This is a genomic window from Paenibacillus sepulcri, from assembly GCF_042647105.1.
Lineage (GTDB): Bacteria > Bacillota > Bacilli > Paenibacillales > Paenibacillaceae > Paenibacillus_Z > Paenibacillus_Z sepulcri.
On the sequence record NZ_JBHRUP010000001.1, the window covers coordinates 3807501 to 3922843 of the forward strand.

Sequence of the window (115343 nt, forward strand, 5' to 3'; positions counted from 1 at the left end):
TCTGCAGCCGATACCGGCTCCCCATCAACCAGCCAGGCGTGCACTGTAATACGCATTTCCTTGACTCGCTGCAAAATCTCGCTCCACTTCATGCGCACCTGGGCAATCGCTTGCCCTTCAGCAGCTGCAAGAAAGGGTTCCAGCTTCACATTCGAACGAACGGTTCCGCCTGAAGGTGAAGCAGCACCGCCGCGATTGCCGAATGCTGCGCCGCGTCCGCCTCGTGTCTGGCTTGAACCCGCCGCTTCTGCAGCAGTACCTTTGGATTCTTCGCCGGCAGGCTGAACACCGGTGCGCAGCAGCTGTTCCAGTCTGCGCTCCAAGGTCTCGACCCTTTGCTGCAGCCGCAGCATTTCCGGGGGAGCTGCAGCAGCGGACACCTGAGCGGGCGCCGCGTTCGCTCCCCTGCCAGCATGATCGTCCGGCAGACCTGAAGCCGGTGTCTCCGGAAGCGTGCAGATCTTCATCAGAGCGACTTCAAAAATCGTTTGAGGGAGCGTGGCATGACGGATCTCCGTTTGATATTGATTCAGTACATCAATCATGCGGAAAAGCCGCTCGGAGCTGAAAGCTTCAGCCATAGCTTTGAACTGCTCCTGATCTACAATCCGCTCCGTTGAGGCGCGGCCTTGCGGACCCAATTTTATAACGAGCAGGTCCCGAAAATAGTATACTAAATTCTCGAGGCATTTGTCCGCACTTTTGCCTGCCTGCATAAGTCCTTCAACTAACGGCAGTATTGCCCCGGCGTTACGGTCGCGTACAGCCTCAGCCAACTGGGCAAACTGCTCTGCCGCTAACCCCCCGGTTACTTCGACGGCATCGATAAGCGTAATCTGCTCTGCCGCATAAGCAGAAACCTGCTCCAGCAGGCTGATGGCATCACGCATTCCGCCATCGGAGAGACGTGCAATATAGGCCAGCGCCTCATCCTCCGCGCCAATCCCTTCTTCATCGCATATTCGGCGCAGCCGCTCTGTCTGCTCCGGCAGTGAAACCTGGCGGAAATCGAAGCGTTGGCAGCGCGAAATAATTGTAGCCGGCAGCTTATGCGGTTCCGTAGTCGCCAGGATGAAAATGACATGGCCTGGCGGCTCCTCCAGCGTTTTGAGCAGCGCATTAAACGCTTCTGTAGTAAGCATGTGAACCTCGTCAATAATATACACCTTGGTACGGACTTCAGATGGTGCGTACCTGACCTTGTCCCGGATATCCCGAATCTCGTCAATACCCCGGTTGGATGCTGCATCAATCTCAACGACATCCATGACGGTTCCTGCAGTGATTCCGCGACATGCGTCGCATTCATTGCATGGCTCCGGCGCTGGCCCCCGCTCGCAGTTAATTGCCTTGGCCAATACTTTGGCCGCCGTTGTCTTGCCTGTCCCTCGGGGACCGTTAAACAGATATGCATGCGACACCCGGTCTTCCCGGATCGCATTTTGCAGCGTCTGGATAATATGCTGCTGGCCGACCATGTCCTGGAACGTCTGTGGACGCCAGGCGCGATATAAAGCGATATGTGTCACACGGAACGTTCCTTTCGGCTCATTATGGGCATTGCCCGGTATTCTCATTATACACGAACCCGTCCGCCAAAAAAACCGTTAACCTGCGGGCTTTCTTTCTTTTCCCTCTATGCAATCGCTGCTGCTCCGCTGTTTGCAGCGGAGCGGCTGGATATACGTTTGGTAAAAACAATTCCGTAAGAGAATGGCGCAGCCGGGACCGGAACTTTTAACAGGGCAGCATAATGGTAAAAAGAGCGCCTTCCTCTGTCGTATCCGCCCGGATCGATCCCCCGAAATCATGCAAAATCCGTTGACAGACCGAAAGACCGAGTCCGGTTCCGTTAGCCTTCGTTGTCACGAACGGATCGAATATTTTATCCAGCATGGAAAGGGGAATTCCCGGTCCCGTATCCTGGATTTCAATCATCAGCCATCTCCCTTCACTGTTATTCTCCACTTGTGCATGTACTGTCAATGTCCCCCCGATGCTCATAGCTTCAATACCGTTTTTGCAAATATTCAGCAGCACCTGCTTCAACATCTCCGGATCAGCCTTAACAACGGGAAGTTCCGCCCCCCATTCCCATGACACTGATACGCTGTGAAGCAGGGCTTCGCTGGCAACCATCGGCATAATTTCGCGAAATACGGCATCAATTTGAATCAGATCCTGGGTGACATGCCTGGGTTTGCTCAGCATAAGAAATTCACCGACGAGACTGTTGATCCGATCAAGCTCTGTGAGCATAATCTCCGTATACTCCACTTCCTTGGTCATTCCGCGCGCGGTCATTGTTTTTTGAAACATCTGCATAAATCCGCGTATCGCGGTGAGCGGATTGCGTATTTCGTGAGCGGCTCCAGCGGCAATCTGGCCAATCATCGCCAGGCGGTCGCTGCGCTGAACCTGCACCTCCAGCGATCGTAAATTGGTGACATCCTTGAACAGAATATAAGCGCCCTCCACTACGCCCCCGGAACTGTGAAAAAGTCCGACATCCATCAACAGCTCTGTCTGTTCACTGCCCTGAATCCAGGTCATGGGGTAATTCCGCACGGCCGGACCGCCTGCAAGTGCGCTTTGAATGAATTTGTATTCCTTGGAGGAGGCAAAGAAATGATGGAGCGGCTCATTCACAATGGCGGATTTCGAAGCGCCAAGCAGCCTGCATGCCAGCGGGCTAATATCCAGAATGATCGACTCTGAGGGGTGAAGCAGAATCACTCCAATGTGATCGTCCCGCAGCATCGTTTCTCCAAAGCGCTGGATCAGATTCCCTTCCTTTACAGGCTCCTGGCTGAAAAGAAGCAGCAAGTGGTGCAGGTCATGCCCGTTCTCCATTCTTAAAGGCATCACATGGAGGATGAGAACTTCACCGTTGGCTTTTTTCAACCGCGTGGGAGCCGGTTTAATAATATTCCGGTTCCCGATGCTGAGCACATCTCCGCCCGTTTCTGTATTAAATAATTGGCTGTCGGAAAGAGATGATATGCTTCGATTGAGGATCGTCGAGGAGGTGTAACCCGTTTCGCTTAAAAATAAGGAATTGCACTCGGTAATCATACCTTGATCATCCAGCACCAAAACCATAGTTCCGGGCAGATGACTGGAGTAATCATCAAGCATATCCATACTTATTGAGCCGGTTGGCAAGGATGGCGCTTTGTACATGGTGATCCCCTCTTTTTTAATATGCTGTTTCTTCCTTTCGTTCCATAATTACCAAATTCCTGCAGAAAAAGAAAAAAACATCCACACGAAGTCATATTACGCTTCGCTTGGATGTTTATGTTTTACTTAGGTGGCTACTATAGAGTTAAACCGCGCACCTGTCTTCGATACATGCGACCCGGGCGGCAATTTTATTCCCAGCTCTGGCCAGGCACTCCCCCGGCACATGAACGTACCCGCTTACGGCTGCTTCCTTCCGGACCTGACCGGGTTCACAAGCGTCCATTGCGGAGGACCAAACCGTCAACACTGTTCCTAAAAACCAGCCCCGCATCGGCATAACCTCGGACAGGAATTCAACCTCGCTACAGCGGATTGCGAGTTACAGGGCACCGCTACCTCCCCGTCTAGCACGGCAGAAATAATTATAGCGTGTTCTGTCTTAAAGTGCAACTATAAGAAGAAATGACAGTCCATTGGGAAACGCTGCTATGCCGTCTTTTTACAACCAGTCACAAAAAGAGAAACTCCCCTTACTTCTTCGAGGTAACAGATACCTTATAGCGCGGCATGTTTTTCTGCAGAGTGGATAATACTTTCTCCTTCAATTGCGCCTCATCCACATTCGGGGCAGCCTTGACCGATACCTTGAGCTTTGGCCCTTGAATCATAATGTTATAATCCGCAACTCCGGGAATTTCCTTCAGCTTCCGTTCCGCGAAATCGCCATCCGATCCATAATTGAGATCATTGCCGTTGCGATTGGGCAAATGAGGGTTGCTGTTGGAAAGGCCCATATAGCCGTCATGACCGTAAGAGCGGGTGTTCATATTGTTGCTGCCGTCTTTCTTCACCCCGCATCCGGCAAGCGCGGCAAGTACGAGAAGCAGCGCCAGCCCGGCGGCAAGAACTGTAGATTTGCGTGAAAACTTCATAAAAAAACCTCCCTTTAGCCATAGGATGGCTAAGGGAGGCTCTTGTATTCTGCTAATTAAAGGCAGAGACGGTTCAATGGAATTAGATACCGTATTTTTTCTTGAATTTGTCGACGCGGCCGCCGGCATCCAGGAACTTTTGCTTACCCGTGAAGAACGGGTGACAAGCGGAACAAATCTCTACACGCAGATTCTCTTTGATCGAACCTGATTCGAATGTGTTCCCGCAAGCGCAAGTAACCGTGGTGACGTGGTAGGTCGGATGAATACCTTGTTTCATCGTACACACCTCTTTCTGCCCTGAGTCACAGGCGGACCCAGAGTTAAAATACACACTCAAAGTAGTATAGCATGGCTCACGTCAAACGCGCAATGAATTCCTTTTGCTTACTAAAGCGGTTAATTCCCTATTTAACCGGCATAGGCGGAACATGCGTGTAGGAACCAATGACTACATCCGGAAGTTCCTCTGCGAAGATGTCCAGCATTTGCTTCATTCCGTATATCTCGCCCTGCGGCTTCGGAATCAGCTCCAGGTAGCTCTCTGGATCAATGTTCAGGTTGCGCATTTGGATAAACTTCAAGCCTGTCCGCTTGATGAAGCCGATCATAGCTTCCATCTCTTCCTCACGATCGGTAACGCCGGGGAAAATCAAATAGTTGATTGACGTATATACCCCTTTGTCAGCCGCGTAACGGAGTGATTTTTCTACATTCTTCAGGTTATAGCCGCGCGGTTTGTAATATGCATTGTAGTGATCATCCAAAGCGCTGATCGTGCTTACCCGCATCAAATTTAATCCGGCGTCCACGATGCCGCGGATATGATCGGTCAATCCGGCATTTGTATTGATATTAATAAAACCAAGCTGCGTCTGATCGCGGACCCTCCGCATGGCATCTATAATAATCTTGGCTTGGGTCGAGGGCTCACCCTCACAGCCTTGGCCGAAGCTGATGATCGCTTCAGGCGTACGCAGATGCTCAAGCATGATGTCCACGATTTCATCGACAGTCGGCTTAAAGTTCATCCGTGTCTGCGGCGCCGGAAACCCGCTGTCGTCCGGTTGTTCGGAAATACAGCCGAAACAGCCTGCGTTGCAGGAGAACGATACCGGTACCGCCCCTTCCCACCGCTGTAAAAATGTATTCGATGCCGTCAGACATTCATAGCCAAGGGCACAATTGGACAGATGCTTATAAAGACGATTGTCTGGATATTTGGAGAGCAATCGTTCCACCTGAAGATTCAGCTCATCCGTGTCGCAGTTCAGAGGATTCCACCGCTCCGGATCGTCAGACTTATGCGCCGCTACGTAGAAGCCATCATCCTTCCAGACGACAGCTGAATAACCGAACAAGGGCAGCTTCTGCGTCTTGTCTGTCTTCATGTAGCTGGGAATGCACAACCGTGTAAATCCTTGCGGCAGAAGCGCTCCTACTGCCTGTACATCGCCAGGAAGCGGCCGCATCTCGCCGGAGGCCGCATGTATGCCGATTGGCCGCGTATGCGGCAATCCGACCAGTGTGGCTCCTTCCGGCAGCGGAATCAATTCATCTTCCATTAATTCAATGATCATGTCACCGCTTCGTCCAAGCGCTAACCAATCCGGATGATCGAACAAATTACCCTGTTCGTCCGCATATACGAGATTCATGTTGTCCTCCTTCTTCCCCTAGGAAACGGGGGTTGAACGGGTCGTTGGACGCCTTGCAGCGCTCGTTCCCGTGCTGCTGCTCCCTGAATTCGACGAGTGGCTGCTTTGCGGCCGTTTAGGCGGCTGTATCAACGCGGAGGTATCCAGCGAAGCCAGGAACTCTTCGTTCGTTTTTGTATCCGCGAGCTTCTTCAGGAACCCGTCGACAAATTCGATTGAATCATTCATGTTTTTACGAATCGCCCATACTTTATCCAGCTCTTCCTTGGTAAGCAGCATTTCTTCGCGCCTTGTTCCCGAACGGCGGATATCCATGGCCGGGAAGATGCGGCGATCTGCCAGCTTGCGGTCCAGATGAAGCTCCATATTACCCGTTCCCTTGAATTCCTCATAAATAATATCATCCATACGCGAGCCTGTTTCGATAAGCGCCGTCGCCAGAATCGTCAAGCTTCCGCCCTCTTCGACATTACGCGCGGAACCGAAAAACCGCTTGGGGCGATGGAACGCAGCAGGATCGATACCGCCGCTGAGCGTCCGTCCAGAAGCCGGAACCACGAGATTGTAGGCACGTGCAAGCCGCGTTATGCTATCCATCAAAATAACAACATCTTTCTTGTGCTCTACCAGCCGCAACGCCCGTTCCAGAACCAGCTCCGTAACCTTGATATGATTCTCCGGCAATTCATCGAAGGTTGAGGCTACAACCTCTCCTTTGACCGAACGCGACATATCCGTTACTTCCTCCGGCCGCTCATCGATCAGCAGCACGAATAATTCAATTTCCGGGTGATTGGTGGAAATGCTGTTGGCAATTTCCTTGAGCAGCAAGGTCTTGCCCGCTTTCGGCGGAGCAACGATAAGTCCCCGCTGACCAAGTCCAACGGGTGCAAGCAGGTCCATAATGCGCGTGGATAGTTTGGATTGGGAAGTTTCAAGGACTAGCTTCTTTTCTGGGTAAAGAGGAGTAAGGGCAGGAAAATGCAGACGTTCTCCGGCTTGTTCGGGGCTTTCTCCATTGACCGCGTTGACTTGAAGCAATCCGAAATAACGTTCGTTCTCCTTGGGAGGACGGCATTTGCCGGAAACCAAGTCGCCTGTTCGCAAGTCAAACTTGCGGATCTGGGATGCAGAAATATAAATATCTTCAGTGCTGGGCAAATAGTTGATCGGGCGGAGAAACCCGTATCCCTCTGACAGGATCTCAAGTACACCCTGCATAAACATGAGTCCGCCCTGCTCTGCTTGAGCGCGCAGGATGGCAAAAATCAATTCTTTCTTCTTCAATGTACCGTAATACGGTATCTGAAACTGTTTAGCCAGCTTGTACAGCTCGGTCAGCTTCAATTCTTCAAGATCGGCGATCTGAAGATCGGACATATTATCACCACTTCTTTTCAATGATCAAAATCCATCTTATTCCATCCATCATTGCCGGAATCGGCCTTGTCTATTCCAAAGCCGATTCTACTCTCGCATCCTACTATTCTTTACTCTTGTTCCTGCTCACGCCAAACATCCGCGCCAAGCATACGTAAATTATCCACCAGATTGTCATAACCTCTGTCTATATATTCAACTCCGGTTATTTCCGTCACGCCCTCAGGAACAGTCAGTGCCGCCACAACCAGCGCAGCTCCTGCCCGCAAATCGGCAGCACGTACTTTGGCCGCGGTAAGAGGTCCGCCTTCAACAATGGCCGATCGGCCCTCTACCCTGATATTGGCGCCCATTCTCGTTAATTCGGGAACATGCTTGAACCGGTTGCTGTAAATATAGTCGCTCAGAATACTAACGCCTTTCGTTTGGGTCAGCAGACTGGTCATCGGAGATTGCAAGTCGGTGGCAAATCCGGGGTACACAAGCGCTTTGACATCAATCGCTTCGTAGTCGGCCTGACCGACGATACGAATGGATTCATCCATTTCATACACATGAACGCCCATTTCCTGGAGCTTGGCTGTAACGGCCTCCATATGCTTGGGAATCACGTTATCAATAAGTACGTCGCCGCGGGTCGCCGCAGCGGCAATCATGTAGGTTCCTGCTTGAATGCGGTCGGGGATAATCGAGTGACGGCAACCATGCAAGCTGTCTGCTCCCTCAATACGGATCGTCTCTGTCCCGGCTCCTTTAATTTTCGCGCCCATGGCGTTAAGAAGAGTGGCAACATCTATAATTTCAGGCTCTTTTGCCGCGTTTTCGATAATCGTGGAACCTTTGGCCCGGGAGGCCGCAAGCATAATATTAATGGTTGCTCCAACACTGGCTACATCAAGATAAATTTTTGCACCCCGCAGCTCTTTGGCTACGATACGAACCGATCCATGGTCATTCGTCACTTTGGCGCCAAGTGCTTCAAATCCTTTAATATGCTGTTCAATGGGCCTGGGCTCGAAATTACAGCCCCCGGGAAGACCGATTGTCGCTTCGCCAAAACGACCAAGCATGGCACCCATCAAATAATAAGAGGCGCGAAGCAGCTTTACTTTTCCGTTAGGCATCGGGATGGATTGCATTCCGGATGGATCGATCGAAATCGCATCTCCGCTTCTTGTAACCGTTCCGCCAAGCTCACGCAGTATTTCACTGTAAACCGCTACGTCACTGATCAGCGGCAAGTTATCCAGAACAACTGTTGACTCCGCCAGGATGGCAGCTGGCAAAAGCGCGACTGCGCTGTTTTTTGCCCCGCTGATCTGCACGGTGCCCCGCAGCGATTTTCCGCCGCGTATCATTAATTTTTCCATCAGCCTCATTTTCCTCCCACTCGGAAGGGAGCAAAGGAAAAACCGCCGCATCCTTTGAAGAACGCTCGACGCCATTACTCACACCTTAAATATTACGGGACATTGAGTGAAAGAGGACATCGATTTTCATCAGGTACTATGTGGCGGTTTATACCATGCTCCGGATGTTACGCTTGATTGCTGCTGCCGAACAGCCGGATTTTTTCTTGAACAACTGCTTTCATAGCGTTACGGGCAGGTGTCAGATATTTACGCGGGTCAATCACGGAGGCGCTGGCGCTTAATGCTTCGCGGATTGCATTGGTGCATGCAACCTGATTCTCGGTATTAACGTTGATTTTGCCTACGCCGGCTGCAATGGACAGACGAATGGCTTCGTCTGGAACGCCCGAACCGCCATGCAAAACAACCGGTACCGGAATGGCATCAGCTACTTTTTGGATAATATCGTAGTGGATTTTCGGCTCGCCTTTGTACATACCGTGTGCGGTACCTACAGCAATCGCCAGACAATCAACACCGGTTTCTTCGTAGAAACGGATGGCTTCCTCAGGCTTGGCCATCGTAGCATCGGCTTCATCAACACTCAGATCATCCTCAACGCCGCCGATTGTACCCAGCTCGCCTTCAACGGAAACGCCCATTGCGCGTGCAGCTTTTACAACCTGCTTGGTCAATTCGATATTTTCTTCCAGTCCGTAGTGGGAGCCGTCGAACATAACCGAGGAGAATCCTGCGCGGATACATTTCATGGCGACTTCAAAGCTGCTTCCGTGGTCAAGGTGGAGCGCGATCGGCAAGCCGGATTGTTTCGCGGCTGCTTGTGCGATGGCAACAGTGAATTCAATACCCATGTATTTCAGTGCGCCTTCGGATACACCATAAATAAACGGTGATTTTTCCTCCATTGCTGCTTCGACGATCGCCTGCGCGAACTCGAGGTTGTTCATGTTGAACTGGCCGACTGCGAATTTGTTGGCTTTGGCTTTTGGTAAAAATTCATTCATTGATACGAGTGGCATAGATTCTCTGTTCCTCCTAAAAGTTTTTGGCCCTGCTCCATCAAGCAATCAGCTTGCAAAAAGCCGCGAGCTTAAGGGTGTGAAGCATGGCTCTGACATGCGGTGCTTCTCTCTCCTGCGCGCCATTCTCCACAAACAAACACCCCTGAAATGAAGCAACGCCCCGCCACCTTCCGGTGATGGTGAAAATCGTTTCTTCCTTCAAATCTATAAGAGAAAGCATAACGAAAAGCTGGACGTTTCCTATAGATTAATAAGATGGAGGTTATGCCTGCTGCGAGCTGCTTGTCGCTAACTGCGCTCTGGCGACCCAAGCATCTTCCCGCAAAAATACAGAGAAGGAGCGTAAGACTCGTCCTTTTCCGGTATTTTCAGAAAGCTTGCAGCGGGAGCACTCTGCGGGTAAAACGGAATAAATCACGGTTCTGCTTGTTATACCCCGCTAGTATACCACAACCGTTTATTGTTTGGTACAGGTCTTTGAAACGCTTGGCTCCGTGGTCAGCAGGCCTTCCACCGCCCCAGAAGCATTCCTCTCAAGCAGGCCAACTGCCTAACCTCTAAAGAAAAAAGGCCCTGAATAATCAGGACCCTACTGCGTACCAGTTGTTGGATTCACCGCCGCGCAGCTGCAAATTAACGGCCATTCTCATCTCATCGATATCGAAAGGCTTGGTAAAATGCATCAGGGCACCGTGGTCGGTTGCCTCCTTGATCATGTCGAGCTCGCCATAAGCGGTCATCATGATCACCTTGATGTCTTTGTTAATGGCTTTGATGTGCTTCAAAATTTCCAGTCCGTCCATGCCTGGAATTTTCATATCTAGTAAGACAAGATGCGGCACGTCATTCCTTACGATCTCCAGCGCCAGTTTGCCGTTAGAGGCTTGAAAGGTCACATAACCCTCACTGCTAAATACTTCCATCAGCAAGACTCGAATACCGTTTTGGTCGTCGACGATTAACACTTTCTTCTTATCCAACTCGAAACCCTCCTACGAATGCGCTAAAATCCTGCCGCACGATTTGGTCAACACTCCCATAATCGTTAATTTATTCGCGAAGTGGCATTCAATATCCTGCTTCATGCTGGAAAAAAAGTGAAAAACTACATCTTTCCTTCTAAACTCTCGGATCTTAGCAGCGCTGCCCTGACAAAACCGCGGAAAAGCGGCTGCGGGCGATTTGGTCTGGAGGTAAATTCGGGATGGAACTGTACGGCCAAAAACCATGGATGCTCCGGCAGCTCGATCATTTCAACCAGACGGCCATCCGGCGAAGTCCCCGAAATGCGCAGTCCGCCCGATTCGATGCGTTCGCGGAATTCATTATTGAATTCATAACGGTGACGATGGCGCTCATATACAAGCTCGTCACTATATTCACGTTCGGCCAGCGACCCGGCAGCAAGCTTGCACGGATACAAGCCAAGGCGCATGGTTCCGCCCAAATCCTCGATATCCTTTTGTTCCGGCAGCAGATCAATAACCGGATAGCTGGTGGAAGGGTTGATCTCCGAGCTGTTGGCATCGGCAAGCCCCGTAACATTGCGGGCAAACTCGATAACGGCTACCTGCATGCCGAGACAAATGCCGAAAAATGGAATCTGGTTCTCGCGGGCATAACGGATCGCCGTGATTTTGCCTTCAATCCCCCGGTCGCCGAAGCCGCCAGGCACCAGAATGCCATGAACGCCATCCAGCAAATCCGCTACATTCTCGCTTGTCACATCCTCCGCGCTAACCCAGCGCAGCTTCACATCCGCATCGGAATCAAAGCCTGCATGGCTGAGCGATTCCACGATGCTCAGATAAGCATCATGCAGCGCTACATACTTGCCGACAATGGCAATTTCCGTGGTCCGGCTGAGCTGCTTGACACGGGTGACCAGACTCTCCCATTCCGTCATATCCGGCGGAGGGGTGGTCAGCTTAAGGTGGTTGACGACGATCTCATCCAGACCCTGCTCGCGCAGGTTAAGAGGTACCTCGTACAAGGTCGAGGCATCGCGGCATTCCACAACTGCACTGGCGTCGATATCGCAGAATAGAGCGATTTTACGCTTCAACTCGTCCGCAAGCGGGTATTCCGTCCGGCACACGATGACATTCGGCTGAATGCCGATGCTTCTGAGCTCCTTGACGCTGTGCTGGGTGGGCTTCGTTTTCTCTTCGCCCGCAGCTTTGATGAAAGGAATCAGCGTCACATGGATATACATCACGTTATCGCGTCCGATATCGCTTTTAATCTGACGGATCGCTTCCAGAAAAGGCAAGCTTTCAATATCCCCGACCGTACCGCCGATTTCTGTGATCACCACATCGGATCCCGTCTCCTTGCCTGCACGGAATACGCGTTCCTTGATTTCATTGGTGATGTGAGGAATGACCTGAACAGTGCCCCCAAGATACTCTCCGCGACGCTCCTTGGTAATAACGGAGGAGTAAATTTTGCCTGTCGTTACATTGCTGTTCTTGGACAGGTTGATGTCAATAAATCTCTCATAGTGGCCAAGATCAAGGTCAGTCTCCGCACCGTCATCGGTTACGAATACCTCCCCATGCTGATAGGGGCTCATCGTTCCCGGGTCCACGTTAATATAAGGATCAAACTTCTGAATCGTTACTTTCAAACCCCGGTTCTTGAGCAATCGGCCGAGCGATGCTGCCGTTATGCCCTTACCCAAAGACGACACGACACCGCCGGTTACAAAAATGTACTTGGTCACTGATGATACCCTCCACGCTAGGATGTTAAAGTATAGGATTGCCCAATTCCTTAATAAGAAACGAATTCCACTGCCTTGCTGAAGGCGAAATTAGTTTCTGCAATTCAATTACGTTCAGAGAAGGATAGATAAAGCTTGATCCTTCTGAACTTTCAGGGACGGCTGGCGCCGTCTCGGCGGCGAGACAAGCTTCTTCTCTCAAGAAATATAAGCAGAGCATGGTCGAAACCCACCTTCTTATATTTGAAAAAAGGATAAAAAAAAGAAAAAAGTGACACCCGTATAGACGGGGCACTTTCTGGATTGGCTTATTACTTGCATGTCCGAACTTAAAGCCCATGCAATAGTTTACTCTTCGCGGCTATCCCCTGTCAAGACAAGAAGAAGGGTCTTCCGCCCCTTACAGAAGAATGGCTCGCCGTCCATTGGCGGTTCGTCGGGATTTTCGCCAAAGACCTTCTGGAATTGACAAACGCTGGAGATTTATCTATTTATCGTCGTCCTCGTCGTCATCCTCAAAATCATCCGCTTCCTCGGAATCCTCGTCATCCGACGCCTCATCCTCTTCCACGTCATCGGTATCCTCATCGATTTCTTCGTCATCGATCAGTACCTCTTCGTCAACCTCAGCTTCCTCTTCCGCCTCGTCGAAGATTTCCTGATCTTCGTCATAGCTGTCGAAATCCTCTTCCTCGGCGGTGTAGGTTTCTTCTTCCTCGTCCGGATAAACCTCGTCATCCTCATCATCATCATTGATAATGCGAGGGCGTTTGGCGTTGCCCACCGGATCTTCGGAACGTTCCACCGGATACCAGCGTTTGAGGCCCCAGGTATTGTTACCAACACAGGCAAAACGACCGTCAATATTGATTTCCGTATATACTTGCGCAATCACTTGGTTGGTTTCATCTTGGGACAAGCCACGGATCTTGGCAATTTCCATCATAATATCCCGATAATAAAACGGCGTATTGGCCGCTTTAAGCAGTTCAAAAGCCAAATCAACCATTGGCATTTCCTTGACGCGTTCAGGATCGATCTTCAAGGTGATTTCGCTGCTCATTGGACACTTCCTCTCATGTCAATCTACTACAAAACTACGCAGACAATCCATTATCAACTTTTAGTAAAACCTATTTCTTTCAAAAAAGCAAGCGGCAGGCCTTTTGTATGTAAAAAGAAAAAGCGAAGGACAACCCTTCGCTTTGACTGTATCCTTCCGGATGATCCGGCTGCTGCCCACCCGGGATGCAAGAGCCGTTAAAGGACTCCTGATTTATTCTATGTACCTCAGCGGCGAATGACACGGTTATTCAGCCTAATTATAGGAAAAAAGGTCACTTGCTCATACGGCCTGCCGCTTGCCGTCATACAATACTGCAGCATAGTCCACCCGGGAGGAGAGGCCAGCCTTGGACAGAACCGCAATTCTCCGCCTGCTGCACAGTTCGCAAGCCCAGTCCTCGTCTCACGTTAAGCGCCGCATCATCCGCTTTGAGCAGCGCAGCGATTATCGGCGCTTCCTCCAGGAATGGTCGGAGCTGCGCGAGCCGCTTGCCGAAGAGCAGGCTCCCAGACATCTTCCATTAATTGAAGCTTTTTCACTTCCCATACCCGATGAGCAGTTGAAAACCCGTTCCCGCGACGGCATCCTGATCGAGGATGACCCCCTGCTTCGCGTTCATGCCGCGACAGTCAAGCAGACCGCACGCGAAAAGGGTATTCCCTGGGGTGTCAATGAAATTAAAGCCCCGCAAGCATGGGGCATGACAACGGGATACCGGGTTAGAATCGGCGTAATTGATACCGGTGTGGATTTCAGCCATCCCGACCTTAAGCATTCGCTTGCCCGCGGTATCAATTTGTTGAACCCTGCCGCACTTCCGCATGATGATAACGGGCACGGCACACATATTGCAGGAACGATTGCCGCGGCCAACCAGCTGCGCGGCATGATCGGGGTCGCTCCACGATCCATCGTTTACCCTGTAAAAGCCTTCGATCATAACGGCAGCGCTTTTGTATCGGACATCATTCTGGGCATCGAATGGTGTGTCCGCAACCGGATGAATATTATTAACATGAGCTTCGGCATGAAAACGCGCAGCAAGTCACTGCTCCAAGCGGTGACCAATGCGTACAATGCCGGCGTTATTGTTGTCGCTTCTTCCGGAAATGACGGGAAAAGAAAGTCCGTCGACTATCCGGCCAAATATCCGCAGACCATTTCTGTCGGAGCCACTAACCGCCTGCGCCGTATTGCACCGTTCAGCAACCGCGGCATCTACATTGATATCTATGCTCCCGGAGATAAAATCATGTCGTCATGGCTGCGCGGAAAATATCATGAGATGAGCGGCACCTCCATGGCAACCTCGCATGTCAGCGGCGCCATTGCGCTGCTGCTGGCCCACCAGCCGGGACTTTCGCCGTCCGAGATTAAAGCCATATTAAAGCGTTCCATGCTCCCGCTGCGGGGCACAAAAGCTCCCCGGTTAACCGGGGAGCTGGATGTAATGCGCATGCTCGCATCCGCGGACCGGTAGGTCTGCGGTTTGCTTGCAATTCAACGCGCGGAAGCTGCCAAATCTACATACGTTCAGGGGCTGAGACGCCAATCAGGCGCAGAACCGTCGACAGCACTGTACGAACTGCGGCCAGCAGCGCCAGCCGGGCTTGCGTCTGGGCAGCATCCTCGGTAATAACCCGTTCCGCCTTGTAATAGCTGTGGAACAGGGATGCCAGCTCATAGACATACCGGACAAGCCGGTGAGGCGCATACTGCTCGGCCGCTTCCGCAATTTCCTGCGGCAGCTCGCCCATTTTGCGCAGCAGATCGAATTCATGCTCAGTCGCAAGACGGGTCAGATCCACCGATGCGGGCGGCTGAAGCTGAATGTCCTGCTCCTGTGCCTGGCGGAAGATGCTGCAGATGCGCGCATGGGCATATTGGACATAAAATACCGGATTTTCGTTGGATGTCGAAATAGCCAGATCCATGTCAAAATCCAAATGCGAGTCCATGCTCCGCATGGAGAAAAAATAACGAATGGCGTCGATGCCCACTTCCGCCATCAAATCCTCCATCGTGACCGCCTTGCCGGTCCGTTTGGACATTTTCATTTTCTCGCCGTTCTGGAAGAGGCTGACCATCTGGGCAATCAGCACAACCAGCTTCTGCGGATCGTTGCCGAGCGCAGCCATCGCTGCCTTGACCCGGGGAATATAGCCGTGGTGGTCAGCGCCCCAAATATTGATCATCCGGTCGTAGCCGCGGGCGAATTTATCCCGGTGATAGGCAATATCCGGCGTCAGGTAGGTGTAGGAACCGTCATTTTTCACCAACACGCGGTTCTTGTCATCGCCATAAGGCATCGTGGACAGCCACGTGGCGCCTTCCTCTTCAAACACTTGCCCACGCTCACGCAGCGCCTCAAGCGCCGCTTCGACCTGTCCGCTCTCATACAGCTTCGTCTCACTGTACCATTCGTCGAATTCGACGCGGAATTCCGCCAAATCACGCTTGATCTTGTTCAGCTCCCGCTCCAGGCCGTATGCGCGGAAGAATGCAAAACGCTCATCGTCCGGAATCGACAGCAGCCGGTCGCCTTCCGACTCGGCCAGCGCCTTGGCGAAGCCAATAATATCTTCGCCATAATAACCGTCTTCCGGCATTTGGGCTTCCTGACCAAGCGCTTCCTTATAGCGGGCCTCAATAGAGTAAGCCAGGTTCGCTACCTGCTTACCGGCATCATTAATGTAATATTCCCGTGTGACCCGGTAGCCGGCGAAATTCAGCAGATTACAAAGCACATCGCCCACAGCGGCGCCGCGGGCATGGCCCAGATGCAGGCTGCCCGTCGGATTGGCGCTGACAAACTCGACCTGGACGGATTGTCCGCCTCCCGCATTCACACGGCCATATTCCTGGCCTTGGCCCAGCACCTGACTGATCACCGGATAGAGATAGCTCTTGTCGATCCGGAAGTTAATAAAGCCCGGTCCGGCAATCTCCGCGGACTGTATGGATGCCTTGCTTTTATCCAGATGGGCGAGTATGGCTTCCGCAATTTGGCGCGGATTCTTCTTGGCCAGCTTGCTGAGCAGCATGGCGGCATTGGTCGCCAAATCGCCATGCGACTTATCCTTGGGCACTTCCAGCACGAAGGAGGGAAGCTCCTCGCGTGCCGCCAGCCCAGCGGCTACCACCGCATCCGCTATCGCTTCTTTAACAAGTATATCCAGTACATCAATCGCATTTGCTTCCATTAAAAAATCCAGCTCCTCTTCATCATTCGCATTACCAAACAGGCAAACTTCTATTCTTCCGTCAGGAGGGAAGCATGCCCGTCTTCCAGCTCTTCCGCACGCAGCCGGATGACAAACAACCCGGACGGCTGCTCGTCTACCCACAGTCTGTAATGCCATTCCAGCAGCATCGGCAGCGTCGGCGCCAGCGGTTCATCCGCAGGCTCCGCCTGGGCCATATCTCCGCACTGCATCCACAGCAGCGTAGTATCCGTCTCCAGCTGGAAACGGATATGCGTCGAGGCGTAATGCCCCAAGCGGCGCGCTCCGGCCGCAAAGGACTGGTCCGATTCCACATCCCCGTGACGCTTGACGCTGAGCTCGCCTTCGCGCCAGCGAACGACCGTCCGCACCTGGCCATTCTCATCGGATTCGTCGTAACGGACATAGACGGTGCGGTCTTTGCGGAACCATTCGCCGATGAAAGCATGCTTTTGCTGTTCTCCGTCGAGCTCGCTCGTTAGTTTGATTCGCACTTTCGCTCTGCCTGTCATCGTCGTTAGTCTCCTGTCCTGCTTCTTATGATACCTACTATATACAGGAGCAACAAGGATTTCAATGCCGCCGGAAGCAGCGGCTAAATCTGGCGGGGCGACTGGAGACCCAGCACAGTCAGCCCGCTGCGGATGACCTTGGCGCAGGCAGCCACAAGCACAAGCTTCGCCCGTGTCGCTTCCGGCGTTTCCGATAGAATCCGTTCCTGATGATAGAATCGGTTGAAGTCCTTGGCAGCGTCGAGCAAATATCTGGCCAAGATGGAAGGCTCATTCGCCTTGACCGTCTCGCGGATGGCAACCGGATAGGCGGTTAAGGTTTTGAGACAGGTCCATGCGGCGGGAAGGGATAAGAAGCTTCCCTCTTTTTGCAGAGCGCCATCCCTAACTGCCTGCATCGCTTCATCGATAGTCAAGCCGCCTTTGTCCAGCAGCTTATACGCCCTTGCAGCGGTATATTGCAAATAAGGCCCCGTCTCCCCCTCAAAGCGAAGCGCTTCGTCCAGCGAGAAATTCACTTCCAGCTGCCTACCGTGCTTCAAATCGCCGAAGATAATGGCGCCGATGCCGACAGCCTCGGCAATCTCCCGCCTGCCGGCAAGCTCCGGATTCTTCTCGGCGATGAGCGCTTCCGCTTTGGCGACCGCTTCATCGAGCACCGTGTCAAGAAAGACCACCTGCCCTTTGCGTGTGGACATCTTGCGGCCTTCGAACTTCATTAATCCGAAGGCGACATGCTCGCAGCGATCCACGCCGTCCATTCCCATCCGCTGCAGAACGGCAAACACCTGCTGGAAGTGAAGCTTCTGTTCTGAACCAACCACATAAAGAAGGCGGTCGGCTCCCATCTCACGCTTCCGGTACAGTGCGGTGGCCAAATCGCGCGTCGGGTAAATCGTCGAGCCGTCGGATTTCAAAATGAGGCAGGGCGGCATACCCTCTTCATCCAGCCGCACCACCTGAGCGCCGTCGCTCTCCTCAAGAAGCCCCTGTTCAGTGAGCTGACTCACAACCGCCGCCATTTTATCATTATAGAAGCTCTCTCCCAGCGTATGGTCAAAGGCAACTCCAAGACGCGCATACATCCGGTCGAATTCCTTCATGCTGAACGATACAAAAAACGTCCACAACCGCTTTGCTTCCGCATCCCCGTTCTCAAGCTTCCAGAACCAGAGGCGCGCCGCATCCTCGAGCGAATGATCCCTCTCGGCCTCCTCATGAAAAAGCACATAGAGACGCAGGCTCTCGCGGATCGGCTCCCGTTGAAGCGCCGCTTCGTCGCCCCAGCGCGTGTAAGCCTCCATCAGCTTGCCGAACTGCGTTCCCCAATCCCCGATATGGTTGACCGTCATCACCTTATACCCCGACAAACGGTAGAGATTGGCGAGTGCATGGCCGATCATCGTAGAGCGCAGATGCGCCACTCCAAACGGCTTGGCGATATTGGGCGAGGACAGGTCAATGACGACCCGCTGCCCCTCTCCTTCCGAAGACTTGGCAAAATCCCCGTCCAGTATGGTCTCAAACAGCTCTGGAGCAAAGCGGGCAGGTTCAAAAAACAGATTCAAATAGGGACCTTTGGCTTCTGCGAGCACACCGGCAGACGGGTCCTGGACAAGCGGCGCAAGCTCCCCGGCGATGGCTGCAGGCGGACGCTTCCATTGGCGGGACAGCAGGTAGCAGGGGAACGCCACATCACCAAGCGCCGGATTCGGGGGAAGCTCCAACACAGCGGCAATCTCCGCCTGCGAAAGCCCGGTATGAGGCTGCAGGCGCTCTGCCACCCATTTCAGCAAAAGATTCATCTTATTCTCCTCCTTCGATTTTTAACGGACGCTTATGTTGAAAAAACACAAAAACCCCCGTCTCTGTAAAGAGACGGAGGTCTGGTCCGTGGTACCACTCTTCTGGCTCCCGCCTTGAATAGAAGGGGCCGGCCGATTGGCCGGCTGCCTCTCCTCATTAGCGGGGCCGCTTGAACACGGTAACGGGGTGACCGGATTATCCTACAGCGGCAGGCGCATTCGGACAATCAACTCCCGGGCCCGCTTCCCATGCCTCGCTGCACCGGCTTTCACCGCCCCGGCTCGCTGCTTGCAGCGCGTTGCAAAGTACTGTCCCGTTCATCGCTTGTAAGCTGTTATTTGTTTATTATATGCATCCGAAGAGAAATTGCAAGGGGAAGGCATAACGGCCCATTCATGCGACTTGCTGCCGGCTTCATGAACAGCATATACTAAACTGAACTGAACAACGGGATTTCAATTTTATTTGGAGGACGGCAGGATCAATGAGCAAAGGAACCGCATTATTACGGCAGCGCAATGAAAAACGCACCCTGGCGCTGCTTCGCACCGGGGAACATCACTCCCGGCAGGAGCTGTCCAAGCTGCTCGGCTTAAGCAAAAACACCATTTCGCTCATAATCGACAGCTTCATCAAGCAGGGGATCGTCGAGGAAAAAGGACTGGACGAGCAAAGCGGCGCAGGGCGGCCAAGAATTCAGCTGCAGCTGATTCCGGCTTTTCATACCGCAATCGGAATTTCCATTGGCCATTCAAGCTGCCAGTTTGTCGTCACCGACTACCGCTCCACCATTCTGGAGAGCGGTGAATGGACGATCCCATCGATGCAGGCGGACCCTTTTATCGGGCAGCTGATCCGCTTGTGCGGCGGGCTTCTCGACAAATACCCTCAGACACTCGGCATCGGTGCGGCGATACCTGCGCTGGTCGATCCCCACTTGGGCCTTGTGCACTTCTCGTCCCATCTGGACTGGCGGGACGTCCCTCTCAAGGAGCGGCTGGATGAGGGCCTCCCGGTGAAAACCATCGTCATGAACAATGTCAAAGCGTCTGCGCTGGCGGCTTCGTCTGCTGTCCCCTTGCCCCCGGGAGGCTCCGGCAATCTCTTCTATCTGCGGGTGGATGAAGGAGTAGGAGGAGCCCAGATTATTGACGGCCGCGTCTATGATGGCGCAAGCTTCACTGCGGGTGAAATCGGTCATCTGTGCGTGCAGATGGACGGACCCCTGTGTGCCTGCGGACAGCGGGGATGCCTGGAGACGCTCGTCAGCATGCCTGCGGTGAGAGAGCAGCTGCGCGCCAGCTGCCCCTCGGCGAACCCGGAAGAAAGTCTGCTGTCACTGGTGACCAGACTTCAGCATGAAGCATGCGTCCTGAATCTGCTGCGTGCATCCGGTGAACATATCGGCTTCGCGCTGGCCCAAATCGTGAATCTGATGAACCCGCAGAACATCATCATCGACAGTCCTTTTGCCACACTCGCCCCCTTCAAGCTGGCGGTCCAGCAGACCATGCAGCGAAGAGCGCTGCGAATTCCGCTCGCAAAGACGAGCCTGCAGTTCATCCGTAATGAGTTCTCTGCAAGCATTGGCGCCGCATATGCGGTCGTGCTGGATTTCGAGAAGGAGTAAACGGGTCAAGTTGTTCAGGTGCTTCACTATTTTTTAATTGGAAAGAAGGTCGCTTGCCATGTTGACCAGCGGAGCTGCAGAAAATCCGTTCTCCTCCACTACGGGAGTCGTCGTTGCCGTCATCGATTCCGGGATTGATCCGGATCGGCTGCAGCATGGTACCGCCATGCTGCCCGGAGTCAACCTCAGCGGCGACGGCGACGGCGGGGACACCCGCGATTATGCCGGACACGGTACCGCCGTAGCGGCGACGATTGCCCGGATTGCCCCTGGCTCCCGGCTTCTGCCGGTGAAATTGATGAACCGGCGCGGCGTATTACGCGATACGGCCATGATTGAATCGGCCCTGGCGTGGATCATAGAGCACAGGGAAGAGCTCGGCATCGGCGTCGTCTGCGCCGCCTTCGCCGATTCGAGTCACCGCACCTCGGATGAGCCGCTGCGCGGATCGACGCTGCAGCGGCAGGTTGCCGCTTTGCGCGAAGCGGGCATCCCTACGGTAACCGCCGCAGGCAACTGGTACCCGGAGCACCGCGGCCGCAGCCTTCACGGCATGGCGTGGCCTGCCATTCTCCGTGAAACTGTCAGTGCAGGCGCGCTCGACAACGGGGAAGAAGGCGTCCGGCTCGCAAACACGAGCCAGCGCCTTCATCAAAGTCTTCATACAGGCTGCAGCACAACCTTGTTTACCTGGCCCGGAGATCCGGGAGAGACAAGCGGCGCCGCCGCGGTTGTCTCCGGATGCTTTGCCGCATTGCGGCAAGCCGATCCGGATGCTTCGGTCGATGCGCTGGTCGGGCGGCTGCTCCGCTTCGGCCGGGAAGCCGCCGACGAGAACGGCCTTCTCTGGCCTGTTATCGATCCGGGCGAGCTGTTCCTGGATTAATTGGTCAGGAGCTGCTGCTTCTGGGCTGTAATCGGCACGCGGATCAGATTAAGCACGAATGAGAGGCCCTTGCCGCCCTCGCCCGCTGCGAGCAGGATCGCCTTCGTTTCTTCGTCGTCGTCCAGATTGGCGGACGATACGAGCGCCGCTCCCAGGTGATCGAACAAGCTTTGGATCCATGCCAGCGATTCCGTCGACTTCTCATCGCCCGCGGAAGATGAGCTTGATTTGCTGTCATCATCGATAACCTTTCCGAACACGGCCGTGCGCATTATGAAGTGGATGACTTTGCCGACGACCTCGATGCCGGAGCCGACTTTTTGCAGCTTTTTGCGATCAGGAGCCTCTTTCTTATTTCCCGCAACGAGGAGCGCAACCGTCTTGACCGACAGGATGCCCGTAATAGCCAGCATCGTCCATTCCATGGCCTCAACCTCCTCGCCTTTGTTCACATGCATGCCCAACGCTTCCGTTGCCAGACCCAGCACGCCCAATCCTGCGCCAAGCCACAGCTGCCAAGCTTCAGCCGGCTTCGAACTGCCTCCTTCGCTTACAACATTGCCCTGCACGTATAACTGATATCCCGTAAGAATCATGCTCATGAATGAGCCTACAAGTCCACCCGCCCACGAAAATTTGCGCAGCCCGTCAACCCCCGACTGAACGGTTACATTCCCGAACGAAAGCGGAATGACATCGCCTTTCTTGAAAGGCGCCTCTCCCAGCATGAGCTTGTAGGCTATGGTGGCCGGAATGGCGCAAAGCATCATCACGCCGTCAATCATCCGGAACGAGGTGTCGATATGGGCGCCCGGCGCGACGAACTCCACCAGCTTCTCGATAAACGGAAAGCTCACTTTCGCGAACAGCGCGTCGCGGGCGACTCCGATCAAATTCTGCATCAAGTCGAGGGTCCGCAGAACAAAATCGCGCAAGCCCGCCAGTACGCCCTCGAGCACATCCGTTCCCACTGCAACAAGCACCTCTTTAACTGTTCCGAAATTGAGCTCTCCCGGCTTCGGCATCGCACCGTCGAACAGGCGGCCGATGTCCGTCTGCAGCTTATCCCACATGGTCAGCAGATCGTTCATCTCATCGCCCAGGAGCCCCTCCACGAACTGCTCCGCCGCCGCCATCGCCTCGGCCGTCACGTCCGGACCTTCCACATGGACGATATCATCGGCGAGCTTACCGATTTTCTGCGTGACCCATCCGACCACGCTGTTGCCGCTCACTTCATCCAGCAGCTTCTGAATCGGAGCGGCCGCTTTGCCGATATCGTCGATAATGCTTTGTCCCGGACCGGGTCGGCTCGGCTTCGCCGGAACGGCGCCGCCCGCCGCCCGCCATTGTCCGATTTGCGCAATGGCTTTGTCGAAACCGCCCGCCGCTGCAGTCTTCATACGGCCGACGGATTGTTTCAGGGATGTCAACGCTTCATCCGCTGCCTCCACCATTGCTCTGCGGACCAGCACGATATCTTCCCACTCGAGCAGAAACTTCAAGTAATCCCACAGCTTCTCAAGTCCCGTCTTCACCTGCGCCCATAGCCATTTGAAGAAAGCACCCGCTTCCTCGAGCGTTGTGAGCACGAATTTCTTAATCTTGTCGCCGATGGCGCATATGAATTGGAACGCGCCTTCCGCCTTATGAAGCACGAAGGTCAAGCCCTCCTTCATTTTCTCCCCGATCCCCTCGAAGAAATCGGCAATCGTATGGCCAAGATTGACGAAGAAATGCTCCGCGCTTTCCGCGGCCCCGATCAGCTTCGAAATGGCGTCGTCGTGGATAACGCGCACGCCCTGCGCATCCGATTGAATGCCCCAGCGGTACGCATCGGGCAATGCATCTGCCCGCAGCACAGAGCTGAATGGGGCGCCTGCCGGAGCTGTCCGCACATCCGGAGCGGCTCCGTTCGAGGAGAGGGCGAGTCCGGCCGCCTGATTGAGCGAGGCGGCTACCGCATCCACCTGCCCCTGGTCCGGGCCGGTCCGGAAGTTGTCCGGCAGCAGCGGCGTGTCGCCGCTTGGCGTCCTCACCGTCGCGGCGCGAAGCTCATCCGCCGTCATCGATTTGAACCGGTCGAACACCCCGGAAGCCGGATTGACGTCGATGTGACCGTCGACGCCGTCAACAGAGAAACGGTAGACAGCCGGAGTCAGCGATTTCACCCGGTTGAACAGGCTGATGCCGCCGTTCAAATCGGTGAACGTATCGACAGCCGCGCCAGGGCCGATCAACACGGCGTCCCCATTGAGCGAAACGCTGGACAACACGGATGCCGTCACCGAGATTTTAACCGCCCGCTTCGGCGCACCTGCGTCATCCAGGACGCGAAGCGAGGTTCCGTAGCACGTTACCTGCATCACCTGGTCCGGATCGGATACATGCAGGGGGCTTTCCTGCCAGACGCCGGTTCTGTTATCCTGCCAGATGTATCCCGCATGGGCATCGGTATATACCGCCAGAACCGATGCCGTCGTATGCCGGTCTCCCGGGACCGGCGCCATTTCCTGCACCCCGCTCCGCAGCCGTAAGGGCGGTTCCCAATCCGTGTCCGCATTCGGACGCTTGACGACATTCAAATCGCCATTTTGCAGCAGCGCCCACAGGGAGACACTCCCGTCCGCTGCCTCGCCGACGATCACATCCTGTACATTCGCCGCCGTATCCGGAGCGGCAATCTGGCTGACCCGGGCGTCCTCGGCATTATCCAGCTCCGCAGCAGGGATCAGGTGCAGGCCCTGTCCGCCAATATATAAATTTGTGCCGTTCTCCGTCATAACGCCCGTCTCCAGGACATTAGCTCCAGCCGGGCAGGGCAAACCCACGACGGGAGGTATGGTTGCAGGCTTGCCCGCGCCGTCGTATTCGGGGAACGGCCGGAAGGCCAGCACGTGGTCGCCGCTGCCAATGCCCAGCACATGCAGCCCTCCTCCGTATGTCGGATGAACGCCGGCCTCGAAATCAAGAACTTCTTCCAGCGTAACGGCGGGATTAAAGACGAGCGCGCCTGCGAATGATGCTGCTCTGTCACTGCGCAGCAGATATACGGCCTCGCTTGGCCCCCTGCTGCCTGCCAGCACGACCGTCCACAAACTGTCGCCTTCATCCAATACCCGAATCCCTTCAACGCGGACATTTTCCCTTGTCCCGCAGTCCGACCAGGCGATCTGCTCCCAGTCGCTGCTTGCGCTGGATAAGTTATAGGCCGCGAATATGCGGCTTTGCGTCTGGCCGGGACCCGCATCGACCGCTACGGCGATCGTGATGCGGTCGTCATCGGTCCAGCCGGCGCCGACGGCCCGCACCTGCGGCGCCCCTCCCACAGCGGAAGCAAGCGACGCGCCAAGATCGGCCAAGCTCCATCCGCTGTCCGCCTTATGGTCTTGACGCACAAGATAAAGCCCGTTCTGATTGCCGATCGTCAGCACCATCGGCGTTACGACGCCGGATTTGCGGTCGGGCAGCGCAATAACACGCCGTTGAAATCTCCCATGTGCAGCCGGTTCTGCCAAGTCCTCGCGGCCAAACGTGCGGGCCGCCTCCATATGATCGATAATATCGTTCGAAACGGTAAACTGTATGGAATTCCCACTCACATCATTAGCGGATAATCGTACCACTCGCGGTTTGTTCATTGCGAGACTCCCTTCCTGTTCAAGATTATCAATCGGTTCATGGCGCTTTATAAATGACGTCCAGCAGCAGATCGCCGGTTTGGCTGGAAAAACGAAGATTCTGGAACGCGAACACGCCGCCGCCCGGTGGGATGAAGTGGCTTTGCGACATGTCGACTTCCACATGGCCCAGAGCATTTTGCAGCGCGGTATGCAGCACGCTCACTTTATCGGCGACGATTCCGCCCAGCATCTCCAGCATCGTTCCTTTGCTGATGCCAAGCAGCTTCGGGATCCAGGATACGCCGTTCTCCACGACGCCGAAGCCGCTGGCATCGTCTTTGGTCTGCTTGAAATCGCCGATGCTGTAATTCAGCTGCGAATTCACGGAGAAATCGGATGTTCCTCCCGGAGTCGTCAGCGTAACGGACCCGCTGACAGGCTGATTTCCCGCTGCTTCCAATCGGGCCGTTTCCGTGCCTAGAGGACCCAGCGTATGCTCCGTATACGAGAACGATCCTTCGATACTGCCCGAGATATCCAAACGGTTCGTCCCCGGGGCGATTGCGATTTCGAGCCAATAGCTGCGGGACTGCTCCACCTTCCGGTCAACGAGATCCCGGCTCGTATGGCTGCTGGAATCCTGGAAGACAAAGCGCCGCTTCAAGCCGTCGACAACGGGACTTGCGCCAAGCTCCTTCATAAATTGCGGCATCAGATAATTGTCCAGCAGCACTTCCTTGCGTATCGCCATGATGCCGGATACGAGTCCCTGCGTACCGTCGATCATCGCCGGATTGATCCAGTCATCCGAAAGCTTGATCCGCGCCGCATTACGATCATCCGGCAAATTCCGTCCCGAGAACATCCCGAGATAACTGAGCGCCGCAGCGTCAGCCGCCTTCCAATTGGCATGAACGTCAAACACGAAGTCCGTCATCGCAAACGTCGGGGTCTGATGCTTGGTGTTGCGCCGCACGACGGTACCGAGCATAAATTCGCCCATTTCGCCTTGAAGCAGATTGTTGAGACAGCTCAGTGTTCTGGTGCGGGCATATTGGGAGACAGCGGCCGGTATGGAGACGTTCTTGTTGTCCGACAAGAGCAGATCGACTTCCGTCAGCTTCATAAATAAATATTCGATGGAAAATACATCATCCGGCAGCCCGCTGGCATCGATCGTTTTCTGGACCGTTTCGTACGCGGCCGGATCAATCGAGGCGATCGTCTCGAGATCGACCGGCTTTTTGTCCAAATCCGTAATGAACGATAAGCTCCAGTTGGAAATCGCTTGATCCGCAGCCTGCTCCTCGTCCTCGTCATAGTAATGGACATTGCCCGATTTCAACGTTAAAGTCACCTTCACCTGGCCGAGCTTCCCGTCCTCTACATTCAGGCTCACCTCGAGCGGAGCGATTTCGGCCGTCAAGCCGAATCTGGATGGAGTGCCGTCATTCTTCTTCGGATAAATGTCCAGCGTGTCGCTAAATTGCTTCCGCCGCTTCCACGCCTTCCACGCATAAGCCATTTGGCTGTTGATCGCCTTCTGGGAAATCGCCAGGCACAAATCGAAGTCCGTAAGCAGATTTTTACTGTCGTTCATATTCAATCTCTCCTTTGCAAAAGTTAGGGTGTGCTCTTCGTCCGGTCAATCGTTTTGCTGGTCAAATATCCGGCGTGACTAATGCCCAGCAGTGCCAGCAAGCCTTCGCTGACGGCCGGAAATTCCGTGAGGCCGCCGGGAGCCCGGCTGTTGAACAGCTGCAGCAGCAGCGCAGCATAGCTGGCCGCGGCAATGATCGTGAAGAAAAACATCTGCAGCTTCGCCATGTCGACAATATTCACGTTCTTCACTTCTTCGCCCTTGAACATATCGGTCCATGACGCATCGGAAAAGTTCGCATTGGCGTACAAGATGCCGTCGCTTCCTTCGACGTCCGCGGGCTGAAGCTTATCGGCCTCGTCGGGGGAAATCGTTTTGGCCTGCTTGGTCGTATGAATGAGCGGCGTTGCGACCAAAGAAGTGAAGCTGATGCCCATAAGCGCCCATAAATGCCAATCCATCGCGATATTGAGGGCATTCCCGATATCCTGCAGACCGTAAATGCGCAGCGATGCTGCGGAGTAATAAGCGGACAGCAGCATGATCGTCCAAAGCAGCGTCTGAAATCTCGACAAGCTGATTAAATTGCGTTCATTCACGAGCAGGCCCAGCGGCCTGCCCGTAATATGCAGGCTGACGATCAGAAAAAAACTGGATATGAGCGCAATCGATCCGATCCACAAGGCACCCTGGCCGCGGCTTGCCTGCTCGCTTAGGTCAGCCGCCTGTTTCTGCACCGCTTGGGCAGCGGCTGGCTGCGGGTCGGCCTGGAATACAGCGAGAATCCGGTTTATTTCGGTTTTCATCAAGGGGATATAGGAGACGTCCTGCATTGTCAGCTCCCTGCCGAAGAGCTGCTGCTCCAGTTCGATAACGAGTGATCTGGTCTCCGGTTTGGCCAGATTCACATAGGCAAGGACGCCTGGAAGAATGAGCAGCAGCAATAAAATAGCGAGCAGGCCGGCAGCTCCGGTGAAGCCGATCTTCTTCGGCGAGGGTGCAAGCCGCACTTGTGCCATCGTTCCGGTCACTCTCCCTGCACCTGGAAGCCGCCGCCGCGGCCCGAAGATATATTCGTGTCGACCGGTATGCCAGCTACCATAGCGCCCGCCAGCTGCTTGATATTCCAATCGCTGAACGAAGCATAACCGCTCCAGCCCCTTGACTCGGCCAGCCAGGCGTATGCAATGCCGCCGCTGAAAGCATCCCGCATATGCCGGCAGGTAAGACCGGACCCGTAGATGCCGATGTCATACAACGTTCCGGCTGCCGCTTCCTCGCGGAAAGCATCGATGACCCCCTGCATATACCGGCTTACACCACCGGACAGCTCCTCCTGCGAGGCATCGAAATCAACGGTAAAGTAAATCGGCGTGTTCGCAGGCTGACCGATGGAACGGGCATACCGGTGGGCATCGCAGCCGTCCCTTTTCCCGGCAGCATACGAGAAATAGCCCGGTGAAGTGGGAAATCCGTTCTCCCATACCGCAACGAGATGCAGTCCCGCCCCGGACAAAGCCTCCGCCTCCTTGCGGGTCACATTCTTGCCCGGGTTGTTCCGGTTGTAATACCTGCATACAAAGTCATATCCCGCTTCCTTGATGGCAGCGGCGAGCGAATGGCAGTTGACCGTCGTATCGACGCCTTTTCCCATTGACGCTCCTCCCTTCTTCCTTTGGAGTAAGATGGTCTTGCTGATTCAGTTATACAGGGAATGATTGTCATCCCGACAGTTACGGATGTCGGCATTCTTGTCATATGACAAGAAAAACAAAAAACCGACCCGCAAGGGTCGGCGTGTCTATCGCTATTTATAATTGCAATTGTTTCAGCACAAGCATCGCTTTCGCCCGGTCGCTTACTCCGATCTTCGAGTAAATGACACTGACATAATTGCGAATGGTGCCCTCGTGCATATACAGCGCTTTGGCAATTTGCTTGTTGGTCAGTCCTTGCGCCATAAGACTTGCGATTTCCGCCTCGCGCCCGGTCAGGCGGATTTCGTTCTGAATGGCGTGGAGAGAGCCGCTTGTAAGCTCCGCGGCCGCCGAAAGCCTGGTCAAATTCGCAGCCAGCTTGGCGGCGATAACGGCAGGCATCATCAGCTGCCCGGCTGCGGCGTCGCGTATCGCTTCGATCAGGCGCCTGCCCTCCATGTCCTTCAGCAGGTAACCGCTGGCTCCGTGGCCGAGACCGTCCAGGATATATTGATCATCGGCGAAGGTGGAAAGCAGGAGGATCACGGTATCCGGCGATTCTTCCTTCAACCGCTTCGTGCATTCAATTCCGTTCATGACAGGCATCTGGATATCGAGCAAAACCACATCCGGCTTCGTCGCGCGGGCGGTCTCAAGCGCCTGAAGACCGTTCTCCGCCGTGCCGACCACCTCCAAATCAGGCTGGAGCTCCAGAATCGTCTGCAGGCCGTCCCTCATCAGCGCCTGATCGTCGACAATCAATATGCGCAAGGGTATCATGTTCCCTGCCCCGATTCCGGTACCTGCAGCCGGATGCGCAGCTCCGCGCCTTCATCCGCAGCCGCCTGCAAAGCTAACGTGCCATGCACAAACTCCACCTGGTTGCGCAGCGCAGTGAGGCCGAATCCGTAGCGGAAGCCATCAGGATCCAGACCGTTGTTGCGGAGAGCAAAATCGATGAGGCTGCCGCCGCAGGTCAACCGGAAATGGAAGCAGGTGCTTCTCCCATGGCGGATGCCGTTCGTCAGCCCTTCCTGCAGCGCGTGGCAGATCAGCTTGATTTGATAGAACGTCAGCTGTGGCAGCGGCTCGATCCGGCAGTTGATTTGAACGCCCGCGTACGCCTCAGTCTCCCGAACGATCCGTTCAAGGTCTTTTTGCAGATCGATCGTCTCCCGCTGCTCCGCCAGTTGATGGACAGAGCTGCGGATTTCGTCCAGGCCTTTGCGGACGAGCTGCTGCGCCAGCTCCATTTTCTCCGAAGCCCGCAATGCGTCGATTTCGATCAGATATTTGCCTGCTTCGAGTTGGACCACCGCCGCCGTTAGCGTATGGCCGACGACGTTGTGAATGTCTCTGGCGATGCGGTTGCGTTCCTCCAGCACCGAGATTTCCATCATCGCCTCGTAAGCCTGCCGAATGGATGCCTGCAGTTCTCTTGCCCGCAGCTCCAGCTCCCGCGTCCGCTCGCGCACTTTCTCCTCCAGGGTCTCCTTGTCGGCGACGACTCCGCTGAGAAACTGGTAGGTGCGGATCGAGGTGTACACCGTACTGAACAGCTTGGTGCTGGTCAATTCTGTTTTTTCCTTATAATCGCTGATATCGTAGGCCCGAATCACCGTATGCTCCGGCGCCTGCCCCGGCTGACCCGTCCGCAGAATGATGCGGACAAGCTGATTGCCCAGCACCTCCCGCAAAACCTTGACGAGCGTCAGTCCGGAATCGTCCTGCTCCATTACCACGTCAAGCAGCACCACGGCGATATCCGGATGCTCCCCCAGAAATCCGATCGCTTCGGAAGCGGAGTACGCGCTCATAAACTGCAATTTTCTGCCCTCGAACATATGTCTTTCCAGCACCAGCTTCGTTACCCTGTGAATATCCCGGTCATCGTCGACAATCAAAAATTTCCAATAGCGGACCGCCTCCTGATCCGCCGGCTCTTCATCAGGCAGCAGAAGCATATCGGAAGCCTCTAAAACCGTATCGTTCATCCCGCTCCCTCCATCTGTACGCTTTGTAATGGCAGCACCATCTGAAACGCTGTCCCATAGCCCGGGACGCTGTCGCACACAATCGTACCTCCCCAGGTTTGCACCACCAGGTTGTACACGATGCTAAGGCCAAGACCGGTCCCTCCTTGACCGCGTTTGGTCGTGACGAACGGATCGAAGATCCGCGGCAGCAAGCGGGGCTCGATGCCCGTGCCGTCGTCCGAGAAGGTGACGATCAGCGACTGTCCATCGGATTCGGCCCGAATGACAATCGTTCCTTCCTGCGATTCGTCGTATGCATGCAGCAGCGAATTCAACAGCAAGTTCGTGATGATTTGGAATAAAGCGCCCGGGTACCCGTCAATCTCCAGCGAGTCGTCGACGTTCAGGACGATCCGGTGACGGCTTTGCTTTAATTTTGGCGAAAGGCTCAGCAAAATATCACCGATATAGGCCTTCACCCGGAATGAGCGCCGCTGCTCGAACGTCTGATCAACGGCAACCTGCTTGAAGCTGGAAATCAGCTTCTCGGTGCGCTGTAAATTATCCAGCAGAATGGATGCCGTCTCCCCGCACTCGGCAAAATACGCTTCCAGATCGCTCCGCCGCAGCACGCCCTGACTGTAGCTGTCCAGCAGCTCCTTCGACCTCTCCACCAAATGGGACGATGCCGTCACGCCAATCCCGACCGGAGTGTTGATTTCATGCGCAACGCCCGCCACGAGCTCGCCAAGCGAAGCAAGCTTCTCCGACTGGATAAGCCGGTTTCTCGCCTGCCGGAGAGAGGCCAGCGTCTCCTCGAGCTGCTCGGTCCGCTCCTTCACCCGCTGCTCCAGCGTCTGGTTCCATTTCGCGAGCTGCAGATGCAGCCGGATTCGCGCCATCAGCTCACGTTTGACGACGGGCTTCGTCACATAGTCGTTGGCGCCGGCGTCGAAGCCTTCGATTAAATCGCTGTCCAGCGGCTTGGCCGTTAAAAAAATGACCGGCAGCTCGTTGGCCGAATACAGCCTGCGAATGCGCGAGCATACTTCGAAGCCTGTCATTTTGGGAAGCATGACATCGAGCACCGCAAGATCCGGCTTGTCTCCGCCCTCGATGATATGGAGCGCCTGGATCGGGTCTGACGCCTCGATAACGGTATAGCCTGCCATCGTCAAATGATTGCGCAGCACTTGAAGGTTGACCGGATCGTCATCCAGGATCAGGATCCGTTCCGGGCTTCCGCTTTTGCCACCTGCCGTTGTCTCCCATGACTCCTGCGGCGTTACGCCGCTTGCTTGAACGGCGGCGGTGTCTGTCGGCAGGCTCTCGAAAGTCTCAGTCCGCTGCGGCTGAGGGTGCCGGGACGGCCTTTGCAGCGTGAAGACGATGCTTGCCCCTCCGCCGGTCGTCGAATCCACGCCGATTCTTCCCCCATGCAGCTCGACGAGCTTCTTGGTAACGGAGAGACCAAGCCCCGTGCCTTCGTGCGCAGCGCCCTCTCCCTGCTCATAAGCGGTAAACATACGTTCCCGCAATTCATCCGGAATGCCGATTCCCGTGTCCGTCACCCGTATTTCCACTTCATCCCCAAGAGCCGAAGCGGTGACCGTAATGCTGCCGGATTCCGTAAATTTGACCGAATTCCCGATCAGATTATGCAAAATTTGCTGCAGCCTGTTCCCGTCGGCCAGCACGGCCAACTGCTCCGGCACTTCGTTGGCCAGCTTAACCTTCTTCCCGGGCAGCAGCGGTTCGTTCAACTGCAGCACAGTGCCGACGACGCTGCGCAAATCGATCTCCGCCCGGTGCAATTTCAGCTCTCTGTTGTTTAATTGGGCATAATCCAGCACATCTCCCACCAGAGTGGTCAGCCGCCGCCCACTCGCGACGACAAGCTGCAGGTTGCGGACAGCCTGATCCGGCAGTTCCCCGGCTACCCCGTCGATCAGCGACTCGGACAGTCCGATCATGCCGTGAAGAGGGGTTCTCAGTTCATGAGACGTATGGGCAAGAAACTCGTCCTTCAGCTTATCCATGGCGAGCAGCCTGCTGGACATCTGCTCGACTTCGGTGAACGCCTGGACAAATCTGCGTGCCAGAATGAGCGACTGCATCGAGATGAAGACAAGCAAGCCATAAGGAGCCAGCGATCCCAGATGCGTCATCTCGCTCATGTATAGAAAATCATGCAGAATGGTTCCCGCCAAGGCGGCATACCCGATGAGAAAAACCAGCGTGCCCGCCTGCCGGTCCCGCATTGCCCGAACCAGTACAAATAAGGTATATGCGATCAGGGCGCAGGTGAATAACTCGAACGGTATCAATATTTTGTCATACCACCGCTGCGGGGTCAGCAAGCAAAACAGCGTCGCGCCGCCGCCCGCCGCCTGGGTAACCGTAACCGCCCTACGGGCAAAATACCGAGGATAAAGCGTCTGTACGAACATGGCGATCATGACAAGACCGAAGAAGAATACAGCATAAGGAACTTTGCAAAACAGCTCCCAATTCAGGCCCGGGAGCCAGTTGTAAATGTACCGGTCATTGACAAACAGAATACGGATCGCCACAAGCAGCGAAAAGATTCCCAGATACAGGGCGGAACGCTCACGCCTTCGCAGAATGAACAGCACCAGATGGTAAAGCGCCATAATGGTGCAGGCTCCGAACGAGACAAATGTTCCCTCCATATTCTTTCTGTATAACGTTTCGATCTGTGCCGAAGTGCCGAGCTGTATATTGTTCTGGAAGCCGCTCTTCGTGTAGCTGTAATTCGACAGCTGTATTACAATTTCCAGCATATCTTGACCGGAAGACAGGCGAATCGGCGCCGTTTGCACGATTTGTCTGGCAACCGCGCTCTTCGCATCCGTCCCGACTGTCCCTGCAGACGCAAGAGGCTCGCCGTTAACCCATATCCGGTAAGCCGTAAAAATATTATTTATCTTAAGCGCCAGGGCGCCTTCTTCCGGTTTCACATGAACCTGCAGCCGCAGCGTCGCATAACCGCCGGCAGGGAAGCTGAGATCCTTCACCGCCTCGCGATTCCAATATCCTGGTGATGTAAAATATCCGGTAAGTCCGGGCTTCCTGGGCTCCCGAAAATCATCCGGCGTCAGCAGCTCCGACCAATAAAATTCCCACTCTCCGCCTAGGGAAACCGCCCCTTCCCGCTGAAAGTCCCACCCCGACAAGTCGAGGGTGCCGGCCGCCGCCCGGGAATCCGGATGCGGCTCCCCGCCGCTTGAAGCCATACTGCAGCCGGCCAACCCGATAATGACAAGGGCAAGCAGCGTCAGCAGCCGCATGGTTTTAGACATCATTGAGGAGAAGCAGCTCGTCGCTTAACCGATAGCCGGCATTCAGCGGCAGGTCGGTTCTGTTCGAGAAATCGATCGGCTGATAGCTGTTGGACGGCTCAGAACGGTCCATGATGCCCAGGCGCATATAGGTTTCAGCCACCAGCTCGCTGCAGAAAAAGCTGGATGCGCCTGCCTGGATATGGAGTTTTCCTTCCAGAAGCTCAAAGGCCATCCGTTCGAGCGAAGGGAACGACGCTCCGTGCACCTCGTTGATAAACTGCGTGAGCTTATCCGGGATTTGCGCGTTCCGGTCCCCCTCCAGCAGGCGGAAGGCGAACAGGGCATCGTATTGATCGCTGACATCCGTCGCGATGCGCTCCCGCAGCAGCACCAGCATCGGTCCTGTCTTGATATGGTGCAGCTCCACATCCGGAAGCGTCTGTGTCGTGGTGGATTCCCAGAACAGCAGCTCTTCCACGTCCGGCAGCTTGACGACCATGCCAATATGCGACCAGAGCGAGCCCTCGACCGCCTCTACCTGGATCGCTTCGGGAAAGATTCCGTGGCAAAGCAGCAAATCCCCCGTTTGCAATTTTCCTTTGATTTCGTCATAAGTAACGCGCCTGCTGTTCATAAATCCCCTTCCCTTCGGTGGAAAATTTTAGCTGCCATTCTATTCTATCAAAACATTGATTGACCGTGGAGAGGGAACTTCCAGCAGAGAAAAAGGATTGACGGGCAGATGCGCGCATGATACTTTAATAGCAATTAGTCCTAATGTAGGACAAATTGACGGACAAGAGAGGATGATCGGAATGAGCTTAACTAAAGGGCTTGTAAAAAACCGGACTGTCGAGCTGTTGAAGGTGGAGGTTTATGAGAATCGGATGGCGATGGGACACTCGGCCGCTGAAGCGGCAGCGGCCAAGATGAAGGAGCTCCTGGCGAAGCAGGACGGGATTCGCATGATTTTTGCCGCGGCGCCTTCCCAGAATGAATTCCTGCAAGCGCTCCGCACGACCGACGGCCTGGACTGGTCCCGCGTTACCGCCTTCCATATGGATGAATATATCGGATTATCTCCTGAGGCGCCGGAGCGGTTCAGCGCTTTTCTGCGCAACGGGCTATTCGATTTGGTTCATCCCGGCACGGTTCATCTGATCGACAGCAGCTCCTCCGCAGAGGAGGAATGCCTGCGTTATGCTTCATTGCTGCAGCAGCAGCCAATTGATATTGTCTGTCTGGGCATCGGGGAGAACGGGCATATTGCCTTCAATGATCCTCCGGTTGCCGACTTTAAGGATGATGTATTTGTGAAAAGCGTCGAGCTGGATGAGATCTGCCGGCAGCAGCAGGTCAACGACGGCTGCTTCCCCAATCGGGACGCTGTTCCCACTCACGCCATTACTCTGACGATTCCTGCCCTGTTCTCCGGAGCCCACTTGTTCTGTATGGTGCCGGGCCGGACGAAGGCGGCTGCTGTCGCAGCGACCTTGAACGGGCCTGTCACTACGGATTGCCCTTCTTCCATACTGCGCAGGCATCCGGACTGCACCCTTTATACCGATACCGACTCCTATGGAAAGCAGGACTGAGAGATGTCCTATCCAGAAACGACGGTTATCCGGGGAATTCATTATATAAGCGGCGAGCCTGTTGCCGTCACCATGAAGAGCGGCGTCATCAGCGGGATTCATCGGGAAGAACGGACTGCCGGCGACGAGCTGCTGCCCTGGCTTGCGCCAGGCTTCGTCGATTTGCAGATCAACGGCTGCAGGGGACTGGACTTCAACACGATTCCCATTGCAAAAGGGACCACCATGCAGGTGACGAGGGCTTTGTGGGAGGAAGGTGTTACTTCGTATTACCCGACGGTCATTACCAACGGGGACGACGCCATTGAACAGGCGGTCCGCAGCATTGCCGGGGACTGTCTCGAGGATCCCGCCTCAGAGGCCGGAGTTGCGGGGATTCACCTGGAGGGACCTTTTATCTCGCCGGAGGACGGCCCCCGGGGCGCACATGGCCAATCGCATACCAAAGCTCCGGACTGGGAGCTGTTTCAGCGCTGGCAGGACGCTGCCCGGGGGAAAATCAAACTGATTACGCTATCGCCGGAATGGCCGGGTACGGCAAGCTTTATCGAGAAGTGCGCGAAGGCTGGCGTGCAGGTCTCCATTGGCCATACAGCGGCTGCGGAGGAACAGATCAGAGAGGCTGCCGCAGCCGGCGCCCGCTTATCGACGCATCTGGGCAATGGCGCGCATCTGATGCTGCCCCGCCATCCGAACTATTTGTGGGCGCAGCTGGCCGAAGAGGAGCTGTGGACATGCATTATCGCCGACGGCTTCCATCTGCCCGATTCCGTGCTTAAAGTCGTCCGCAGCGTCAAAGGAAAACGAACCATACTCGTCAGCGATGCGGTTTATTTATGCGGTATGGCTCCAGGAACATATGAAAACCATATTGGCGGAAGGGTTGTCCTGACACCGGAGGGAAGATTGCATCTGGAGCAAAACCCCCGCTTGCTTGCGGGATCGGCCCAAATGCTGCATCGCGGAATAAGCCATATCGCGGGCAGAGGGATTGCCCCCCTCTCCGAGGCTTGCGATATGGCCTCGATTCACCCGTCCGCCCTCATGGGACTTTCATCAGCGGGCGGCTTGACGATTGGCGCCCCTGCGGATCTGGCGGCGTTCGAATGGTCGGGTCATCAGTTGAATGTCGTGCAAACGTATAAGCACGGCAGATTAGTCTATACACGTCCGCAAGCGGACCATTAAGTGCTGCACGCGGCGACGACGACGGCGGCGGCTCAGTTCCGGCTTCGTTTCAGAGGCGCGGCGACGGCCGCCCGTCCAGCTTCTCGATTTTCTCGCAAATCTCGTGCTGCCACTGTGTATCTCCCGTCATGGACGCAAGCAGCGATAAATTGTACAAATTAGCCAGCTGCCTGCAGTAAGAAGCATTGACAGCCATGCAGTGCTCAAAATCAGCCTGCTCCTCTTCGCTTAGGCGGCGCCGTCCTTTCAGGGTCCACAGCTCCGCTAATCGCTCATGTATCGGAAAAATTCCCATCTGCTTTTCGCCTCCTCTACCAGCCATTATGGCCAAAAGAAGAACAAAATCTTCCTGTCCGCAGATTAATGAAGGAAAGAAACTGGCAGAAGCCTTCATCCAAAGGATATATTGATGCTGGTAGGATTACTTTATACAGAAACAGCCTGCTGCGTTCTCATATTCGGCATCTGTCATGGCATCCGCATATAGTCTGCGATGGGCCGCCACGCTCCAATTCTGTCCTCCGTTGTCCGCATCCGGGCTGTCGGGATCGGACTTGTGGACGGCAGGCGCAGCAGGGTCACTCTGTCGTTCATGGCATGCCCGGCAAAATGCTTCTTGTACGTGTCATATGACTTGTTTCCGTTGAATGCGAGCGCGCGGATAGCGGGATATTCGGCCAGCAGCCCCGGCAAATCATTGGGAACGGCTTCGCGGATGCTGGAATCCAGACTGCCCTCACGCTCGCAGGCTGCGATCACATCCCACAGCGCAACGCCCCGCTCCTTCGCAAAAGCCAACCGCTGCCCATAATCCCCGGCAACCACCAGCCCCGCCAAACCATACAGCACCGGCCAGAAATAATTGCGCGGATGGCCGTAATACTGATGCTTCGCCAGCGATGCGGTGCCCGGCATACTGCCCAGCACCAGCAATGTCGATTGCCCGTCAATAATGGGCGGAAACGATTGAACCTCCATTCACACACACCTCCACTTTTGCATCTGAAGCATCTGAAGCATCTGAATACAAAAACAACCGATAGCCGGGTTCAATACCGGAATATCGGCTGCAATAGCACGTTTATAAAAGAATCTACTTGATAAACCCGAGCAGCATCTCGCGGATCACTTTCGCCGCCACGATCTGGGTTTGCTCGGTCGGATCATACGCCGGAGCCACCTCAACGAGGTCACAGCCCACGATGTTAATGCCCGCACGCGCGATGGCATGTACGGATTCAATCAGTTCCTTCGACGTGATGCCGCCCGCTTCCGCGGTACCGGTACCCGGCGCGCAGGAAGGGTCAAGCACATCGATGTCGATCGTCAGGTAGACCGGACGGCCCGCAAGCTCGGGCAGCACCTTCTTAAGCGGTTCAAGCACCTCGAACGGATGGAAATTGATGTTCTCGCGGGCAAACTGCCATTCCTCGCGCGAGCCTGAGCGGATACCGAATTGATAGATATTTTTGCCGCCGATCAGGCCTGCCGCCTTGCGCAGCGGAGTCGAGTGGGACAGCGGCTCTCCTTCATACTGCTCGCGAAGGTCGGCATGCGCATCAAAATGAATGATAGCAAGATCCGGATATTTGGCATAAACCTCCTGAAAGATTGGCCAGGATACGAGATGCTCGCCGCCAAGGCCGACCGGCATCTTGCCGTCCTTCAGCACATCGCGAACGAATTCGCCAATGATATCAAGGGAACGCGCCGCATTGCCGAACGGCAGCAGCAGATCGCCCGCATCGAAGTATTCGATATCCTCCAGACTGCGGTCCAGATAAGGGCTGTATTCCTCCAGGCCGACGGATACCTCGCGGATGCGCGGCGGTCCAAAACGCGAGCCCGGACGGAACGAAACGGTAAAGTCCATCGGCATGCCGTAGATAACAGCCTTGGAAGCGGCGTAATCCTCGGAGCTGAGGATGAACACATTGCCGGAATATTTTTGATCCAGTTTCATATGGTTGATATCCTCTCTGCCCTACTTAATAAGGTCTTCCACGAATCTAGGCAGCACAAAAGCCGCTTTGTGCAGGCGCGGGGTGTAATATTTGGTGTCGATTTCCGGAATTGCGGACTCGTCCACCTCAAGAGGATCGTATTTTTTGCTGCCCATTGTAAAGGTCCACAGACCGCTCGGATAAGTCGGCACATTCGCCCAATATACGCGGACGATCGGGAATACTTCCTTCACATCGCGGTTGACGCTTTCGATCAGATCCGCCTTGAACCAAGGGTTATCCGTTTGCGCAACGAAAATGCCGTCTTCCTTGAGCGCATCGTAGATGCCTTGGTAGAAGCCGCGGGTAAACAGGTTGACAGCCGGACCAACCGGCTCGGTGGAATCCACCATAATGACGTCATATGCGTTCTTGTGATCATGAATATGCATGAAGCCGTCGTTCACGATAACCTCTACACGGGGGTTGTCCAGCTCGCCTGCAATGTTAGGCAGGTATTTCTTCGAATATTCAATAACCTTGCCGTCAATATCGACCAGTACAGCCTTCTCCACCTTCGGATGCTTCATGATCTCGCGGATTACGCCGCCGTCTCCGCCGCCGACTACCAGCACATTTTTAGGATTGGGATGCGTAAACAGCGCAGGATGCGCAACCATTTCGTGATAAACGAACTCGTCCCTGTCCGTTGTCATGACCATGCCGTCCAGAACGAGCATCGTGCCGAATTCTTCGGTTTCGATCATGTCCAGCTTCTGAAAGTCGGTTTGCTCGCTTACATAGGTTTCTTTTATTTTCGCGGTAATGCCATAGGTTTCGGTTTGTTTCTCGGTGTACCACAATTCCATAATGGTTGTCCCTACCTTCATTTTATATACAGGCTCAAATGATATCCTCATGGTTCATACGGCCCATTCTACCTCGTCAATGGTTCAATCTGTATTATAGTAGAACCCCGCGAAAATGCAACCTTTGCAGCAGCCCCTCACAAAAAATTAATGTGACATTTGCCGATTGATGAATAGCCCGTCCTACTAATTTCCATACTAAGGGAAGAAGAAGCTGCATAAACGGTTTTCACATAAGGGGACCAATTGGATGAAAATAACAGGTTCAGGGCAGGGTGGAGCAAAGCGCCGACTGCCCTTTCGTATTCGCCTCGAAAAATGGATGCCGCTGCTGCGCCGCGTAAAACGCCTCTTCATCTATGCGGGCGCAGCGTTCGCGCTGCTGTTGGTCGCGGCCTTCGCCTTCCTGTTCTATTTGCGCACGCAGGCGCTGCCCGTCTCCTCCATCAGCCAGACCTCGCAGATGCTGGACCTGCAGGGCAATGTGATCGATACCTTCCACGCGGAGGAGAACAGGCAGTCCGTTCCGCTTAAATCCATATCGCCCTATCTGATCGAATCGACATTGGCGATCGAGGATCAGCGGTTCTATGACCATCTCGGCTTCGATATCAGAGGAATGGCCCGCGCGGCTGTCGTCAATATTGAGCATTTGAAAGCCAAACAGGGGGCCAGCACGCTTACCCAGCAGCTTGCCCGCAATTTGTATTTGTCCCATGAGCGGACTTGGTCGCGCAAGCTGAAGGAAGCGATGTATACGGTTCAACTGGAAATGACCTACTCCAAGGACGAGATTCTCTCGCTTTATTTGAATCAGATTTATTACGGTCACGGCGCTTACGGAGCGGAAGCCGCAGCGCAGCTGTATTACGGCAAGCATGCTTCCGCGCTGTCGCTTGCGGAGAGCGCCATGCTTGCGGGCATTCCGAAGGGGCCGAAATATTATTCGCCCTACAGCGATATGAAGAATGCCAAGGACCGGCAGAAGACGATTCTGGGCACGATGGTCGATCAAGGCATCATCACGCGCACCATTGCGGACAAGGCCGGGGCCGAGGTGCTGAAATTTCAGCCACTGGGCACGAGCAAGCAGGATGGAACCGCGCCGTATTTCCGCGATTATGTTCATCTGATTGCCGTTGACAAGCTCGGGATTGACGAGCGGCTGCTGAGCGAGGGCGGTATCCGCATCTTTACAACACTCGATGGGGATGCCCAGCGGGCGGCCGAGGACGCCGTCGCGGCAGGCATTCCCGCAACCTCGGAGCAGCAGGCGGCGCTCGTATCCATCGATCCGAGGAACGGCTATATCAAGGCGATGGTCGGCGGCCGCGATTACAAAACCAATCAATTCAACCGCGCTTTCGCCAATACGCGCCAGCCCGGGTCATCCTTCAAGCCGGTGCTGTATCTGACGGCGCTTCAGGAAGGAGCCATGACGCCGGTATCCCGCTTCAAAAGCGCGCCGACGGTCTTTACCTACGATGAAGGACGTAAAACTTACGCCCCGAGCAACTATAACGACAAGTATACCGGCGACTTTATTGATATGCGGCAGGCGATCGCCAGCTCCGACAATATCTATGCCGTGAACACCATTATGGCTGTGGGACCGGAGAAGGTTATTGCGATGGCGCGACGGCTGGGGATCGACAGCCCCATGCAGCCTCTCCCTTCGCTGGCGCTGGGCACCTTTCCAATCAGTCCCTTCGAGATGGCTTCGGCCTTCGGCACCTTTGCCAACGCCGGCGTCCACGTGGAGCCGACGGCGATCCTGCGCATCGAGGACAGCAAGGGCGAGGTGCTGTATCAGGCCAAGCCGGAGTCCGCGCAGGTGGTCTCCCCGGCACAGACGTATGTGCTGACCAGTCTGATGGAGAGCGTCTTTGACACTGGCGGCACAGGGAGCCGCGTCGCGGCAATGATCAAGCGGCCCGTCGCAGGCAAGACGGGAACGACGGCGACCGATGCCTGGCTGGTCGGCTATACGCCGGAGCTTGCCACCGCCGTCTGGGTCGGCTACGACAAGGACCGCAAGCTTACCACGGCTGAAGCGCACCGCGCCGCGCCGATCTTCGCCTCCTATACGGAGAAGGCTCTTGAAGCCGTGCCGCCCAAGCTGTTTCCGATGCCAAGCGGCGTCGTGTCTGTCTATATCGACCCCACCAGCGGCAAGCTGGCTGCGAACTCCTGTGCCAACAAGCGGCTGGAGACCTTCGTCAGCGGCACCCAGCCGACTGAGGTATGCGGCGACCACGGGGATACCGCTCCTGCAGCGGCCGGCGACGGCGCGGTGCATGAAGAGACCTCGTGGTGGAAGCAGCTTAAGCGCTGGTGGACGGATTAGGCTTGGCCTGTCTTGGGGATTTCCGACTGGTCAGTCCTAGAAAGTTGCCGCCGTTCCTGGGGATGGCGGCACAACGCGAAGATCCAAGGTAGCTCTCAAAGGGACGAGCGTATTGCAGCAAGGTTTTTCCGGCTTCCAAGGCCGACTTCCGGAGCTGCGGTCCGTGTACGCGGGATTTTCCTTGCTGCGAGAGGTCGTTTGAGCCCTGTGGGTGTATTACCGGCACTGCAGCAAGGTTTTTCCGGCTTCTATGGCCGATTTCCGGAGCTGCGGTTCGTGTACGCGGGATTTTCCTTGCTGCGAGAGGTCGTTTGAGCCCTGTGGGTGTATTACCGGCACTGCAGCAAGGTTTTTCCGGATTCTATGGCCAACTTCTGGAGCTGCGGTCCGTGTACGCGGGATTTTCCTTGCTGCGAGAGGTCGTTGGAGCCCTGTGGGTGTGTTACCGGCACTGCAGCAAGGTTTTTCCGGCTTCTATGGCCGGTTTCCGGAGCTGCGGTTCGTGTACGCGGGATTTTCCTTGCTGCAGCTGCGGTTTGGGCTTTCCTGGTAATAAGTCAGCACCGCAGCTATGTATCTGAGAACATAAGCAATGGAAAGTCTATTGAGAGCAGCCATCGCTGCCGTTTAGATGAATGCTGCCGACAAGTCGGCTGACCAAGAAATAATTTGGAAGCTGAGCTGCAAATCACCCGAAAAATATTTCAAAGGTTCTACTAGCTGACTCCATCATCTACAGGCGCTCACAGGCTTCCAAGAGTATAGGCAAAATTTGTACCGGTGAATATTCAAAAAAGGTCTCCTGCCAAAGGAGACCTTCTTCATGTTCAGGAGCAGCGAAGCGGGCGGGAGCATGCAGTAACCTATAAATCGAACGGTCAGAACATACTTTGCAGGAAAACTGCCATTGCGGGAAGCCTGCTTCGGAAGCAACTGTCCGCCGTCCCGTGTCAGCGGAATCTCCGCCATTACAGAATACCCGTATTCAAGGATCAAGCGACAATAACGATCAAAAGAGCGCAGCCGGTTGTCAATCGAAGTCCTATATGCTTCTGCCTATATAGATTGGGTTGGTCAAACATGTCATAACCGTGCGTTCCATTTCCTTAATATATCGCCTGGACTCCACCCGGTAGAATAAACGGTCTGCCGACCCATCGAAGGCGAAAACAGCCTCTTCATCATCCGTTGTCCATTCTGCCTCCACGCCCCGGTCGGACCAGAGACTGATCCGGTCTCCTCCTTGCAGCTTGCTGGCTTCAATAAGCAGCGGCACAACTGCCGCAGGACTTACCGGGGCAATCGTATCGCCGATACCCTGCATGCCGGATGACAATGTGATGAAGCTGTCATCCGGATCAGCGGACAGCACTACGCGGCCCTTGCGTATGCCATTCAGCAAGCCCTCTACTGTCTCCGACTCGGTCCAGATCGAGGACACCGGTCTGCCGTGCATGACGAAGCGCTCTGCGCGATGCGTATCGCTGCCGCCAAGCGCCACAATACGCTCTCCCCTGCTGAGCTGCTCCTGCCACCACCGTACAGCCGTTTCGTTCAGCTCTCGCCATGGCCCATTCCATACTTCGATGGCGTCATAAGGAACATCGAAGCCAAGCTCCCAAGGGCAGAGATCGCAGAACGGATGATTCAGGGATACGAATGCGCCCATATCGCGCGCCTTCCAAAGCTCAGACGCAGCGGCATCCGGCGTCAGAACGCGAAAATCGCCGAGCGCATCAAGCTGGCCGAGCAGATTGGCATGCCCTCTGTAGCTTGTCAGCTCTACGCCTGGAATCAAGAGCAGACGGTCGTCATTGGCGAGTGTGAAGCGGTTCTGCGATGCCGTATTATGATCCGTCAGAGCGATAAATTCAAGGCCGCGCTGAGCGCACAGCTCGATCGTCTCGGCAGCGGTATAGCTGCCGTCGCTGTGAATGGTGTGCATATGCAAATCACCCTTCATCCATCGGCTGTAAGCGGGCACGGCAGTTATTTCCACCGTGACTCTGCAGCCCGCCTCCGGCACGCGGTACGCTCCAAGCAGTACCGCCCACGTTCCGGCGGGCAGCGACCCCGCCAAATAACCGGGGGTCGCTTTCTCCACACCGACGAAGAAGGAATCACGCGCGCCTCCGCTCCAGCCCACAATCCGCTCCGGTGATTTCAAGCCGATATCGACAACGGAACCAGCGGAACGGTTATCATAGTGGTAACGGATTTCTATCCGTTCAAACCGCTCATTTGCCACCTCGAAGGGAACCTCTATATAAGTCTGCTCCTCTTCCTTCGTAATAAACCGTTCTTGAATCAAATGAAGGGTTCCCGGCTGCGCTTCATGCTGCGTGAATGATTTTGCCACTATAACCTCTCCTCCTTTATTCCTTGTTCGCTCCAAGCATAATGCCCTTCATGAAATATTTCTGCACAAACGGGTAAACCGCGAGCAGCGGAATAATGCTGATCAGAATGCCCGCCATCCGCACATTGGTCGTCACCAGATAATTGCTGGATACGGAGCTGGTATCGATAATCATCGATTTCAGCGCCACCTGCAGCGTATATTTCATATTGTCGTTAATGAACATAACCGCAGGGGTGAACATATTCCAGCGTCCGACGAACTCGAAGAGGGTAACCGTAGCCAGGCCTGCCGTGGCAAGGCGCATATACATCGTCAGAAAAATACGGAATTCCCCGGCGCCGTCGATCTTGGCCGATTCGGACATCTCATAGGGAACATTCATAAAGAAATTACGCATAAGCAGGATGGAGAAGCCGGACACGAGGCCCGACAAAACCAGTACAGACAACGTATTAATCAGATGCAAATCCTTGTTCACGACATACAGCGGAATCATGACGGCTTCCTGCGGCACCATCATGGTGATCAGAATAAACGTAACCATTACCTTCCGGCCGGGCACATGCGGATGAATCAATACATAGCCCGCAAGCGCCGACAGCAGCACATGCAAAACAGTTCCAACCACGGTAACGATCGCACTGTTCATCAGCGGCCGCCAAATATCAAGGCTTTTCCATACTATGGTGAAGCCTTCGACGCTGAATTCTTTCGGAAACAGGATAATGTCCGGCTGCATGGACGCAAGTCCGGAGGAAAACGCCAGCGATATGACGTTCAGGAACGGAATAATCATCGTCAGCATAAGAACAAGCAGAAAAATAATATTTAGCGCGTCAAAGCATTTATTTTTCCAGCCCAGTCGGTCAAATCGTTCTCCATTCATGGTTTACACCTCATCAAAACGCGTTAGTCGGCGGACAATCAATGTGAGCACAAGCGTCATCAGGACAACAAAGAAGCTCGCCGCTGCGGCAGGGCCGATCTTGATATCCAGAATCCCTTTCTGGAAGGTATACATCATCAATACATCAACCTTGGTCGCAATCGACGGGTTGCGCAGAATAAATACCTGATCGAAAATACGCAGAATACCCAATGTGTTGAGCAGAAAAATAACCTTCATCGTGCCGCTCAGCTGGGGCAGGGTGACGTAACAAAGCTGCTGCCACCTTGAAGCCCCGTCCATCCGGGCCGCCTCATATAGTGAAGGGCTGATGGAAATGATACCTGCAAGGAACAAAATACAGAAATAACCCATGTCCTTCCAGGTGGCAAGCACGATCATAATCCAGCGGGCCCAGCTCGACTCCGCCAGGAAATGAATCGGCGCAATGCCGGCCAGCTTGCCAAGCAGCAGATTAACCAGACCGTTATCGGGAGACAGCAGGAAGATCCAGATGCCCCCGACGACGACCCATGAGAGAAGATGAGGAATATAAATAATCAGCTGCGCCATTTTTTTGTACCAGGTTTGCAGCACTTCATTCAAAGATAAAGCGATTATCAGCGGAGCGATGAAGCTGAGCAGCAGAATACCGCCGCCGATGATAATCGTATTCCAGAAAGCCTCCCAGAAGGAGGGGTCAGCCCATACCAGCTTATAATTATCAAAGCCGACGTAGGGCCGAACACCCATCAGTTTATAATCCTGGAAGCTGATCTGCAGCCCTTTGATGAGGGGGTAGTAGCCATACAGAAGAAAGTAGACTACTACCGGCACCATCATGAGATAAAGAGCCCCATATTTTCGGATGTTTCTCATCTCTTTAACACGTCCAATCCTTCAAACCGGCTTTATGATGATTGCGGTGTTATGTCTATCAGTCGATTAATTTTTTGGCTAACAATTCATCGTGCATCTTCTGGACTGCTTCGTCTGCCGGCATTTGACCCGCCATCGCTTTGAGCGCATAATTCTGAATGATTTTCTCCGCGTCCGCCCAGCCCGGCTGCGCCAGCTCAAGCGTCGCATACTGCTTCACAAGATCCTGCGCTTCCTGCACGCCCGGCAGCTTAGGGAAAGCCGGCTTCACATTCTCGTTGTACCAGAACGGCACGCCGTGATCCATGCTGTGCTCCTTGCCCAGATCCGTCAGTGTAATCGTCGATCCTTCCTTCGTATAATCCAGGCCTTCGACGCCAAGGCTGCCAAGCGTAATGCCTTCCTCCGAATTCCAGTACTCCAGGAATTTCTTGGCTGCATCCGGATGCTCGGCATTGCTTGGGATGATCCAGAAATCAGGGTCGCCGCGGCGCATCATGATCGTTCCATCAGGACCGGGAATGCTCGCGATCCCTTTTGCTTCGAATGTTGTATTCGGATCTTCCTGCTGGCGCAGGTTGTTGAATGTGCCCACCCATGCATCCCAGTATGTGACCATACCGACGCGGTCGGCGAGGAACAGGTTGCGCATTTTACCCGTGTCGTTCGTAATGAAGTTCGGATCCATAATGCCTTCCTTGGTCAGCTTCGCGAACCACTCATACATCGGAATTGCCGCTTCTGTCGCATAAGGAATCGTGCGCTTGCCATCCTCCATCACATACCGGTATTTGAGGCCGGCAGCGCTCATGAAAGCTTGAATGTCATAAAGTCCCGATGTGCTGAGTCCATATGTGTCATCCTTGCCGTTGCCATCGGGATCCTTCTCCTTGAAGGCCTTGAGCACGTTATAATATTCATCCAGAGTCTTCGGTTCGGACAGCTTCAGCTTGTCCAGCCAGTCTTTGCGGATAATCGGCATCGTCCCGCCCTGGAACTTGGAGAAAACAGCTACGATTTTGCCGTCTTTATCCTTTAATTGATCCCATTCTGCTGCAGGAATTACCTTCGGATCGGAAAGAACGGGAGACGATGTGACGAAGTCCGTCAGATCGGAGACCACGCCTTGATCGACAAACTCGCTTAATTTGCCCAGATCGCTTAGTTCAATCAGATCGTATTTCTCACCGGAGCCCAGCGCCGTCAGCACCTTCTGGTCATAGTCGCTCGCTGGCTTCTCCAGAGTAGCTTCAATGCCTGTTTGCGCCTTGATGGTTTCTTCGAATTTCACGTTCTCATCCGGCGTTTTGCCGCCAACATTAGCGGTCAGAATACGCAGCTTCATGTCCCCGGCAGGGGGTGTTGTTGAATTGCCGGCTGCACTGTTATTCGTTGCCGCATTTCCGGATGAATTGGAATTGCCGGCGGCGTTATTCGTTGTATTGGCGTTTCCGCAGGCGGAGAGCAGGAGTGTGCTTGCCAGTGCCAGTGCAGAAGCGGTCTTCATCATCTTGTTCATTTTGTTTTTTTCCTCCTAAAAGTCATCTGTTAAACGGAATGGAATATTCTTTATCGCAAAACATTTAACGGGCTTTTGTAAGCTTACATTTAAGCTATCTGTCTATATTGGCTTGCGGGCCGCGGCGCAGGAACCGCGCAGTATCAGCTCTGTTGGCACCAGGACCCTCTTCGCTGTTTTCGTTGGCTTCGTCAGCTGTTCAATGAGCAGGCGGGCCGCTTCGATGCCAAGCTGCTCGGAATGGAGTCTGGCTCCTGTTAAAGGAGGTGAGAATTCCGGGGAAAATACGGAATCATCGCTAAACGCCAATACCGACAGGTCCTCCGGTATACGCAAATTCAGTTTCTCCGCTGCCTTATAAACGCCAAGCGCCATAACGTCCGTATCGGCGATGACCGCCGTGATGGAAGGAAACTCCTTCAGCTTGGCGAGCGTCATCCGGTAACCGAACTCATAAGATGTAGGCCCTGGCACCGGTATGTTGAGCAGTAATCTTGGCTCGGGAGTGAGTCCCTTCGTACGAAAGGCCGATCTGTATCCAAACTCCCGGTCCTCTGCAACCGTCCGCCCCGGAGCAGCATTGAGGAACAAAATATCCTGGTGCTCCATAGACAACAGGTATTGGGTAACCTGAGCCGCCATGCCTGCATTGTCATTATCCACGTAGCTTACCTGTGCCTCGAAAGAAATCGGCGGACGTCCGACAAGGACAATAGGCACTCCTTCCGCCATTTTATCTTCCACGCGTGTATCCCCAACGGACGGATCAAGTACAATTTCCCCATCCACGGGATTCGACGCGATGTTCTCCAGCTGGCTCGAATAATCCGGAGACAGCGTATTGACCAGCAAGCGGTAGCCGTGTTCGTAGCAAATTCGTAAAACACCATTCAATAAGGACAGGTGAAACTGGCTGAATTTGGCGGATTCCCCCATCATGTTGAGTCCAATAATCCGTGTGGATCGGTTCGCCAGGCTTCTCGCCCAGTAGTTCGGCTTATAATTTAATTCCTTGGCAGCGGCCAGCACCCGCTCGGATACCGCTTTGCTGATGGGCCGTTTCTTGCTGAAGACGTTGGACACAGTCCCTTTTGAAACTCCCGACGCCTTCGCAACATCATCTATTGTCGCCAACCATATCCAGCCTCGCTTTCCCTGCAGCATTCACGCTGTACATGTTTTCTTAACGATGAAGCAGAATAATCTTTCGTTTCGGACTGCTTAAGATTAAACCGGTTTTGTTAGTGGGGTTTCAATTTGAGATGAATTTTATGTAAAGGACCTGAAACTTCTCTTTAAATAGTGGTTTTTTCTTCTATACGAGGGGTTAACGGGTAAAATAAAGGGAAAATAATCATTAAACCGTTTTAATGAAGTGGTGATTTTCCGCATAAAAAATGCCATCTATCCTGCCGCAATAGGGCATAATAGATGGCTTTTATTCAGGTGAAGAAACGAACTTAGCCGCCAGAAGAGCGGCGAATTCCGCTTTTTCACATAATAAGCATAACCGGGATTAACGGCTGTAATTGTTGTACTTGTGGGCATTTAAGGAGTTATGAGTACGGAATGTATCATACGCGCGCAAGTCCCGCTGCGCATCCGAATCGACCATGACGAGGATTTTCCCGCTGTCCACGTAGTCGTTGTACTCCTTCGCCTCGTCCTCCGGAATTCCCAGCCCAATCAGGCCCCCTACGATTCCGCCTGCACCCGCGCCAACGGCCAGACCCGTCAATGTTGCGGCAATTGGGCCAGCCGCGAGGATTGGGCCGATACCCGGAATGGGAATCAGAAACAGCCCCGCCAGGAGTCCGGTCACGCCGCCGACCACGCCGCCCGTAGTGGCTCCCGCTGCAAATCCGGTCTCCGCATTGGTAGCCGTCTCCTCAGAAATCTCCTCCATGACCTCGTTATTTTTGGCTACGATTGAAATATCATCAGAGGAATATCCTTGGCTTTTCAAATCGTCGATCGCTCTTACCGCTTCTTCATGGGTACTGAACACGCCTACAATTTTCTTATCCATGGCTATAACGCCTCCTATTCATTAGTCAACCCTAAATCTGGTAAAGCCTTTCTATTTCCAATTACACGGGGTGGCAGGTTTTCAAACAAATGCCGCTTTTTTAACAACCAAAAAATCGCGCACCTCCAGGAAGCCTAAGCGGAGGTGCGCGATTGTTCATGATCGATATTTAAGATAAAACGATTATCTGCAATCCTTGAGAAAAACTAAAGTTTGGCAATCATCTGCGCCGCTTCTGCCCGGGTTGCAGGGCTTTGGGGAGCAAATCTGTTTTCTCCCTGGCCATTGATAAAACCCAGATTATAGGCCGCCGATTTTCTTCTCTCCATATTAAAATCTATTCTTCCAAAATACAACAAATAAATAGTCCTTTACACCTAACACATATTTCTACAATAGATATACAAATGACAAAAAAAGGGATACCTCAAAGAAGTATCCCCTCGTAACTATACCCAACTATTAATAGAAGAAAAGCAGATCATGCATGTGCTCTCCACGTTCCATAGTCCCAGAGCGCGGCGGAGCGATACGCGTTGGATAAAAGCCAAGCGATGACGCTCGCCTGCAGCTGCTGCTTCAATTAAGCCAGCCCCTGCTTCAGCTCTTCCGGCGAGCGGTCCCACCACTCTTCGTTGTTGGCGATCAGCAATTTGCGCAGCGCAGCCTTCTCCTCGGCTGAAAGCTCGCTCAGCACGAAGCGCCGCTTGATTGCATAGTCCAGATTGTTCACGTGCTGGGCGAGGATCTTCCACCCGCGGCGCGCCTCCGTATCCACGAGCATCGGGCAGGCCGTCGCACCCGCATAATAAGAGCCGTCCTCATTCCGGTCAACCGCTACCCACACAATCCAGCAAAGACGACCGTTCGGTACCGTTTCTTTATCCGGGCTGAACTTGATGCCCTTCTCCACCTTGCTCTTGGCGTGCATGGCGCCTACATCAATATAAGCCTCGCCCTGATCGATAATGACGCATGACACCGCGCTGAGGTCGATCGTTCCCGCCCCGAAACCCCGATGCTCCTTGTTGCTCACCACATTGAGCGAGAGCTGCCTCTTCTCTTTCTTCTCCGGCGCAGGCGCCGCCTGTTCCGGGTTCTTATCCTGTCCTTGATCCTGTTCGGTCATCTGTGGTTCCACTCTCCTTCTCTGCAAGCCCGTATATGCCGCCAGGAAAAAACGGCTGCCGCCGCCCTCTGACGGTTAAGCCAGGTTTCTTCCCTCAGAAATATAAGCAAAGTATGATGAAATCTTATACTTTCTTATATTTTAAAAGCATCGCCCGTTTATTGCCGCGCATGCTCGCCAATGATTCCAAATCCCGCGTCCGACAAGGCTTCTTCGCCTGTCCACACTTTAATTCCATTTTAGCTAATAATCCGGGAAAAGCCAACATATACATGCTGTAGATGCTTGTCAACGGGAGGGAATGGTTCAATGACGCCACGTCACACCAAACGTTTGCTGCTCCTTGCAATAGCTGCCGTCCTGCTCGGCGTGAGTGCCCAGTATGGATTCGGGGATGCCTGGGCTTCGCAATATACGTATGCTTTTGCCCCCGACAAAACAGATACGTCGCCCAAGACACCCCCGCCGCGCATCAATATGCCGGAACCCGACCCGGTGGTGCAGCCCGGGCCGGATGCGCCGCTCAGCAAGCGGGTCGTCGAATACCAGATTGATGTCCGGCTGCAGGAAGATACGCATACGCTGCAGGGTCTGCAGACGATCACATGGACAAACCCGGGCAAACAGCAGGTTTCCGAGATGTATTTTCACCTGTACCCCAACGCATTCCAGTCCAAAGACTCGACGTTCATGCGCGAATCCGGCGGCCAGCTCAGGAATGACAAGGCCACGGAAGCAAGCCTCGGCTACATGCGGATCAATTCGCTGGTCACCAGCGAGAATGACAGCCTTCTGCCAAGGCTTCATTATGTGCAGCCCGATGACGGCAATGCGAATGACCAAACATTGGCCAAGCTCCGCCTGCCCGAGCCGGTAGCGCCCGGAAGAAGCGTCACCCTCAAAATGGCCTTCGAGGTCAAGCTTCCGGAAGTCTTTGCACGGATGGGCTACATGGGGGATTTCGTTATGGCCGGCCAATGGTTTCCGAAGCTTGCCGCCTATGAGACGGTAGGCACCAGGGGGAGAACGACCGAAGGCTGGGATGCCCATCAGTACCACGGCAACTCTGAATTTTACAGCGACTTCGGCATTTACAGCGTAAAAATCAATGTGCCCGCCTCCTACAAGGTTGCCGCAACCGGATTCCAGACGAAGCCTGCCGCAGCCGACAACAACCGGAAAATCTTCTCCTTCTATGCGGACGATGTGCATGATTTCGGCTGGAGCGCCTCTCCCGACTTTGTCTATGCGGAAGAACCGTTCTCGACCGACAATGTCCCCGGTGTCCGCATCAAGCTGTACCTCGACCCGCTGCATGCCAAGTTCAAGGACCGCTACATGCATGCCGCCAAATCAGCGTTGGCCAAGTATTCCCAGTGGTACGGGGCTTATCCCTATTCCACACTCTCGATCGTCGTCCCTCCCAAAGGCGGCAACGGAGCGGGAGGAATGGAATATCCGACCTTGATCACTTCGTTCGCCGCCGAGACGGACAATCCCGGCTACGATCTCGAGCGCACCGTCGTTCACGAGATCGGCCATCAATATTGGTACGGCATGGTCGCCTCCAATGAATTCGAAGAAGCCTGGCTGGATGAAGGCTTCACCTCCTACTCCGAGGACAAGGTGATGGAGAGCGAATACGGCGTAGCTCCCAATCTTCCTGTGGAAGCCAGCTACATGACCGATCCCGCACCGCTGAAGCAGCTTTCCTGGTCCTACCACAGCCATAATCATTATGCGGAAAATGTGTACATGCGGGCCAAGCTTGTCCTGTTCGGCATCGAGAAACAGGTCGGTCCGAAGATCATGAGCAAGATCATGCGGACATACTTCCAGAAATACAAGTTCAAGCATCCGTCAACGGCGGATTTCCAGCATGTTGTGGAGCAGGTCACCAAGACCAAGTGGAACGATTATTTCAGCCAGTTTGTCTACGGCAATCAGATGTCCGACTATTCGGTTGAATCGATTGCGGTCAAGCCTGTGAAGGAAAACGGCACTGTGAAATATGAGTCAACCGTGCTGATCCGCAAGAATGGTGGCAGCTACGGACCTGTCCCGATTGTTTTCCAGTTTGCCGACGGGACGACCCTGCCGAAGGTTTGGGATGCGGCGCAGATGCACATTCAATATACGCTGGTGCATTCCTCTCCTTTGCTTTGGGCAGCGATTGATCCACAGAATGAGAACGTGCTCGACAACAAGCATATTAACAATTTCATGAAAGCCGAGCTTCCGGAGAAGGTACAAACGCGCTGGAGCATTGGCGTTGCCAAGCTGCTGGAGGGGATCTTCACTTCACTTGCCTGGTAGCCTGGCGACCTGGAGCCGGCAGGTACCCGCCAAACAAATGGAGAAAAAAGGAGGTGAAGGCTTGCATGAACCATCATGTGAAGCAAGGCTGGCATCTGACGATGAAGCATTTTTACATCATTATTATGTTGTTCCTGTATGAGCTGCTGTGGGGCTTCTTCCTCTACCGTTCGGTTGAAGGAATTATGGTCCCGCTGCTGAAGCGTTACCCGGACAGCGCACCCTCGGACGGAGCTGTGGCGCTTTTCCTGACGGAGGCGCAGTTCCAGCTGCTCAAGACCGATCTCATTCGTCCCTATATCTGGCTCTTCGCAAGTCTGCTGCTCGGGCGCATGCTCCTGACCCCGTTCCTGAACGCCGGCCTGTTCCATTCCCTGCATCATGCCCAGGATGAGAACGGCACAAGATTTATCAAAGGAATCCGTACGGCGTGGAAGCCGATTGCACTGCTATACGGCATCGAAACGGCCTTGACGCTGGCTCCGGGCGTATGGCTGCTGCCCAAAGCGCTTGATGCCCTGCTCAGCAGCGGCAGTCTGGCGGACATCGCCAACAAGATCGGGCCCTGGGCCGGCGGTTGGCTGGTGTGGGCGGCGCTGCTCCACCTGCTCTTCCTCGCCATGCAGTTCGGCGTTGTGTCCGGAAACGGCGCGCTTCGCTCATTCTGGGGCGGGGTGCGGCATCTTATTCCGCTGGCCGGCATCTCGCTGCTAATGTGGGCCATTGGAATGGCGCTCAGTCTGACCATGGCCTCGGCCTCCATGCTCTGGGCCGGGTTGATTGCACTCATTTTGCATCAAAGCTATCATCTGGTTCGTACGGTTATGAAAGTGTGGACGGTAGCCTCGCAATATGAAGTATGGCATTCCAAGCAGACCTGACCACCGCTCTTACTAGCGAAACAGGCAGCAGGCAGAAGTCGGTTCAGTTGCCGGTGAGAACTTAAAAATATCAAAGAGGGATCAGCCGTTTTGATGCGGTTGGTCCCTCTTTGTTTTGAAAATATGACATCTGAAAGGCGAATTAGAGAAACAGGCGCAGTCAGATATTGTCGATAATGCGGGTGAAATCGGAAGCGTTCAACTGCCGCATGGACTTAAGACTCAAGTTTAGACCACAAAAAAAAGGCTCATGCAGATGCCGGAAGGCCCTTTCGCATTTTTTGCAATAAGATAACGAGACGAGTTGTCAAAAAGTTTCACTCTAATAATTCTAATTTGTGAACAAATTGTGAATTTGGAAGGAGATTCGCTAAAAAAACAGAATTAGTATGCCAGCATGAAAAAATTGCCGAATTCTCTTGGATGAGAAGCGGGGGAACCATCTTGGGTGAATTGATCCCGACATTTGCTGCAACGAATGTCAGAGGGTATCATAGGGAGCCTTCAACCGAACCCCACAGCTAACCTCGCAGGCAACCGGAAGGGGTCACATTTTTTGAAAAAAGTTTCTGCACTACTCATCGGTCTAGCATTGGTACTCTTATTCCAAGTTGGGAGCGCACTAGCAGACTCCAAAATGGACGGCGTTATCAGTGATGTGATCGGCACTCCTTACCGCACGGCAGGGACGACTACCAAAGGATTTGACTGCTCCGGATTTACGATGTACGTGTTTGACAAACTCGGCGTCTCGATCTCGCATTCATCCTCCGCTCAGTCCAAGCTGGGCAAGAAAGTAGTCAAGGACGACTTGATTGCTGGTGATCTCGTATTCTTTAATACGAATGGTCGCGGCATTTCGCACGTCGGCATTTATGTTGGAGACGGCAAATTTGCTCATTCCTCCTCCAGCAAGGGCGTTACCATTAGCAGCCTCAGTGACTCTTACTACGTTAAACGCTATGTTACTGCCCGCCGCGTAATGAGCCCTGAGACATTCGAGAAATACGCTGACGAACCTTCTGATGAATTGGTTGACAGCGAAGACGCTGGTTGATCAGTGTCAATGAGCATTCGCTAACGAATGCTGATGCATAGCCGCAGACGCTTGTCCGATTGGACAAGCTGCTGCGGTTTTTGCTTTTTCATTTGGGTGTATGAAATAAGAAGCGGCTCTTATATATACCCCGTATGTTCCGGTATTCAAACAGTCCAGCGCATGCTGGATGCCGTCAAAATGGACCCGATAGACCCGGGCGTTGTGCGGAGGGTGCCGGCGAATCTCGCAATCAGAGGGAAAATGGGTATAATATAACCACAATCCCAACCTTGATGTATGAATGAAAGGAGCTGTTAGGTGATGACAGAGCTTTCCCCTGCGCTGCAGGTGTTTCATCCGACTCTTGCGGGGTGGTTCCGGCAGGCCTTCGGCGAGCCGACCGATATTCAGCTGGACGCGTGGGCTTCAATTATGGACAATCATCATACGCTCATCGCAGCACCGACCGGCTCCGGTAAAACACTTGCGGCGCTGCTGCCCTGCCTGAACGGAATCGCAGTAGGCAAAATCGCCGCCACGGCCCCGGGCAGCAGCTGGAAGCCAGGCGTGCGCACACTTTATATTACGCCCTTGAAGGCGCTTAATAACGATATTCAGTACCATATCATCGGCTTTATGGAAGCTATTGAACGTTTCCATGAAGAGCATCAAAGAGCGGAGACCCTCGCATGGCCGGGAGTACGCTCAGCCGTGCGGACCGGGGATACGTCCTCAAGCGAGCGCGCCAGAATGGTGCGCAATCCGCCGGATGTGCTGGTTACCACCCCTGAATCGTTCTACCTCCTGCTTACCTCCGAGAAAGGACGCGGCATGCTGCAGACGGTGGAAACGGTCATTGTGGATGAAATCCACGGGCTGGCCGGAGACAAGCGGGGAGCTCATTTATCCCTGTCGCTGGAGCGGCTCAGTGCGTTATGCCCGAAGCCGGTGCAGCGCATCGGAGTCTCGGCGACACAAAAGCCGCTTGAACGCGTTGCCCGCTTCCTCGGAGGCTGGGAGCAGCGGGCCGATGCGGCGGCCGGTCATCCAGCCGTGGACGCTCCTGGGGCGGCCGGCGGACGGGAGGAAGCCGTCAGCCCGCAGGAAGCGGATACGAGCTCCGGGCGCATGACGGACGGACGTTCTCTCTACCCTGCATTACCGGATTCCGTGCAAAATAGCGGCTCCCCGCCGCCCGCTGCCGGAGCAGGTGCAGAGACCGGGCAGCGCCCGCACCCGCTTGGCTACAGTCAGCGGCCTGTTACGATCGTCCTGAGCCGAATGTCAAAGTCCATTGAGTTTCGGGTTACGATGCCCGATCTCAGCAAGCCGGCCAAGACCCGCGAAGCCGTCTGGCTGCCGATCGTTGACCGGGTGTTCCAGTTAATGAACGACGCCCGGTCTGTGCTGATCTTCGTCAACAGCCGCCGGCTGTGCGAGCGGCTTGTGCTCCGGCTCAACGAGCACGCCGGCTACGAGATGGCGCGCGCCCATCACGGCAGCCTTGCGCGCGAGCGCAGGCTAACGATCGAGGGCATGCTCAAGGCAGGCGAGCTGCGCTGCCTTGTGGCCACCTCGTCCCTGGAGCTTGGCATCGATGTCGGACATGTCGAGCTGGTCATTCAGATCGATTCCCCGAAGCAGGCCGCGGCCGGCATTCAGCGGATCGGGCGCGCCGGCCATGCCGTGGGCGATGTGAGCCGCGGCTTCATCCTGGCCCGCGGCCGCAGCGAGCTGCCGGAATCCGCCGTGCTCTGCCGCGATATCACACGCCGTGATATCGAGGAGATCGTACTGCCGCAGGAGCCGCTTGATGTGCTTTCCCAGCAGATTACAGCGATGGTCGCGGCGGAGGATCTGGAGGTTAGCCGCCTCCACGCGCTTATTTCGCGGAGCGAATGCTACCGCGGGTTTCCAATGGGGCGCCTGGAGGCTTCACTGAAGGTGCTGGCCGGCTTTTATCCCTTCGCCAAGCCGCTTATGGATTGGGACCGCAGCCGCGGCCTGCTCAGCAAGCGGGCGAATACCGCCATGGCCGCGATCACCGGAGCGGGCACGATTCCGCAAAGCTCCGCGTATCCGGTTCACCACGCGGACAGCCGCGTCCATCTGGGCGAGCTGGACGAGGAATATATCCACGAGAGCCGTGTTGGAGATGTGTTTCAGCTCGGCACGTCCTCATGGATGATCAGCTCCATCCAGAACGACCGGGTTTATGTAAGGGAAGCGCCGAACCGCTTCAGTGAAATTCCCTTCTGGCGTGCGGAATCCGGGGGACGGGGCTATGAGCTCGGCGTAAAGCTGGGACAATTCATGGGCGAGCTGGAGGCCCGCATGCATTGGGGCGAAGAGGACACCGGCGTGCAGCCCGCTTCTTTGCCGGGGAATTCAGGCGGGGGCGGGACGGATCAGCCCCCGTCGGATGAATCGGAAATCGCGGCCATCCACTGGCTGGATACGGAGTACGGACTCGATGCAAATGCTGCGGCAGAGCTCATCGGATTTGCCAAATCCCAGCACCGGGCGCTGGCTCTGCCGACTGACCGCAGGATCGTCATTGAGCATTACCGCGATCTGATGAACCAGACGCGGGTTATTATCCACAATCCGTTCGGCCGCCGGATCAACCGGACCTGGCTGCTTGCCATTGAACATCAATTCAAGCGGCTGCTTCCTTACAAGATGTACGGCAATGCCAAAGACAACGGAATCGAGCTGGTGCTGCCGGAATGGGATGCCTCCTGGCTGAAGACATTGTGGCATATCACGCCGGAGAGCATCGAGCCGCTCATGACCGAAGCGATCGCCGGATCGCCGCTGCTGGCCATCGCCTTCCGGCGTATAGCCGAGACGTCCCTGCTGCTCTCGCGCAGCTTTACCCGGACGCCAATGTGGCAGAAGCGCCTTCGCAGCGAAGAGCTGCTGAAGCAATCCCTGCCGTACGCGGAGCATTTTCCTTATTTGCAGGAAGCGATGCGGGAATGCCTTCATCTGTACCTGGATATCAACGGCCTGAAGCGGCTGCTCACAGACATCTCGACGGGATATATGGATATCGTGGTGCAGGAAACGAATAACCCGTCGCCTTTTGCCGCGCAGTTCCTGTGGGAATACGTGAATGCGCAAATCTATGAAGGCGACGGCTTAAGCGAAGCTACGCAGCTGCAGCTGATGAGCGTCAGCAGGACGCTTGCAGGCGAGCTGTTCGGCGAGGATGCCGTGCGCCGGGCCATCGATCCGCTGATTGCCGACGATGAGGCCAAGCGGCTGGAAAGCGGGGATCTCATCCCCTCTTCCTCAAGCGAGCTGTACACGCTGCTCAAATGGCGGGGGGATCTTTCTTTCGGGGAAATCGCAGCAATTGCGGGCGCTGGCGGGGATTGTTCGGATTGGCTTAACATTCTGCAGCAATCGGGCAGCGTGATGACCATGACGTTCGGCGGGGAAGTCCGTTATATCTGTACGGACGAGAATGATATGTACGAGAGCTTTCCCGGGACGGACGGCTCGATTGCCTTCGTTGCCGGACGGTTCGCCCAGCACCGGCTCTCCTTCACCGAGGAGGAGCTCCGCGGGCGGTATCCGGCCCTCACTGCAGCGGATGCCGAGCATGTTATTCTGGCGCTGATCCGGCTGGATCTTATCGAGCAGGCCCCCTTCGCCGCTGACAGGGACGAGCGGATCTGGACGAGCCGGAGCGTGGCTAAACGGCTGATCCGGCTGACCATGGAGCAGGCTCGCAAGCAGGCGGAGCCCGTCGATCCGATTCGCTGGTGCGCGCATATGTCGATGCTGCAGCATGCTTTGCCCGGGACGCAGCTCAGCGGCATTGACGGCCTGCGGACTATTATTGAGCGGCTGCAGGGATTTTATCTGCCGGCATCGCACTGGGAATCGATTATTTTCCCTGCCCGGATCACGGGCTACCGCAAGGAGGATCTGGATCTGCTCTGCGCATCCGGCGAAGTCCTGTGGCTGGGGCGCAAGGATGAGGGCGAGAAGGAAGGTAAAATCGCCTTTTTCCTCGCTGATGCAAAGCCGCTTTATACGCCTTATGTGAAGCAGCCGCCGGATGAGCAGTCCGGCAACCCGAAGCTGCTCGCTCTGCTTCAAAACAGCGGAGCGAGCTTCCTCACCAAGCTGAGCCGCGACTATGGCAAGCTGCCTTCCGAGCTGCTGGCAGACTTGATCGATCTGGTGTGGGAGGGCCGCGTCTCGAACGATCAGTTCGCGCCGCTGCGCCTGCAGCTGATCGCCAAGGGCAAACAGCACGCCAAGACCGGATCAGGCCTTGGGCGCTGGTATTGGGTTGGCTCCCTGCACGATCATGACAGCGCAGAGCCCGGTCGCGGGCAGCCCGAAGCTGCCCAGAATCCGGCGGCGGTTGAAGCCGGGGCTGAGCCTGCCTTGTACTGGACCCAGCATTTACTGGACAGCTACGGCATTATATCCAAGGAGTTAGTCTCGCATCTCTCGCCATTCAGCTGGGATGAGCTGCTGCCCGTGCTGCGGCAGCTGGAGCATTGGGGCGTAGTAACGCGCGGCCTTCTTGTCGAGGGCGTGCCTAATCTGCAGTTTGCCAGACGGGAGCAGATCGCTTCCGTACGCGAGCCGGTATTAGCCCGCAATGACGATTCCATCACTGTGCTTTCCGCCGTCGATCCCGCCAATCCTTTTGGCTTGGCCGCAGATTGGCCTGCCGTCCAGGGGGCAAGCTTCTCCCGCAAGAGGGGCAACTATATGGTGCTATACCGGGGCCAGTGGCGCTTCTGGATCGAGAATAATGGCCGCCGGATCGTGGAGCTGGAATCTCCCCCCGAATCCGAAACCGGATCTGCCCAGTCGAAAGCCATAACCAAAGCTGCGGATATGCCCGATTTGTTGAAGCATATGTTCCGGACCGTGCTGCGCCAGCAGGGGCTGAGCAGGATCAAGATTGAACGCTGGAACGGAGAGGATATTGCCGAATCGGATATGGCCGCCGAGCTGCGCGCTCTTGGCGCCGAACGCGACAATCGGGCGCTCGTCCTGTGGGCAAGCGACATTAACTGAGTTCAGGACGCGCATGGAGAAATTCAATGAATGGGAAGTTTGCATAAAATCCCCAAAATACGGCAAACTAATGATTGTTGTTATATTGAAAAAGGAGGTGTCTACGTGGCAAACCCACAAGACAAGGCATCCAAAGCAGACGTACAGTCTACGGAGTTGAATAAAATGCCTCTTGCAGAGGAAGAAGATACGGAGTTCTCCGCGGAGGAAGCCGCAGAGGTATTCGAAGAGAATTCCTCCGATCCCTCCAGACATCAGGATTAGGACAAAGAAGCTGCCTTGCCTTTGTTAATGGCCGGATAAGAAGAAACGGCTGCGCCGTCCGTTGGCGGCCAAGCCAGGTTTCTTCACTCCGACATATAAGCAGCGTATAATAGAAATTTATAGGTGCTTTAGCTATATAATTTCTATGCATTCGAAGAAGCCAAGCTCGGGTCCAATCGGACCTGGGCTTGGCTTCTTTTATTTTCTCGTGCAGAGCCCGCCGGAGTACCTGGTTGAAAGAGAAGTCTACTCGGCCGCCAGCAATCATGTTATTGTAAATACGTGTCTGTTATGGGCCGAACACATCTCTTCTTGCATGTCCAATTGAAGGAGGAAGATCAGGATGAACGCGATAGCGCGGCGTAAAAGGGATTTGGAGCAATATGCCCCAGCCTCCACCATGGATCCGGCACAACTCGATCTGTACTGGGAAACGGTTCTGCGGCAGGATTCAGAGAGACCGCTGGAGGTGAAACGGGAAAAACAGGACTCTCCTTTTCCCACTATTGCTGTTGATAAGCTCACCTACAAAGGCTATGATCATACGCCACTTCATGGCTGGTTTATGGTACCGCACCAGCAGCCCGAAGGGAAGGCCAAGCCGCCATGCATCGTCCTGTTTCAGGGATATACGGGCGACCGCGGACTGCCTGAGCGTTATGCCGCCTGGCTGCTGCTGGGCTATGCCGTTCTGGCGCTGGATGCAAGAGGCCAGGGCGGAGAAACCGGCAACGAGATGAAGGAGCTCTATGGATCATCCAAAGGCTGGGTATCCATGGGGGTGCTGGACAAGGAGCACAGCTACTATCAAGCGCTGGCGCTGGATGCTGTCCGCGGCGTCAATGCCGCAGCGCAGCAGCCGGAGATTGATCCGGCAAGAGTCGCGGTTGTCGGGGGCAGCCAGGGAGGCGGGCTCTCGCTGCTCGCAGCCGCGCTGAATCCCAAGGTGGCTGCCGTCGTTGCCGATATCCCCAATATGTGCCATATGGATTACGGCCTCATGCATTCAACCGGTTCGCTGACGGAAATTGCCCAATATTTGAAGCGGCATCCCCATCAGCTGGAGCGCGTCCTGGATACGCTAGCCCATTTTGACATGCTGAATCTGGCCCCGCGCATCACCGCTCCGCTGCTAATGTCTGTTGGCTGGAAGGATACGGTGTGCATTCCCGAAACGATCTATGCGGTCTATAATAAGCTGCGATGCAGCAAGCAGATCCTCGATTATCCCTTTAACGGCCATGAGACCGGAGAAGAGCACGGCCGCAAAGTGATGGAATTTCTGCAGCGGACATTAGGCTGACAGCAGCAAAAAAGAGCAATGCACGGAAGCCCGGCTTCGCTCATCGCTCTTTTTTATATGAAATCTGCTGCTGCGCGCTGCGTGTGAAGTGAAGTGCTTACAGCTGGTAGTCGATCTCCAGGAAACGCTCCACTTCTGTCACCCAACGCTCCTGTACGAATGCGGTATGGAGCGGGTGCGCGTTATAGGTTTCGTACTCCTCCTGATTCGCGAACTCCATGGAGAAGCCATAGTCGTAATCGTTCTTGGCGCTGACCTGACGGTATACGCGAAAATTCTTCACAACCGGTATGGAGCTGAGAATTTCCTGACCATCGGCAAGGAACTGCCTGGCCTCTTCGGAGCCCTTCTTGTGCTTCAAATTGAAAATAACGGAATGCTGGATCCATTCTTGCGTCATCTGTGTTCAGCTCCTTTGTCTGGTTATAGAAATTTGCTTGCGCGTGTACAAAAACCAACTGCTCTCATTCTAACAAAAACAGCTGCGATGCTCCAGAATTCATTTTTGGCCAAAGGTGTCCGAATCGACTTCTCCCCGCTGATCAGTATTCTTGTTTCAAAGGCTGGCCTCGATCCTGATCCTTAAGAGAGGAAGGCGAATACCGCTATGGTAACGGTACAAACTCAAATCGCCATTCAAGCTCCGATAACGCAATGCTTCGACTCGGCAAGAGATATCAGCCTCCATACCCGTACAGTATGGAAGCATACGAAGGAAGAAGCGGTCGGCGGCGTTACATCGGGGCCGATAGGCGCCCATCAGACGGTCACCTTCCGGGCGACCCATTTCGGCATCCGGCAGAGCCTGACCTCCAAAATAACGGAATTCAACGCGCCATTCCGCTTCGTCGATGAAATGCAGCGGGGTGCCTTCAAATATTTGAAGCATATCCATACTTTCGAGGAGCATGGCGGCATCACTATGATGAAGGATACGTTATATTTTGAAACTCCGCTGGGGTGGGTCGGGCGGATAGCCGAACGCGCTGTATTAAAGCGCTATATGGAGAAATTCCTGGAGCACCGGAACAGGGAGCTCAAGAGGATACTCGAGGCAGGGGCTGGCACAATCCTTTGAGCAGCAGGAGAAAAGAAGAACCGGCTCTTTTGCAGCAGAATAAATTTCTTCCCTTAGACCTTATCGAAATAAATAACTGTGAAACGTATACATTCCGGCGTGTAAAATAAAGCCTAGCCCTGTTCAGCCTCAGGGCCGGACAGGGTTTCTGTCATCTTATAACTTATCGGGGGTGCGGAGAAGCTTCAGCTTGTTTCTTCGTTCTGGCAACGAAGAAGAAGCATAACACCGCTGCACCTACCAGAGCCGACATAACAATGGCCAGCGGCCAGGCGTTCTGATTATCCCCGATACCGACAAGCGGAGCCGCCGCTCCCCCGATAATGAAAGAGAGCATTCCCAGCAGAGCGGAAGCGCTGCCTGCGGATTGGCCCTGGCTTTGCAGAGCCAGGGATGTGGTCGTCGTTGCAATCAGGCCCACGCTCGAAACCACCAGGAAGAAGGCCGGAATGACGATATAAAGCCCTGCCTGCAGCGCGGCAGCGAGCAGCAGCAAAGCTCCTCCGGCCGATGACATCATCAGGCCGCTGCCGAGCAGCTTCCGCTCATGAACCCGGCCGGCCAAACGGCCGGCGATTTGGCTGGCCGCGATAATACCCGCCCCGTTAATGCCGAAGATCAGGCTGAACATTCGTGGAGAAACACCAAATAACTCCTGCAGAACAAAAGGCGAGCCGGAGATATAGGCAAACATCGCCGCCATCACAAAGCCCTGCGTCAAGGCATAACCAATGAACATCGAATCACGCGTTAAACGCCGGAAGGTCGTCAGTGTGTGGCGCATTCCGCCGCTTGATCTCCGCTCTGCGGGCAATGTTTCCTTCATACCGAACAGGACTGCCAGCAGCATGAGCACGCCGATGATGCTGAGCAGGCTGAACACGCCTCTCCATGAGGTGAATTCCAGCACTTCGGCACCGATAATCGGCGCCAGTATGGGGGCCGCCCCATTGACCAGCATTAACAGGGCAAAAAACTTCGTCAGCTCCACACCCGAATAGAGGTCGCGCACACTGGCTCTGGAGATTACTATTCCCGCAGCGCCCGCCAGACCCTGGATGAACCGCAACCCGATAAAGACCCATATATTCGGGGAGAATACACATAAAAGAGAGACAATGGCATATAAAGCAACACCGATTATGAGAGGAATCCGGCGGCCGCGCACATCGCTGAGCGGACCCGCAAGCAGCTGGCCAAGCGCCAAACCAAGCAAACAGGCGGTCAAACTCAGCTGTGTGACAGAGGTGGCGGAGCCCAGTTCAGCAGCGAGAGCCGGCAGCGCAGGCAGATACATATCCATGGAAAGCGGTCCGAAAGCAGCCAGCGAGCCAAGTATAACAGCAAGCCGCAGCCGGCTGGCAGATCGGCTTGTTTTGGCTATAGAGGTTGAATTGTTCATTTCCCTGTCCACTCATCCCTATCGATTGATATTGTATGATGAAGCCCCCGTTCCGGATTGGAAATTATCCGGAAATCATCCATGCATATGGGCCTTGTTCGTGAATGCTATCATGCCTCTCCCCCGCTGTCCAGCCCCAACCCGTTGGCATCCATACCCGGACCGTTTATACTAGGGAAGGACTAACTTTCTATGAAAGCGGGTGGCCTTATGGGCAGCAATACGAAAATAGGCGGCGGCGGTTTTCATCATGTCGCGATTCGGGTCTATGATTTTGACGCAACCGTACGATTCTACACGGAAGTTCTTGGCTTCACGGACAGAGTCCGCTGGGGCGAAGGCGACAGCCGGGCGATTATGCTCGATACCGGCGACGGCAATTATCTGGAGGTCTTCGCGGGCGGAACCAAAGGTCCGAAACCGGAAGGCGCTTTTCTCCATCTGGCCCTGCGTTCGGATGACGTGGATGCCGCGACAGAGCTCGCCAGAGCAGCGGGCATGGAAATTACGGTAGAGCCTAAGAATGCCGTGCTTGGCGGAATACCGGTGCGCCTCTCCTTCTTCAAGGGACCGGATGGCGAAATTATCGAGCTGTTCCAAAGTACGGGCGAGAATCCGCTATAAACTCACGAAAGCAATCTGCATAATGAACAAGCTGCAGGCTCTGGCCTTCCTTTCATCGGGAGGACAGAGCCTGTTTATGTATAGGATGCGGCAAATAAAATCAGGTGGTGAATCTACTGGAATGCATCTGTCTGCTGATACAAGGAATTCATTAAAAAGAGCGCCCAGCCCATGGCATTTAACCGTTATTTTAGCCATTTTCACCGCTTCATAGTTTACATTTCGTGTAAGATCTTTATAATGAATAAAGATCTTTAAAAAAATCTGAAGTATGGCACAAGGAGGGCTTTTTCTGCAAAAAGTTATTAGAATCGGAATTGTAGGCTATGGAAATCTCGGTAAAGGGGTTCACAAAGCAATTGGCCAGAATCCGGATGTGGAGCTGGTTGCCGTGTTCACCCGCAGACAACCCGAACAATTAGACGCAGGCAGAGATGGCACCCGTTTTGAACATATTTCTACGATCGAAGCATTCAAGGGCCATATAGATGTCATGATTCTATGCGGCGGATCGGCAACGGATCTCCCTGAGCAAACCCCGTTCATCGCACGGATGTTCAGCACCGTCGACAGCTTCGACACCCATGCTAAAATTCCCGAATTCTTCGATAACGTGCATGCTTCAGCAAAGCAAGGCGGCAACGTCAGCATTATTTCGACAGGCTGGGATCCGGGATTGTTCTCGCTTAACCGGCTGCTGGCCGAAGCGATCCTTCCCGAAGGCAAGGATTACACCTTCTGGGGCAAAGGCGTAAGTCAGGGCCATTCCGACGCCATTCGCCGCGTTGCGGGCGTGAAGGCAGGAGTCCAGTATACCGTCCCTGTTCAGTCTGTCATTGACCGTATCCGTTCCGGGGAAACACCAGAACTGCCTACCCGGGAGAAGCATCTGAGAGAATGCTATGTTGTGGCGGAGGAAGGCGCGGATCAGGAACAAATCCGTGCAACCATCGTTAACATGCCGAACTATTTCTCCGATTATAACACCACGGTTACCTTCATTACTGAAGAGGAGCTGGCAGCGGAGCATCAGGGCATGCCGCATGGCGGCTTCGTTATCCGCAGCGGCGTCACGGGTGAAGGAACGAAGCAAATTATGGAATTCGGCTTGAAGCTGGAGAGCAATCCGGAATTTACAGCCAGCGTCCTGGTCGCCTATGCCCGGGCAGCTTACCGTTTAAGCAGCGAAGGGGTTGCCGGAGCCAAAACCGTATTCGATATTCCTTTTGGACTTTTATCTCCCAAATCACCGGAGGAGCTTCGCCGCGGACTGCTGTAAATAACCTTGGACCTTGTCATCACCAATCTGGAGTTACCAAAAAAGGAGAGCTGTTTACTTGATAACTACTGTGAATCAAACCTCAGCCCAACAATACGTCCAGTCTGTTTATGAAACAGTCATTCACCGCAATCCTTATGAAAGCGAATTTCACCAGGCAATCAAAGAAATACTGGATTCCCTTGTCCCTGTGTTTGAGCATCATCCCAAATATATGGAGCACAGCGTTCTGGAGCGGATCGTTGAGCCGGAGCGTGTTGTTTACTTTCGGGTCCCCTGGCTTGATGACAACGGCAAGGTCCGGGTAAACCGCGGCTACCGCGTACAGTTTAACAGCGCGCTTGGCCCTTACAAGGGAGGCCTGCGTTTTCACCCCTCCGTCAACGCAAGCATCATCAAGTTTTTAGGCTTTGAACAGATTTTCAAAAATGCCTTGACCGGTCAGCCGATCGGCGGCGGCAAGGGCGGCTCCGACTTTGATCCCAAGGGCAAATCGGATAACGAAATCATGCGCTTCACCCAAAGCTTCATGACGGAACTATATCGATATATCGGTCCGGATACCGATGTTCCGGCAGGCGATATCGGCGTGGGAGCCCGGGAAATCGGCTATATGTTCGGCCAATACAAACGAATCCGCGGCGGCAATGAAGCCGGCGTCCTCACAGGCAAAGGCATTCATTATGGCGGAAGCCTGGGTCGGACAGAAGCTACCGGCTATGGTTGCGTGTACTTCGTAAAAGAAATGCTGGCCTCCAAGGGTCTGAGCTTCGAAGGCAGCAGGGTAATCGTTTCGGGTTCAGGAAATGTGTCCATCTACGCCATTGAGAAAGCGCAGCAGCTGGGAGCCCATGTCGTGGCTTGCAGCGACTCAGCCGGTTATGTTTATGATCCGGACGGAATTAACCTTGAGACCGTTAAACGCCTCAAGGAAGTGGAGCGGGGCCGCATGAGCGAATACGTGAATGAACACCCCGAAGCCACTTATTCCGAAGGCTGTGAGGGTATCTGGTCCATTCCATGCGATATTGCGCTTCCCTGTGCAACTCAGAACGAAATTGATGTCAAGATGGCGGGTACCTTGGTGGCGAATGGGGTCAAAGCGGTTGGCGAAGGAGCCAATATGCCTTCTACCCTGGATGCAATCGATTTATTCCTGGGCAATGATGTGTTGTTTGGCCCTGCTAAAGCAGCAAATGCAGGCGGAGTAGCCGTTTCTTCCCTGGAAATGTCACAGAACAGCATGCGCCTGTCGTGGACCTTCGAAGAGGTCGATGCGAAGCTGCATGTCATTATGAAAAATATTTATGATATCAGCGTGGCGGCGGCAGAGAAATACGGCCGTCCCGGCAACCTGCTCGCCGGAGCCAATACCGCAGGATTCATCAGAGTAGCCGATGCGATGATTGACCAAGGCGTGGTATAGCTTCTATTTTGATTAGCCTCAATGGGAACCCTGACAATAGGTGGTCAGGGTTCTTGTTATATACTCATACTTGTAAAGGCATGAGAGACGTGTACAAGGAGGTTATCCAAAATGGACATACACAATGAATTACCCTCAGACAGCAGTAAAATTGCATCAGAGAACGACATATATCCGCCCGCCATCGCCGCCGTTCCATCGGATCAATCAAATCCGCCCACAGACGATCTGTCCGGCTCAATTCCGGCTTCAGCCGCTTCCGCTGGATTGACGATGGGATCGCAGGTTTCGGGAGGCGCATCTAATGGGCGGGGTACGGGCGGCAAGACCGCTGTGCTGGGACCTCGGGCGCTGGGACGGGCGCTGCTTGAGCGGCAGCTTCTGCTGCGACGCTCGAAGCTGTCTGTTCCGGATGCTCTGGAGCATCTGGTCGGCATGCAGGCCCAGGCGCCGAATCCGCCTTATATCGGGCTGTGGTCTCGGCTGCACGGCTTCCATCAGGACGACCTGGCAGCGATGATCAGGGATCGGAGCGCCGTGCGCATAGCCCTGATGCGCTCCACGATCCATCTGGTCACCGCCCGTGATTGCCTGGCATTGCGCCCTCTCCTGCAGCCTGTTCTGGAACGGGGACTGAAGGGCAACCACGGCAAGCATCTGACAGGGCTGGATCCGCAAGAGCTCGCTTCTGCCGCCCGGGCTTTGGCCGATGAGCATCCCCTGACCTTCAGTGAGCTCGGCACAAAGCTCAGCGAGCGGTGGCCCGGACGCGAGCCCGGCGCCCTTGCAGCGGCCGCACGCAGCTGGGTGCCGCTCGTCCAGATTCCGCCCAGAGGAATCTGGGGCGAAAGCGGGCAGGCTGCCCATACCTCCGCCGAGTCCTGGCTCGGACAGGAGCTTGACCAAAAGACCTCGGTCGCCGATATCCTTCTGCGCTATCTGGGGGCATTCGGGCCCGCGTCTGTTCAGGATATGCAGGTGTGGTCGGGCCTTACCCGGCTGCGAGGGGTCATTGAAGCTATGCGGCCCGGCTTAAGAACATTCCGCGACGAGCATGGCCGGGAGCTGTTTGACCTGCCGGACGCCCCGCTGCCGGACCCGGATACGCCCATTCCGCCGCGGTTCCTCGGCGAGTTCGACAACATGCTGCTATCCTATGCCGACCGCAGCAGGATCATCGCCGACCGGCACCGGCCCTTGGTCTTTACCATCAACGGAATCATTCGGGCTGTGATACTGGTTGACGGGCTGGCCCGGGGAGTATGGAGAATAGAGCGCCGCCGGAACTGCGCCACTCTGGTTATCGAGCCCTTTGAGCCGCTGTCCGAAGAGGACCTTGCCGCTCTTGCCCAGGAAGGCCAGCGGCTGCTGGGCTTCGCTGCAGCTGACGCCGCCGAACATGATATCCAATTTCATTAGTGTGAGGGGCATCTGGACAAAAGGCCAGTACCGTATCCTCCCATGAGATCTTTGTAAAAAAGAAACTCCCCGACCTGGCGGCAATAGCCATAACAGCTGGCAGCCAGAACGTCAACACGAAGGATAAATGGGACCGGACTTCCTGCGCGGTTAAGCCGTATTAGCTAAAGCCCGCCTAAACCTTTCATTAGTCGGCGGCAATCTGCCAGGTAATGCCGAACCGGTCCTCCACCCGCCCAAGCAAGGCGCCCCACGGCATCCTTCCAAACGGAAAAATAACCTTCCCTTCCCGGGCAAGCTTATCGAATATACCGGCGCCCTCCTCCTCCGACCTGCATTCGAGCGTGAGGTCAATCCGGTTACCCGCTCTTGCCGGAGTCGTATCCGCCATATACAGCTTCAGATCCCCGGCTCTGAGCTCCAGATGGAGCACTTTCTCCTGCATCTCCTGCGGCATATCCGGCAGATCGGAATAATGCCTCAAATTTACGATCTCGCCGCGCAGAACCTCTGCATAATAATTCCCTTGCGCATGCGCATCCTCAGAAAAAATGTAAGGCACCAGCTTAGCCATTCTAAACACTCCTCTGCCTCTATTTTGCTTGATTCTATTATAGCAGGCGGCGTCAGTCAGCGGACAAACGTTTGATTCCTGTGCGGCTTATACCTCTTCTCTATCGTTAATAACGTTTCTGCCTACCTGCCAACCGCCAAGCAGGATTACGCCGTCGACGAATGGCATGGCAGGCATATTGGGGCTGCTTCATTGGACTCAGGCATCGTGCTTACATGAATGCAGGCGCAAACTGAATCGGTTCATGCAAACACCGACTCCAATCGTTGGGTCGATGTTTTTTTCGGAGAGTTGTCGTACTGGTAATGAAAAGGAAAGAGCGCCTCGCGAGGGGCGCTCTTGTTCCATCAGGCATAAGGCTCCATTCCTTTATCGATCCAGTCATCGCGAGTCGGGCCCAGCACATCGGGAACGCGCAAACCGGCTTGACGCATCAGGACCGTCATTTGGCCGCGATGGTGAATCTCATGCCGCAGCGTATACCGTAAAGAAGCGCCGTTCTGCCAATCCTCGCCTCCAATGTTAACAACCTGACCAAGGGATTCGTCGGTCCATTGGCTTCTCACCGCGCGCAGCATGGCTTGTCCGATACGGCGGTATTCACCGGCAATCTCTGCCGCCGAGGCAGGCGCGCCATTATCCTTCAAAGGCTCGTCAAAGGATAATCCAAGATAGGTCATGTAGTAAATGGAGCCTACGAGATGCCAGGCAATCTGGCCTAAAGTACGCTGATTTGCCGAAACGGCTTGTGTCAGCGATTCATCGGTAAGCGAATCCAGAACCCGCATGGTGACAGCAGACTCCATTTCGAATTCCTGCACGAACTCATCGATTTTTGTAAACATATCCGATCCCTCCGGTTCCAATTTCCTTACACCGCTAACTATACAGAGCCTTCACTGACAGCTGCAGTCAGTCAAGCAATAGGGATACCTTCCGGCGATCGGGCGTGGGGCAGGATTACAAGCCATTTTCTTTAATGAGCTCCACGAAGGCGGCAAAGGCTTTACTGGAATACCGGTCATTGCGGCGGACCAGACTCGTTTGGATATACCGGAAATCCTCCGGAATGGGGCTGCTGCGCAGAACCGCATACTCTCCCGCCAAGACGGCTTCCGGCAGCAGCGTGGAAGCAAGCCCGGACCGCACGCAGCTCAGCAGCGTTTCTAGCGAACCGATCTCGATCATATTCACAAGTGGAATCCCTTCTCTGTACAGCCACTCTTCCAAAATCGCCCGAAAGGGGCAGCCCCTTGGAGAAACCGCCCATTTCATGCCCGATAAATCCGGATCGCCCTCCAGCGTATGCTTGGTAAGCAGCTTGATTTCATCCTGCATGCTGTATTCGAATACCAGCCTGGATGACTTTATTTCACCGGTAATGAACGCTCCATCCAGCTGGTGGTTCACCACTTTTGCAAGCAGCTCCGTAGGGTTCCCGGTCGATAACGACAGCGAGACATCGGGAAAGCTGGTTTGAAAGTCAGACAGGGCATTCATGAAGTTGCCGCAGGTTACGGTCTCCACAACTCCAATAGCCAGCGGGCCGCTTGGATAAGATGTCTCCTGAACGACATTTACCGCTTCCTGGGACAGGCTCAGAATCCTGTGGGCATACTCCCGAAACAGGACTCCTTTCTCCGTAAGAACAACGCCCTTGGAATGCCGGTGAAACAGCGCTACCCCGAGCTCAGACTCCAATTTGCGAATCCGCGCCGTGACATTGGACTGCACGTACTGCAGCCGCTCAGCCGCGCGGGATATGCTGCCCTCCTCAGCGGTTATGTTAAAAACGTTAAGATCAGTCAATTCCATGAGCAGATCCTCCGATTTGATATCAAAAATAATGATAGGAATATGAATATCAATCATTATACGATATGCAAATCCTTGATTACAATGAAATCAGCCATACGGATAGGCGAATCGAAGAGCAAAGGGGAAAAAGAAATGAATACATTGACCGAATCACCAAAACTGCTTATTCTTGTCGGCAGCCCGCGGCGCGACGGGAATTCAGCGGCACTTGCCGCCGCCGTTCAACGCGGTGCGGAGGAAGGGGGTACGCAGGTTCAGCTCCGCTTCGTTGACGACTATATCTCCAGCTTTCTCCGCGACTGCCGGACCTGCCGTCTTCCAAGCGGCGAATGCTCCATTAACGACAGCTTCCGCTCTCTGTTCATCGACGGGTTCCTTCCCGCGCAGGCCGTGATTTTCTGCTCGCCCATCTATTGGTACGGCTTGTCCGGCCAGATGAAATCCTTTTTCGATCGTACATTCTGCTACTATGCAGCCTCGCACCCGGAATCCGTCCAGGTCGCCGAGGGAATGACCCGCAAGCGGATCGGTCTCGTTCTTGCCTCCGAGGAAACGTATCCGGGTGCGTCGCTCGGCATCATTCATCAGCTTCAAGAGTTTTCCCGTTATACCCGCTCTGAATTTGCAGGTGTTGTCCGCGGCTTTGGCAACAGCCGCGGCGAGGTAACGCGCGACCCGAACTCCCCCGTGTCTGCCGCCGAGCAGCTTGGGCGTGAAATCCTGGAACGCAAATATTCCGATTTCCGCCACGATACCCCAAGAAGCGGGGAGGTTTGGCCATCCCGCTGACCTTCATAAAGGTTCATCGTCAGGTTATGCTCAGGCGGCGCCTCGCAAGCTCCTGCCTTCCGGAAAGCCGAGGATAAACGGGGAACGCTTCATTCAGCCTCCCCGCCTCCATCCGGCCGCTGCAGCGGAACAGCCATCGTAATGACGGTTCCCCAGCGTCGTTTGCTGCGAATCGTCAGACCCTCAGCGGATTGGTACGTCAGCTTGATCCGTTTGTCGGTGTTGACCAGTCCGATATGACGGTATACCTCTTCCTCCGATTCGAGACGGCTTCGCACCTCCTGCAAAAGCGCAGCATCCATTCCTGGCCCGTCATCGATCACGGCAATGCGGATATGGCCGGGCAGGCGCGCCAGCTTGATTTTAATCCGCAGCTTGACCTCCTGCTCCCGGAGCCCATGGCTCATGCAGTTCTCGATGAGGGGCTGCAGCAGCAATCTGGCTATGCCGGCATCCTGAAGCTCCTCGATATCATACTGCCAGATGGCTTCAAACCGGTCCTTGTACCTGATCTGCTGGATTCGGATATAGGTTTTGGCGGACTCGATTTCCTGCGCCAGCGGCACGATCTCATTGGGCGTGTCCAGCGAATATTTGAGCAGTGCCGACAGATTCTCCAGCATCCGGTTGGCCTCGTTCGGCTTGCCCGTCAGACCCAGCACCTTCCAATAGATCGTTTCCAGCGTGTTGAACAGGAAATGGGGATTGATCTGGGCCTGCAGCGCCAGCAGCTCGGCCGTCCGGAGCTTATATTTTTTTTCCGAGAGCTGAGCACTCAGGTAATGACGCTCGATAAAATTTTTGATAATCCTCTGCGCGATATAGCCGTACTCGTCCGTCTTGCGAACGGAATCGGTTTCGGGCAGCGGCGCTCCAGCCTCCGCATGCTTTATAAGCTCGATAATGCGGCGGATATGCCTGACGCTGCGCTGCGTCAGCAGCCAGGTCAGGGCAAGTCCCAATACAAAGGACAGCAGGACGAAAAACACAGTGAGCGCGCTAAGCTGGAACGGAATCCGGTTGAGCGACAGCCTCGGCGTCACCGAGATGTAGGTCCAGCCGGACTTTGCCTTAAACTGGGAGACCAGATATGTCGTCCCTCCCGTCTTCCAGTTGGCGGAGTGGTCCGAATAAGGAATCCGGCCGATATCCGGAATCGGGGAACCGGTCTGTGTATGCGTCTGAAAGACAGGGCTGCCGCTTTCGTCCATAACAAAAATTTGCTGGTCAGGATAAGTCGTCATGTCGGCAAGCAGCTTTTCAATATAACCGGTATCAATGTTGAGCACGATAACGCCGCTCGGACGATTCTGCACATTCGACACCAGATTCTGATACAAGGTCGTGACGGCGACCGGCGCTTCGAACGAATAACGCCTGATCCTCCTGGATTCCGTCCATATGGCCGTCCGATCCGGATGCGCGGCAAAGCTGTCCATCCATGAGGGATCATTGAATCCCTGCAGCCGGACCAGCCCCTCGCCGCTTGCCAGGAACTGGCGATAGGGATTGTTGACATAGACATAGATCGACTCCATATACGGCTTCGCGTTGGAGGGGCCGTTGATGTAGTTGAGCATCGTCTTCATCAGCCGCAGATTTTCCAGCGTCAGGGTCTGGGTGCGCATGATCTCTCCCAGTCTGAAGACGACCTCCGAGTTGCCCAGACTGACGTTCAGCGAATTCATTTCGTCCACGATAAGCTCCATATTGCGGTCGATCTGATTGAACAAGACCAGATTGTTTTTATTGATTTCGCCCTGAATATACTGCTTGGTGACGACAATCGACAATGTGCCCAGAATGATGACCGGGATCAGGAGGGGAAACAGGAACAGCAGCAGATTTTTAATAAAAAACCGGGTCCTCATTCGGGGCTTCTTTCTTGTTCCCGGCCATTACGGTATTCCCGGGGGCTCATGCCGAAATATTTTCTGAAGGTGCGGGTGAAATTTTTGGGATAGCTGTAGCCGACCATTTCGCTGATTTCAAACGTTTTGTAGCGGATGTCCCGCAGCAGCTCGGCCGCTTTGTTCATCCTGACCTCCACGATATAATCCGAGAAATTCCGGCCCGTCCTCGTTTTGAAAAACTTGCTGACATAGTCCGGATTCATTCTCACGAGCCGCGCCGCCTCATCCAGGGACGCTTCGGCATAATGCTGCTCCACATATCGCTTTATCGTTTCGATCACTTTCTCGTGGAAGGAAGCGCCATTGTCTGAATCAGACAGTCCGCCGTCATGCGGCTGTGCCGCTGCTGCTTCATCCAGCTCTGACCGGATTTTCGAAAACTCGCCGTACAGCTCCTCGAAGCCGGTAGGCTTGACAATATAACTCCTCACATCATAAGCCAGGGCCTTCCTGGCATATTCGAATTCCTTGTGGGCGCTGAGCAGCACGATGCGGATGCGGCGGCCGCTCTCATGAAGTGTTCTGGCAAGCTCAAGTCCGTCCATCACCGGCATGGCAATGTCGCACAGCAGAACATCCACGGGATGCCCCAAAATATAATCGAGCGCCTCGCGTCCATTCCCGAACGTCCCCGCAATCGTAAACCCGAGTTGATTCCAGGGAAAATATTGCGCCAATCCGCTGCGGATTTCGACCTCATCGTCCACCAATACAAGTTTGTACATTATCGCTCATCTCCTGCAGAATACAAGCCTCTTTAAATAAGAGTAATCCTATCGGATATATTAAAAAGGATAGCGGACTTTTCGGATCTTGTACAGAAAAATTGCATCCGGCGGCGTTTGCCTCCGCTTATCGCCTGCGGGAACGGGAAAAACTCTCCGCAGCCGGTGCGATCCCGGTTCAGGATACCTTTCAACCGCAAATGGCCCGCGAGTGATACCAAATACCAAGAAGCACATCTTTTTATTTCCGAGTATTCCGCTTATATTTGAATATAGGCATGAACAGACAAAGGGGAGGAAACCTGCAATGAGAAATCCGATTAAACTCATAAGTCTTATAAGCTTCATATTATTGTTGACGACCGCGCTTTCGGGCTGCAGCACGGGAGCAAACGAAAACGGGACAAACGCTGCCGACAATCCGGCCCAGACGGGCAATGCAACACAGGCGGATGACGCGGGACAGTCTAACGAAAAGGTGACGCTGAGATTTGCCTGGTGGGGCTCGGAGGACCGGCATAAAGCGCTGCTGGCAGCCATCGACGCGTATACGAAGAAGAATCCGAACATTACGATTGAGCCGGAATACAGCGGATTTGACGGTTATTACCAGAAGCTTGTGACTCAGCTCTCGGGCGGTACCGCGCCTGATCTGACGCCGCTATCGGTTGACTGGATCGATGATATCGCCGTTAAGGGCAATCTGGTGCTTGATCTTTATTCGCAGAAGCAAAACATCAATCTGGATGCGTTTGATCCCGATTTTCTGAATAAGTATACGGTGTTTGATCAGAAGCTCGTAGGCCTGCCGATGGGCGTCAACGGCATGGTAATCGCCTACAACAAGGATTTCTTCAAGAAATTCGGCATCCCCGAGGACACGAACTGGGATTGGGCGAAAATTGACGAAATCGGCAGGAAGGTTCACCAGCAGGATCCGGACGCCTATCTGCTGGCATCGTTGGATGTCCGCGGATTTCTGCAGCCTTACGTCCGGCAGCAAACAAACAAGCAGTGGATTCAGGACGACAAGACGCTTGGCTTTGATCAGGCTGTGCTGACCGACGCGCTGACGTATTACAAAAAGCTGCTGGACGACGGCGTGCTTGAGCCTCTGGCAGAGAGCAGTCTATATCCGGATATCACGCAGAATACCGCATGGCAAAAAGGCAATATTGGCCTCAGCTTCGGCCTCGCCTCCACGCTGGTCGCCTTGAAATCGGTCATTCCGAATATCGACGTCACGACATACCCGATTCCCGCGAATGCGAAGACTTCGGCTGTGCTCGTCAATCCGAGCAATCCGCTGGCCATCAATAAAGCCTCCAAGCATCCGGAGGAAGCCGCCAAATTCGCGAGCTGGCTGCTGACCGATCCCGAAGCCGCGCTTATTCTGGGCGACGTCTACAGCGTACCGCCGGTGGAGAGCAATTCGGAGCTGCTGGTCCAGAACAACAAAATTGACCCGACGGTCGCCAAAGCAGTCAAGCTGGCGCTGGCCAAGCCAGGGGATCCCGTGAACGGCATCAGCGGCAATCAGGAGCTGTCGGATCTGGCGACGGACTATCTGCAGCAGGTCGGGTTCGGCGGGATAACGCCGGAGCAGGCGGCCCAGGAGCTGATGGACAGAATGACGGAAAAACTGAAGGATATTAAATAGAGACGATGAAGAAATATATCGGACTGGTCTATATAAGTCCCTGGCTGATCGGCTTCCTCGTATTGACGCTTTATCCGTTTGGCGCGTCGCTGTTTTATTCGTTCACGGATTACAGCATGATCCGTCCCCCTGAGTGGGTGGGCTTGCAAAACTACATCGGGATCTTCACCAAAGATCCCGATTTCTTCAAATCATTGAAGGCCACGGCCATCTATGTGGCGATGGCCGTTCCGGCGAAGCTGATATTCGCCCTGCTGGTGGCGCTTGTGCTGAATTTGCCGGTACGGGGAATCGCCTGGTTCCGGACAATCTATTATCTGCCATCCATTCTGGGCGGCAGCATCGCCGTGTCCGTGTTATGGAAGTTTCTGTTCATGCGTGACGGACTGGTCAATCATGCGCTTGCGGCGGCTTCCATTCCCCCTGTCAATTGGCTTGGCGATCCGAAGCTTGCCTTATTTACGATCGCGCTGCTGCCGGTCTGGGAATTCGGCTCATCCATGATTATTTTTCTGGCCGGCCTGAAGCAGGTTCCGAAGGAGCTGTACGAGGCGGCAAAAGTAGACGGCTCATCGAGGGTTGGCATGTTTTTTCATATCACGCTGCCTTTGCTTACACCCGTTATTTTGTTCAACCTCGTGATGCAGACGATCGGCGCCTTCCAGCAGTTTACCGCCGCATTCGTCATAACGGGCGGGGGACCCGTGAAATCGACATACCTGTACGGACTGATGCTGTATGATAACGCCTTTCACTATTTCAAAATGGGGTACGCTTCCGCTTTGTCGTGGATTTTGTTCCTTATTATTCTGACGGTTACCTACGTCCTGATGAAGCTTTCGGGCCGCTGGACGTATTATGAGGACGGGGGTGGGCGGTTGTGACGCTGCGGCGAAATACGACAGTCGTTCTGCTGCTGTCGGTATTCGGCATTTTGTTTGTCTATCCCTTGATCTGGCTTGTGTCGGCATCGTTCAAGCCGAACGCCGAAGTATTTTCCTCGATCGGCCTTGTGCCGTCATCTTTTGTATGGGATTCTTACAGCAAGGGCTGGATGGGGATCGGCGCGAATAATTTTGGCGTTTTTTTCCGCAATACGCTGATTCTGGTCATTCCGGTAGTAGTGCTGACCGTGCTGTCCAGCATACTTGTGGCGTACGGATTTGCCCGTTTCCGCTTTCCGCTGAAGCGGCTCCTGTTCGCCCTGATGATCTCGACGCTGATGCTGCCTGATGCGGTCGTCCTCGTCCCGCGGTATATTTTGTTCCGCCGCTTCGGCTGGCTCAACACGTATCTGCCGTTCTACGTTCCCGCTCTGCTGGCCGTACACGCCTTTTTTATCTTTCTGCTGATCCAGTTCCTGCGCGGCATTCCCCGGGATCTGGACGAGGCCGCGGTAATGGACGGGTGCGGCTCGCTGGGTATTCTGACCAAGGTGCTCGTGCCCCTGACCTTGCCGGCTCTGATTACCGCTGCGCTCTTCCAGTTTATATGGACATGGAACGAGTTTTTTAACGCCCTGATCTATATCAACAGCGTGTCGAAGTTCCCCGTTTCCCTCGGGCTGCGCATGACGCTTGACAATGAAGGGGCGGTTCATTGGAATCAGGTGATGGCTATGTCCGTCGTGGCCATTCTGCCCTGTGTGCTCGTTTTTTTTCTGGCGCAAAAGTATTTTATCGAAGGAATTTCCACAACGGGATTGAAGGGTTGAACATGATTTATCTTAAGTATCGCTTTCGAAGTGAGTGGTCGCCTGGGCATCCAGCAGGGCCGGAATGCTTAAGGTTAATCATGCAATAACTTTTAGGAGGAATCGTAGTGGCGGAAATGGAAAAGGACGCTGCTGCCCGCAGAACCGGAAAAGAAGCGGCAGAGCAGCCGAATGTGATTGTGTTTTTTACCGACCAGCAGCGCTGGGACACGACAGGCGTGCACGGCAATCCGCTGGGGCTGACGCCGAATTTCGACCAGATGGCCCGTTCCGGAACGCATCTGGAGCATGCCTTCACATGCCAGCCGGTATGCGCGCCGGCCCGTTCCAGCCTGCAGACCGGGCTGTATGCCACCGAGACCGGCTGCTACCGCAATGGGATACCGCTGCGTCAGGACCTGCCGACGCTCGCCCATTATTTCAACGAAGCCGGGTACGACACCGGCTATATCGGCAAGTGGCATCTGGCCGTCACCCGCGACAAGCCGGTGCCGGAGCATCTGCGCGGCGGCTACAACTACTGGCTGGCCGCGGACGCGCTGGAGCATACGTCGGATGCGTACGAGACTTTGCTTTATGACAACGATGAGCAGCCTGTCAGCCTGCCGGGATACCGCGTCGACGCGCTAACGGATGCGGCGGTGCGCTTTATCGACAAGCGCAAGGACAAGCCGTTTTTTCTGTTCCTGTCCTATCTGGAGCCCCACCATCAGAACCGCCGGGACGATTATCCCGCTCCGGATGTGTACCGCGATGCCTATACCGGCAGATGGATTCCGCCTGACCTGGCCGCGCTCGGAGGAACGGCGCATCAGCAGCTTGGCGGCTATTACGGCATGGTGAAGCGCCTGGATGAGGCCTTGGGCCGGATCCGGGACGCGCTTCGAAGCCTGCATTTGACGGAGAACACCATCATTCTGTTTACTTCCGACCACGGCTCGCATTTCAAAACGCGCAACTCCGAATATAAGCGCTCCTGCCACGAAAGCTCTATCCGCGTTCCCGCCGCGCTCTACGGCGGCCGGTTTACCGGAGGCGGCCAGATCAGGGAGCTGGTCAGTCTGGTCGATTTTACCCCGACGCTGCTTGCGGCTGCCGGTATTCCGGTTCCCGGGCATATGCAGGGCGGATCGATCATGCCGCTGCTGAATGGCGGGCGCAGCGATTGGCCCGGCGAAGTATTCGTGCAGATCAGCGAATCCCAGACGGGCCGGGCAGTTCGGACGCAGCGCTGGAAGTACGGCGTAACAGCCTCGGATACCGCCGCGCCACCTGCGGCATCCGCTGACCGGTACATCGAGCAATTTTTATATGATCTGTATGCCGATCCCTATGAGCTTACGAATCTGGCCGGCTTCGATTCGCACCGCGCGGTGTCGGACCATCTACGTGAAACACTGATCAGACGGATGCTGCAGGCAGGCGAAGCGGCGCCGGTCATTGAAGACGCTCCCGCCATAACCTCCGGCCAACGGAAAGTGGATGAGGCGGAGATTAATTTATGACAGCCAGCTGGTCGTTGACCAGCTGTAGTTGCAGCGCAGTCCATGACGCAAAATGGACTCTGGCCTCGCTATTCTATTGGCCCAACAATTTGGATGCCAGAAGATTTAGGATCACGGCCCCTGGCCCGTATATGTAACGGAAGCCAGCACTGTTCTGCCTTCTTATACATTTCCCCTGGCGCAAAAAATAACATTGATTACCAGGCTTCCTGTGCATGTTGACAGGAGGCCTTTTTCTTCTGGCCGCCAGAACTATCCGTGAGCGGGTACTCCGTCAAATATTTTGGCGGATCTGTCACATTTTATCCCATTCTATTGTTATACGTGGTAAAACAGGAAAGACAAGAGGGAGGGATGAGGCTGGAGACTCAGGATATCATTGCCCGCGTCAAGCAAGGCGATACGGAGGCTTTTGCCGGGATCGTCCGGGAATATCAGAGAAGAATCTATGTCTACTGTTATCATATGCTCGGACATGCGCAGGAGGCGGAGGATGCCGTGCAGGATATTTTCGTGAAAGCGTTCGAGAACATCGGGCAGTATCGGCCCCTTTCATCCTTTGCCTCATGGCTGTACAGGATTGCCTACCATTGCTGCATGACGCGGCTGAAGCAGAAGAAAATACTTGGACGCTTGCTGGCCCGGCTGCAGAACAGTACAAGCCGCGCCGAACCGGATGGCTATGCCCAAACCTATGCCGATCATCTGCTGCGAGGAGCCATGCTCCAATTGCCGCCCAAAGAGCGGGCTGTCGTGGTTCTCCGGCTGATAGAGGACCGGGATTATGAGGAGATTGCAGCCCTTCTCCATATGAAGACGCCGGGAGCGAGAAAATTGTTCGAGCGGGCAAGGAAAAAAATGAAGGCGTATTTGCTTAAAGAGGAGGCGGACGAGCTTGAGCCCTATCTCAATATCCGATGAGGAACTCAAGGCCAGATTGACCAATATGGCCATTCCCGGCCAGCATGCTGCCGCAGAGGCGCGCATTATGAACCGGATCAGGCAGCTTCCACAGCATCGTTTGCGGCGACCCATGGTTTCCCGCTTTCAAGGGAGAGTCAGGAGGGTTGTTCTGACCGCCTGCCTGCTATGTGCCACTTACATCCTCGCCATCCTCGCCGCCTTTGCAAGTCCAGTCTTTGCCCAAGCGATGCATAAGGTGCCCTTGCTGGGATCCATGCTGCCGGGCTCGATTCTGGAGCTTGCGGGAGATAGCGGAGTCAAGCTTGCCGCCGGGAAGACTGCAAGCCGCCTGCCGGAAACGGTCAAAGCGGTTGATCAGGGAATCACCTTCTCCGTTCAGGACACTTTCTATGACGGTTCGCGCATTGTCATTGGCTACCGTATCGATACGGAGGATGGCCGGAAGCATCCGGAATCGCCTCAGGACACGGTTTTCTCGGTTCAGGGCGTCCGGCTGGATGCCGGATATAAGACAAAGGGACAATGGCTGACCGACCGGACATATATCGGCGTGATGAGCATCCTGCCGGATCCGGGCACGGGCACGGATTCGTCCCCACTAGCGGACAGCTTCGACCTGAAGCTGGTTATCAGAAACCTGTATGGCCGGGAGGATGGCAGCAAGGCAAGCAGAACCTCCGGCAGATGGGAGCTGACGGTTCCGGTGAACCAGAAAAGCGTGGGAGGCGTATACCTGACTCAGGCCGCTGCCCATGCTGGAAATGAAAGTGTCACGGTCCACAAGGTGCTGCTTGGCGCTTCCGCGACACAGATCGAATTAAGTTATAAAGGAGTGTTTCCGGCAGGCTCTGTCATTCAAGGCTTCCGGCTGATGGATGACCGCGGTCTGATTATCCCGGATCTATCAGGCTCAGGGAATCTCCTGGAGAGCGGAGCGGGCGAATTTTCCTACTTGTTCGAACCCTTGAAGGTCAAGCCGGTTTATGTAATCGTACAGCCATATGTCAAATTGCAGGAGCCGGTTGAGCCGGTCATTGTGAGGGCCAGATGGAACGGAAAAGTCCCCGTGACCCTCTCCCAGGGCGATGCAGGAACATTGACGGTAACGGAAATCGACTTTCAGACCGATCAAACCCTGATTCATTACCAAGTTGAAGGCAGCGATCCGTTCATGCAGCAATCATCCTTTTGGCTGGAAACGGAAGCGGGCGAGCGCCTTGTGGACGGTTATCCGAAGCGCATCCGAACCGCGGATTCCGATTATTCCTATGTGATGGCCTACCCGCCGCTTGATGCTGACGGAATCTATTATATGGGTACGATTGAGCGCCAGAAGGTCCAGATCCTCGACAATTTCTCGGTAAGGGTCCCCCTGTCCTGATCGAGGGTTAGGCGCCGCAAAACCTCTGGCAACGCAGTTAGAGTAGAAATGGCTTCGCCGTCCTTTGGCGGGCAAGTTAGTTTCGTCCCTCAGAAATATCAGAAAAGGTAAGGCCATATTTTATACTTTCTGATATTTTAAAATAAAGGCCGGGTTCCCCCTCCATAGTGAGCGGTGCCCGGCTTTTGCTTTTTATCCTCAGAAGAAACGGCTTCGCCGTCCTCTGCATCGCTGTTTTCGCGCTTTCGCTGCCCATTTTTCACAAGGGAGCTTGACAGCCGCAAAACGGCTTGTTATTATGTCCGTAATAGATATATCCATTATGGATATAAAAAGTGGAAGGGTGGTATTTATTTGTCCCGAAGCAACTCTCTGGATAATGAGCAGTTAACGGATGCCGCCTATTATATTCTGCTGTCCGTGCTCGCTCCCAGACATGGATATGGCATTATGAGCTACATCGAGCAATTGACGGATAAAGAAGTCATTATCGGGCCTGCTACGGCCTATACCTTGATCAAGAAGCTGCTGGGAAGCCAATATATCGTGCTGTCAGAGGAAGAGGATAACGATAGGCGCAAAACTTACATGATTACGGAGAAAGGCAGGCGAATTGTCGCGGAGGAGATTGAGCGCCGCTCTCGCATGGCGCAGCATGGATTGCAAGCTTTACATTCTTCGAAGGAGGAATCAGGTTATGAGTAAACGATACAAATATATGGCTTCCGGGGGACTTGCCTTCACCGAGGAAAGAGACATGGACAGACTGAGCCGCCTGGCGGCCAAGGGATGGATTCTCGAATCCTTTGCTTTCCTTGGATACCGCCTGCGGCGAAGCGAGCCGCAGCAGTTAACCTACTGCGTGGATTACAACCAGGTGAATGAACGCGATATGACTGATTACGTGGAACTATTCGAAGCTGGTGGCTGGCACAAGGTCTGCTCAAGCGAGCGAATCCACATCTTTTCCGCCAGGAAGGGAACCGCGCCAATTTACACGGATAACGACACCCATTACGAGAAGTACAATAGCTCTGTCAAGATGATGAGACCCTTGCTGCTGGCGCCTGTCCTGACGCTCGTCCTGCTAGCGCTGCTTCTGTTTGTTCCATCCATTGACGAGGCTGCTGTGGCTCTGGCAAAAACGCTGAGAGTCCTGATTGCACTCGGAGCTGTCATCAGCATCCCGGTGCTGATGACATATACATCCCTTATGATCCGATTAAGAAGGGTTAACCGAACCTAATTGAGCCATAAACAGCCAGCTGACAGACATCCCTCCGTTTGGCGTTGATGCTCCCGTCCTCATTGCAGAGGGCAGAGAAAATGATCCCGGGTGACGAATGTTTCCGATCGATAAGCAAGATTTTTCCATTTCAATTGGTTGAAAAAATCATCTTTAGCGAATAGTAATACTTGATAATATTTAGTATTTCCCGGGATTACAAAAAAGCAGTATCTTCTTAAAAGCCCAGTAAAACCGCGGCTTTCAGGCTGCTTCCACATCAGCTGCCCCGCTAATTCAAGGTATCTTTCGCCTCATAATTGAAGCCAGGCTCATAAGCTGCACTGCCCGCCAATCAATCCGATCGGTGAATTAAGAGGCAGTATCCTTCCTGGCCTTTGGCCACAACGTGTAGCTGAAGCTGATCACAAAGTCTATAGCAAGCACGAGCGACCATATCCGAATTATCTGCATAAGTCCCGCTGTCCGGTCTCCTGCGTTCACCATCACAATCATTCCATATAGGATCGCGCAGCCGATTCCCCAGGCAAGCGCGTGCTGAAACCAGCCTTTCCGCTCATTCCTGGCATGCTCCTTTCCATGCTTGACTCTCTTGACTGGAGCCGGACCATTGGCAAAACGATGGGCAAAGCGGATATCCGCCCACTTTATCATCCCGTGGCCATAGATCAGGGAGACGCCGATGTAGATGGCAGCCAGACCGTGAGCAGCGCTGGCTTCTGCGCCTCCCCGCAAATCGGTGACGGCAGCAATAAGGAGTATGAGATCAATGACAGGGGTACAATACAGCAGTATGGCGCCTGTTCTCTTCGCTTTCAGGATGTATCGGCATACCAGTCCGGCCAGCACAAATATCCAGAATGCAATTTCGCAGCCAATGATAACGACAGTGATCATCTTGATTCTCCTTTTTTATACATATATAGACTTCATCTGTTTCTTCTTAATACAACTGTATGATATAAATTATACCGCGTTTGTTTTATAATACAACCGTGTTATAATAAATTATGCCTAAAATTGTGAATCACCAGCAGCGAAAAGAACAAATTGCCGAAGCCGCTTGGCGGGTCATACGCCGGGATGGCCTAGATGGTGCAACCGTCCGCCGGATTGCGGAGGAAACAGGTATTTCCTTTGGATCCCTGCGGCATTATTTTGTTACCCAGGATGAGCTTCTGGCTTTTGCCATGAGGCTTGTTTCACAGCGCGCAAACCATCGCATTAAAAATCTGCCGTTCAGCGGGAATCCGCGGCTTGATATGGAAATGATCATTGCCGAGCTGGTACCTCTTGATGAAGAACGGCGCTGTGAATCCGAGGTTTGGCTGGTTTTTGCGGGGAAAGCGATCTCTGATCCTGCAATCCGGGCATTGAGTCATGAGGTTCATGACGAGCTTCGTGCCGCTTTTCGCCAAATGATCGATTCTCTGATTACCGGCAAGCTGATCAGGGAAAGCATCGATGTTGAGTACGAGGCGGGCAGGCTCCATGCGCTTGTGGACGGTTTGGTCCTGCATCATACCGTCTACCCGGAGCAGCTCAGCCAAGCACAGATGATGTCTATTATCTCCGGCCATCTGGACCGCCTCTTCCAGCCGGTTTAATCATTACAATTTGACTTTAATTGAATGATCATTTAACATGCAAGTTATGAGATGAATCCTATAAAGAAAGCAGGAGAACATGATGCCTCTGCGTTCTGATACATCCAACATTCGAGTCATTATTACAGGCGCCACCGGAATGGTTGGAGAAGGTGTATTGCATGTGAGTCTTGCGCATCCGGATGTGGAACGCGTTCTGGTCATCAACCGGAAGCCTTGCGGCGTGTCCCATCCCAAGCTTGTTGAAATTCTGCACCAGGATTTCTTTGACTTGTCCCCTATAGAGCCGCAATTAACCGGGTACAATGCCTGTTTCTTCTGCCTGGGCGTATCCTCGGCGGGTATGAAGGAGGCTAAATACAGCCGCTTGACCTATGATCTCACTCTTCATGCGGCCAGTGTGCTTGCCCGCCTAAATCCGGATATGGTGTTCAGCTACGTCTCGGGAAGCGGCACAGACAGCAGCGAAAGAGGCAGAAGTATGTGGGCCAGGGTAAAGGGAAAAACGGAGAACCGTCTGCTGCTGCTCCCTTTCAAAAAAGCGTATATGTTCCGCCCCGGTTATATCCATCCCATCAAGGGAATGAAAAACACGCATGGCTATTACGCCGTCCTGTCCTTGTTTTATCCCTTCCTGAAGCGGTTTTTGCCCAAATACGCGGTTTCCTTGAATGAACTGGGAATGGCCATGATCCATACCGTAAATAAGGGCTATGATGCATCCATTCTGGAGTGTGAGGATATTCATCGGCTGGCGAAACCATGAGTGCCGGCAAGTTCCTTGCATAGCGGCAAAATCAGACTCTTCCATCCGGTTGAAGAGTCTCTTTTTGTTGTTTATACTGAAACCTGTTAGCTTGCATTCCTCTTCATGGGGAAAATAGGACCGGACAGGGGAGCTTGCAGTGACCGAGGATGAATGGGATTGGACCCGCGGCATGGTGCTGCTCGACCGCACGAATGAAAAGAATGACCAAGATATAAGCTATCCCTTCGCTCTGGACGAGCTGATCGGGAGGCAGACCGGAGATGGCGGCCCGCCGGTATGCCATCTCTGGCGGCATCCCCGGGCCTTCGTGATCGGCTCCCGGGACAGCCGTTTGCCCGGCGCTGCCGATGCTATGCGCTGGCTTGCGGGCGAGGGCTATTCGACGCTTGTCCGCCATTCAGGCGGAGCCGCCGTTCCGCTGGACATGGGCGTCGTGAATCTTTCGTTGATCCTGCCTGGTGAGGGCATTAAGGGACAGGGGATTTACCGCGATTTTGACCGGCTGTACGCCTTGATCCGGAGAGCCGTGGCTTCTCTGGGCGCTGAAGCGAATAAGGGCGAGGTAGCGGGCTCCTATTGCCCGGGCGATTATGACCTGCATATCCAGGGATTAAAGTTCTGCGGAATTGCTCAGCGCAGGCAGCTTCGCGCCACCATCATTCAGGCCTTCATTATAGTGGAAGGCTCGGGACGATCACGCGCAGAGCTGGTTCAGGCCTTCTATGCGCGGGCAGCCGCAGGGGCGGCCCCCTCTGCCTATCCGCAGGTCGAGGATGACCGGATGACCAGCCTGGAGGAAAGATCCGTCGTCGGAGCCGGCGGATCAGCCGTATTCGCGCATGCTGTTCAGGAAGCGGTCCATGCGAACCGGAACCCGCAGGAGACAGCTGCTCCAGCGGGACTCTTCCGCATGCCGGAGGCAGACGCGTTGGAGGCGATGTGCGCGCAGCTTAAGAAGCGTTATGCGCTGCCTTGAAGCAGAGCATGAACAAGGCCGGGAATCTCTCACTGAACTGTGACCCGTAAGATGGACACTTTGAAAAAAGTGCCCCTCTTACGGGTCATTTTGTGTTTTAATCGAACTATATAACGACGAGCGAGGTATGGGATCATGGGAAAAGCTAGGGGAGCATCAAGAACCTTTACGGAACAAGAGATGAGGCAGCTGGAGTTAAATCCGAATGTACGCCGTGTATCGGACACCACCATCACGTACGCTCCAACATTTAAAACCGCTGCTGTTCAGGCCTATCTGGAGGGGCAGACGCCCATGGAAATCTTCTACGCAGCCGGTTTTAATATGGACGTCATCGGGCATGAGAAACCCAAAAAGTGTCTGTTACGTTGGCGACAGGTCTACGCCTCTCAGGGTGAAGCTGGCTTATTGGAGGAAAAGCGTGGAAAAGAAAGTACGGGGAGAACAACTGCCGGGGAATTATCGGTTGAAGAGAAACTCAGACGCGCGGAAGCCCGAATTAAGCTTCTTGAGGCCGAAAACGATCTTCTAAAAAAGCTCGAAGCGCTCGAAAGGCAAACCAATAAGGCCTTAACGTCTTCCGGGCGCTTTCAGATCATTAACCAAACCATTCGTAGGCATAGCTTGCGGCGTTTAACCCGCTTTCTGTGTCAGGCAGCTGAGGTCAGTACAAGTGGCTATTACCGCTGGTGCAGAGCCGAAGAAGAGCGTCAACTTCGAGAGGTTGTAGATGAATACGATGTGCAGCTTATTCAAACCCACTTTAACCAGCTCAATGGCAAAGCCGGTGCATTGGGGATTAAAATGCGGCTTGAACGACTTAACGGTGTTGTCATGAACCACAAGAAAATTCGTCGTTTGATGCGAAAATTCAAGCTAAGGGCCACGGTACGTCAAGCCAATCCTTATCGCAAAATGGCCAGAGCGACGCAAGAACACCGGACGTGCGAAAACCTTTTGAAACGGCAGTTTAATCCGGGCGAACCCGAAAAGGTGCTGCTCACAGACATTACCTATATGCGTTATGGTGGAGGCCAATGGGCGTATTTGTCCTGTGTGAAGGACGGAGCAACAAAACAGATCCTGGCGCATTGCTTATCTTCGACCTTGGAGCTTTCTATTGTGGAACGAACGCTGGAAAGATTGCAAACGCGATTGGATGGAACCCTCCACCCCGAAGCGATCCTTCACTCGGACCAGGGCATGCACTACACGCACCCTAAAATCCGCCACCTCATCCAGCAGGCGGGCTTCCAACAGTCGATGTCCCGTAAGGGCAATTGCTGGGATAATGCTTCTATGGAGTCCTTCTTTGGCCATATGAAAGACGAGCTCCTGTACAGCGACTGTCAGACGTTAAAGGAACTACGAGTACGTGTGAATGAATACATCTTGTACTACAACTCCGAACGCTATCAGTGGACATTAAAAAAAATGACTCCTGACGAATTCAGAAGTCACCTCTTGACGGCTTAGGGTTATAGGTCTTTTTTCAACATGGTCCATAAATCGGGTCACAGTTCACACTGGATGAGTGATCCCGGCCTTTGTTTAACTTGCGACGAAGGGGAAGAATGACGAGATCTACTAAATCGAAGCAAGAAGAACGGCTTTCTATGATAAACTGGTAGAAGCAATCATCTAACGATCAGCAAGGAGACCTGGGAATTATGAAGCTGGTGTCATGGAATGTGAATGGCCTGAGAGCGTGCGTGAACAAAGGATTCAATGAGTATTTCAAGGAAACGGCAGCCGATATATTTTGCATTCAGGAAACGAAGCTCCAGGAAGGACAAATCAGCCTGGATCATGGGGAAGACTATACACAGTATTGGAACTATGCCGTTAAGAAAGGATATTCCGGAACAGCCGTATTCACGCGGATCAAGCCGCTGTCGGTCCGTTACGGCATGGAGGAGGATGAAGAGCCCGAAGGACGCATCATTACCCTGGAATTCGATGACTTCTACCTCGTGAATGTCTATACCCCCAATGCCAAGCGCGATCTGACCCGGCTGCCGTACAGGCTGGAATGGGAAGACCGCTTCCGGACCTATCTTCTGGAGCTGGATGCCAAGAAGCCCGTTATTGTCTGCGGCGATCTGAATGTGGCCCATCAGGAGATCGATCTGAAGAATGCCAAAGCCAATCACGGCAATTCGGGCTTTACCGCGGAAGAGCGTGACAAGATGACCCGGCTGCTGGAGGCCGGATTTATCGATACCTTCCGGCATCTCTACCCGGAGCGGACAGATGTTTACAGCTGGTGGTCCTATATGCCGAAGGTGAGAGAGCGCAATGTCGGATGGCGGATCGATTATTTCCTGATATCCACAAGGCTGGGCAGCCAGCTGCTTGATGCGCAGATCGACTGTGATATTACAGGAAGCGACCATTGTCCGGTTGTTCTGAATCTGGCGGACACGCAAGCCTGAAGCTTTCAAAGAGCCCCATCCGAGGCAGGCTGCCTTGGTATGGGGCTCTTTGAGCTTAGCGGGGAGTCGCCTTCTCATTTTGATCGGGGACGGGGACGAGGGCGAGTCTTACTTTTGACTCTCCTTGGCTTGTTCAATAAGCATATCGGCAATCAGATCAATTTGTCCGACAATGGCGATCGGGTCATAACGGTAGAAGGTATCATAATCATTATAGAAAATCCGGTTGTTCTTCGCGGCATCCAGCCCCGACCAGACGCCAGAGGCCTTCAGCTTCTTGAGCTGATCCCCTTTCTTCTCGGGATCGTAGGTCGTCAGGAACATATAGTCGGCCGCATATTCCGGCAGCACCTCCATGGACAGCTGCAGCGTTTGCTCGCCCGAGCTTTCCTGATGCGGCATTTTGAATTTCAGCGCGTCGTATACCGCTTGTCCGCCCCGGCCGGCATTGTCGCCGAATATCCATAATTCCCCTTTATCGGTCAGCTCGTACAGGCCCACGGTTGCATTCTCATCCACAACCCCCTTCAGCTTCGCACGGCCTTCCTCGGCCTTCTTCTCGTAATTCGCAAGGAATTGCTCCGCTTTCTCAGGTTCACCTACGATGTCTCCGAACAATCTCACTGTTTCCCGAATGTTGGTTGCGGTGCCAAAGGGGATATGCAGCGTCGGCGCGATTTTGGATAACGCTTCGTAGCTGTCGTCGTACATGACGACAATGAGATCGGGCGCCAGCTCCAATGCCTTCTCCGAGTTGATAGGCGCACCTACATCCTTGGCATCCTTCAGCAGATCCTTCAGGAATGGATTGTCGAAGGTCGTCGACTCAATGCCGATTACATTTGCTCCTACAGAAAGCAGTTCCCCGCCATAATAATCCGTCACGATGCGGAGCGGCTTCACCGGTATCTCCACTGGCCCTTTATCAGTCTCGAAGGTACGGAATTCAGCAGCCGCAGGCTCCTCTTCCTTATCGGTTTCCGCTGCTTCCTCTTCGGTCTTGTTTGCTTCTGCCTGTGTGTTCGGCTCAGCGCCGCCGTTCGTCTCGCTGTTCGTTGATCCGCAAGCAGTGATGAGCACGGACAGCATCATAATGATTGCCGAAGTAATAAAAAACGACTTTCTCTTTAACATGGTAAACCTCCCGGAGTAATCATCAGTTAATCATTCACCACTAAATGATAATGGGAATCATTATCATTTAGCATGATATCAGACCTCATTTCTCCTGTCAATACAAACCTTTCCTTATGAGAGCATGATTAACTGTCGCAGCGACGCCGAACATTTCTTCGCATGAGCAGCCAGATTTTTTCGCGTAAGAAGAAACGGCTTGACCGTCCTTTGGCCGCAAAGTTAGTTTCTTCCCTCAAACCTTATAGACATTTACAGGCGTGAAACTATAAATGCTATAAGGTTAAGAAGAAACGGCTTGACCGTCCTATGGCGGCAAAGGTCAACACAAACAGGCCGGGAACCCATGACGGCGTTTCCCGGCCTGTTTGATGCGTACGCGGTGTTATTTTGCCTTGCTGTTGCTCATCGCCGGCACGATCCTTACATCCTCGTATTCCCCGTTCACAAAACGGTGATATTCCGGGGAGTCCACCGGGATGAGCGCCATTTTCCCCTCGGCGTTGAAATGGATGCCCCACCCGTATTTCTTCGGCAGCATGGATGCCCGCAGGCAGGGCATCGGCTTCTGATAAAATTCATCTTTCATCCGCGTCCCCCGCGCCTCCAGCTCCTCTTCCGGTATTTCCTTATGCCTGATGTGCACTTCAAATAATAGTTCCTCTTGCGTGTATGCATAGGGATGATCCGCGACCAGCTCGAACTCAATGCCGGGCTTTGTTTTTCCGCTTTTCTTGTCGGGCGGTGTCATGCCCTTCTCCGCAGGACAATCACGGGCTACCGTGATGAACGTATTATAGTAATTCCATTCCATCCTGGTCCCTCCATTCGATACGCTTATATCAACATTATACCCCGGCTATGCTGACAATAACGGCCAGTGAAGTCATTGAATTTATCCCTTGCTGCTCTCGACTTCATTACGTTAATATCCGCAGCAGTCTGTCTACCTCCGGCATCCGGTAATCCTCCGTCTGCTTCGCATCCAGCACCATAAGGCCGGAAAGCACAGACAAATAATCTGCAATCAGATCCTCCGGCCGGCCCGGCGCAATCTCTCCGGCCTCCTGGCCTTCCTTCAATAGAGGAAGCAGGATATCCACATAGGCGTTCATCGGATATTCTTTAAGCAGCTGCCGGGATTCCTCCGGAACGCCATCCGACGTGCGCGCCTGATGAACCAGCATAAAAAAAGGAGCGCCTTCCGCCTCAATCATAGATTCGGTCAAACTTCTCAGCTTGTCGATCGGTGATCCCGGCAGCTGGTAAACATTCTTCAATGCGGATATCGACTCCGTCACCGCACGCTGAACGAGTGTCGTAAAGAGCTCGTCCTTTGACTTGAAGTAATGGTAGAGAAGACCGTGGCTAATGCCCGCTTCCGCAGCGATCATGCTCATTTTGGTGCCGATGATCCCCCTGCGAGCGAATACTTGAAGTGCCGCGGCCATAATTTGTTCTGTGCGTTCATCGCGGATGTGTATCAATTGTTCTTCGTTTAATGGCGCCAATGTTCTCATTCCCTCTTGGACATATTCTGATCTCATCATAGCAGTTCCGAGTCTCAAGTTACACAGTGGAAAAATAGCAAAAGATAACAGATTGATTTAGTCAGTCAATGTTAATTTAAGCTGTTTCTGATGGGCTGTCAATGATTCGTTCCACTGTCAGACGTTTTTGAACCGAAGCTCCTGGAGGGCACACAAAGAAGTAGTCCAAACCAGTCTTATTTGGGCTTAACCTTCATTATTTCGCTTGAAGGCGTCTTTCCTCCCAGAACCTAAACGTTAAAAGGCCAGGTTCCTCCAGTTAGGAGGAACCCGGCTTTTATGTTTCAGATGGTCTATATTCCATTATTGGTCATTATCGTCAGCTTAGCTGACGATAATGACCTCCTTACACAATCCTCTCATCCCCTATAGGCTGATGAATTTCAGCCATTCCCAGGATGGAATTCAGCTGGGGCCGATTAGCCTTGGACCGTATCGAAGCCTCAACCTTTGACCGAGCCTGCGGCGATGCCCTCCACAATCCGGTCGCTGAGGAACAGGAAGGTGACCAGAATCGGCAGAATGCTGATCATGAGCGTCGCCCCGATGGCCCCCCAGTCGGTCGAATATTGGCCGATGAAGTTCTGAACGCCGACGGTCAGCGTCTTGTAGGCATCCGAGCTGATGAACGTATTGACGAAAATAAATTCGTTCCAGTTGTAGATCATATTAATGATCGCAGTCGTTGCCAGAACGGAGCTCGTCATCGGGAATACGATCTGGATGAACATCCGGTTAACCGAGCAGCCGTCAATGACCGCCGCTTCCTCCACTTCACGAGGCAATGCGTAATAGAAGCCTAACAAGATCATAATGGTGATCGGCATATTGAACGCGACATAAGTCAAAATGAGCGATAACGGATTATCCGTCAAGCCGGTGTTATTGAAAAGACTGAACAGCGGAATGAGTGTGGAATGGACGGGAATCATCATGGCCACCATGAACAGGCCAAGCACGAGAGAGCTTCCCTTCCATTTCATCCTCGTAATGGCGAAGGTGACCAGACTGCCCAGGACAACGGTAAGCAGCGTAGCCGCAATCGTAATCCATACGCTGTTGAAGAAATAAACATCGATATTTCCGGCGCTCCATACCTTCTCATAATTTTCCCAGCGAAGATGCACGGGCAATGACAATGGCGGAAGATTGAAGACTTCCTGATTATTTTTGAGCGAGAAGAAGAGCAGCCACACAAGCGGGAACAACTGCAGCACGGCCACGACGGCTAACACCGCATACAGCAAGGCGTAGCCAAGCTTGCCAACCATTCCTGCTCCCGGGCTCTTCGTTAATCCCTGCAGCTTCCCTGCGGTTCCGGAAATCATGAATGTTCCCTCCTTATGAGTATTGGATCGTATCTTTCGTAACAGTTAGTTTACGAATGACCCAAGTGACGACGAGGCAGATAACAAGCAGGAAGAAGCCAATCGCGCTGCCATAGCCAAAATCATAAGCCCGGAAAGCCTCATGATACATATAAGATGCCATAACCTCGCTCGCGCCATTGGGACCCCCATCCGTCATAACGAAAATCAGGTCAAAATATTTTAATGAACCAACAACTGCCAGCACAATAGTCACTTTGAATACTTCCATAATTAGCGGCAGCTTGATTTTCCATGCGATTTGCAGCGCGTTGGCTCCGTCGATCTTCGCCGCTTCCTCCAGAGAAGCCGGGGTATTCTTGAGCGCAGCGTAATAAATCAGAATATAGAAACCCGCATATTGCCATAAAATCGGAATAAACAAGGCAAACAAAACAAGTGAAGGTTCTGCAAGCCAGGCGGGAGGGTTCGCAATGCCGATGGATTCCAATAAGCTGTTCACAATCCCGTTCGTCGGGTGAAAAATTCGAAGCCACAGCTGCGCAATCGCAACGGACGACAGCAGCATAGGAATCAGGTAGATTTTGCGGAACAGATTCGCACCCCTGATGCGGGCGGCCAGTACCATAGCAACAATCAGATAGAAAATAAGGCTGATGCCGGAAAATAAGGCCAACAGAAACGAGTGCCAGGCACTGTTCCAGAACGTTTGGTCCTTGATCAAGGCTGCATAATTGTCCAGCCCGATGAATTTCATGGCGCCTATTCCATTCCACTCGTTTAACCCGTAATAGCCGGTCAGAACAATCGGAATGTAGATAATAGCCAGAATCAGAAGCAGGGAAGGCAGCACATACAATGCGATTATTTTTTTGTTGGAAAGCACTTTATCCAAGTTGGCCAGGCTCCTTTCTTTAACAGTCATTTGGAGCCGGGCTTGAGACCGCGGTTCTGACGGGTTTCAAGTCCGGCTCCATTTGCACAATTGTCAAAAACCGTTATTTGCCTTGGGAGACGGCCGTGTCATGCTCCTCCGAGAATTTCTCCGGCGTTGTCTCCTTGCCGAAGAGCGCCTGGATCATATTAAGATGCGTCTCCGCAGCGTTCGCCTGCAGTTGAACGTCTGCGAACAACGTGATGCTGCTTGCCTGATTCATTTCATTGAACAGATCGATGTACAGCTGCGGCAGCTGCAGCGAGGCCGTATCGACCTTCGTTGCCGGAATAACGCCCGCTCCGGTTACGGATTGATCGCCCCATTTGGTGACAAAGTATTCTACGAATGCCTTCGCTTCTTCTTTGACCTTGGAGTTCTCGGCGACGAATAACCCTACACCCGGACCGCCTACCCAGCTGTCGATGTTCCCTTTTCCGCCATCGACTGTCGGGAATTTGAAGAAGCCTACGCTGTCGCGGAACTCCTGCGGAATATCTTCGTTTGTCGTGAAGTTCGGAAGCTCCCATGTCCCCATCATGTACATGGCGGCTTTTTCGTTCAGGAACTCAGACTTGGCCTCCTCGTTCGACAAGCCGTTGAAGCCCTTGATGAAGGCGTTGCTGTCAACAAGCGACTGAACCTCGGCAGCAGCCTTCACAAGCCCTTCGTCTTTGAATGATCCGGCGCCGCTGAACGCATGGGTCAAGGCCTCTTGTCCTGCGATGCGGTCAGCCAGATACATATACCAGAGCGATCCGGTCCAGCGGTCCTTGTTGCCGAGCGCAATCGGAGCGACGCCGTTGTCGGACAACGTTTTCACAACAGCCTTGAATTGATCATAGGTTTGCGGAATCTCAAGCTTATATTTTTCGAAGATAGCTTTGTTATAATAGATCGGCGCGATGTTGAACTCCAGTGGAAGCGCATACGTTTTACCGCCAATCGCATAGGCTTCTGTTGTGCCCGCTACGAATTTCCCGTTCAGCTCGCCGCTCAGCAGATCGTCTACCGGTGCGAACAGCTGTCCGTCCACGTAAGGCTGCAGGAATCCCGCTGCCCAGGTTACGCCTACATCCGGCAGCTCATTGGATGCGGACAGCACCTTCAGCTTGTTCTTGTACTGCTCGTTCTCCAGCACTTCCTGCTTGATCGTTACATTCGGATGCTCGGTCTGATATTCCGTAATGATCTGATTGACGATTTTATTCTGTCCGGCGGATACGCCTTCCGGCCACAGATGCATGAAGTTGATTGTAATCTTCTCGGCGCCTTCGTTTGCGCCGCCTTGGGATTCACCGGCGCTTTCATTTCCGCCGTTTCCGCCATTCCCGCTTTGACCGCAGCCTGCGGCAAACAGGGCAAGACTTAATGTCAGCAGCAGTACCGTCCATTTTTTGTTGAACACGTTTACAACCCCATTTCTATTGATGTCAGGCGGCTTGAAACCGCTTAATAAAAGTATAGCAAGGTCGCGGCAGCGCCATAAGGTCACAGGGATTGGGACTAATACCACTATTATTGGATTCGATCCTCCTTGGAATCCATGATACCCTGGCGGAATTGACTGGGGCTCACAGCTTCGAGGGCACGGAAGACCTTCACGAAATATTTGGCCGTCTGGTAGCCGACCCGTTCGGCGATCTCAGCTATGGAGAGCCGCGTGTTCGCGAGCAGCTCCTTGGCCAGCTGCACTCTGCGTCTAGTCAGATACTCGCTGTACGTCAGCCCCGTCTGTTCCTTGAACAGGACGCTGAAGTAGCTGGCGTTCATATGCAGATGATCCGCCATTTCGCTCATCGTTACCGATTCCGGGAGATGCTCGTCCAGGTAACGGATCGCCTCGCGTACCTGTACGCTGTAGACCTTGTCCTGCTGCGCCGTTCCCATCAGCTTCGAATCGACCAGCTTCTCCATCCGCTGGATCCGATTCATATTTTCCTCGCGCGCAAGAGCCAGCTCCACCGCCTGAACCAGCTTTATTTTATCCAACGGTTTCAGCAAATACTCCACGACGCCAAACTGCAGCGCCTTATGCGCATAATCGAATTCCGGATGGCCGGAGATTAAGATGACGACCGGCGGGTGAGCCATACCGCTGATCCTCTCTACCAGATCAAGTCCCCCGAGCTCCGGCATCCGTATATCCGTTACGAGAAGGTTGGCATCGTTCTCCTGCAGCCAGGCCAGCGCTTCAACACCGCTTGATGCGGTCTCGATATGATGTCGGCCCAATGACCACGCTTTCAATGTTTTACAAACGCCTTCTCTCGTTCTTGGCTCATCATCCACGATCAATATCGTCTTCACGTCTAATATCCTCCCTGTATTCATTCGGTATCTCGAAGGAGACGGCAGTGCCTTGACCTTCCCCGCTCCGGATATCCAGTCCGCCTGCTTCCGATGCATATATAAGCTTGAGTCTCCGCTCTACATTAGCAATGCCTATCCCTTTGCCCTTGGTGGAGCTGCTGCGGCCTGCTTCCATGGAAGCATACAAGGAACGGAGTTTATCGGCATCCATGCCCGGGCCATCGTCGGTTACCGTTACCAGCGTATATCCAGGACGATTGGAGGGCTCGACGCGCAGGATAACGCTGCCCGGGCCTACCCGCTGCTCCACTCCGTGTAAAATTGCATTCTCGACGAGCGGCTGAATCAGCAGCTTCGGCAGGGGAACACTTCGGCTGGCGGCATCCGACTCGATCCGCCACGACAGCCTGTCGAGCATGCGCATCTTCATGATTTTCAAATACCGCTCGGCGTGATCCAGCTCATCCCCGATCGTCACCCATTCGTCATCGTCCGTCCGGTTGATCACATACCGGAATAATCCCGACATGTCGACGACAATTTGCGCCAGCTCCTCTTCTCCTTTTTCATCGAGGGCCCAATAGAAGGCTTCCAGGGTATTGAACAGAAAATGCGGATTAATCTGCGCCTGCAGCGCCTTGAGCTCGGTACGGCTCTGGATGATTTCCTTCTGATAAACGACATCAATCAATTCGTTGAGAAAAGCGACCATCTGGTTATACGTATTGTTAAGCTCGTTGATTTCCATCGTCGTGGACGTTATCGTACTCGGCTTGAGCGTCCCGAACCGGGCGCCGCGCATCACCTTGATCAGGTTCAGGATCGGGCGCGTAATCATGGTCGATAGAATAAAGGTGAAAACAAGAAACAGCAGGCCGCCAACAGCGCCGGATACGATAACAGCCGTACGGAGTACGGAGATGCCTTCTGTCGCATAATCGACCGGAGTCAGAATGACCAGCTTCCACCCTGTTGCCTCCGACAGCTTCTGAACGGCAATATAATCCTCGCCGCCCACTGTGATTGTCTCTCCCCCATGATTCAGCATCTCGCCCGCATCCGCCTCTTTGGTGAAATCGGAAAAGATTTGCTGCCCCGCCTCATCGAACAGCCCCATCGATTCGCGTGTTCCGCTCCCTGCAGCCGAGGCTCGATCCGTAAGCTGAAAATTGCTTTTCTCAATATAAACCATGATATATCCGGCGTGCGAGAACGAACGGTCGATCAGCCGGATGCTGCGGATCGCGATAACAACATCCGGATCCCGGGGATCAAGCCCAAACCAGACAAGGCGGCCTCTTCCATCGTCCACGCGGCGGATCCATTCATCCGGCACCCGGCTGTTCAAACTGACGTCGTCGAGCGGCAGCAGCCGCTGGTAATCGGTCGTATACAGCTCAAGCGAACGTATGCCGGTGGCATACGCCTCATACTTGCGCACTTCCTGCTGGAGCGATTGCCGCTCTTCGAAGCTGATCGGGTTCCCTTCGGTCTCCTGCGTCAGCAGCCGCTGGACCGATGCATTCGTCGCCACCTGCCCCGTGAGCGTGTCAATTTGCTGCAGCAGCACATCCAGCTTGCCCGTCGCCTGAACGGCGGTCTGTTGAATATGCTTCTCCGCACTGTTGCGCAGCAGGACCGAGACCTGATCATACATAAAAACCCCCACCGATGTCAGCACGATCACCATAACGAGCATGAAACCGAGGAAGATTTGATTGCGCAGCGTGTTTAAGCGTCCGAGGTTGATCAAATCCTGTACTCCCTTCCGTCATGTCGTTGTAGACACTACTATACATAATTGTATAAGAAAAAAGAAAGCCCCGTCTGTCTAACCGTCAGGTTAGATAAGCGGGACCGCATACAAAATTACTTTCTCCAAATTCCGCCAGGGCAGTGGATAAATCCGCCCTGCTTATAAAACTCGGCATGCTCGGGAGCATAGGTCACAGTTACAATCTCCAGTCTTCTATGCTCCGCTTCCTTCAATAAGCCGTTTACCAAGGCCACGCCAACCCCCTGCTTCCTGTGACCCGGGTGCACCATGATGTCCTCCATATAGCCATGCTGTAATCCCGTTCCACAAATATATCCAAAAGCAATAAGGGTATTTTCTGCGTCCCTCAATCCAGCCCAGAAATTACATTTTTCCAATAACGCCGGGAAATCTTGATCCCGTCTCTCCCAACCAACCAGCTCTCTCAGGTCGGGCACCTCGTGATCTTTGATCGGAGGGTTGATTAGTATCGTGTGCAATGGGTTCGCCTCTTTCCGGATTAGGTATGAAAATGTCTTTTAAAAACGATCAGAAAGGATTGCTGCCTGTTATTTTAGAAAGGCCCACTGTCAAACAACCCCGGCACCTCACCAATAAAACGGTCGTAATTATCCGCCGTATACTCGCTCCAAGGGACCTCGAACCACGGATAGCCGGAAATCAGGTGAACCCGGTTCTCTCGAACGGCTTTTAGATTTCTCCAGCCATCCCTCTGGGACAGCTTGCTCCATGCGGCTTGCGATACATCGTCCCCCTCAACATGAAGCAGAATCCGGTCCGCATGGAAAGCCTCCAGCTCATGCAATCCAATCGGCTTCTTCCATTCAAAATCAGCCACAGCTTGCGGCATGGCAAGCTGCAGATCATCATACAACACCGTTCCCGCCCTGCTTCCCCAAACATGCAGCTGGTCGCGGCTGATCAGGAGAACCAGTACGGTATCTCCGCTTACAACGGGCTTTAGCTGTTCCCGTACCGCAGCCGCTTTGCGGTTATATCGGTTCAGCCATTGGAGCGCTTCTTCCGTTCTTCCCAGAAATTCCGCTATGCGCAGCAGATGCTGACGCCAGTCTTCCTCCGAGGAAAGGAACAGGGCCGGCGCAATACGCCGAAGCTTCTCCTGCTCCTCCGGCGGAACAAGGCCGTCCATAGCGATAATAGAGTCCGGCTCCGCCTTGCGCAATGCCTCGCGGTTGAATTCATACTGATGGCTTAAGGGCACCTTTACTTCATATTTGTACCTGTTTCTGTAGTAATCCGTCCAGTATTGATCGAACGGCGCGGCGAAGGGAATGATCTGCAGCGCAAGCAGCTGTCCGAAATTGATCCAGCTGTAGGCGGCAATCCTGCATTTCTGGTTTCGCTGGTAGACAGCGGGGGCAATGCCGGTCTGCTTTTTGAACAGGCTGCTGAAATAGTTCTCATTCTTATAGCCGATCTGATAGGCTATGCTGCTTAGCGGGAGGGCAGCCGGTCCCTCCATAAGCTGTTTGGCTTCCATGAGCCGGAGATCCGTCCGGTATTCCATAACGCCTTTGCCATAGCGTTCCTTGAATAACCGCATAAAATGATACCGGCTCAGACCGGCGATACCCGCCAGCCTGTCTATGGTGATTTCACTCCGGTAATGCCGCTCCAGTTCCAGGCGGGCGCTCTCAAGCGCAAGGGCCACCTGCTGCTCCTGATAACCCAATACAAGGCTGAGAAGCTCGAGGAGACCCGCTTCACAGCGAAGCCTGGCCGAGGAAACCCCTTCGTTCCAGTTGGAACTTATCATGTCGAACAGCTGGATAACCAGTGAAGTCCGGCTTACCAGGGCTTCACCCAAAAAGGGAAAAGCAGCTTCCGGGTGCGGTACGGCCCCATCTTCCGGAAGCAGAACATGGATCTGAAAATAGAGCAGCAGCAGCCCCGATTCGCTGCCTGAATAGTTGGTCACTTCCACTAATTGGCCGGGCGAACAGACGAATACCGCTCCGGGGCGAAGGGGGCAGGGACGTCCATCGATGACCAATTGCCCGCTGCGGGCAGTGGAGAGAATGAGCAGATGTGACTTCGTCTCCACAAAATGACGCGCCTGCAGGGGAGACCGCAAGCTGCTCTTGACGATTCCAACATTCAGCAGCTTATAGCAAATGAGACCCGCAGCAGAATGCTGCAGGTCGATTTCGCGCTTGTTATTCATGAATATCCCGTAATACATCGTCAATCATCAAGCCGTTCGCAATCGGATTGGCATTGAACCAATGCCCAGAATCCGCCTCGAAGACGTTGCCTGCTTTGACCGCAGGCAATCCCTGCCACAATGGGTTGTCAACCGGCGGCTTGGCGCGTCCCTCGCCCGAAATCACGAAGATATAGTCGACCTCATTTAACTGTGCAAGTGTCTCAAGCGAGTAGGTTTCGTAGTCGCCCTTAAGCACCTGAGGCTGTTTGAAGCCCAGTGCCTCATAGAGTATCGAGCCTCCATAAAATTTGGGGCCGAACAGCTTGAAGCCTTTCTCGTCGCCCGCCTGCATGAGAATGGCCGTCTTGCTGCCAGGTATGCTTCCCAGCTGCTCCTTGGCTTCTTTAAGCTTCTGATCGTAGTCGGCAATCGCCTTCTCCGCCGCTTCGTCCTGATTAAGCAAAGCGCCGAGCTTCTGAAGATTTCCTCTCCAATCGGCCTCATTGTCGGACAGCACGAAGGTTGGCGCTATTTTGGCATACTGCTCGTAGGTGCCGTTGGCCAGATAGGTTGGAGCCAGAAAAATAATGAGATCCGGATTGTAAGAAAGCGTTTCTTCCGGCTTCAAGCCTCCCGCCATGTCCAGCACCGGTACATCCGCCAGCTTGTCCTGCAAATAATGCTGCGGAACGCCTGCTGCGCCCCATTGGGCAACGGGCTTTATGCCGAGGGCTGTTAGCGGATCTTCTATGAAAGGAGCAATAACGCGCTGCGGATGGGTCGGCACCTTCACTTCATGGCCCATGACATCCGTCAGCAGACGGAATGAGTCGGCATCGGCCGGGGCGCTTCCTTCCTTGTCCGCAGTATTTGCAGAATTTGCAGTATCTGCGGCGTTGGCAGGCTGCTCCGTATTTGCAGAGGCGGATGGCTCCGGATCGTTGACAGAGCTGCCGCATGCCGCCAGCATGCTGATGATTACAATCGTGATAGCAGTGTACATGAAACGGTTTATGACCTTCATTATTTTTCTAACTCCCTACTCATTTTAATTGATATTGATTATCATTCTCTCTATAAACAGTATAGTAGGATACGTCCCATTTGTGAATAACCGATAATGCTCTCTTTTTCAAAATGACCGCATAGTTGTGAAGCGCCTTGCATGGGCAAACGGACAAGAGTTGAGCAATGGCCCTGCATGGGCGGCCCGGCAGCGGAGAACTTCTGATTGGAAATGGAAATATTTAAGTACGGGAATAAACAAAGGGCTGGATCACCTTGCTGCAGGAGAAGCAAAACACATAACCTGATTTGATGTGGTATCAGCTGCAAAATCCTAGCCTTTATTTTCTGGTTTGTCGCATGTTACATACTTCAGGATCATATACATAAAATGTAATTATGCTAAAATATAGAAGTATTTATATTTGATGGGAGGCATGGATGATGAGTGAAGATCTAATTGTAAGAGCCGAGAATCCGGCAGAACAAGCCAAACTACTGCAAGATCAAGCAGCACCGTTGCAGGCATCCGAGAGTAACGTTTCCTATTCTGTTAATTTGGGGGTACATGAAGGAGATTTTATACTTAACTGGAGCGTAACGCCTCAAGTCTATGGAAGGTGGGACTGGGTTGGCGTTTTTGAGAACGCGGAGAATGCTCAAAACGATCCTTCTGGCACGTATAAATACGGCGGATGGCAGTGGGCTGATGCAGGCAGCCCTTATTCAACGAGCATCACCGCAAACGATGGCTGTGTAATTGCCTATATTGTATGGAACTATGGAACGAAATCCTACCAAGCGGTTGCCATATCTGCACCTTATTAATAACCGATTATAAACAAAAAAAAGGAAGATGCGTCCTTCGGGATCGCATTTTCCTTTTTTTGTTGCCCTTCTTATCTCGCATGCGAGAATAAATGCTGCTTCACTTTGTCAATTTCTTCGGGCTCCCGCTGCACGCTCACATTTTCATTGATATCAAATTTATTCCCATCCAGGTCGTAAAATACAAAGTTAATGCCGCAGCTGCCCCGGTCTTTGAGCTCGTCAACCTTCACGCCATTCGCCAGCAAATGATCATGCAGCACCTCGATCTGCCTGACCTCAAACGTTAAGCGGAACATTTCGTAGCCTGCTTTGTTGACAAATTGATTATCAATATTGCCTTTCGTTTCAACCAGATGCAGCCATTGTCCGTCAGAAAGCTTCATGATCGCTTGCGCTTCCTCAGGGTTGAAAGGAACGGCAAAATCCAACCCGAAATGCTGCTGCCACCAATGGGCAGATTTGATCGGGTCTTTGACAGGCACATACACCGAGCAGATGCACTTCAAGCCATTGCCTTGCAGCTTATTACTTGACATACCTAACACCCTTTCCTTATAGACTCACCTCTAATAAACGAGAATGCGAATGAAAACCAAACAGGGACGAAAATTATTTTATATTCCTGCTCTCTTGATTTTTCGCAGCACAACCCACTCTGTAATCACGACATTCAAGGCGATGCCGACCCAGATGTTCACGTTCAATACTTCCCCGACCATCCTTTCCCGGCCGCCCGGCAGGGAGAAATCATTCAACATATAGTAGGTCAGAAGAAGAAAGGGCACCAGCAGCCTGGCGCTAACAGCCACTAACGTGAACCCGAAGCTGCGTATCATCCATATGCATGCTCGTCGAATTTGTGTTGAACAGCGGTCCGGTAGCCTCTCCAGCATGTGAGCATCCACAGAATTGATAACACCAGGAAAGACACAGCTATGGTGAAATCCCCGACATAGAAGACCAATACCAGGGCAAGAAGCCTGCTTATCAAAACACTTCCGACGTAAACCCGGCCCGCATAGCGGTGCAGCTTGGGGCGGTGAAGCCGAATACGGTCCGCAAATTGAAGGTACCCTGCGATTAACGCTATACACGCAAAAGCAATATGAGCAACCAGCACCGGATACTGCACCGTCCCCGATGTGATGCTAATACGGCTGTTCGCAGGGTTCAGGGTCAAATAGGGAGTCATGAACGGGATCATAATTCCAAAAGAGACCAAAATCAAAATCCACCAGCTTTTCTTCTGTTTCACGAATTCAACTCCAGGCTTCATTCTGCTGACGTTCTTATTCTTATCTTAATCCCCCGCTCTCTGCAATCTGTAAACAAACTATAAACAAAGTATAAAATCCATAAAAAGAACCGGCTGAACCCGGCCTCCCTCAGCGCTCAAGTGAAAATCCCCCTGATACCGGCCTCTACTCTTCCGACGGTTCTTCCGGGCTGCCCATCACACTTCTCTGTCCGGAATCGCGATACAAAGCGGATATTTCCAGTGCTATCCTCCTGACCTCTGCGGCAATGTAAGCGGGTTCAAGAACGAGCACATCGGACTTGAAATGCAGCAAAAAACCGATCACCCACTTCTCATTCGGGAGTGTAGTCCGCACCATAATGGAATCATCCGGCAGCCTTTCCAGCTCACTCTCGTCAAAATGGTCCGCGACCGAAGCTATAGACTCGCCTGAGCATCTGAGTACAAGGTCGATTGTCTCCGTATACCCGGGCGCTTTCCATCGTTCATTCAGATTGGAAAGCGCCACATTCCTGCGTTGGAAAGAATCTTCCAATACGTACAGGTCCCGGATACGGGAAAGCTTGAATGTCCGATAATCCTCACGGTCCAAACAATAACCTTGCAGGTACCAATCATACCGCCGGAGCACCAGCCCTATCGGCTCAATGCGCCGCTTCGTATCCCCCCCTTGACCGTCGGTATACGCATAGCTGACCAGCTTATTGTCCTGAACAGCCTTGAGCAGAGCGTCATATTTGTTTCGTTCAGACTCACTGTTCTTCCAGGGAGTAAAGTCAATGTGTATGTGCTCGCGATCAGCCAGACGCCCTTGTTCCGCCTGCGAGACCAATGCGCCAACTTTCTGAAGCAGACGATCCATATTCAGGCGATCCATCGCTTGCGTCGACTGAAGACCGCGCAGAGCGGTGATCAAGGCAGTCAGTTCATCGTAAGTAAGCATTTGGCGGTCCAGCCGATAGCCTTCCATGATTTCAAAGCCGCCGTCCGTCCCCGTGTGCGATACAATCGGGATTCCGGAGAGACTCAATGACTCCATATCACGATAAATCGTACGCAAGGACACCTCCAGCCGTTCAGCCAGCTCCTGCGCCTGCACACGTTTGCGGTTTAATAGAAGCATCGTGATCGCCATAAGCCGTTCCAGCTTCATTGCAGCCCCTCCCAATCCCGAATATTCACCCTAAGCGGCGATTCGCCCATACTCCGGCACGGTGCCAGCCGCTCTCAGCACGAGGCAGCGGCAATTCGTGCAAGACACCGCCCCACGCCAAGCCGCGGCGGTTCAGTCGATCTCATTCATATGCTGGAGCAACCGTTCCATTGCCGGCTTCATCTGACTTGCTTCGAGTTGAATCTGGTCGCCGTGACGCGGCAAAACCCACTCGAACTCTTCTTTGGCCAGGCGCTCCATGGACTTCACCTGCTCAGGCCAGGAATACCAGCAGTATTCGCGGATGGCTCCAAGGGATTGTGTCCTTTTTTGCCAGAAGAGATGATCTCCCGTAAACAGGTATTTCCCTTTATATAACAGTAACATATGACCTTTGGTATGTCCCGGGACGATTAGAAACCGGAAATCCGGATGCCAATTTACCGGGGCGTTCCCTTTGATTAAATGCTCGGCTGCCTCCTGCTGTGAAGTCCTTGACTGTTTCCCGATCCTTGACTGTTCCTCGATATGAACAATACGCTCTGCTCCGAACTTTTTGGCATAAATAACGGCATCGGCATGCTCGGCGTCATCATAATGTGTGAGAAAGATCGTTCGCACCCCTCCCAGCTCTGAGAGTTTTTTGGCCAAGGCCGGAACAAAGCGGGGGGAATCAATCAGCCAGTTGCCATCCGGATGCTCAATGAAATAGCTGTGGCCCCCATAGGATTTGGCCGATGTAAAGCCGCAATCATATACATTCTCCGCTAGCAATAACGGAAAGTCCGTTAACGCTGTGGAGAGTCCTTCTTTCTCCCTGCTGCCTATGGCTGCTGTCGGGCAGGCCAACAATGCATGGAAAGCGCGGCGCTTATCCTCCTGCTGCTCAGGCTGCTGAATGACGACCGCATGACTGACTATTACGGAGAACATATCCGGCGCTAACTGACTGCAGACCTCGCAGCCAATGCAAGCTGAATTCACAAAGAAATTCTCTGCGGAGTTTGTTATTGACTGCTGATTTTCACTCGTATCTTGCATCTCCAACTTCCGATTCATTTCCATACCCCCTTTCATTACCAAAATTATATTTATTTTAGACCATCCTTGTTGACAACAGAGTGTCAACAAGGAAACTTTTATTTTTAACACCATTTATGAAAAAAAGAGCTGCAGCAAGCCGCCTTGCGGCAACCTGTCACAGCCCCTGAATACTATTATTACTTGCGGCGCCTGCATTCCCGCTTACACTTGTCCTTCCCACTCCTGATAAAACCGTTCTACATACTGCTCCATATAGCGATGCCGCTCCTCCGCGATCACTCTGGCCGAAGAGGTATTGATTCGGTCCTTGAGCTTAAGGAGCTTCTCATGAAAATGGTTAATGGCCGAGCTTTTATCCTGTCGGTACTCCCCGGTTGTCATTGCATCGCGCGGCGGCAGGTGCGGGTCATGAATCGGATGTCCCTTCCATCCCGCGTAGAGGAACGTTCTTCCGATTGCTATGGCCCCGATCGCGTCAAGACGATCCGCATCCTGCACCACTTTTCCTTCCAACGTACGCATGGGCGGGTTTGTCCCGGCATTGTAAGACATCGTGGAGATGATCTCCATCACATGCTCACGATCCACGGTTGATAGTGGTTGGGACTCCAGCCAATCGCTGACCTTCCGGAGTCCCGCTTCCTTGGACTCGTTGAGCTTCTCATCCGCAACATCATGCAGCAGTGCGGTCAACACACAGATAAAGCGGTCGGCCCCTTCCTCCCGCGCCAATCTTCCTGCCATATTGACAACCCGGTAGATATGCCACCAATCATGCCCCGTTGGATCGTTCTCCAGTGCCATTTTGGCAAATCGTTCCGCGGCCTCAATGACCTGCACCTGTTCTTGTTGATCGAAATTATAATCCGGACCTTTCATAATCAGCCTCCCCTTAATTATCTTATTATTCCGTCACCAAGAACCGGTTTCCATCAGAATCCTCAATATAGAAAGCAAGCTTGCCCTCTATCCAGCTTAATTTGCTGATTCTCACCCGCTGCCTGACAAGCCCCAGATACGATTTGCATATCGCTTCAGGATCTCTCCGTTTAAAGGCTTCTACAAGCGAGTCCAGATCCAGTAACCCTGCATGCGAATTCCGATCATGCGCTCCCGGCTTCATATCCATTTCCGCAAGCAGAGCCAGCTTCTTCAACTTTGTCCGTACACGCCCCAATGTCACTTGTATGGTTCCTTCTGTGGATGAAAGGAATTCTGCCGTTTCTTTGGCTGTAAAATCAAACACATCCATCAGTAAAAGAATGACCATAGCCCGTGGCGATATCCGGTCAGCCAGAGCCTCCAGCAGCTCCCTTGTGGATAGTTCTCCATCATGGACGGCTGTATCGATCAAAGCCGCGTCGGTTGTCTGCACGCGATGCCTATCCATTTTCATTTTATCTTTCCATGCGTTGTTGGCGATGCGATACAGATAGGCATTCGTTACCGTTCTTGGGGGGACCGCTTCCACCGCGTGAAATATCTTGATGAGAACCTCTTGCGATAAGTCCTCAGCCTCCCACTGATTTTGCGTAATCTTCAAACAATACCGATTTATTTTCTGCTTGATTTGAGTCAGGTCAAGGTCGGATATCGCCATATTTATCCTTTCACACGCAAAGTGGGAATCGTTTGGTTCCATTGTCTTCTGATTCAATATATCCCTCCAATAACTTCTACAAATAACTGGTATTTTCCTTGTCCGCATTCCGTATTGCAAGAATGCGGCTGCATCGGCTCGAAATGCAAAAAAGAGCGGCTGCATCCATCAAGACTGCAGCCGCTCCTCTATTTCGCCATAATAGCGCAATATGGCAACTATCATTTAATTCCTCTTCAAATTTGCGATCAATAACATGAAAAAAGAAGTAATTACAATCGAGATGACCCAATACCAGGCCAGCATCGTTTTGCCATTATCGACGGCCACATAGATGGCGGTAGGTACCGTTTGGGTTTTGCCCGGAATGTTTCCGGCAACCATGATCGTCGCTCCGAACTCCCCCAGCCCTCTCGCAAAACCCAGGATATAGCCTGACACCAGCGCTCTGGCCGATAAAGGCAGGGTTACCCAGAGGAGCACCTGCCACTCTCCCGCGCCGATGGATCGCGAGGCATCCTGCAGGTCTTTATCGATGGAGAGAAAGCCTGTCTTGATGGTCATATAGACCAATGGGAAGGAAATGACAATGGAAGCCAGAACGCCAGCCCACCAGGTAAATACCAGGGTATTGTCGAAAAGCCGCTCGAATAGTTCGCCAACCCAGCCTCTTCGGCCGATCACAATGAGCAGCACGAACCCGACAACCGTCGGGGGCAGCACCAGCGGCAGCAAAAACGCGGTTTCCACCAGCGTTTTGCCATAGAACCGCTTTATCGTCATCAACCATGCAGCAGCAGTCCCTAACAGAAACACCGCAATGCTGGATACGAATCCGATCTTCAATGACAATAGAACAGGCGATATAAAATCATGCCAGTTGATCGTCATATCAAGATGCTGCAGGGAGTTTAAATCCGTATTTCAGGAACACCGCTGTTGCGGCCTTCCCTTGAATATAACTGTAGAAATCCGCTGCTTCTTTGAGATGCTTGGTATCTTGAATGATGCCGGCAGGGTAAACAATCGGCTGATAGGCCTTCTGGGCGATCGTAAGCACGATCTTTACTTTTTTGGAGGTCAAAGCATCGGTCCGGTATACGAATCCCGCATCCGCGTTGCCCGTTTCTACATAAGTGAGCACCTGGCGGACATCCTTGGCCTGCACCAGCTTGGGTCCCAATTTATCGTAAATCTTCAAATATTGCAGCGTTTCCTGCGCGTATTGTCCAGCGGGAACCGTTTCAGGAATCCCAATGGCAACATGCTTGAATTCGCTTTTTGTCAATTCTGTGGAGGTTTGCTTCGCAAGCTTGATTTTGGTATTAACGGGCATGACCAGCACCAGATCATTGGATAGAATAGTGGTCTGATCGCCCGAATCGATGAGGCCTTTATCCACCAGCGACTTCATCTGCTTGGCGCCGGCAGAGATGAAAACATCGGCAGGCGCGCCTTGCTCGATTTGTTTCTGGAGCGTTCCGGATGCGCCAAAATTAAAGGACAGCTTGACCCCCGGATGCTCCTTCTCATATTGAGGCTGGATCGCAAGCAGACTATCCTGAAGGCTGGCCGCTGCAGAGATCACCAGTTCAGTCCGGGCTTCTTTAGCGAATGCACCCGCCGGAACCAGACTCATCACCATCATCAATACCAAACTAAAAACAATGAAATATTTCTTTTTCATCCGCTTCATCCCGCCTTATTCAACTTGATAGGTATAGGAAGAATATTAGCACAGATCTTTAGCTTTTTAAATATATCTAATAGGGTTTACATATAAATAGACATAAACAGACATAAATATTCACGGAAAAATGAAAACCTGCTATCATAGAATACATCAAGCTATACATTGAGGTGGACAGCCGAATGAACAATGATTCCTATACGACCGAGGAAATCGCCGCGCTTTTGAAAATTTCCAAGCTGACGGTCTACGATCTGATTAAAAAAGGAAAGCTCCCCTCCTATCGGGTCGGCAGACAGATGCGGGTGGATGCGGTGGATCTGGAGGCGTATAAAAAGAGGGAAAAAGGGGATTCATTCGCGCAATCAACAGTGTCAGCCGATCATGGATCCAGGAGTGGGGAGACCCAGTATGGGGGCGTAAAATCCATGATCATCACCGGCCAGGATGCAAGTCTGGATATTCTGGCCAAGCATTTTGAAAAAACGACCAAAGCCATTCGCCCCCTTCGCTCCTATGTAGGCAGCCTGGACAGCTTGATCGCCCTCTACCGGGGCGAGGTTGATCTGGTCAGCACCCATCTGCTTGACGGAGACACCGGGGAGTATAACATATCCTATATTCGCAAAATCCTTACCGGCCGCCCGCTGCTGGTCATCAATCTCGTCATGCGGTCCGCAGGCATTTATGTGCAAAAGGGAAATCCGAAAAATATAACGGCATGGGCGGATCTGAGAAAACGGGGTCTCTCCCTGGTTAATCGTGAGCCGGGATCCGGGGCGCGCATCCTGTTGGACGAGCAGCTCCGGCTTCATAATATCCTGCCTGGGGACCTGCAGGGCTATGAGACAGAGGAATCCAATCATATGGGCGTTGCCGGAAAAGTCGCTTTGGGTGAGGCCGATGTTGGCGTTGGAATCGAGAAAGCAGCCTATATGGTGGCAGGGGTTGACTTTATCCCGCTGATTACGGAAAAATATGATCTTGTGATGCTAAAACTGCCGCAAAACCTCGAATGGATCGAATATTTAAAACAAATCCTGCGGTCCGATTCCTTCAAGCATGAACTCAAATCCATCCAGGGCTACGACTTGTCCCGCACGGGTGAAGTGATTTTTGAAACCTGAACGGACGCAAGCGCCCTGCTGGAATTGTAAATGGGAAGCTCCACGTATTGACCATCTGCAATCTGCCCGATCATCCCCGCGTGATTGCCCTTGTTCGGGGCATCTGTAACGCCCGACTGGGCTCCTGCATAGAATACTCCATGTTCGAATGAATACGGAGGTCTTTGCCATGAGCTCGAAAACTACGGTTCAGCCCGAGCTGAGCCCGATCTATCAGTGTGATTCCAACCATCATGAGACGCTGCGGTCCATTAGAGACCATCTGCATCAGCTGTGCGGCCGCCACGCCAACCGGCTGGTCAGGATCGAGACCATGGACGGCGATGTCTTCGAGGGGCACATCGTTCATTGCGACAGGGGAATTGTCTACATCTGCCTGTTGAACGAGGTCCACAACCGCGGTTTCTTTCCCGTTCCCCCTAATCCTTATTACAACAGATTTGTGCTCCCTCTCGTTCTGTTTAACCTTCTCACCATCTCCCTGCTCTAAGGGTGCAGGGCAACTGACCAACCACTAAGGAGTGATTATCTTGGCCTTTACGCCTCCCTTCCAAATGCAGGGCGGGCAGCAGCCCCCCTCTTCACCGCCGCCTCAAAACATCCCAGTGCAGCCCCTAGCGTCGACGCTTGCCATTGATCCGGGCGCGATCTCCCGCTGCATGTTTCGTTATACGTACATTTGGCCGCGCGGCGGCGCAGGCTTCTGGTTTTACCCGGTCTTCGTCGGCCGGACGTCCGTGGCCGGATTTCGCTGGAACGGTTTCTTCTGGATGTTCTCCGGCCTCGATCTTCAGCGGATCGAATCGTTTACGTGCGTCTAATACGGCTGGATATAAGAAGATAAGGCTGACAAAAAACCGGGAGCTCCCTTTCAGCGGAGGCTTTCCCGGTTTTATAATTTTTTACACCTATCTGACCCCAGTCCTTTCAACTACTCCCGGTAGTAAGAAAGCACCCAGCAAACGCCATTCCGATCCGTGACGACGGCCAGCAATCCGTTGAACGGAGCCTCGTACACATCCGTATTAATATGGCCGCCTGCCGCGAATTGTCCGTATATGTGGCGAAACGCTTCTTCCGTCTCGATCTTCAGGAAGACCCTCACATAATCGCCCTTCAATGAAGGCCTGGCTGCCTGTGTGTCGCCAAATTTAATTGTAACGCCGCCCAGATGCAGATCCGCGTTCAAGACCTCATCCCCCTGTTTTCTCAAAATGTTAATCTCGCCGCCAAGCACGTCCCGATAGTACTTGATCTCTTCTTTGCAATTATCGACCACGATAAACGGGCAAGCCATAATCATGATTCCATCCCCCTTCTTATCATTCGTTCGTATTTGGCACGCGCAATTTCGATTGCATGGGCAATGTCTTCCTCAGTTCTCATATAAATGGATATCCAGCCCGACTCCGGATAAATATGATGCGGTTCCGCTTTTCCCGCACGAATCCACACATCGCGCTCAGCCTTCGGCAAAAGCAGATCGAAGAGGCGATCGTCGTGAAGATGTCCGATTTCCTTGCCTTCCAGCTGAAACTCAATTCCTCCGAACCGGTGGGGCTGCACTGTCACCCCTGCCCAAGACAGCAGCTCATCGGTCAAGCCGGCCTTTTCACTCGCACTCATGGATCAGCGCCCCCCCTTCTATTCGCTCACATTGCGGAGCACTTTTTTCAACAGGCTCAGCATGAACGCATACTCCTCGTCATTGATGCCCTTCCGGGCGATGTTCTTGATGCGGTTCAATCCTTCCTGAACCTTCGGAACCACTGCCCTGCCCGCTTCTGTCAGATAGAGCAGCTGGTAGCGGTTATCGGCGGGATCGGCTTCCCTCCGCACGTATCCCTCGGCTTCAAGCTTGGCGATCGCCTTCGCGGTCGTTGTCTTATCGATGAGCAGATCCTCGCTCAGCGCCTTCTGCGTGATCTTCTCCTGGCCTGCGATCGCCATCAGAAAAATATACTGCCCGCTCCCGATGCGAAAAGGCGCCAGCTCGGCTGCGATCAGAACCTGCATATGGCGATAAATGGCCGAAATGTACTTCCCGTGCGATTCAACAGCCCCCTTGGATTCATGGGCCCCATCCGCTTCCATCAGATTCACCTTCCTATATAGGATGTTATTGCAACTAATTTCAGTATATGCGAGATAGGAGGTTATTGCAACTATTAGAACGAAAAATTATGCAGTGAACAAAAAGGCCGTTCCCTTGGCGCAAGGAGAAACACAGCCGTCTCGCCATACAGTTATCGTTCAGCCGATCGTTCCCCGATGTGCAATTCACGCGGGCAGACCGACTGTTGACATGAACCCGTCCACTCGTTCGTACACTATATCAAGGAAGCTCGTACAATGACAGATCGCCTCGGAGGGATAAAGATGAAAATTACGTCTGGAGGATTCGAAGTTGTGTATCACGGCAGAGTATTCGCCTATGGGATGAGTCCCATCGAAATCGTGTTGTCGGAAGAAAACGATCCGTTAACATTCGTATTCTGTGTCGAACACGAACCGTCGAGGGACGATTTCATGACGGATATCCGGCTTGTTCGTTACAATGAGGTCCGGATCGCGTGTGTCAACTTTCCGAGAGGCAAGCCGACCGGCAACGACGACATGGTCCATCTTGGCGTCCTGAACAACCGCAAACTCTCTCTGCGTTACGAGGTGACCATAAATTTCGATGCGTCGTCTTGGGCGCTGACATTTACATTTTTCTCGGGCGAGGGGGTCACGGAGCATGAATAAGATCGAAATCCAGGACCCGAAAGTAGCGAGCAAGATCATAGCGGCGAACGCGGAAAGTGATAAACGCAAAGCGGAGCTCGGCTTTCTTGGCAAATTTTTCGGATCAGGAGAAAATGTTCGCCTGTATATCGTAGGGACGATCGCACTCGGCGTTCTTCTCATCGCCCTTGTCTATACGTTGACGCCCGACCGATACCGTTCGGCCGACTTTGGATTAAAGGATATGTGGACGCTCGTGGTGATCCCCGTCGAATCGACGATTATCGGCTACTTGATAGGGTCGAGGTCGAAAGATAACTTGAGCTGAATCAGCTGCACGCGGGGATTCCCTTATAGCTGATCCAGTCACTCCAGCTGCACTACCTCACTCATTTCGGATTCACTGCACGATCTTGTGGCATTCGCCAATATGCTGAATAACAGTCGCAATAGAAATGTTTTTAATGCAAAGCCTTTCTAATTAAAGAACAAAGGGAAAGTAAAGGTAACGAAAGCAGCCCACAGTCCGTAGACCGGCAAATACTTCGTAACGGCATCTTGAATAGCTGACGGTCCGGTTTTGTTTCGTAGAAAACGCACATAAGAGAGAATAATCCAAATGAGATTGGCAAAGATCAGTAGATTTACGCCTAAAACAGCAAGTCTGTTGGGCGTAATCCCATAGGAAGAAAGCCTGAACACGATGGCCGATAAAGCTACACCGTCAATGATAAGAGCAAGGGCGATGAGGGCAAAATTAATATAATCGGAAACATTCATTTTCTCGTCCGTGCCGCGTTCGGTAATGGAGAAAATGGTGACGGCCAATACGCTAAGGAGCACTCCGTTGAAAACCAAGAGGAAATCGCGGTCCAGGAATGGATTTTTTCCAATCCAAATAACCGCTATAAAGTAGACCAGCAATGTTGCCAGTACAAGCGGACTGAAAATTTTGGCTATATAGGGCGCTATATGTTTTGCAAGCTTAATGTCCCTTGATACCAAATAGGCAGCCACGATCGCCAGGGCGGCAGCACCGAATAAAACGACATTTTTGAAGTAGAATTCCGAAATATCCGTACCGACAAATCTAAATAACTGCATCGTTATTGCGGTTAGCACCATTCCGCTGATGGCCATGCAGGCGTACAGGATGCCAAATTCCCCATTAAATTTAAGATAGGCTAATCTTGCGCTGCCTCTGCCGTATTCATTTCCTGTAAATGCCAGCCCCATAACTACCCACAAGAAAATGGGAAGGTGAAGATAAGCCATGATAATGCTGTCTTTATTCTCTAGCGGGAGCATATTCAGATAAAATCCGGAGATCAGGAATAACGATGAAAGGGTGTAGATCACATTTTTTTTGGAGGGGTTATTGTATACAAAATAGATAGCCATAAAGGGAAGTATGCCGAAAACAAGGTTAATCGGGGCTATTGCTTCCTGTTCGGTAAAATGAAAAAGGAGCCTCGTGCTAATCCCGGCCAGGATTGCCAAAATACCCACGAATAAGAAATTTTTCTGAATCAAAGAAGTCTTTTCTGTATTTTCCGTCTCCTTGAAATGCAGTCTTTCCTGCCAAACGGCAAGAACCTGCGAATCGGGGTTTTGTTCCCATGCATAGGAGAATGACTTTTTAAAGGCTTCGGGGGTTTCTCTAAACATTCTCTCCAGCTCACGGGGATTATCCATGTTTTCGGTAATGAGATTGTTATTGTCCATCGTTATGCCTCCTTTATGCTTGGGTTTCGTCGCTTTTGTATTCTAAAATATCCCCCGGCTGGCATGCTAAAGCCTTACAAATCGCCTCTAAAGTGGATAATCGAATCGCTTTTGCCTTTCCGTTCTTCAATATGGAAAGGTTAGCCATTGTGATTCCAACCTTCTCCGAAAGTTCGGTTACGCTCATTTTTCGTTTAGCCAACATCACATCAATGTTGATTATGATCGCCATAATATTCACCTCAGACCGTCAGGTCATTTTCCGATTTGATATCGATAGCTTCTTTTAAGAGCTTTTGGAGAACGGCGGCAAAAACGGCAATCACCATAGAGGCAAAAATAATAGTCAATCCAATGACGATGATTCCCGGGGCATCGTCTTTCTCCGCGATGAGATAAAAGAGCGGCATGCCTGCCGCATACAAGCCGCTGATTGCGATCGCGCAGTTTTTGATAGTCTTTAAAGCCCGCACGGATAATTCCGAGAACGCCGTGTTCTTGTCAATGTAGCTCAGAAGGTTAAAAGCTTGATACAGAGCGAAGTAAAAAGGGATCGCCGATGCATAAAGATCAATAAACACGAGAAGTTTCAAATACGTCATATCCGGATACAATTCCACCGCATAATTCGCGATCTTAGGCACCAAAAAGATGCATAAAGCAAGAACTGGGATTCCAATAAGAATAACAGCTACCTTTAAAAATAGTGTTGTTCCTCGTTTCATAAAAAAGCCCCTCACTTTAGAAGAATTAATTCGATTTTAACATATATTTATCGTTTTACAATATGTTTATGACGATATTAGATATATTTTTGTTGTTAAAATAGCCGTTCCTTAGAAAAGGAGTTCCGGCCGTCCTTGTGTATATATCAAGAAGAAACGGCTTCGCCGTCCTTATGCGTAAAGTTAGTTTCTTCCTCACAACGATCAGAAGAGATGAGGCCACATTTCAGCCTTTCTGATCGTTCAAAAAAATACAGAGCAGCGGTCGTTTTCTCCCCGCGCTCTGTACCCGGAATTCATATGCCATTGAAGACTACTGAGATATTGATTTTTCACACCATTTTCTTGTTCTTGTTCGCATAAAGCTGCTATAACATCATACAGGTCACTATTTGCGTACTGAGGGATAAGAATAATTCTTGCAAGCGCATATAACCCTGGAAGATTCCCTTCTTAGGCTATTCGATTTGAGGTAATCCATTCTTGAGCAAATTCCAGCCATTCCAGATCAGCGATTTCAGGATTTTTTCCGGTGACGGCTTCCATAGCTTCAAGAATCAAAACCATTTTTTATCGTCAAGCCCATGTTTAAAAAGCTGCAATTCTTTAATCGTAATAACCTTGAGCTTTATTGCGTCAATGATCGCTTCTCTTTTTTCGATCGCCTTAAGCGTTTTGTCATCCAGCAAGCTGATTATGTTTATTTATACACCACCATTGTTTTTTGAAGGTTGTTAAGCAAACACGTTCGCTACTTTAGCTACTGGCTCCGTGTGGGGCTGGAGGATG

Annotated in this window: 105 protein-coding genes, 1 other RNA gene, 1 riboswitch and 1 other annotated feature (1 of these 108 only partly in view); of the genes, 37 read left to right on the forward strand and 69 right to left on the reverse strand. The window is 53.3% G+C overall.

The window, feature by feature from the left end:
* The 12 genes from dnaX to rpoE form a co-directional block, all read right to left on the reverse strand.
* Positions 1 to 1529: the 5' portion of a DNA polymerase III subunit gamma/tau gene (dnaX, locus tag ACFOLF_RS16780; RefSeq protein ID WP_210046145.1), read on the reverse strand. 292 nt of this gene lie to the left of the window's left edge; 1529 of the gene's 1821 nt are visible here — the first part of the coding sequence; it begins with the start codon at positions 1527 to 1529; the stop codon falls past the left edge of the window.
* Between the two features lie 208 nt (positions 1530 to 1737).
* On the reverse strand, positions 1738 to 3183 hold the full coding sequence (locus tag ACFOLF_RS16785) for an ATP-binding protein (protein WP_210046146.1): 1446 nt from the start codon (positions 3181 to 3183) through the stop codon (positions 1738 to 1740).
* Between the two features lie 150 nt (positions 3184 to 3333).
* Positions 3334 to 3599, reverse strand: an RNA gene (gene ffs, locus ACFOLF_RS16790) — signal recognition particle sRNA large type.
* A 117-nt stretch (positions 3600 to 3716) separates the two neighbouring features.
* A complete protein-coding gene (locus tag ACFOLF_RS16795) occupies positions 3717 to 4118 on the reverse strand; it encodes a YhcN/YlaJ family sporulation lipoprotein (RefSeq protein WP_210046147.1) in 402 nt (133 codons plus the stop codon).
* 82 nt (positions 4119 to 4200) lie between these two features.
* Complete coding sequence (rpmE, locus tag ACFOLF_RS16800; RefSeq protein WP_210046148.1) at positions 4201 to 4398, reverse strand: 50S ribosomal protein L31; 198 nt, start codon at positions 4396 to 4398, stop codon at positions 4201 to 4203.
* 127 nt (positions 4399 to 4525) lie between these two features.
* Positions 4526 to 5776: a radical SAM protein gene (locus tag ACFOLF_RS16805; protein ID WP_210046149.1), complete on the reverse strand. Its 1251-nt coding sequence runs from the start codon at positions 5774 to 5776 to the stop codon at positions 4526 to 4528.
* Between the two features lie 18 nt (positions 5777 to 5794).
* Positions 5795 to 7156, reverse strand: a complete 1362-nt coding sequence (rho, locus tag ACFOLF_RS16810; protein WP_210046150.1) for a transcription termination factor Rho — start codon at positions 7154 to 7156, stop codon at positions 5795 to 5797.
* 110 nt (positions 7157 to 7266) lie between these two features.
* Positions 7267 to 8526 carry a UDP-N-acetylglucosamine 1-carboxyvinyltransferase gene (locus ACFOLF_RS16815; protein WP_210046151.1) on the reverse strand — a complete coding sequence of 420 codons (1260 nt, stop codon included), beginning with the start codon at positions 8524 to 8526 and terminating at the stop codon, positions 7267 to 7269.
* Positions 8527 to 8693: 167 nt separating this feature from the next.
* Positions 8694 to 9548: a class II fructose-1,6-bisphosphate aldolase gene (gene fba / locus ACFOLF_RS16820; RefSeq protein WP_210046152.1), complete on the reverse strand. Its 855-nt coding sequence runs from the start codon at positions 9546 to 9548 to the stop codon at positions 8694 to 8696.
* A 584-nt stretch (positions 9549 to 10132) separates the two neighbouring features.
* A complete protein-coding gene (locus ACFOLF_RS16825; protein ID WP_210046153.1) occupies positions 10133 to 10531 on the reverse strand; it encodes a response regulator in 399 nt (132 codons plus the stop codon).
* A gap of 125 nt (positions 10532 to 10656) precedes the next feature.
* Entirely contained in the window at positions 10657 to 12276 is a 1620-nt protein-coding gene (locus ACFOLF_RS16830; protein ID WP_210046154.1) for a CTP synthase, read from the reverse strand.
* 487 nt (positions 12277 to 12763) lie between these two features.
* On the reverse strand, positions 12764 to 13339 hold the full coding sequence (gene rpoE, locus ACFOLF_RS16835) for a DNA-directed RNA polymerase subunit delta (RefSeq protein ID WP_210046155.1): 576 nt from the start codon (positions 13337 to 13339) through the stop codon (positions 12764 to 12766).
* Between the two features lie 349 nt (positions 13340 to 13688).
* Here rpoE and ACFOLF_RS16840 point away from each other — a divergent pair, with 349 nt between their 5' ends.
* On the forward strand, positions 13689 to 14822 hold the full coding sequence (locus tag ACFOLF_RS16840) for a S8 family peptidase (protein ID WP_210046156.1): 1134 nt from the start codon (positions 13689 to 13691) through the stop codon (positions 14820 to 14822).
* Between the two features lie 43 nt (positions 14823 to 14865).
* Here the strand turns inward: ACFOLF_RS16840 and argS (ACFOLF_RS16845) are convergent, their stop codons facing one another.
* The 3 genes from argS (ACFOLF_RS16845) to argS (ACFOLF_RS16855) all read right to left on the reverse strand — a co-directional run bounded on the left by argS (ACFOLF_RS16845) (position 14866) and on the right by argS (ACFOLF_RS16855) (position 18883).
* On the reverse strand, positions 14866 to 16545 hold the full coding sequence (gene argS, locus ACFOLF_RS16845; RefSeq protein ID WP_210046157.1) for an arginine--tRNA ligase: 1680 nt from the start codon (positions 16543 to 16545) through the stop codon (positions 14866 to 14868).
* A 50-nt stretch (positions 16546 to 16595) separates the two neighbouring features.
* Positions 16596 to 17078 (reverse strand): DUF1934 domain-containing protein, encoded by a 483-nt coding sequence (locus ACFOLF_RS16850; protein WP_210046158.1) that lies wholly within the window; start codon positions 17076 to 17078, stop codon positions 16596 to 16598.
* Positions 17079 to 17161: 83 nt separating this feature from the next.
* Positions 17162 to 18883, reverse strand: coding sequence for an arginine--tRNA ligase (gene argS, locus ACFOLF_RS16855; protein ID WP_210046159.1), 1722 nt, complete (start codon positions 18881 to 18883; stop codon positions 17162 to 17164).
* 66 nt (positions 18884 to 18949) lie between these two features.
* Positions 18950 to 19214, reverse strand: a binding site (T-box leader).
* Positions 19215 to 19368: 154 nt separating this feature from the next.
* Here argS (ACFOLF_RS16855) and ACFOLF_RS16860 point away from each other — a divergent pair.
* Together ACFOLF_RS16860 and ACFOLF_RS16865 are read left to right on the forward strand one after the other, a co-directional pair.
* On the forward strand, positions 19369 to 20514 hold the full coding sequence (locus tag ACFOLF_RS16860) for an ROK family protein (protein WP_210046160.1): 1146 nt from the start codon (positions 19369 to 19371) through the stop codon (positions 20512 to 20514).
* Positions 20515 to 20572: 58 nt separating this feature from the next.
* On the forward strand, positions 20573 to 21400 hold the full coding sequence (locus ACFOLF_RS16865; RefSeq protein WP_210046161.1) for a S8 family serine peptidase: 828 nt from the start codon (positions 20573 to 20575) through the stop codon (positions 21398 to 21400).
* Here the strand turns inward: ACFOLF_RS16865 and ACFOLF_RS16870 are convergent.
* From ACFOLF_RS16870 to ACFOLF_RS16905, 8 genes are all read right to left on the reverse strand, one after another.
* Entirely contained in the window at positions 21397 to 25041 is a 3645-nt protein-coding gene (locus ACFOLF_RS16870; RefSeq protein ID WP_210046162.1) for a hypothetical protein, read from the reverse strand. The genes ACFOLF_RS16865 and ACFOLF_RS16870 overlap by 4 nt on opposite strands.
* A gap of 37 nt (positions 25042 to 25078) precedes the next feature.
* On the reverse strand, positions 25079 to 26623 hold the full coding sequence (locus ACFOLF_RS16875; protein ID WP_210046163.1) for a hypothetical protein: 1545 nt from the start codon (positions 26621 to 26623) through the stop codon (positions 25079 to 25081).
* A gap of 23 nt (positions 26624 to 26646) precedes the next feature.
* A complete protein-coding gene (locus tag ACFOLF_RS16880; RefSeq protein ID WP_210046164.1) occupies positions 26647 to 27642 on the reverse strand; it encodes a hypothetical protein in 996 nt (331 codons plus the stop codon).
* 8 nt (positions 27643 to 27650) lie between these two features.
* A complete protein-coding gene (locus ACFOLF_RS16885) occupies positions 27651 to 28277 on the reverse strand; it encodes a glycoside hydrolase domain-containing protein (protein ID WP_210046165.1) in 627 nt (208 codons plus the stop codon).
* Between the two features lie 157 nt (positions 28278 to 28434).
* A complete protein-coding gene (locus ACFOLF_RS16890) occupies positions 28435 to 29100 on the reverse strand; it encodes a response regulator (RefSeq protein ID WP_210046166.1) in 666 nt (221 codons plus the stop codon).
* Entirely contained in the window at positions 29097 to 30314 is a 1218-nt protein-coding gene (locus ACFOLF_RS16895) for an ATP-binding response regulator (RefSeq protein WP_210046167.1), read from the reverse strand. The genes ACFOLF_RS16890 and ACFOLF_RS16895 overlap by 4 nt, the downstream gene beginning before the upstream one ends.
* Complete coding sequence (locus tag ACFOLF_RS16900) at positions 30311 to 33622, reverse strand: ATP-binding protein (RefSeq protein WP_210046168.1); 3312 nt, start codon at positions 33620 to 33622, stop codon at positions 30311 to 30313. Before ACFOLF_RS16900 ends, ACFOLF_RS16895 begins: the two co-directional genes overlap by 4 nt.
* On the reverse strand, positions 33612 to 34235 hold the full coding sequence (locus ACFOLF_RS16905) for a hypothetical protein (RefSeq protein WP_210046169.1): 624 nt from the start codon (positions 34233 to 34235) through the stop codon (positions 33612 to 33614). The genes ACFOLF_RS16900 and ACFOLF_RS16905 overlap by 11 nt, the downstream gene beginning before the upstream one ends.
* 181 nt (positions 34236 to 34416) lie before the next feature.
* Between ACFOLF_RS16905 and ACFOLF_RS16910 the strand changes: the two genes are divergently transcribed.
* The gene (locus tag ACFOLF_RS16910; protein ID WP_210046170.1) at positions 34417 to 35196 is read left to right on the forward strand and encodes a glucosamine-6-phosphate deaminase; all 780 of its coding nucleotides are present in this window, start codon (positions 34417 to 34419) and stop codon (positions 35194 to 35196) included.
* Positions 35197 to 35199: 3 nt separating this feature from the next.
* A complete protein-coding gene (locus ACFOLF_RS16915) occupies positions 35200 to 36384 on the forward strand; it encodes an N-acetylglucosamine-6-phosphate deacetylase (protein WP_210046171.1) in 1185 nt (394 codons plus the stop codon).
* Between the two features lie 49 nt (positions 36385 to 36433).
* Here the strand turns inward: ACFOLF_RS16915 and ACFOLF_RS16920 are convergent, their stop codons facing one another.
* From ACFOLF_RS16920 to speE, 4 genes are all read right to left on the reverse strand, one after another.
* Entirely contained in the window at positions 36434 to 36679 is a 246-nt protein-coding gene (locus tag ACFOLF_RS16920) for a DUF7667 family protein (protein WP_210046172.1), read from the reverse strand.
* Between the two features lie 173 nt (positions 36680 to 36852).
* Positions 36853 to 37362, reverse strand: coding sequence for a DNA-deoxyinosine glycosylase (locus ACFOLF_RS16925; protein ID WP_210046173.1), 510 nt, complete (start codon positions 37360 to 37362; stop codon positions 36853 to 36855).
* Positions 37363 to 37477: 115 nt separating this feature from the next.
* Positions 37478 to 38347 carry an agmatinase gene (speB, locus tag ACFOLF_RS16930; protein WP_210046174.1) on the reverse strand — a complete coding sequence of 290 codons (870 nt, stop codon included), beginning with the start codon at positions 38345 to 38347 and terminating at the stop codon, positions 37478 to 37480.
* Between the two features lie 21 nt (positions 38348 to 38368).
* On the reverse strand, positions 38369 to 39196 hold the full coding sequence (gene speE / locus ACFOLF_RS16935) for a polyamine aminopropyltransferase (protein WP_210046175.1): 828 nt from the start codon (positions 39194 to 39196) through the stop codon (positions 38369 to 38371).
* 322 nt (positions 39197 to 39518) lie between these two features.
* Here speE and ACFOLF_RS16940 point away from each other — a divergent pair, with 322 nt between their 5' ends.
* Positions 39519 to 41543, forward strand: a complete 2025-nt coding sequence (locus tag ACFOLF_RS16940) for a transglycosylase domain-containing protein (RefSeq protein WP_379114371.1) — start codon at positions 39519 to 39521, stop codon at positions 41541 to 41543.
* A 1042-nt stretch (positions 41544 to 42585) separates the two neighbouring features.
* Here ACFOLF_RS16940 and ACFOLF_RS16945 read toward each other — a convergent pair.
* The 8 genes from ACFOLF_RS16945 to ACFOLF_RS16980 all read right to left on the reverse strand — a co-directional run bounded on the left by ACFOLF_RS16945 (position 42586) and on the right by ACFOLF_RS16980 (position 50347).
* Positions 42586 to 43902 (reverse strand): CehA/McbA family metallohydrolase, encoded by a 1317-nt coding sequence (locus tag ACFOLF_RS16945; RefSeq protein ID WP_210046177.1) that lies wholly within the window; start codon positions 43900 to 43902, stop codon positions 42586 to 42588.
* A 16-nt stretch (positions 43903 to 43918) separates the two neighbouring features.
* The gene (locus ACFOLF_RS16950; RefSeq protein WP_210046178.1) at positions 43919 to 44791 is read right to left on the reverse strand and encodes a carbohydrate ABC transporter permease; all 873 of its coding nucleotides are present in this window, start codon (positions 44789 to 44791) and stop codon (positions 43919 to 43921) included.
* Between the two features lie 3 nt (positions 44792 to 44794).
* Positions 44795 to 45670, reverse strand: coding sequence for an ABC transporter permease subunit (locus ACFOLF_RS16955; protein WP_210046179.1), 876 nt, complete (start codon positions 45668 to 45670; stop codon positions 44795 to 44797).
* Positions 45671 to 45728: 58 nt separating this feature from the next.
* Positions 45729 to 47189, reverse strand: coding sequence for an extracellular solute-binding protein (locus tag ACFOLF_RS16960; protein WP_210046180.1), 1461 nt, complete (start codon positions 47187 to 47189; stop codon positions 45729 to 45731).
* A gap of 102 nt (positions 47190 to 47291) precedes the next feature.
* The gene (locus ACFOLF_RS16965) at positions 47292 to 48323 is read right to left on the reverse strand and encodes a LacI family DNA-binding transcriptional regulator (RefSeq protein ID WP_210046181.1); all 1032 of its coding nucleotides are present in this window, start codon (positions 48321 to 48323) and stop codon (positions 47292 to 47294) included.
* A gap of 382 nt (positions 48324 to 48705) precedes the next feature.
* Positions 48706 to 49218, reverse strand: a complete 513-nt coding sequence (locus ACFOLF_RS16970; protein ID WP_210046182.1) for a general stress protein — start codon at positions 49216 to 49218, stop codon at positions 48706 to 48708.
* 206 nt (positions 49219 to 49424) lie between these two features.
* Positions 49425 to 49547, reverse strand: coding sequence for an S-layer homology domain-containing protein (locus ACFOLF_RS16975; RefSeq protein WP_210046183.1), 123 nt, complete (start codon positions 49545 to 49547; stop codon positions 49425 to 49427).
* Positions 49548 to 49801: 254 nt separating this feature from the next.
* Complete coding sequence (locus ACFOLF_RS16980) at positions 49802 to 50347, reverse strand: YwhD family protein (RefSeq protein ID WP_210046184.1); 546 nt, start codon at positions 50345 to 50347, stop codon at positions 49802 to 49804.
* A gap of 309 nt (positions 50348 to 50656) precedes the next feature.
* Here ACFOLF_RS16980 and ACFOLF_RS16985 point away from each other — a divergent pair, with 309 nt between their 5' ends.
* From ACFOLF_RS16985 to ACFOLF_RS17010, 6 genes are all read left to right on the forward strand, one after another.
* Positions 50657 to 52663 carry a M1 family metallopeptidase gene (locus tag ACFOLF_RS16985; protein ID WP_210046185.1) on the forward strand — a complete coding sequence of 669 codons (2007 nt, stop codon included), beginning with the start codon at positions 50657 to 50659 and terminating at the stop codon, positions 52661 to 52663.
* Positions 52664 to 52728: 65 nt separating this feature from the next.
* The gene (locus ACFOLF_RS16990; RefSeq protein WP_210046186.1) at positions 52729 to 53544 is read left to right on the forward strand and encodes a hypothetical protein; all 816 of its coding nucleotides are present in this window, start codon (positions 52729 to 52731) and stop codon (positions 53542 to 53544) included.
* Positions 53545 to 53941: 397 nt separating this feature from the next.
* A riboswitch (cyclic di-AMP (ydaO/yuaA leader) is annotated at positions 53942 to 54095 on the forward strand.
* Positions 54096 to 54100: 5 nt separating this feature from the next.
* A complete protein-coding gene (locus ACFOLF_RS16995) occupies positions 54101 to 54601 on the forward strand; it encodes a C40 family peptidase (RefSeq protein ID WP_379114235.1) in 501 nt (166 codons plus the stop codon).
* A 303-nt stretch (positions 54602 to 54904) separates the two neighbouring features.
* Complete coding sequence (locus ACFOLF_RS17000; RefSeq protein ID WP_210046187.1) at positions 54905 to 59635, forward strand: DEAD/DEAH box helicase; 4731 nt, start codon at positions 54905 to 54907, stop codon at positions 59633 to 59635.
* 105 nt (positions 59636 to 59740) lie between these two features.
* Positions 59741 to 59899 carry a hypothetical protein gene (locus ACFOLF_RS17005; protein WP_210046188.1) on the forward strand — a complete coding sequence of 53 codons (159 nt, stop codon included), beginning with the start codon at positions 59741 to 59743 and terminating at the stop codon, positions 59897 to 59899.
* A gap of 343 nt (positions 59900 to 60242) precedes the next feature.
* Positions 60243 to 61202: an acetylxylan esterase gene (locus ACFOLF_RS17010; RefSeq protein ID WP_210046189.1), complete on the forward strand. Its 960-nt coding sequence runs from the start codon at positions 60243 to 60245 to the stop codon at positions 61200 to 61202.
* 97 nt (positions 61203 to 61299) lie between these two features.
* Here ACFOLF_RS17010 and ACFOLF_RS17015 read toward each other — a convergent pair whose 3' ends face one another.
* Positions 61300 to 61602, reverse strand: coding sequence for a Dabb family protein (locus tag ACFOLF_RS17015; RefSeq protein ID WP_210046190.1), 303 nt, complete (start codon positions 61600 to 61602; stop codon positions 61300 to 61302).
* Positions 61603 to 61809: 207 nt separating this feature from the next.
* Here ACFOLF_RS17015 and ACFOLF_RS17020 point away from each other — a divergent pair, with 207 nt between their 5' ends.
* On the forward strand, positions 61810 to 62280 hold the full coding sequence (locus ACFOLF_RS17020; protein WP_210046191.1) for an SRPBCC family protein: 471 nt from the start codon (positions 61810 to 61812) through the stop codon (positions 62278 to 62280).
* A 163-nt stretch (positions 62281 to 62443) separates the two neighbouring features.
* Here ACFOLF_RS17020 and ACFOLF_RS17025 read toward each other — a convergent pair whose 3' ends face one another.
* A complete protein-coding gene (locus ACFOLF_RS17025) occupies positions 62444 to 63682 on the reverse strand; it encodes a multidrug effflux MFS transporter (protein ID WP_210046192.1) in 1239 nt (412 codons plus the stop codon).
* 192 nt (positions 63683 to 63874) lie between these two features.
* On the opposite strand from ACFOLF_RS17025, the gene ACFOLF_RS17030 reads away from it, so the two are divergent.
* The 4 genes from ACFOLF_RS17030 (at position 63875) to ACFOLF_RS17045 (ending at position 68430) form a co-directional block, all read left to right on the forward strand.
* Complete coding sequence (locus ACFOLF_RS17030; protein ID WP_379114237.1) at positions 63875 to 64306, forward strand: VOC family protein; 432 nt, start codon at positions 63875 to 63877, stop codon at positions 64304 to 64306.
* Positions 64307 to 64577: 271 nt separating this feature from the next.
* A complete protein-coding gene (locus ACFOLF_RS17035; protein WP_379114239.1) occupies positions 64578 to 65585 on the forward strand; it encodes a diaminopimelate dehydrogenase in 1008 nt (335 codons plus the stop codon).
* Positions 65586 to 65643: 58 nt separating this feature from the next.
* The gene (gene gdhA, locus ACFOLF_RS17040) at positions 65644 to 67011 is read left to right on the forward strand and encodes an NADP-specific glutamate dehydrogenase (RefSeq protein WP_210046193.1); all 1368 of its coding nucleotides are present in this window, start codon (positions 65644 to 65646) and stop codon (positions 67009 to 67011) included.
* 111 nt (positions 67012 to 67122) lie between these two features.
* Positions 67123 to 68430: a winged helix DNA-binding domain-containing protein gene (locus tag ACFOLF_RS17045; protein WP_379114241.1), complete on the forward strand. Its 1308-nt coding sequence runs from the start codon at positions 67123 to 67125 to the stop codon at positions 68428 to 68430.
* Positions 68431 to 68617: 187 nt separating this feature from the next.
* Here ACFOLF_RS17045 and ACFOLF_RS17050 read toward each other — a convergent pair whose 3' ends face one another.
* From ACFOLF_RS17050 to ACFOLF_RS17060, 3 genes are all read right to left on the reverse strand, one after another.
* Positions 68618 to 69004: a VOC family protein gene (locus ACFOLF_RS17050; protein WP_210046194.1), complete on the reverse strand. Its 387-nt coding sequence runs from the start codon at positions 69002 to 69004 to the stop codon at positions 68618 to 68620.
* 347 nt (positions 69005 to 69351) lie between these two features.
* Positions 69352 to 69849 carry a DinB family protein gene (locus ACFOLF_RS17055; RefSeq protein ID WP_210046195.1) on the reverse strand — a complete coding sequence of 166 codons (498 nt, stop codon included), beginning with the start codon at positions 69847 to 69849 and terminating at the stop codon, positions 69352 to 69354.
* Positions 69850 to 69964: 115 nt separating this feature from the next.
* Complete coding sequence (locus tag ACFOLF_RS17060; protein WP_210046196.1) at positions 69965 to 70819, reverse strand: LysR family transcriptional regulator; 855 nt, start codon at positions 70817 to 70819, stop codon at positions 69965 to 69967.
* Between the two features lie 135 nt (positions 70820 to 70954).
* Between ACFOLF_RS17060 and ACFOLF_RS17065 the strand changes: the two genes are divergently transcribed.
* A complete protein-coding gene (locus ACFOLF_RS17065; protein ID WP_210046197.1) occupies positions 70955 to 71611 on the forward strand; it encodes a flavodoxin family protein in 657 nt (218 codons plus the stop codon).
* 89 nt (positions 71612 to 71700) lie between these two features.
* On the opposite strand, the gene ACFOLF_RS17070 is transcribed toward ACFOLF_RS17065, so the two are convergent.
* Positions 71701 to 73482 carry a cache domain-containing sensor histidine kinase gene (locus ACFOLF_RS17070; RefSeq protein ID WP_210046198.1) on the reverse strand — a complete coding sequence of 594 codons (1782 nt, stop codon included), beginning with the start codon at positions 73480 to 73482 and terminating at the stop codon, positions 71701 to 71703.
* Positions 73479 to 74249 carry a response regulator transcription factor gene (locus ACFOLF_RS17075; protein WP_210046199.1) on the reverse strand — a complete coding sequence of 257 codons (771 nt, stop codon included), beginning with the start codon at positions 74247 to 74249 and terminating at the stop codon, positions 73479 to 73481. The genes ACFOLF_RS17070 and ACFOLF_RS17075 overlap by 4 nt, the downstream gene beginning before the upstream one ends.
* 307 nt (positions 74250 to 74556) lie before the next feature.
* On the opposite strand from ACFOLF_RS17075, the gene ACFOLF_RS17080 reads away from it, so the two are divergent.
* From ACFOLF_RS17080 to ACFOLF_RS17115, 8 genes are all read left to right on the forward strand, one after another.
* The gene (locus tag ACFOLF_RS17080; RefSeq protein ID WP_210046200.1) at positions 74557 to 75909 is read left to right on the forward strand and encodes an ABC transporter substrate-binding protein; all 1353 of its coding nucleotides are present in this window, start codon (positions 74557 to 74559) and stop codon (positions 75907 to 75909) included.
* A gap of 5 nt (positions 75910 to 75914) precedes the next feature.
* On the forward strand, positions 75915 to 76793 hold the full coding sequence (locus ACFOLF_RS17085; protein WP_210046201.1) for a carbohydrate ABC transporter permease: 879 nt from the start codon (positions 75915 to 75917) through the stop codon (positions 76791 to 76793).
* Positions 76790 to 77623, forward strand: coding sequence for a carbohydrate ABC transporter permease (locus ACFOLF_RS17090; protein WP_210046202.1), 834 nt, complete (start codon positions 76790 to 76792; stop codon positions 77621 to 77623). The genes ACFOLF_RS17085 and ACFOLF_RS17090 overlap by 4 nt, the downstream gene beginning before the upstream one ends.
* Before the next feature lie 116 nt (positions 77624 to 77739).
* On the forward strand, positions 77740 to 79128 hold the full coding sequence (locus tag ACFOLF_RS17095) for a sulfatase-like hydrolase/transferase (protein ID WP_210046214.1): 1389 nt from the start codon (positions 77740 to 77742) through the stop codon (positions 79126 to 79128).
* 354 nt (positions 79129 to 79482) lie between these two features.
* On the forward strand, positions 79483 to 80049 hold the full coding sequence (locus tag ACFOLF_RS17100; protein WP_210046203.1) for an RNA polymerase sigma factor: 567 nt from the start codon (positions 79483 to 79485) through the stop codon (positions 80047 to 80049).
* On the forward strand, positions 80024 to 81433 hold the full coding sequence (locus ACFOLF_RS17105) for a DUF4179 domain-containing protein (protein ID WP_210046204.1): 1410 nt from the start codon (positions 80024 to 80026) through the stop codon (positions 81431 to 81433). The genes ACFOLF_RS17100 and ACFOLF_RS17105 overlap by 26 nt, the downstream gene beginning before the upstream one ends.
* A gap of 354 nt (positions 81434 to 81787) precedes the next feature.
* Positions 81788 to 82138 (forward strand): PadR family transcriptional regulator, encoded by a 351-nt coding sequence (locus ACFOLF_RS17110; protein WP_210046205.1) that lies wholly within the window; start codon positions 81788 to 81790, stop codon positions 82136 to 82138.
* The gene (locus ACFOLF_RS17115; protein WP_210046206.1) at positions 82131 to 82679 is read left to right on the forward strand and encodes a DUF2812 domain-containing protein; all 549 of its coding nucleotides are present in this window, start codon (positions 82131 to 82133) and stop codon (positions 82677 to 82679) included. The genes ACFOLF_RS17110 and ACFOLF_RS17115 overlap by 8 nt, the downstream gene beginning before the upstream one ends.
* Before the next feature lie 351 nt (positions 82680 to 83030).
* Here the strand turns inward: ACFOLF_RS17115 and ACFOLF_RS17120 are convergent, their stop codons facing one another.
* A complete protein-coding gene (locus ACFOLF_RS17120) occupies positions 83031 to 83576 on the reverse strand; it encodes a hypothetical protein (protein WP_210046207.1) in 546 nt (181 codons plus the stop codon).
* Between the two features lie 113 nt (positions 83577 to 83689).
* Between ACFOLF_RS17120 and ACFOLF_RS17125 the strand changes: the two genes are divergently transcribed.
* From ACFOLF_RS17125 to ACFOLF_RS17145, 5 genes are all read left to right on the forward strand, one after another.
* Positions 83690 to 84286, forward strand: coding sequence for a TetR/AcrR family transcriptional regulator (locus ACFOLF_RS17125; RefSeq protein ID WP_210046208.1), 597 nt, complete (start codon positions 83690 to 83692; stop codon positions 84284 to 84286).
* Between the two features lie 79 nt (positions 84287 to 84365).
* A complete protein-coding gene (locus tag ACFOLF_RS17130) occupies positions 84366 to 85052 on the forward strand; it encodes an epimerase (protein ID WP_379114243.1) in 687 nt (228 codons plus the stop codon).
* 139 nt (positions 85053 to 85191) lie between these two features.
* Positions 85192 to 86031, forward strand: coding sequence for a lipoate--protein ligase family protein (locus ACFOLF_RS17135; RefSeq protein ID WP_379114245.1), 840 nt, complete (start codon positions 85192 to 85194; stop codon positions 86029 to 86031).
* A 135-nt stretch (positions 86032 to 86166) separates the two neighbouring features.
* Positions 86167 to 87507 carry an IS3 family transposase gene (locus ACFOLF_RS17140; RefSeq protein WP_379219474.1) on the forward strand — a complete coding sequence of 447 codons (1341 nt, stop codon included), beginning with the start codon at positions 86167 to 86169 and terminating at the stop codon, positions 87505 to 87507.
* Positions 87508 to 87701: 194 nt separating this feature from the next.
* Positions 87702 to 88466, forward strand: a complete 765-nt coding sequence (locus ACFOLF_RS17145; RefSeq protein WP_210046837.1) for an exodeoxyribonuclease III — start codon at positions 87702 to 87704, stop codon at positions 88464 to 88466.
* A 108-nt stretch (positions 88467 to 88574) separates the two neighbouring features.
* Here the strand turns inward: ACFOLF_RS17145 and ACFOLF_RS17150 are convergent, their stop codons facing one another.
* The 11 genes from ACFOLF_RS17150 to ACFOLF_RS17200 form a co-directional block, all read right to left on the reverse strand.
* Positions 88575 to 89600 carry an ABC transporter substrate-binding protein gene (locus ACFOLF_RS17150; RefSeq protein WP_210046838.1) on the reverse strand — a complete coding sequence of 342 codons (1026 nt, stop codon included), beginning with the start codon at positions 89598 to 89600 and terminating at the stop codon, positions 88575 to 88577.
* Between the two features lie 385 nt (positions 89601 to 89985).
* On the reverse strand, positions 89986 to 90414 hold the full coding sequence (locus ACFOLF_RS17155) for a DUF6157 family protein (protein ID WP_210046839.1): 429 nt from the start codon (positions 90412 to 90414) through the stop codon (positions 89986 to 89988).
* A 106-nt stretch (positions 90415 to 90520) separates the two neighbouring features.
* Positions 90521 to 91111, reverse strand: a complete 591-nt coding sequence (locus tag ACFOLF_RS17160) for a TetR/AcrR family transcriptional regulator (protein ID WP_210046840.1) — start codon at positions 91109 to 91111, stop codon at positions 90521 to 90523.
* A gap of 482 nt (positions 91112 to 91593) precedes the next feature.
* A complete protein-coding gene (locus ACFOLF_RS17165; RefSeq protein WP_210046841.1) occupies positions 91594 to 92478 on the reverse strand; it encodes a carbohydrate ABC transporter permease in 885 nt (294 codons plus the stop codon).
* 13 nt (positions 92479 to 92491) lie between these two features.
* The gene (locus ACFOLF_RS17170) at positions 92492 to 93373 is read right to left on the reverse strand and encodes a carbohydrate ABC transporter permease (protein ID WP_210046842.1); all 882 of its coding nucleotides are present in this window, start codon (positions 93371 to 93373) and stop codon (positions 92492 to 92494) included.
* A 103-nt stretch (positions 93374 to 93476) separates the two neighbouring features.
* The gene (locus ACFOLF_RS17175) at positions 93477 to 94820 is read right to left on the reverse strand and encodes an extracellular solute-binding protein (RefSeq protein ID WP_210046843.1); all 1344 of its coding nucleotides are present in this window, start codon (positions 94818 to 94820) and stop codon (positions 93477 to 93479) included.
* A 110-nt stretch (positions 94821 to 94930) separates the two neighbouring features.
* On the reverse strand, positions 94931 to 95722 hold the full coding sequence (locus ACFOLF_RS17180) for a response regulator transcription factor (protein ID WP_210046844.1): 792 nt from the start codon (positions 95720 to 95722) through the stop codon (positions 94931 to 94933).
* On the reverse strand, positions 95697 to 97478 hold the full coding sequence (locus ACFOLF_RS17185) for a sensor histidine kinase (RefSeq protein ID WP_379113810.1): 1782 nt from the start codon (positions 97476 to 97478) through the stop codon (positions 95697 to 95699). Before ACFOLF_RS17185 ends, ACFOLF_RS17180 begins: the two co-directional genes overlap by 26 nt.
* 116 nt (positions 97479 to 97594) lie before the next feature.
* On the reverse strand, positions 97595 to 97939 hold the full coding sequence (locus ACFOLF_RS17190; RefSeq protein WP_379113812.1) for a GNAT family N-acetyltransferase: 345 nt from the start codon (positions 97937 to 97939) through the stop codon (positions 97595 to 97597).
* A gap of 116 nt (positions 97940 to 98055) precedes the next feature.
* On the reverse strand, positions 98056 to 99687 hold the full coding sequence (locus ACFOLF_RS17195) for an AraC family transcriptional regulator (RefSeq protein ID WP_210046846.1): 1632 nt from the start codon (positions 99685 to 99687) through the stop codon (positions 98056 to 98058).
* Complete coding sequence (locus ACFOLF_RS17200; RefSeq protein WP_210046847.1) at positions 99680 to 100693, reverse strand: ABC transporter substrate-binding protein; 1014 nt, start codon at positions 100691 to 100693, stop codon at positions 99680 to 99682. Before ACFOLF_RS17200 ends, ACFOLF_RS17195 begins: the two co-directional genes overlap by 8 nt.
* A 422-nt stretch (positions 100694 to 101115) precedes the next feature.
* Between ACFOLF_RS17200 and ACFOLF_RS17205 the strand changes: the two genes are divergently transcribed.
* Positions 101116 to 101502 (forward strand): hypothetical protein, encoded by a 387-nt coding sequence (locus tag ACFOLF_RS17205; protein WP_210046848.1) that lies wholly within the window; start codon positions 101116 to 101118, stop codon positions 101500 to 101502.
* A 71-nt stretch (positions 101503 to 101573) separates the two neighbouring features.
* Here ACFOLF_RS17205 and ACFOLF_RS17210 read toward each other — a convergent pair whose 3' ends face one another.
* The 9 genes from ACFOLF_RS17210 to modA form a co-directional block, all read right to left on the reverse strand.
* The gene (locus ACFOLF_RS17210) at positions 101574 to 102041 is read right to left on the reverse strand and encodes a VOC family protein (protein WP_210046849.1); all 468 of its coding nucleotides are present in this window, start codon (positions 102039 to 102041) and stop codon (positions 101574 to 101576) included.
* 78 nt (positions 102042 to 102119) lie between these two features.
* A complete protein-coding gene (locus ACFOLF_RS17215) occupies positions 102120 to 102341 on the reverse strand; it encodes a hypothetical protein (RefSeq protein WP_379113808.1) in 222 nt (73 codons plus the stop codon).
* Positions 102338 to 102760, reverse strand: coding sequence for a DUF2306 domain-containing protein (locus ACFOLF_RS17220; RefSeq protein ID WP_379113806.1), 423 nt, complete (start codon positions 102758 to 102760; stop codon positions 102338 to 102340). Before ACFOLF_RS17220 ends, ACFOLF_RS17215 begins: the two co-directional genes overlap by 4 nt.
* Positions 102761 to 102926: 166 nt before the next feature.
* Positions 102927 to 103916: a helix-turn-helix transcriptional regulator gene (locus ACFOLF_RS17225; protein ID WP_210046850.1), complete on the reverse strand. Its 990-nt coding sequence runs from the start codon at positions 103914 to 103916 to the stop codon at positions 102927 to 102929.
* 132 nt (positions 103917 to 104048) lie between these two features.
* A complete protein-coding gene (locus ACFOLF_RS17230; protein ID WP_210046851.1) occupies positions 104049 to 104975 on the reverse strand; it encodes an MBL fold metallo-hydrolase in 927 nt (308 codons plus the stop codon).
* A gap of 186 nt (positions 104976 to 105161) precedes the next feature.
* Entirely contained in the window at positions 105162 to 105839 is a 678-nt protein-coding gene (locus tag ACFOLF_RS17235) for an HD domain-containing protein (RefSeq protein ID WP_210046852.1), read from the reverse strand.
* A 25-nt stretch (positions 105840 to 105864) separates the two neighbouring features.
* Positions 105865 to 106560: an RNA polymerase sigma factor gene (locus ACFOLF_RS17240; RefSeq protein WP_210046853.1), complete on the reverse strand. Its 696-nt coding sequence runs from the start codon at positions 106558 to 106560 to the stop codon at positions 105865 to 105867.
* Positions 106561 to 106785: 225 nt separating this feature from the next.
* On the reverse strand, positions 106786 to 107451 hold the full coding sequence (gene modB / locus ACFOLF_RS17245; RefSeq protein ID WP_210046854.1) for a molybdate ABC transporter permease subunit: 666 nt from the start codon (positions 107449 to 107451) through the stop codon (positions 106786 to 106788).
* A 1-nt stretch (position 107452) separates the two neighbouring features.
* On the reverse strand, positions 107453 to 108256 hold the full coding sequence (gene modA, locus ACFOLF_RS17250) for a molybdate ABC transporter substrate-binding protein (RefSeq protein ID WP_379113804.1): 804 nt from the start codon (positions 108254 to 108256) through the stop codon (positions 107453 to 107455).
* Positions 108257 to 108432: 176 nt separating this feature from the next.
* On the opposite strand from modA, the gene ACFOLF_RS17255 reads away from it, so the two are divergent.
* The 3 genes from ACFOLF_RS17255 to ACFOLF_RS17265 all read left to right on the forward strand — a co-directional run bounded on the left by ACFOLF_RS17255 (position 108433) and on the right by ACFOLF_RS17265 (position 110198).
* Entirely contained in the window at positions 108433 to 109377 is a 945-nt protein-coding gene (locus tag ACFOLF_RS17255) for a substrate-binding domain-containing protein (protein ID WP_210046856.1), read from the forward strand.
* Between the two features lie 169 nt (positions 109378 to 109546).
* Positions 109547 to 109867 carry a hypothetical protein gene (locus ACFOLF_RS17260; protein WP_210046857.1) on the forward strand — a complete coding sequence of 107 codons (321 nt, stop codon included), beginning with the start codon at positions 109547 to 109549 and terminating at the stop codon, positions 109865 to 109867.
* A 40-nt stretch (positions 109868 to 109907) separates the two neighbouring features.
* Entirely contained in the window at positions 109908 to 110198 is a 291-nt protein-coding gene (locus ACFOLF_RS17265; protein WP_210046858.1) for a transporter, read from the forward strand.
* Positions 110199 to 110308: 110 nt separating this feature from the next.
* Here the strand turns inward: ACFOLF_RS17265 and ACFOLF_RS17270 are convergent, their stop codons facing one another.
* From ACFOLF_RS17270 to ACFOLF_RS17280, 3 genes are read right to left on the reverse strand one after another with little or no spacing between them, the layout of a single operon-like run.
* Positions 110309 to 110680: a VOC family protein gene (locus ACFOLF_RS17270; protein WP_379113802.1), complete on the reverse strand. Its 372-nt coding sequence runs from the start codon at positions 110678 to 110680 to the stop codon at positions 110309 to 110311.
* Positions 110677 to 111003 (reverse strand): luciferase domain-containing protein, encoded by a 327-nt coding sequence (locus tag ACFOLF_RS17275; protein WP_210046859.1) that lies wholly within the window; start codon positions 111001 to 111003, stop codon positions 110677 to 110679. Before ACFOLF_RS17275 ends, ACFOLF_RS17270 begins: the two co-directional genes overlap by 4 nt.
* Before the next feature lie 18 nt (positions 111004 to 111021).
* Positions 111022 to 111471, reverse strand: a complete 450-nt coding sequence (locus tag ACFOLF_RS17280; RefSeq protein WP_210046860.1) for a MarR family winged helix-turn-helix transcriptional regulator — start codon at positions 111469 to 111471, stop codon at positions 111022 to 111024.
* 285 nt (positions 111472 to 111756) lie between these two features.
* Between ACFOLF_RS17280 and ACFOLF_RS17285 the strand changes: the two genes are divergently transcribed.
* Positions 111757 to 112125 (forward strand): DUF6864 domain-containing function, encoded by a 369-nt coding sequence (locus tag ACFOLF_RS17285; protein ID WP_210046861.1) that lies wholly within the window; start codon positions 111757 to 111759, stop codon positions 112123 to 112125.
* Positions 112118 to 112432 carry a hypothetical protein gene (locus ACFOLF_RS17290; protein WP_210046862.1) on the forward strand — a complete coding sequence of 105 codons (315 nt, stop codon included), beginning with the start codon at positions 112118 to 112120 and terminating at the stop codon, positions 112430 to 112432. Before ACFOLF_RS17285 ends, ACFOLF_RS17290 begins: the two co-directional genes overlap by 8 nt.
* Positions 112433 to 112581: 149 nt before the next feature.
* Here the strand turns inward: ACFOLF_RS17290 and ACFOLF_RS17295 are convergent, their stop codons facing one another.
* Genes ACFOLF_RS17295 through ACFOLF_RS17305 form a run of 3 tightly spaced genes read right to left on the reverse strand, consistent with a single transcriptional unit; the run spans position 112582 to position 114554 of the window.
* Positions 112582 to 113829, reverse strand: a complete 1248-nt coding sequence (locus ACFOLF_RS17295; protein WP_210046863.1) for a DUF4153 domain-containing protein — start codon at positions 113827 to 113829, stop codon at positions 112582 to 112584.
* A gap of 13 nt (positions 113830 to 113842) precedes the next feature.
* Positions 113843 to 114061, reverse strand: a complete 219-nt coding sequence (locus ACFOLF_RS17300) for a helix-turn-helix domain-containing protein (RefSeq protein ID WP_210046864.1) — start codon at positions 114059 to 114061, stop codon at positions 113843 to 113845.
* Between the two features lie 10 nt (positions 114062 to 114071).
* Positions 114072 to 114554, reverse strand: coding sequence for a DUF2975 domain-containing protein (locus ACFOLF_RS17305; RefSeq protein WP_210046865.1), 483 nt, complete (start codon positions 114552 to 114554; stop codon positions 114072 to 114074).
* Positions 114555 to 115343: the final 789 nt, after the last annotated feature.

Bases quoted from the DNA above. Each gene is read 5' to 3' on its own strand.
- ACFOLF_RS16980 (WP_210046184.1), bottom strand. From the start codon at position 50,347: ATGACCGAACAGGATCAAGGACAGGATAAGAACCCGGAACAGGCGGCG.
- ACFOLF_RS16890 (WP_210046166.1), bottom strand. From the start codon at position 29,100: ATGATACCCTTGCGCATATTGATTGTCGACGATCAGGCGCTGATGAGG.
- ACFOLF_RS17225 (WP_210046850.1), bottom strand. From the start codon at position 103,916: ATGAAGCTGGAACGGCTTATGGCGATCACGATGCTTCTATTAAACCGC.
- ACFOLF_RS17010 (WP_210046189.1), top strand. From the start codon at position 60,243: ATGAACGCGATAGCGCGGCGTAAAAGGGATTTGGAGCAATATGCCCCA.
- ACFOLF_RS17125 (WP_210046208.1), top strand. From the start codon at position 83,690: ATGCCTAAAATTGTGAATCACCAGCAGCGAAAAGAACAAATTGCCGAA.
- ACFOLF_RS17215 (WP_379113808.1), bottom strand. From the start codon at position 102,341: ATGATACGCAGCTTCGGGTTCACGTTAGTGGCTGTTAGCGCCAGGCTG.
- ACFOLF_RS17230 (WP_210046851.1), bottom strand. From the start codon at position 104,975: ATGAATCGGAAGTTGGAGATGCAAGATACGAGTGAAAATCAGCAGTCA.
- ACFOLF_RS17260 (WP_210046857.1), top strand. From the start codon at position 109,547: ATGAGCTCGAAAACTACGGTTCAGCCCGAGCTGAGCCCGATCTATCAG.
- ACFOLF_RS16920 (WP_210046172.1), bottom strand. From the start codon at position 36,679: ATGGGAATTTTTCCGATACATGAGCGATTAGCGGAGCTGTGGACCCTG.
- ACFOLF_RS17045 (WP_379114241.1), top strand. From the start codon at position 67,123: ATGGACATACACAATGAATTACCCTCAGACAGCAGTAAAATTGCATCA.
- ACFOLF_RS17100 (WP_210046203.1), top strand. From the start codon at position 79,483: ATGAGGCTGGAGACTCAGGATATCATTGCCCGCGTCAAGCAAGGCGAT.
- ACFOLF_RS17195 (WP_210046846.1), bottom strand. From the start codon at position 99,687: ATGAATAACAAGCGCGAAATCGACCTGCAGCATTCTGCTGCGGGTCTC.
- ACFOLF_RS17080 (WP_210046200.1), top strand. From the start codon at position 74,557: ATGAGAAATCCGATTAAACTCATAAGTCTTATAAGCTTCATATTATTG.
- ACFOLF_RS16870 (WP_210046162.1), bottom strand. From the start codon at position 25,041: ATGAACAAACCGCGAGTGGTACGATTATCCGCTAATGATGTGAGTGGG.
- ACFOLF_RS16905 (WP_210046169.1), bottom strand. From the start codon at position 34,235: ATGAACAGCAGGCGCGTTACTTATGACGAAATCAAAGGAAAATTGCAA.
- ACFOLF_RS17300 (WP_210046864.1), bottom strand. From the start codon at position 114,061: ATGGCGATCATAATCAACATTGATGTGATGTTGGCTAAACGAAAAATG.
- ACFOLF_RS16970 (WP_210046182.1), bottom strand. From the start codon at position 49,218: ATGGATAAGAAAATTGTAGGCGTGTTCAGTACCCATGAAGAAGCGGTA.
- ACFOLF_RS17235 (WP_210046852.1), bottom strand. From the start codon at position 105,839: ATGAAAGGTCCGGATTATAATTTCGATCAACAAGAACAGGTGCAGGTC.
- ACFOLF_RS16875 (WP_210046163.1), bottom strand. From the start codon at position 26,623: ATGAACGACAGTAAAAATCTGCTTACGGACTTCGATTTGTGCCTGGCG.
- ACFOLF_RS16795 (WP_210046147.1), bottom strand. From the start codon at position 4,118: ATGAAGTTTTCACGCAAATCTACAGTTCTTGCCGCCGGGCTGGCGCTG.
- ACFOLF_RS17120 (WP_210046207.1), bottom strand. From the start codon at position 83,576: ATGATCACTGTCGTTATCATTGGCTGCGAAATTGCATTCTGGATATTT.
- ACFOLF_RS17085 (WP_210046201.1), top strand. From the start codon at position 75,915: ATGAAGAAATATATCGGACTGGTCTATATAAGTCCCTGGCTGATCGGC.
- modB (WP_210046854.1), bottom strand. From the start codon at position 107,451: ATGACGATCAACTGGCATGATTTTATATCGCCTGTTCTATTGTCATTG.
- ACFOLF_RS17055 (WP_210046195.1), bottom strand. From the start codon at position 69,849: ATGTTTACAAAAATCGATGAGTTCGTGCAGGAATTCGAAATGGAGTCT.
- ACFOLF_RS17165 (WP_210046841.1), bottom strand. From the start codon at position 92,478: ATGATTTCCGGAACCGCAGGGAAGCTGCAGGGATTAACGAAGAGCCCG.
- ACFOLF_RS17115 (WP_210046206.1), top strand. From the start codon at position 82,131: ATGAGTAAACGATACAAATATATGGCTTCCGGGGGACTTGCCTTCACC.
- ACFOLF_RS16805 (WP_210046149.1), bottom strand. From the start codon at position 5,776: ATGAATCTCGTATATGCGGACGAACAGGGTAATTTGTTCGATCATCCG.
- ACFOLF_RS16925 (WP_210046173.1), bottom strand. From the start codon at position 37,362: ATGGAGGTTCAATCGTTTCCGCCCATTATTGACGGGCAATCGACATTG.
- ACFOLF_RS16815 (WP_210046151.1), bottom strand. From the start codon at position 8,526: ATGGAAAAATTAATGATACGCGGCGGAAAATCGCTGCGGGGCACCGTG.
- fba (WP_210046152.1), bottom strand. From the start codon at position 9,548: ATGCCACTCGTATCAATGAATGAATTTTTACCAAAAGCCAAAGCCAAC.
- ACFOLF_RS17290 (WP_210046862.1), top strand. From the start codon at position 112,118: ATGAATAAGATCGAAATCCAGGACCCGAAAGTAGCGAGCAAGATCATA.
- ACFOLF_RS17150 (WP_210046838.1), bottom strand. From the start codon at position 89,600: ATGTTAAAGAGAAAGTCGTTTTTTATTACTTCGGCAATCATTATGATG.
- ACFOLF_RS16940 (WP_379114371.1), top strand. From the start codon at position 39,519: ATGCCGCTGCTGCGCCGCGTAAAACGCCTCTTCATCTATGCGGGCGCA.
- argS (WP_210046159.1), bottom strand. From the start codon at position 18,883: ATGAATCTTTTGCTGAAATGGGTGGCAGAGCGCCTGCAGCCTCATACC.
- ACFOLF_RS17295 (WP_210046863.1), bottom strand. From the start codon at position 113,829: ATGGACAATAACAATCTCATTACCGAAAACATGGATAATCCCCGTGAG.
- ACFOLF_RS16860 (WP_210046160.1), top strand. From the start codon at position 19,369: ATGAGCAAAGGAACCGCATTATTACGGCAGCGCAATGAAAAACGCACC.
- rho (WP_210046150.1), bottom strand. From the start codon at position 7,156: ATGTCCGATCTTCAGATCGCCGATCTTGAAGAATTGAAGCTGACCGAG.
- ACFOLF_RS17285 (WP_210046861.1), top strand. From the start codon at position 111,757: ATGAAAATTACGTCTGGAGGATTCGAAGTTGTGTATCACGGCAGAGTA.
- ACFOLF_RS17060 (WP_210046196.1), bottom strand. From the start codon at position 70,819: ATGGAATTGACTGATCTTAACGTTTTTAACATAACCGCTGAGGAGGGC.
- modA (WP_379113804.1), bottom strand. From the start codon at position 108,256: ATGAAGCGGATGAAAAAGAAATATTTCATTGTTTTTAGTTTGGTATTG.
- ACFOLF_RS16850 (WP_210046158.1), bottom strand. From the start codon at position 17,078: ATGACAGGCAGAGCGAAAGTGCGAATCAAACTAACGAGCGAGCTCGAC.
- ACFOLF_RS16990 (WP_210046186.1), top strand. From the start codon at position 52,729: ATGAACCATCATGTGAAGCAAGGCTGGCATCTGACGATGAAGCATTTT.
- ACFOLF_RS16955 (WP_210046179.1), bottom strand. From the start codon at position 45,670: ATGAGAAACATCCGAAAATATGGGGCTCTTTATCTCATGATGGTGCCG.
- speE (WP_210046175.1), bottom strand. From the start codon at position 39,196: ATGGAATTGTGGTACACCGAGAAACAAACCGAAACCTATGGCATTACC.
- ACFOLF_RS16880 (WP_210046164.1), bottom strand. From the start codon at position 27,642: ATGGCACAAGTGCGGCTTGCACCCTCGCCGAAGAAGATCGGCTTCACC.
- rpoE (WP_210046155.1), bottom strand. From the start codon at position 13,339: ATGAGCAGCGAAATCACCTTGAAGATCGATCCTGAACGCGTCAAGGAA.
- rpmE (WP_210046148.1), bottom strand. From the start codon at position 4,398: ATGAAACAAGGTATTCATCCGACCTACCACGTCACCACGGTTACTTGC.
- ACFOLF_RS17305 (WP_210046865.1), bottom strand. From the start codon at position 114,554: ATGAAACGAGGAACAACACTATTTTTAAAGGTAGCTGTTATTCTTATT.
- ACFOLF_RS17140 (WP_379219474.1), top strand. From the start codon at position 86,167: ATGGGAAAAGCTAGGGGAGCATCAAGAACCTTTACGGAACAAGAGATG.
- ACFOLF_RS17025 (WP_210046192.1), bottom strand. From the start codon at position 63,682: ATGAACAATTCAACCTCTATAGCCAAAACAAGCCGATCTGCCAGCCGG.
- ACFOLF_RS16900 (WP_210046168.1), bottom strand. From the start codon at position 33,622: ATGATGTCTAAAACCATGCGGCTGCTGACGCTGCTTGCCCTTGTCATT.
- ACFOLF_RS17000 (WP_210046187.1), top strand. From the start codon at position 54,905: ATGACAGAGCTTTCCCCTGCGCTGCAGGTGTTTCATCCGACTCTTGCG.
- ACFOLF_RS17145 (WP_210046837.1), top strand. From the start codon at position 87,702: ATGAAGCTGGTGTCATGGAATGTGAATGGCCTGAGAGCGTGCGTGAAC.
- ACFOLF_RS17030 (WP_379114237.1), top strand. From the start codon at position 63,875: ATGAAAGCGGGTGGCCTTATGGGCAGCAATACGAAAATAGGCGGCGGC.
- ACFOLF_RS17275 (WP_210046859.1), bottom strand. From the start codon at position 111,003: ATGAGTGCGAGTGAAAAGGCCGGCTTGACCGATGAGCTGCTGTCTTGG.
- ACFOLF_RS16975 (WP_210046183.1), bottom strand. From the start codon at position 49,547: ATGGAGAGAAGAAAATCGGCGGCCTATAATCTGGGTTTTATCAATGGC.
- ACFOLF_RS17095 (WP_210046214.1), top strand. From the start codon at position 77,740: ATGGAAAAGGACGCTGCTGCCCGCAGAACCGGAAAAGAAGCGGCAGAG.
- ACFOLF_RS16785 (WP_210046146.1), bottom strand. From the start codon at position 3,183: ATGTACAAAGCGCCATCCTTGCCAACCGGCTCAATAAGTATGGATATG.
- ACFOLF_RS16910 (WP_210046170.1), top strand. From the start codon at position 34,417: ATGAGCTTAACTAAAGGGCTTGTAAAAAACCGGACTGTCGAGCTGTTG.
- argS (WP_210046157.1), bottom strand. From the start codon at position 16,545: ATGGAAGCAAATGCGATTGATGTACTGGATATACTTGTTAAAGAAGCG.
- ACFOLF_RS17050 (WP_210046194.1), bottom strand. From the start codon at position 69,004: ATGGCTAAGCTGGTGCCTTACATTTTTTCTGAGGATGCGCATGCGCAA.
- ACFOLF_RS16865 (WP_210046161.1), top strand. From the start codon at position 20,573: ATGTTGACCAGCGGAGCTGCAGAAAATCCGTTCTCCTCCACTACGGGA.
- ACFOLF_RS17015 (WP_210046190.1), bottom strand. From the start codon at position 61,602: ATGACGCAAGAATGGATCCAGCATTCCGTTATTTTCAATTTGAAGCAC.
- ACFOLF_RS17200 (WP_210046847.1), bottom strand. From the start codon at position 100,693: ATGAAGGTCATAAACCGTTTCATGTACACTGCTATCACGATTGTAATC.
- ACFOLF_RS17255 (WP_210046856.1), top strand. From the start codon at position 108,433: ATGAACAATGATTCCTATACGACCGAGGAAATCGCCGCGCTTTTGAAA.
- ACFOLF_RS17065 (WP_210046197.1), top strand. From the start codon at position 70,955: ATGAATACATTGACCGAATCACCAAAACTGCTTATTCTTGTCGGCAGC.
- ACFOLF_RS17155 (WP_210046839.1), bottom strand. From the start codon at position 90,414: ATGGAATGGAATTACTATAATACGTTCATCACGGTAGCCCGTGATTGT.
- ACFOLF_RS16895 (WP_210046167.1), bottom strand. From the start codon at position 30,314: ATGAACGATACGGTTTTAGAGGCTTCCGATATGCTTCTGCTGCCTGAT.
- ACFOLF_RS17020 (WP_210046191.1), top strand. From the start codon at position 61,810: ATGGTAACGGTACAAACTCAAATCGCCATTCAAGCTCCGATAACGCAA.
- ACFOLF_RS16950 (WP_210046178.1), bottom strand. From the start codon at position 44,791: ATGAATGGAGAACGATTTGACCGACTGGGCTGGAAAAATAAATGCTTT.
- ACFOLF_RS17075 (WP_210046199.1), bottom strand. From the start codon at position 74,249: ATGTACAAACTTGTATTGGTGGACGATGAGGTCGAAATCCGCAGCGGA.
- ACFOLF_RS17280 (WP_210046860.1), bottom strand. From the start codon at position 111,471: ATGGAAGCGGATGGGGCCCATGAATCCAAGGGGGCTGTTGAATCGCAC.
- ACFOLF_RS17270 (WP_379113802.1), bottom strand. From the start codon at position 110,680: ATGATTATGGCTTGCCCGTTTATCGTGGTCGATAATTGCAAAGAAGAG.
- ACFOLF_RS17210 (WP_210046849.1), bottom strand. From the start codon at position 102,041: ATGTCAAGTAATAAGCTGCAAGGCAATGGCTTGAAGTGCATCTGCTCG.
- ACFOLF_RS17130 (WP_379114243.1), top strand. From the start codon at position 84,366: ATGATGCCTCTGCGTTCTGATACATCCAACATTCGAGTCATTATTACA.
- speB (WP_210046174.1), bottom strand. From the start codon at position 38,347: ATGAAACTGGATCAAAAATATTCCGGCAATGTGTTCATCCTCAGCTCC.
- ACFOLF_RS16960 (WP_210046180.1), bottom strand. From the start codon at position 47,189: ATGAACAAGATGATGAAGACCGCTTCTGCACTGGCACTGGCAAGCACA.
- ACFOLF_RS16885 (WP_210046165.1), bottom strand. From the start codon at position 28,277: ATGGGAAAAGGCGTCGATACGACGGTCAACTGCCATTCGCTCGCCGCT.
- ACFOLF_RS17070 (WP_210046198.1), bottom strand. From the start codon at position 73,482: ATGAGGACCCGGTTTTTTATTAAAAATCTGCTGCTGTTCCTGTTTCCC.
- ACFOLF_RS16985 (WP_210046185.1), top strand. From the start codon at position 50,657: ATGACGCCACGTCACACCAAACGTTTGCTGCTCCTTGCAATAGCTGCC.
- ACFOLF_RS17205 (WP_210046848.1), top strand. From the start codon at position 101,116: ATGATGAGTGAAGATCTAATTGTAAGAGCCGAGAATCCGGCAGAACAA.
- ACFOLF_RS17035 (WP_379114239.1), top strand. From the start codon at position 64,578: ATGGCACAAGGAGGGCTTTTTCTGCAAAAAGTTATTAGAATCGGAATT.
- ACFOLF_RS17240 (WP_210046853.1), bottom strand. From the start codon at position 106,560: ATGGCGATATCCGACCTTGACCTGACTCAAATCAAGCAGAAAATAAAT.
- ACFOLF_RS16915 (WP_210046171.1), top strand. From the start codon at position 35,200: ATGTCCTATCCAGAAACGACGGTTATCCGGGGAATTCATTATATAAGC.